The sequence below is a fragment of the Seramator thermalis genome (assembly GCF_004138125.1).
In the GTDB taxonomy this organism is placed as follows: Bacteria; Bacteroidota; Bacteroidia; order Bacteroidales; family Dysgonomonadaceae; genus Seramator; species Seramator thermalis.
Genome location: NZ_RXHS01000012.1, coordinates 1 through 90,331 on the forward strand (window position 1 = coordinate 1; position 90,331 = coordinate 90,331).

75 protein-coding genes, 2 tRNA genes, 2 pseudogenes and 1 CRISPR repeat array are annotated in these 90,331 nt (G+C 40.7%); of the genes and pseudogenes, 27 read left to right on the forward strand and 52 right to left on the reverse strand.

The genetic code is table 11. The features are described from left to right. The first annotated feature begins 513 nt into the window (after positions 1 to 513). A CRISPR array of direct repeats spans positions 514 to 1,329; the repeat unit is 29 nt; unit sequence ATTTCAATTCCTTCTGGTGCGATTAAGAG. Positions 1,330 to 1,542: 213 nt separating this feature from the next. From cas2 to rplU, 12 genes are all read right to left on the reverse strand, one after another. Continuing rightward, complete coding sequence (gene cas2 / locus EJN84_RS09305; protein ID WP_238943992.1) at positions 1,543 to 1,734, reverse strand: CRISPR-associated endonuclease Cas2; 192 nt, start codon at positions 1,732 to 1,734, stop codon at positions 1,543 to 1,545. 61 nt (positions 1,735 to 1,795) lie between these two features. Then, positions 1,796 to 2,644 carry a DUF6602 domain-containing protein gene (locus tag EJN84_RS09310; protein ID WP_238943993.1) on the reverse strand — a complete coding sequence of 283 codons (849 nt, stop codon included), beginning with the start codon at positions 2,642 to 2,644 and terminating at the stop codon, positions 1,796 to 1,798. A 2-nt stretch (positions 2,645 to 2,646) separates the two neighbouring features. Continuing rightward, entirely contained in the window at positions 2,647 to 4,071 is a 1,425-nt protein-coding gene (csm5, locus tag EJN84_RS09315) for a type III-A CRISPR-associated RAMP protein Csm5 (RefSeq protein WP_129595170.1), read from the reverse strand. A gap of 11 nt (positions 4,072 to 4,082) precedes the next feature. Beyond that, a complete protein-coding gene (gene csm4 / locus EJN84_RS09320; RefSeq protein ID WP_129595171.1) occupies positions 4,083 to 5,132 on the reverse strand; it encodes a type III-A CRISPR-associated RAMP protein Csm4 in 1,050 nt (349 codons plus the stop codon). Beyond that, positions 5,107 to 5,922 (reverse strand): type III-A CRISPR-associated RAMP protein Csm3, encoded by an 816-nt coding sequence (gene csm3, locus EJN84_RS09325; RefSeq protein ID WP_129595172.1) that lies wholly within the window; start codon positions 5,920 to 5,922, stop codon positions 5,107 to 5,109. The genes csm4 and csm3 overlap by 26 nt, the downstream gene beginning before the upstream one ends. Before the next feature lie 13 nt (positions 5,923 to 5,935). Next, positions 5,936 to 6,367, reverse strand: coding sequence for a type III-A CRISPR-associated protein Csm2 (csm2, locus tag EJN84_RS09330; protein WP_129595173.1), 432 nt, complete (start codon positions 6,365 to 6,367; stop codon positions 5,936 to 5,938). Beyond that, a complete protein-coding gene (gene cas10 / locus EJN84_RS09335) occupies positions 6,360 to 7,976 on the reverse strand; it encodes a type III-A CRISPR-associated protein Cas10/Csm1 (RefSeq protein ID WP_129595174.1) in 1,617 nt (538 codons plus the stop codon). The genes csm2 and cas10 overlap by 8 nt, the downstream gene beginning before the upstream one ends. 67 nt (positions 7,977 to 8,043) lie before the next feature. Continuing rightward, positions 8,044 to 8,838, reverse strand: coding sequence for a CRISPR-associated endoribonuclease Cas6 (gene cas6 / locus EJN84_RS09340; protein WP_129595175.1), 795 nt, complete (start codon positions 8,836 to 8,838; stop codon positions 8,044 to 8,046). 518 nt (positions 8,839 to 9,356) lie between these two features. Continuing rightward, the gene (locus tag EJN84_RS09345; protein ID WP_129595176.1) at positions 9,357 to 10,313 is read right to left on the reverse strand and encodes a DUF4382 domain-containing protein; all 957 of its coding nucleotides are present in this window, start codon (positions 10,311 to 10,313) and stop codon (positions 9,357 to 9,359) included. After that, positions 10,310 to 11,539, reverse strand: coding sequence for a class I SAM-dependent methyltransferase (locus tag EJN84_RS09350; protein ID WP_129595177.1), 1,230 nt, complete (start codon positions 11,537 to 11,539; stop codon positions 10,310 to 10,312). The genes EJN84_RS09345 and EJN84_RS09350 overlap by 4 nt, the downstream gene beginning before the upstream one ends. 133 nt (positions 11,540 to 11,672) lie before the next feature. Beyond that, positions 11,673 to 11,936 (reverse strand): 50S ribosomal protein L27, encoded by a 264-nt coding sequence (gene rpmA / locus EJN84_RS09355; protein WP_129595178.1) that lies wholly within the window; start codon positions 11,934 to 11,936, stop codon positions 11,673 to 11,675. Between the two features lie 20 nt (positions 11,937 to 11,956). Next, positions 11,957 to 12,268 carry a 50S ribosomal protein L21 gene (gene rplU, locus EJN84_RS09360; RefSeq protein ID WP_101486105.1) on the reverse strand — a complete coding sequence of 104 codons (312 nt, stop codon included), beginning with the start codon at positions 12,266 to 12,268 and terminating at the stop codon, positions 11,957 to 11,959. A gap of 254 nt (positions 12,269 to 12,522) precedes the next feature. Here rplU and EJN84_RS09365 point away from each other — a divergent pair, with 254 nt between their 5' ends. Further along, positions 12,523 to 12,888: a hypothetical protein gene (locus EJN84_RS09365; RefSeq protein ID WP_129595179.1), complete on the forward strand. Its 366-nt coding sequence runs from the start codon at positions 12,523 to 12,525 to the stop codon at positions 12,886 to 12,888. Here the strand turns inward: EJN84_RS09365 and EJN84_RS09370 are convergent. The 27 genes from EJN84_RS09370 to prmA form a co-directional block, all read right to left on the reverse strand. After that, complete coding sequence (locus EJN84_RS09370) at positions 12,880 to 14,391, reverse strand: NAD(P)H-hydrate dehydratase (protein WP_165004236.1); 1,512 nt, start codon at positions 14,389 to 14,391, stop codon at positions 12,880 to 12,882. The genes EJN84_RS09365 and EJN84_RS09370 overlap by 9 nt on opposite strands. A gap of 1,220 nt (positions 14,392 to 15,611) precedes the next feature. Further along, positions 15,612 to 15,695, reverse strand: a tRNA-Leu gene (locus tag EJN84_RS09375). Positions 15,696 to 15,705: 10 nt separating this feature from the next. Beyond that, positions 15,706 to 15,789: transfer RNA gene (locus EJN84_RS09380), tRNA-Leu, on the reverse strand. Positions 15,790 to 16,184: 395 nt separating this feature from the next. After that, positions 16,185 to 16,868: a DUF4919 domain-containing protein gene (locus tag EJN84_RS09385; protein WP_129595181.1), complete on the reverse strand. Its 684-nt coding sequence runs from the start codon at positions 16,866 to 16,868 to the stop codon at positions 16,185 to 16,187. Between the two features lie 87 nt (positions 16,869 to 16,955). Then, entirely contained in the window at positions 16,956 to 17,648 is a 693-nt protein-coding gene (locus EJN84_RS09390) for an NUDIX hydrolase (RefSeq protein WP_129595182.1), read from the reverse strand. A gap of 86 nt (positions 17,649 to 17,734) precedes the next feature. After that, positions 17,735 to 18,883: a galactokinase gene (gene galK, locus EJN84_RS09395; protein WP_129595183.1), complete on the reverse strand. Its 1,149-nt coding sequence runs from the start codon at positions 18,881 to 18,883 to the stop codon at positions 17,735 to 17,737. 24 nt (positions 18,884 to 18,907) lie between these two features. Next, positions 18,908 to 20,206, reverse strand: a complete 1,299-nt coding sequence (locus EJN84_RS09400) for an MFS transporter (RefSeq protein ID WP_129595184.1) — start codon at positions 20,204 to 20,206, stop codon at positions 18,908 to 18,910. Between the two features lie 42 nt (positions 20,207 to 20,248). Continuing rightward, complete coding sequence (locus EJN84_RS09405; RefSeq protein WP_129595185.1) at positions 20,249 to 21,331, reverse strand: aldose epimerase family protein; 1,083 nt, start codon at positions 21,329 to 21,331, stop codon at positions 20,249 to 20,251. Positions 21,332 to 21,531: 200 nt separating this feature from the next. Then, the gene (locus EJN84_RS09410) at positions 21,532 to 22,191 is read right to left on the reverse strand and encodes a transaldolase family protein (RefSeq protein ID WP_129595186.1); all 660 of its coding nucleotides are present in this window, start codon (positions 22,189 to 22,191) and stop codon (positions 21,532 to 21,534) included. 29 nt (positions 22,192 to 22,220) lie between these two features. Further along, positions 22,221 to 23,513: a hemolysin family protein gene (locus tag EJN84_RS09415; protein ID WP_129595187.1), complete on the reverse strand. Its 1,293-nt coding sequence runs from the start codon at positions 23,511 to 23,513 to the stop codon at positions 22,221 to 22,223. Between the two features lie 49 nt (positions 23,514 to 23,562). Next, positions 23,563 to 24,465, reverse strand: coding sequence for a glycosyltransferase family protein (locus EJN84_RS09420; RefSeq protein ID WP_129595188.1), 903 nt, complete (start codon positions 24,463 to 24,465; stop codon positions 23,563 to 23,565). Between the two features lie 309 nt (positions 24,466 to 24,774). After that, complete coding sequence (tdh, locus tag EJN84_RS09425) at positions 24,775 to 25,800, reverse strand: L-threonine 3-dehydrogenase (protein WP_129595189.1); 1,026 nt, start codon at positions 25,798 to 25,800, stop codon at positions 24,775 to 24,777. A gap of 196 nt (positions 25,801 to 25,996) precedes the next feature. Beyond that, a complete protein-coding gene (kbl, locus tag EJN84_RS09430) occupies positions 25,997 to 27,184 on the reverse strand; it encodes a glycine C-acetyltransferase (RefSeq protein WP_129595190.1) in 1,188 nt (395 codons plus the stop codon). A 74-nt stretch (positions 27,185 to 27,258) separates the two neighbouring features. Next, the gene (rmuC, locus tag EJN84_RS09435; protein ID WP_129595191.1) at positions 27,259 to 28,761 is read right to left on the reverse strand and encodes a DNA recombination protein RmuC; all 1,503 of its coding nucleotides are present in this window, start codon (positions 28,759 to 28,761) and stop codon (positions 27,259 to 27,261) included. A gap of 54 nt (positions 28,762 to 28,815) precedes the next feature. Next, positions 28,816 to 30,033: a bifunctional 3,4-dihydroxy-2-butanone-4-phosphate synthase/GTP cyclohydrolase II gene (locus tag EJN84_RS09440; RefSeq protein WP_129595192.1), complete on the reverse strand. Its 1,218-nt coding sequence runs from the start codon at positions 30,031 to 30,033 to the stop codon at positions 28,816 to 28,818. A 17-nt stretch (positions 30,034 to 30,050) separates the two neighbouring features. Then, positions 30,051 to 31,994 (reverse strand): LptF/LptG family permease, encoded by a 1,944-nt coding sequence (locus EJN84_RS09445; protein WP_129595193.1) that lies wholly within the window; start codon positions 31,992 to 31,994, stop codon positions 30,051 to 30,053. Positions 31,995 to 32,143: 149 nt separating this feature from the next. Then, positions 32,144 to 32,533 (reverse strand): START-like domain-containing protein, encoded by a 390-nt coding sequence (locus tag EJN84_RS09450; protein ID WP_129595194.1) that lies wholly within the window; start codon positions 32,531 to 32,533, stop codon positions 32,144 to 32,146. A gap of 158 nt (positions 32,534 to 32,691) precedes the next feature. Next, positions 32,692 to 34,677, reverse strand: a complete 1,986-nt coding sequence (locus tag EJN84_RS09455; RefSeq protein ID WP_129595195.1) for a glucosamine-6-phosphate deaminase — start codon at positions 34,675 to 34,677, stop codon at positions 32,692 to 32,694. A 337-nt stretch (positions 34,678 to 35,014) separates the two neighbouring features. Next, positions 35,015 to 37,453: an endonuclease MutS2 gene (locus EJN84_RS09460; protein ID WP_129595196.1), complete on the reverse strand. Its 2,439-nt coding sequence runs from the start codon at positions 37,451 to 37,453 to the stop codon at positions 35,015 to 35,017. Between the two features lie 278 nt (positions 37,454 to 37,731). After that, complete coding sequence (locus EJN84_RS09465) at positions 37,732 to 38,736, reverse strand: beta-ketoacyl-ACP synthase III (protein WP_129595197.1); 1,005 nt, start codon at positions 38,734 to 38,736, stop codon at positions 37,732 to 37,734. A gap of 91 nt (positions 38,737 to 38,827) precedes the next feature. After that, positions 38,828 to 39,013, reverse strand: a complete 186-nt coding sequence (gene rpmF, locus EJN84_RS09470) for a 50S ribosomal protein L32 (RefSeq protein WP_101486082.1) — start codon at positions 39,011 to 39,013, stop codon at positions 38,828 to 38,830. A 27-nt stretch (positions 39,014 to 39,040) separates the two neighbouring features. Then, positions 39,041 to 39,634: a YceD family protein gene (locus tag EJN84_RS09475; RefSeq protein ID WP_129595198.1), complete on the reverse strand. Its 594-nt coding sequence runs from the start codon at positions 39,632 to 39,634 to the stop codon at positions 39,041 to 39,043. 95 nt (positions 39,635 to 39,729) lie between these two features. Continuing rightward, positions 39,730 to 40,833, reverse strand: a complete 1,104-nt coding sequence (locus EJN84_RS09480) for a phosphotransferase enzyme family protein (RefSeq protein WP_129595199.1) — start codon at positions 40,831 to 40,833, stop codon at positions 39,730 to 39,732. Between the two features lie 41 nt (positions 40,834 to 40,874). Then, a complete protein-coding gene (locus EJN84_RS09485; RefSeq protein WP_101486079.1) occupies positions 40,875 to 41,531 on the reverse strand; it encodes a carbohydrate-binding family 9-like protein in 657 nt (218 codons plus the stop codon). A 115-nt stretch (positions 41,532 to 41,646) separates the two neighbouring features. Beyond that, positions 41,647 to 44,316: a 4-alpha-glucanotransferase gene (locus EJN84_RS09490; protein WP_129595200.1), complete on the reverse strand. Its 2,670-nt coding sequence runs from the start codon at positions 44,314 to 44,316 to the stop codon at positions 41,647 to 41,649. Between the two features lie 169 nt (positions 44,317 to 44,485). Then, positions 44,486 to 46,159, reverse strand: coding sequence for a putative transporter (locus EJN84_RS09495; protein WP_129595201.1), 1,674 nt, complete (start codon positions 46,157 to 46,159; stop codon positions 44,486 to 44,488). 147 nt (positions 46,160 to 46,306) lie between these two features. Continuing rightward, positions 46,307 to 47,143, reverse strand: a complete 837-nt coding sequence (prmA, locus tag EJN84_RS09500; protein WP_129595202.1) for a 50S ribosomal protein L11 methyltransferase — start codon at positions 47,141 to 47,143, stop codon at positions 46,307 to 46,309. A gap of 170 nt (positions 47,144 to 47,313) precedes the next feature. Between prmA and EJN84_RS09505 the strand changes: the two genes are divergently transcribed. The 4 genes from EJN84_RS09505 to EJN84_RS09520 are packed head-to-tail and all read left to right on the forward strand — an operon-like array spanning position 47,314 to position 49,968. Beyond that, on the forward strand, positions 47,314 to 48,408 hold the full coding sequence (locus EJN84_RS09505; protein WP_129595203.1) for a tetratricopeptide repeat protein: 1,095 nt from the start codon (positions 47,314 to 47,316) through the stop codon (positions 48,406 to 48,408). A 40-nt stretch (positions 48,409 to 48,448) separates the two neighbouring features. Further along, complete coding sequence (locus EJN84_RS09510; RefSeq protein ID WP_129595204.1) at positions 48,449 to 49,006, forward strand: RNA polymerase sigma factor; 558 nt, start codon at positions 48,449 to 48,451, stop codon at positions 49,004 to 49,006. 53 nt (positions 49,007 to 49,059) lie between these two features. Beyond that, positions 49,060 to 49,470, forward strand: a complete 411-nt coding sequence (locus tag EJN84_RS09515; protein WP_129595205.1) for a hypothetical protein — start codon at positions 49,060 to 49,062, stop codon at positions 49,468 to 49,470. Positions 49,471 to 49,500: 30 nt separating this feature from the next. Further along, positions 49,501 to 49,968: a hypothetical protein gene (locus tag EJN84_RS09520; RefSeq protein ID WP_129595206.1), complete on the forward strand. Its 468-nt coding sequence runs from the start codon at positions 49,501 to 49,503 to the stop codon at positions 49,966 to 49,968. 59 nt (positions 49,969 to 50,027) lie between these two features. On the opposite strand, the gene EJN84_RS09525 is transcribed toward EJN84_RS09520, so the two are convergent. Continuing rightward, positions 50,028 to 51,233: a helix-turn-helix transcriptional regulator gene (locus EJN84_RS09525; protein ID WP_129595207.1), complete on the reverse strand. Its 1,206-nt coding sequence runs from the start codon at positions 51,231 to 51,233 to the stop codon at positions 50,028 to 50,030. A gap of 286 nt (positions 51,234 to 51,519) precedes the next feature. Here EJN84_RS09525 and EJN84_RS09530 point away from each other — a divergent pair, with 286 nt between their 5' ends. The 11 genes from EJN84_RS09530 (at position 51,520) to EJN84_RS09580 (ending at position 61,987) form a co-directional block, all read left to right on the forward strand. Beyond that, on the forward strand, positions 51,520 to 53,418 hold the full coding sequence (locus EJN84_RS09530) for a hybrid sensor histidine kinase/response regulator transcription factor (protein WP_129595208.1): 1,899 nt from the start codon (positions 51,520 to 51,522) through the stop codon (positions 53,416 to 53,418). A gap of 354 nt (positions 53,419 to 53,772) precedes the next feature. Then, positions 53,773 to 54,036 carry a hypothetical protein gene (locus EJN84_RS09535; RefSeq protein ID WP_129595209.1) on the forward strand — a complete coding sequence of 88 codons (264 nt, stop codon included), beginning with the start codon at positions 53,773 to 53,775 and terminating at the stop codon, positions 54,034 to 54,036. Positions 54,037 to 54,191: 155 nt separating this feature from the next. After that, entirely contained in the window at positions 54,192 to 56,063 is a 1,872-nt protein-coding gene (locus EJN84_RS09540) for a hypothetical protein (RefSeq protein ID WP_129595210.1), read from the forward strand. Positions 56,064 to 56,192: 129 nt separating this feature from the next. After that, positions 56,193 to 56,792 carry a hypothetical protein gene (locus EJN84_RS09545; RefSeq protein WP_165004239.1) on the forward strand — a complete coding sequence of 200 codons (600 nt, stop codon included), beginning with the start codon at positions 56,193 to 56,195 and terminating at the stop codon, positions 56,790 to 56,792. Positions 56,793 to 56,796: 4 nt separating this feature from the next. After that, positions 56,797 to 57,420: a hypothetical protein gene (locus EJN84_RS09550; protein WP_129595212.1), complete on the forward strand. Its 624-nt coding sequence runs from the start codon at positions 56,797 to 56,799 to the stop codon at positions 57,418 to 57,420. Between the two features lie 4 nt (positions 57,421 to 57,424). Beyond that, the gene (locus EJN84_RS09555; RefSeq protein ID WP_129595213.1) at positions 57,425 to 57,916 is read left to right on the forward strand and encodes a CsgE family curli-type amyloid fiber assembly protein; all 492 of its coding nucleotides are present in this window, start codon (positions 57,425 to 57,427) and stop codon (positions 57,914 to 57,916) included. Between the two features lie 19 nt (positions 57,917 to 57,935). Next, positions 57,936 to 58,376, forward strand: a complete 441-nt coding sequence (locus EJN84_RS09560; RefSeq protein WP_129595214.1) for a curli production assembly/transport component CsgF — start codon at positions 57,936 to 57,938, stop codon at positions 58,374 to 58,376. 20 nt (positions 58,377 to 58,396) lie between these two features. Beyond that, the gene (locus EJN84_RS09565; protein WP_129595215.1) at positions 58,397 to 59,764 is read left to right on the forward strand and encodes a CsgG/HfaB family protein; all 1,368 of its coding nucleotides are present in this window, start codon (positions 58,397 to 58,399) and stop codon (positions 59,762 to 59,764) included. A gap of 11 nt (positions 59,765 to 59,775) precedes the next feature. Next, entirely contained in the window at positions 59,776 to 60,423 is a 648-nt protein-coding gene (locus tag EJN84_RS09570) for a carboxypeptidase-like regulatory domain-containing protein (RefSeq protein WP_129595216.1), read from the forward strand. Positions 60,424 to 60,594: 171 nt separating this feature from the next. Further along, complete coding sequence (locus EJN84_RS09575; RefSeq protein WP_129595217.1) at positions 60,595 to 61,419, forward strand: hypothetical protein; 825 nt, start codon at positions 60,595 to 60,597, stop codon at positions 61,417 to 61,419. A gap of 103 nt (positions 61,420 to 61,522) precedes the next feature. Next, positions 61,523 to 61,987: a helix-turn-helix domain-containing protein gene (locus tag EJN84_RS09580; protein ID WP_129595218.1), complete on the forward strand. Its 465-nt coding sequence runs from the start codon at positions 61,523 to 61,525 to the stop codon at positions 61,985 to 61,987. A 5-nt stretch (positions 61,988 to 61,992) separates the two neighbouring features. Here the strand turns inward: EJN84_RS09580 and EJN84_RS09585 are convergent, their stop codons facing one another. The 5 genes from EJN84_RS09585 to EJN84_RS09605 all read right to left on the reverse strand — a co-directional run bounded on the left by EJN84_RS09585 (position 61,993) and on the right by EJN84_RS09605 (position 66,571). Further along, a complete protein-coding gene (locus EJN84_RS09585; protein ID WP_129595219.1) occupies positions 61,993 to 63,513 on the reverse strand; it encodes a M28 family metallopeptidase in 1,521 nt (506 codons plus the stop codon). Positions 63,514 to 63,557: 44 nt separating this feature from the next. Next, on the reverse strand, positions 63,558 to 64,043 hold the full coding sequence (locus EJN84_RS09590) for a SixA phosphatase family protein (RefSeq protein WP_129595220.1): 486 nt from the start codon (positions 64,041 to 64,043) through the stop codon (positions 63,558 to 63,560). 367 nt (positions 64,044 to 64,410) lie between these two features. Then, the gene (locus EJN84_RS09595; RefSeq protein ID WP_129595221.1) at positions 64,411 to 65,124 is read right to left on the reverse strand and encodes an RluA family pseudouridine synthase; all 714 of its coding nucleotides are present in this window, start codon (positions 65,122 to 65,124) and stop codon (positions 64,411 to 64,413) included. A gap of 81 nt (positions 65,125 to 65,205) precedes the next feature. Next, a complete protein-coding gene (gene fabG / locus EJN84_RS09600) occupies positions 65,206 to 65,952 on the reverse strand; it encodes a 3-oxoacyl-[acyl-carrier-protein] reductase (protein WP_129595222.1) in 747 nt (248 codons plus the stop codon). Positions 65,953 to 65,971: 19 nt separating this feature from the next. Then, on the reverse strand, positions 65,972 to 66,571 hold the full coding sequence (locus tag EJN84_RS09605) for a TetR/AcrR family transcriptional regulator (protein WP_129595223.1): 600 nt from the start codon (positions 66,569 to 66,571) through the stop codon (positions 65,972 to 65,974). 376 nt (positions 66,572 to 66,947) lie between these two features. On the opposite strand from EJN84_RS09605, the gene EJN84_RS09610 reads away from it, so the two are divergent. From EJN84_RS09610 to EJN84_RS09620, 3 genes are all read left to right on the forward strand, one after another. Then, positions 66,948 to 68,303, forward strand: a complete 1,356-nt coding sequence (locus tag EJN84_RS09610) for a TrpB-like pyridoxal phosphate-dependent enzyme (protein ID WP_101486056.1) — start codon at positions 66,948 to 66,950, stop codon at positions 68,301 to 68,303. A 379-nt stretch (positions 68,304 to 68,682) separates the two neighbouring features. Next, positions 68,683 to 69,228, forward strand: a complete 546-nt coding sequence (locus tag EJN84_RS09615; protein ID WP_129595224.1) for a chromate transporter — start codon at positions 68,683 to 68,685, stop codon at positions 69,226 to 69,228. A 1-nt stretch (position 69,229) separates the two neighbouring features. Continuing rightward, the gene (locus EJN84_RS09620; RefSeq protein WP_129595225.1) at positions 69,230 to 69,787 is read left to right on the forward strand and encodes a chromate transporter; all 558 of its coding nucleotides are present in this window, start codon (positions 69,230 to 69,232) and stop codon (positions 69,785 to 69,787) included. A gap of 21 nt (positions 69,788 to 69,808) precedes the next feature. Here EJN84_RS09620 and EJN84_RS09625 read toward each other — a convergent pair whose 3' ends face one another. The 3 genes from EJN84_RS09625 to EJN84_RS09635 form a co-directional block, all read right to left on the reverse strand. Next, a complete protein-coding gene (locus tag EJN84_RS09625) occupies positions 69,809 to 70,306 on the reverse strand; it encodes a GNAT family N-acetyltransferase (protein ID WP_129595226.1) in 498 nt (165 codons plus the stop codon). A 47-nt stretch (positions 70,307 to 70,353) separates the two neighbouring features. After that, a complete protein-coding gene (gene topA, locus EJN84_RS09630) occupies positions 70,354 to 72,735 on the reverse strand; it encodes a type I DNA topoisomerase (protein ID WP_129595227.1) in 2,382 nt (793 codons plus the stop codon). Positions 72,736 to 72,851: 116 nt separating this feature from the next. Next, positions 72,852 to 73,460: an IMPACT family protein gene (locus EJN84_RS09635; protein ID WP_129595239.1), complete on the reverse strand. Its 609-nt coding sequence runs from the start codon at positions 73,458 to 73,460 to the stop codon at positions 72,852 to 72,854. 191 nt (positions 73,461 to 73,651) lie between these two features. Between EJN84_RS09635 and EJN84_RS09640 the strand changes: the two genes are divergently transcribed. Further along, the gene (locus EJN84_RS09640) at positions 73,652 to 74,674 is read left to right on the forward strand and encodes a phosphotriesterase family protein (RefSeq protein WP_129595228.1); all 1,023 of its coding nucleotides are present in this window, start codon (positions 73,652 to 73,654) and stop codon (positions 74,672 to 74,674) included. A 58-nt stretch (positions 74,675 to 74,732) separates the two neighbouring features. Then, positions 74,733 to 75,629, forward strand: coding sequence for a DMT family transporter (locus tag EJN84_RS09645; protein WP_129595229.1), 897 nt, complete (start codon positions 74,733 to 74,735; stop codon positions 75,627 to 75,629). Positions 75,630 to 75,803: 174 nt separating this feature from the next. Here EJN84_RS09645 and EJN84_RS09650 read toward each other — a convergent pair whose 3' ends face one another. Beyond that, positions 75,804 to 78,476, reverse strand: coding sequence for a calcium-translocating P-type ATPase, PMCA-type (locus EJN84_RS09650; RefSeq protein WP_129595230.1), 2,673 nt, complete (start codon positions 78,474 to 78,476; stop codon positions 75,804 to 75,806). Between the two features lie 378 nt (positions 78,477 to 78,854). On the opposite strand from EJN84_RS09650, the gene EJN84_RS09655 reads away from it, so the two are divergent. The 3 genes from EJN84_RS09655 to EJN84_RS09665 all read left to right on the forward strand — a co-directional run bounded on the left by EJN84_RS09655 (position 78,855) and on the right by EJN84_RS09665 (position 82,788). Then, positions 78,855 to 81,011, forward strand: coding sequence for an elongation factor G (locus EJN84_RS09655; protein ID WP_129595231.1), 2,157 nt, complete (start codon positions 78,855 to 78,857; stop codon positions 81,009 to 81,011). Positions 81,012 to 81,221: 210 nt separating this feature from the next. Next, a complete protein-coding gene (locus tag EJN84_RS09660) occupies positions 81,222 to 81,899 on the forward strand; it encodes a hypothetical protein (RefSeq protein WP_129595232.1) in 678 nt (225 codons plus the stop codon). A 271-nt stretch (positions 81,900 to 82,170) separates the two neighbouring features. After that, the gene (locus EJN84_RS09665) at positions 82,171 to 82,788 is read left to right on the forward strand and encodes a hypothetical protein (protein ID WP_129595233.1); all 618 of its coding nucleotides are present in this window, start codon (positions 82,171 to 82,173) and stop codon (positions 82,786 to 82,788) included. 127 nt (positions 82,789 to 82,915) lie between these two features. Here the strand turns inward: EJN84_RS09665 and ftsH are convergent, their stop codons facing one another. Further along, positions 82,916 to 84,796, reverse strand: coding sequence for an ATP-dependent zinc metalloprotease FtsH (ftsH, locus tag EJN84_RS09670; RefSeq protein WP_129595234.1), 1,881 nt, complete (start codon positions 84,794 to 84,796; stop codon positions 82,916 to 82,918). Between the two features lie 300 nt (positions 84,797 to 85,096). Here ftsH and EJN84_RS12555 point away from each other — a divergent pair. After that, positions 85,097 to 85,201: pseudogene (locus tag EJN84_RS12555) on the forward strand (sigma factor-like helix-turn-helix DNA-binding protein); the annotation flags it as partial. Positions 85,202 to 85,372: 171 nt separating this feature from the next. Here the strand turns inward: EJN84_RS12555 and EJN84_RS09680 are convergent. Beyond that, positions 85,373 to 85,561: pseudogene (locus tag EJN84_RS09680) on the reverse strand (hypothetical protein); the annotation flags it as partial. 225 nt (positions 85,562 to 85,786) lie between these two features. Here EJN84_RS09680 and EJN84_RS09685 point away from each other — a divergent pair. Continuing rightward, positions 85,787 to 87,055, forward strand: a complete 1,269-nt coding sequence (locus tag EJN84_RS09685) for a serpin family protein (RefSeq protein ID WP_129595235.1) — start codon at positions 85,787 to 85,789, stop codon at positions 87,053 to 87,055. Between the two features lie 40 nt (positions 87,056 to 87,095). On the opposite strand, the gene EJN84_RS09690 is transcribed toward EJN84_RS09685, so the two are convergent. Further along, positions 87,096 to 88,859, reverse strand: coding sequence for a transposase (locus EJN84_RS09690; RefSeq protein ID WP_165004242.1), 1,764 nt, complete (start codon positions 88,857 to 88,859; stop codon positions 87,096 to 87,098). Positions 88,860 to 89,494: 635 nt separating this feature from the next. Here EJN84_RS09690 and EJN84_RS09695 point away from each other — a divergent pair. After that, complete coding sequence (locus EJN84_RS09695; protein WP_129595237.1) at positions 89,495 to 90,124, forward strand: DUF6266 family protein; 630 nt, start codon at positions 89,495 to 89,497, stop codon at positions 90,122 to 90,124. Positions 90,125 to 90,331: the final 207 nt, after the last annotated feature.

The window sequence follows — 90,331 nt, forward strand, 5'->3', positions numbered from 1 at the left end:
TTTCCTGACATAATTCCTTCGTTGTTAGTAGTTAATAACCTACGAAGTAAATAAAAACCATCAGAAAATCAACAGTGAAGAGGGGTCAACATGCTCCGGAATACGGATGCCGCCGCTCGCAAATTTTTATATTGTTTTCTTTCAGAGGGGTCAATAACCGCCGGAATGACAGTTAAAATGTATCTGTTTACCCTGGTTTCCCGGGGGGTCAGTATGCCCGGAATGGGGGGTCAGTATGCTCCGGAATATCCACTAAGATTGATAATCCGAAAGCAATAGATCCGCCAACAATATATAATAGGCGAATGATACGATTCTTTTTTATTTGCAATGATTGCTGTTGTGCAAGCACGATTTCTGCAATCTTGTCTTCTTTTTGAGGATAAGGTGGTTGCATTATAATTATTTGTACAGGATTATAAAAAATGTGTAAAAATAGCTGTGATTAGTTTTCGCAAAAGTACATGAAAAAAGAGATATTTCCAAGCGTGCTGTCTTTCAGGAGTCGGTATAATTTCAATTCCTTCTGGTGCGATTAAGAGAGTATTTCTATTCGGTTTGTCTGGAGATTATAAGAGATTTCAATTCCTTCTGGTGCGATTAAGAGCTTTTTGTTTTGATGAAGAGCATGCTTATGCATCTGGATTTCAATTCCTTCTGGTGCGATTAAGAGAGATTGGTGGAATTAATGGTAAGGGCCTAAATGGATTATTTCAATTCCTTCTGGTGCGATTAAGAGGCTATCATAAGAGGTTTACCAGGTAAAATACTTTCATTTCAATTCCTTCTGGTGCGATTATGAGTGCCGTGTAATTCGTCATAAATTCCGAATAGCTCCATTTCAATTCCTTCTGGTGCGATTATGAGGAGTTAACGGGTACGTAGAAGGCCTGCATAGCCCTTTATTTCAATTCCTTCTGGTGCGATTATGAGGATGCGGTAAATATGATATCCGGGTTGTCTGAAGGTAATTTCGATTCCTTCTGGTGCGATTAAGAGGTGAGCATCACTTTGTACCAATTGTTGGAGAGGCAGATTTCAATTCCTTCTGGTGCGATTAAGAGAAATTCAGCTATATGTCTGCTATTAATTTCGAAAAACATTTCAATTCCTTCTGGTGCGATTAAGAGCAGCAAATCGGAACAAACATTCAGAATTTATGACAGATTTCAATTCCTTCTGGTGCGATTAAGAGTGGAATATTACAAGAACATACTCTGTGTAGAAGCATCCGTTTCAATTCCTTCTGGTGCGATTAAGAGGACTTCGGTTTAGGCGGTGCAAGTTTTCAACAATTTGTATTTCAATTCCTTCTGGTGCGATTAAGAGCCGTTGAAAACGACTGAAAATAAGGCTGAAAATCAGCCCGAAAACACAAAATAAACTTCATTTTTGAAGTAGGAAAGTTGTCGATAGGCAAAAATATAAAAATTTCCGACTATCGACAACTCCTAATATATGTTGATTTTCAGTATGTCAATGATCGCTGTTCCTGTCAATTGCTCCCGCAACCGTGAGAAAACCCCTTATTCGACAACACGGTTAGAGAAAATTATCGGTGCTACTTCGCTCTTTCCCAATAATTTGCTTGTCGAGAAACTTTTCTGTCCGACTCGAAAAAATAATCAACGAATCTTCTTCCGGTTTCATTATTTTTTCTGCCAATATAATCAATTCTTTCAATTTAACCTCGGAAATATCGCCTTCGAAAACCGAATTCTGTATCCAATTCAACTAGTTGCGGCACAATTTCAGCATTTTTCCTACTCGTTTTTCACCTACGTCGTATACCAAATCAAGATGGATTTTCATTATCAGTTTGTTCGTTAAACAAGTCAACATAGGATTGATGTGGAAACAGCAAGGGATTATTGATCAGCATCAATAATTGGTTGAGTTGAAAAATGAAAGATAATAAATTATTGTCTTTTACGGTAAATTGCTTTTGGAGGCTTGTCTTTTTTAGGGCGTCAATCCCTGTTAACTCTTCTTCACAAATATCTTCTGGTTGATGAAAATTTAAATTTATGAAAGCCTTATACAAATTGTCCACTGTATCATAAAATTTTATATTTAATTTGCTTTCACCCTTAATTGCACATAATTCAATATCAAAATCTCTGTTTTCAGCCTTCTGATCCGGATTTTGCTCCGACAAATAACAAAGGATTTTAATTGGACGAGTTGATTTTTGAGTTAACACAGATTCATTAATAGCAATACTGTTTGCCAATCGTGCAATTGAATTATTAGACGTTTTTAATTGATTTATGGTTTCAACCCAAGCGGTTAAGTTTTTATCATCCAATGTAAAGCTTTTGCACTGAATCACTACGGCAACTGCTTCTATGGGAATAAAACAAATCTCACCATAGTTAAAAATATACGGAGTGTACTGTTCGTCAAAAATTACCAAATCAACTTCGGCTGAAGTGTTTCCATTGGAATCCATAATGAAAACGCCTTGCTTTATTGAGAATTTGTGCGGAATGATTTGTTTAAAAAGCGACATCCAGATTGTTTCCCGGTATGTGCCGGTAGTTAATTGGTGATTAGGGGTTTCAAGCAGGAGTTGACTTACAATTGAACGTTCCAATTCGTCATAATTGCTTTTTATACTTGAAATAATGCATTTCATTTCCATGGTTATATTTTTTTATTAAAGTTGAAAATGCCACTATTATAATATATCTCATATATTTGGTTTTCAATTAATTGTGTTGAATTATCACGTTCGAATGTTTTAATTCCTGCCACGTCAACCTTTTCTTCTTTACCTTCCATGATGATCAACATTTTCGCATGCGGTTTTTTCTTTTCAAGAAGCTTTGCTTTAATCGGATTACCCAAATAGCATTCCTCTTTTGTATAAGAAGGTAGATTTGACGGATAATCATTTATGTCATCAATAATTTTTACGAGTCCTAAGGGCATACCATCAATATAGGAAACAGAAATAGGGAAGTTTTCTTTTGATGCAACTAAGTTGGAATTGAGTCTATCGAATGTTTTATGAAATAGATAGTTTATTACTTTATTTTTAAAAACATCAAATTGCATGTTTTTTTGGAGCAGATAAATAATCGAAGTGGCAAGAATTCCTTTATTACTTCCAAGCAAAAGTAAAGCTTCATTGTCATTTAAACTAAATGGAGGATATTTAATAGAAAATATTTCTTCAACAGCTTGTTTAATTATAAGCGTATAACGGTTTAAAATATTGAATAATTCTTTCAGATTTTGTTGAGATTCATTCTTAAAAAGGTTAGCCAAAAAATTTCCCTTGTTTAAACCTTGCCAATCCAAGGAAGAGGTTTTAATTTTTAGCTCAAATGATACCGTCTTTTGATCATCCGGCTTAACATACTCCTGCAGATTGAGTGTCCAATCATCAATTCCCTGTGTAAGTGTTTTTCTTTTCAGTTCGTCTACAGCTATTTGAGAAATATCAAAATAGGAAGAATCCGTTATGACTAAATTGCTTGACGGCTGTTTTAATATTCCGTCCCAAATACCAAGGAAAGAATTTTCGATAGGTCGGAAATTCTTTGAGATATTTTTAATAAAATCTTCTTTCTTTTCATCTGCTCTCAATGCCGAAATTTTTTCAATATAACCATTAAGTTCTTTTTTTCCTTCTACTGTAGATGACAGCCAATAAAAGAAAAGAGCATTTTTAATAGCACCTTTGATAGACGATCCTGGAATATAAGAAGAATCATTAACTTTGATAATTGTTTTTAAATTAATCAGCTTGCTCGCTGCTCCCTTATAATTAACAGCATACTCTTTGGTGATATTTTTTAATTTTTGTTCGTCTTTTATGATAGATTTTATGAGATTTAATGAGTAATCTTTTATTTTAGAATAGTCGCATAAAGCTATATTTTCATATTCTGCCGATAATCGATTGTCGTTAGCCAATAATTGAAGAAATTTTTCAGGGTCTATATAATGAACTTTCCCATTATCAACAAAATAATCTGATAATGGTGACAATTCGTTCCCATCGTTAATGGCCAATGGCGACAAAACCTTCAAGTTTAATTTGTAAGTTTTATTTATATTCATTTCTTACTGATTTATAAACTGTACATTTGCGGAATATTCATTGAAATGCATTTACCATATCTTATTTGTTCAGTGCCCAATTCTACGTTTTCTCCAACTACGTTTTGTGAAAATATTGATCCTTCGTTTATCATTCTTACTTTTCTAAATGGGCCTTTTTCTGAATTCCGACCGCCTCTGATGGATGTGTTCAATGCCGAAAAATTGCTCAATTCTTCATCGTTTTTAGGAATTACTTTACTCAATGTCATTTGAAATTTATCGATATCAAGAGATGTGAAATAAGGTGGTATATATTCAGTTTCTCTTATGCCATCAATAAACCCACAACCAGAACTTCTTTCGCCCCCTACGCCATTATATGCAAGCAATTGGGTTGCCAATTCAAAATTGGCACACTGCGATTTGTCTTTTATATTATATAAAAAATAAAAATGGACTTTTAATCCATAACAGGAAAGATCACTGATTTGGAGCGATGTTACAACAAATGGATGACCCGCATTTTTGTTTGAGAGATGTATATTTACGTTGGGCGTCGATATTTTATTATAGAAAGCGATATTAATTTCTTCTTTAAAAGGAAAGTTACCATGCGACAGGACATAGTCGTTTATTTCTTTATACTCTATTGGATGCATTACGATCGAATTGTTCAATTTCCAGTTTTCAGGTTTAATTTCCAAGGTTTTGTACGTTATAAATTTTATTTTTTTTATTCCTTTTATTTTATCGTAATTGTTCAGATCAATGGTGGATGTTGCCGTGACCGGTTTGGGTATAAAAAATAAATACTTATCTGGATCATCCGAGGATAATTCCGTTTTTTCAATGCAATAAAATGCCGAAGAAATTAAAATATTGCCATTATTGAAAGCTCCAATAAAGCTTTCTATTTCCGGTTGAGGTTTTATTTGTGATAAATTGCTAACTAAAGCGCTAAAGAGTACATCAGAATGCAGATACTCATCGGTATCGGCCAAGGCTGTATCGCTATCCACAGAAATATTACCAAAATGAAAGCGGCTGTTGGGTTTAATGTTCACTATTTTGATTTTCATTTTCACAGCATTTAAATGTGTATGCAATCTCTCCTTTCTCTTTTATGCAAATTGTTTCATCTTCCGGCATTAATTTTTTATATGTGATTTTGAAATTTTTCAATTTAACTTTGCCATTTCCTCGGCTTCCTCCTCCTCCCAAATAATCATCAGTAAGCAACTGAAAAGCCAAGTCAAGAAGTTGCAACTGTTGTAGAGCTTCTTCTTTGTCATAAACATCGAGATACATATCCAGTGAAAAAACTGTTCCCGGGAGCACTCTTTCTATTGGGCGCGGATTAGCTACGCCGGTAACCCGGTGAATTGAGTTTTCCATTTTTTCTTCTGTAAATTTTTTATTTTCCTCTTCTCCTTTTTTTAAGAAAGCATCTCTCACTTTTAATAAAGCTTCGCCCTTGCGGTTGTTTCTGTTTTCAGCTGTTTGTTCTGTTTGTTTTGTTTGATCAGCATCTCCCTGTCTTTTGCTTTCGCCTGCACCATAGCCAAAAAGTGGTGCGATATGTTTATATATCGGTTGTATTTTTTCTTTTTCTAACTTATCGTTCGATGAGTTAGAAATTTCAATGTCTCTTTCTACCGAATCGCTGCCGGCTGCTCGAGCAAGGAGCGACCTGAGTTTTCCCTTTAATGAACTGCCCGGTATAAAGGGTATCCCTTGATGTGTTTTTATGACCGGATTATCTAAAGCTCCAATTTCGATTCCCGCCTTATTGCCACCTATGGCAAGCCCTGTTTGCACAATAATTTCTCCTGAAATTATTATTTTGCCTGATAATTTTGTTGTGTCCATATTTTTATTCGTTTTAATCTTTTGCAAAATACTTATGGTAAGCCAGAATGGTTTCCACTAACTTTTGCAGTTGTTTATAATCGCTCTCATCTCTCATTTCATCCGTAAGTAGAATGAGTTGCTCGATAAATTTTTTGGCATCATTCTTATTAATTCTTCCCGCGAAGTACATGAGTTTAGGTTTAAGCAGTTTCATCTTATCATTTGAATCACAATCTTTAAAAGTATCGAAAATGTTTCTCATTTGAGTTTTTGTGATACTATTTTTTAGATATTTTTTTACGTACTCTTCTAATTCTTTTAGATAGAATTCATTGTATTCATTTGTGTCATCTTTTCTTTTAAAGACGAGATCGACATTTTCAGTTAGTATGTTTAAGGAGATTTTAGTATTATTATCCTCCTTTTTTTCTTTCTGACTCTTCATATTTTCATTCTTATTCATATGCTAATTTTGACTTGGTTAATAATTCTGTTATTCTGGCTATTGTAGGATAAATGGCAATATTTAAATCAGCTTCGTGGTTCAAAAGTCTGTTCTTCATCGCTTCGTAATAGGGATCAAAAAGTAACTCTGCAATATAATTTAATGTTTCGTCATTTTTACTGATGTAATACTTCAACTTATATATGTTGTCGAAGTTTACACCATTGTTGTTATTCAAAGCATTAAATCCTTTGGCACTTTTGGTTATTTTGTTCAGATAAGCTCTATCAATATTATTCTGTTGCATATATGATGCAAGTTTAGCACTTGTATCCAACAGCACTTCATAATCCTTCCATGAAAATACTTGATCAAAAAGGACAATTTTATTCTTTCCGCTTTTCTTGGCTTTTGATAAAGCGTTTTCTGCCATTTCTGCAAACAATTTTACCGGACAAGTCGGATCAACAATAACTATCCCGGCAGATAATGTTACATCTTCTTCCTTTTTTATAAATTCATTTCTCCACCTGTTTTGTTCATCATGGAATTTTTCTTGAAGCCTTTTTATGAAAGGTAATACAGCATCCCACGCTCCAATTATAAAGCAATCGTCGCCACCGGCAAATACGGGATAAATATTTGCCTTGAATACTTCTTTATCTTCTTTGTCATCTTCATCCAATTTACGCCATTTCAATGTTTCTTTACTAAAGATGGTATATAAACTTTCTTTAAAAAAATTATTGAGTGCTTCGGATAATTTCTCGCCTTCTGTTTCATTTCCAATATTTCCAAATAGTTGTCCCAGGTTGTCCACATCCAACTTGGCGACTCCTATTTTGTTTGTTCCGGTACGATGTGCTGCAAAATCTCCGAAAGCATCAAAATCAATCAGATTATTATCTTCTAAAATAAAATTGTCCGGATAGTCATATTGATGATTTAGACGATATTTTTTATAGCTTTCTTTTTCTTTATAATCTTCCCAAAACGGCAACTTGTTTGTTATTATATTTTCAAAATTGGTCACATAAAAAACTTCCTTTTCCCCAAAAAGCGAAATAAAAAAATAATTATGTTTAACCATTTCATTTGTGATAGCCTTATATATATCCGAATTGGTGTTTACGCCAATTTCTTTTGATTGCAAATTAGATATTGTTTCATCGTCTAGGGAATAAGGGGTAAAAGCAGAAGAATAGGAGATGAAAATTTGTAATTGGTCTTTAATGGATTGCTCGCGCAGATTTATCCATGTTGCCCCAAAATCTTGTTTATCTGCTTTTACAAAAGAAAGGGTAATATAGAATTTTTCATATTTTAAAGCTTTGTGAAAATCATCTCTTATCTTATTCATTATGTTATTGGCAACAAAGTCATCTTCAGCATCAAACCAAATATAAAAACTTCCGCCACCCTCATAAAAAATAGTGCCGTTTACATCAAATGATTTCAGTTCTGTCAAAATTTTTTCGCATGCTACAGAGCCTATTTCTTCTATAAGAAAAGATTTTGCTTTCAGCGATTTTGCTGCTCCGTTATTTTGGACATCAAAAATATATTTTTGAATACCATTGATATCCCCCTTCAAAAGATATTTTTGTTTGATTTTTTCTTTCTCCATGTATTTAATTTTTTTTATTCCCGGTTACTTGTTTTTTCAATGGTTATTTCTTGTAACATATATCCTTTTAGTTTTCCTGTTTGTTATTTTCTTTTGTTGTTTCCACCATCCCAAACCCCAGGCTGTTTTTGCTGCCGATGCCGCAATCGTAACAGATTTTCATCAATTCGACGGGTGCCGTGAGCTGAAAATTGCAACCGAAAGCACGGATTTTGCTTTCCTGCGGCGTGTCGGCTTTGATGGTCACCAGCGATGAGCGGGGTTGATTGGTCACCTTGAAGTCGAAAACAGCATCATGATTGGGAAAATCGTTGCCGGTGAAAGCTTTGTATTTGTCGAGCAAATTTTGTCGGATGAGTTCCTTCGCCATTGGGTGATCCGGAGCAACATATTCGTCGGTTCCGTTTTCGCGCTTCAGCGTCAGGCACATCGGCGAAAGTGTCCTGAACGACATTTGTTCGGTAAACAGTGGCAAGGACAGCATTTCGATGCTTTGCACCCTGCAGCGGATACGGGCTTGCCGGTTTCCCAACTCAAATTGCTGTTCTCTGAAAACGCCCTGAATAAATTCCTGCGTACTGCGTTCGGGCAAAAAAGAAAGATACCATTCGGCCGAGTCCGAAAGGATTTTCAGAAAACTTCCCTCCATGCGATATTGGGGTATTTGCAACCTCGAAAAGGAAAACAGCTTGAATATCTTTTTATCTGACACAAAACCATTGTCATGCAGCCATTCGGCGAATGCCTGATTGGTGCCGGCAAGTATTTTGTATATCACCGCCGACAGTTCATATTGGTAATTGAAAGGTAATCGATTGCCAAATGTGTGTTTATCGATGCTTAAATATAATTTGAATCTCATTCCGTGTTTTCTGAACGATATAAAGTTATTTATCTTCTTTTGCAAATGTATTGAAATATATTTAAACGGAAAAAAGAAAACATAAAAAAACGATAGAAGAATTTTGTCTCTGGGTGAAATAGCGTCGGTAGATAAACATTGAGGTTGCTTCATGAATGACGGATGATCCGTTCATTTCCGAGTTTTACCTTTCTTTCATTTCTTCCCCATTTATTTGTTCCCGCCAATTTATCAACAGCCATTCTACGCTATAGCTCCGAGGCAACTCCATAGCAACTCCATAGCAACTCCAAGTCAACCCTTACTCAGCTTCATGGCAAATAGACGAATGATGATGCATGGAATGCTCACCCTTCAGCTATTGTTGTTCATCTCTGTAATATCAGTATTTCCCAAGGAGTTTTCGGGGTTTGTCTTCTTTTTCGATTGAGTTCAGTGGATGTCGGCACTCAAAATAAGGCAATCATTCTTTTGACCAGAAAGGGGTTCAAAAGTGTCCGAGCGATTTTTTATCTGCCTTATTCGATTTTTTTCAGCACGATCGGATTTGGAGATACGGTTGTAGTCGTCTGATTGAAAACGGTATCCATCACTGTGGTGTCGGCATATAGAGTGTTGAGCGGGATGACATGAATTTCCCACAATCCGGCGCGAAGTCCCTGAAAATAGAACGAACCATCGGATGCGGCAAACGTGCTGAGGGTATCGGTCAGATATCCGATTTGCACCATAGGAACAGCTTCCACCGGCGAAATCGTGCCCTTCAACATTCCGCCATCCAGTTGGGTGTAAGCTCTGACGTAAGGAACAAAAACAAAATCGTCCGCGTTGTTTTTGTAGATGGATTGAGCAAGGTTAAAGTCGAGCAGAATATCGGTGATCACGTTCGGAGTAAGCGGAATGTCCGCGGCTACCACTACCCCATCCTGATATTCGGTTGCCAAATCTACAGGCAGTTGTTGCTGATCGGAGAGCAAACTGTATTTATCGACAATATGAAGCGTGCTCGCCAATTTGATGCGAATTTGAGTAATTGTTCCGGCAGAAAAATACTGATCGGCAATCCGTATTGTCTCACCTTTCAGATATTTCAACAGGTTGTAAGTACCACCGACATATTCCAGCGGAATCCATTCGTCTTGCGATTGTCCGGTCGAATCGGTCAACATCACTTCGATAGAAGTTATTTGGAGATTGGCTTCCGAAAGCGGTATCGACGATGATTCGGTGAGACTGATGCGCAAGCGCGCCGAATTTTCGACAAAACTGTCTTCGGTGCACGAAATCAGCAACAGCAAACATCCTGCAAAAGCAATGGAAACGGCCTTATTTATCATTCGTGGAATAATCATACTGCAAAGATAACCGTTTAGCACAAACGTGGGTGTCAAAATATTGAAAATATTGCAGCCCGGATGTGTGATGATGAGGAATTGTGTGATTGAGCAACTTGAGTAAGTAAGTTGTCGTGTCACGAATTATTCGGGGACAGTCCTTTATGTCCGATTTTCGAGCACACGATCCATTTCTTTTGTCCGTCATTTAAGGTGGCAGCAAACACATAACGATTGCCTCCCTCTTTGATTCCCGTTTTTTTGCGTATTTCAGCCACTGAATCGGGATAATTGCGAACGCCGATATTGGCTTGAGGATTGCTCGAAACAAAATTTCGGAGATGATGCTTATTGGGCGAAAAAACGTCTTCAACGTCAAAAACACGTCCGGGAAAATCGTTTTTCAACTCATCCGAAGTGTATAAATGGGTATTCGGATGAAGTTTTAGCACATCATGGCGTGAGGCCACAATATCGAAAGCTCCCGCTTTCAGGATAGCAGCATTGGGCTCGTAGAGATAAGTTCCGAGAGTTTGCGCATAATTTGCCGGCGACATTTTCTCTTGCGTGGAGAAAGAAAATATTTCGGACTGACCGTTTTTTTTGAGATTCACCGCCACATATCGGCATGGTGCTTCTGTTGCTGTCGTCTCCAACACGAAAAGCAATTCCCGGCACTCGTTATCCACTGCCACTACATGCACTTCGCTTACGTTTGCCAACGATTTCACGGCCAATCCGATATCGAGCATGGGCGAATATTTAATCAGGATGCGGGGAGAAGCGGAAGCAAGCATAGGCATCAGTTCACTGACGTTTGGTTGGCAATCTTCGATACGGAAGATTTTTCGTCCGGTGCTATCTCTTCGCGATGGATCAAGGTAGATGAGATCGGCTTGCGGATTTCGGCTGAGATAATCTCCGGCAGATGTGTTTTCGATGGTTACATTTTCAATACCCAATACTCCGAAATTGTAGGCCGCAACGCGACATAATTCTTCATTCGATTCCACATACACACCTTCGTCAAAATGAGCCAACATCGCAACAAAATCGACGCCCAATCCGCCCGTGAGATCAATCAATCTGCCATGACTGCCGGACAGCAGCGAAGCTTTGTATGCAGCTGTGGTTTCCGATGAAGCCTGCTCCATCGATACATGCTGTGGATACACGATTTGCGGATTTGCATACCACGAAGGAATTTTGTTCTTCGCTGTTTTGCGTCCCGCAATCTGCGACAACAGAAACGGTGCATCTTTCCCCTCGAACAAGGACTTTCGCAGAGCCAAGTCGCGGATATCATCCCGCTCGTGCTCCTCAATAAACCGAAGTTCTTCGGCCGATAGACCGATAATTTCTTTCATCGAACCCCCTTGTTTCATCGAATCATTTGGCTACAAACTCTATAGGAAACAAACAACCCGCCGGTGGCGGGTTGTTCAGTCAACTAAAATTCTATTTTATGGTCGATTTTCTTGTCTATCCAAGCTACGCCTTTCAGGCTTCAGCTTTGGGAAGTACCGATACAAACGAACGATTGTCGCGTTTTTTGCGGAAAACTACCACACCGTCGATCAATGCATAAAGCGTATGATCTTTCCCTATTCCCACGTTTTGTCCGGGATGATGAATGGTTCCACGCTGACGAACCAAAATGTTGCCGGCTTTGGCAGATTGACCACCAAATACTTTTACGCCCAATCGTTTACTTTCCGATTCGCGACCGTTCTTCGAACTACCTACACCTTTTTTGTGTGCCATTTTCTTACGATTTTAACTGATTAAGCAATAATTTCTTTCACTCTCACCTCCGAAAACTGTTGACGATGTCCGTTCAGTTTGCGGTAGCCTTTTCTTCTTTTTTTCTTGAAAATGAGAACTTTGTCTCCTTTTACATGCGAAATCACTTCCAACACCACTTTTGCCCCTTCCACCGTGGGTGAACCAATGGTTATTTGGCCGTCGTTGTCGATGAGCATCACTTTCTCGAATTCTACTTCACTGCCACGTTCGGCATTCAAACGGTGTACAAATAATTTTTGATCAGCTTCTACCTTAAATTGCTGACCTTGAATATCTACAATTGCGTACATTGTATAAAAATAACTTTCGTTACGTGCCTGAGGCGAACGACTTCATGTCGTTTCTTAAAAAGCCTATTGGCAAAATGAGGTGCAAAATTACGGATTTATTGCTTTAAAACAAAATATTGAAAGGGATTTTTTTCGAACTTAATCGGAACAGAAAACAATTTTTAAAATGTTCTTCGATGTCCGATAATCTAAAAACTATTTTCCCGGCAAATTGTTGAATTTGATGTAGATTGAATAAAAAAAACCGATAGTTTATGTCAGATATAGCAAATACAAATTCTTCGTCAAGCGGGAAAATGGTTGCCATTGTCAGCTATCTTACCATCATTGGATGGATTATCGCCTATGTGCTGCATACCAATAATCGAACAAATCTGGGTGCTTTTCATCTTCGGCAATCGGCCTTTTTGTTTATTGTTGGAGCATTGACATCTTTTTTTGGAACAATATTTGGAGGAAACGGATTTCTCGGAGGCTTATTTAATTTGGCTTTCGGATTGATAGGTATCGTGCTGTTTATATTTTTCGTCATGGGCATTATAAGAGCAGCCAACGGCGAGGAGAAACCTTTGCCTATAGTAGGATTGGCTGCCCAGAAATGGTTGTCGGGACTAAAGTAATCCATTTGATTTTTCCATGTCAAAATAGGCATTTCCAATATTTTCGATAATGTGGGATGCGATAAAACTTCGCGGATATATAGATTTTTCCGTAATATCGGCCGTCAATCCGTGCAGAAACACTCCTACCCGCGCAGCATCAATCGGTTTGTAGCCTTGCGCAAGCAAACTCGTGATCATTCCCGTAAGCACGTCTCCACTTCCGGCCGTTGCCAAGGCGGGCGTTCCGGTGCTGTTGACATGCAGTGTTTCGGCGTCTATCACCAGCGAGTAAGCACCTTTCACCACCACTATTACATCGTGTTGCCGCGCAAACTGCCGTGTTTTGTCGATTTTCTCGAAATCATCTCTCCATTCGCCAATCAGTCTCGAAAGCTCTTTCGGATGAGGAGTCAGAATGCTTTTAGGAGGCAACAGTTCAATCCATTCCGGATGCATCGAAAGAATATTCAGTCCGTCGGCATCGACAACTAAGGGTGTACTGTTTTTCTGCAAAAATCGATGTAAAGCGAGTTGTGTTTCTTCGTGCTTTCCCATGCCGATTCCGATTCCAATAGCATCAGGATGCAAATCGAACGCGATATCCGAAATATAATTATCCGTCTTGTCTTCTATCGCCATCGCTTCCGGAAAATTGGACTGAAGAGCCAACGTTGAACATTTGGGCACAAATGCCGTCACCAAACCACAACCGGTTCGCAAAGCCGCTTTTGTTGCCAAACATACTGCTCCTGTCTTACCTAAGCTCCCTCCCACAATAAGTGCATGACCTTCTGTCCCTTTATGAGCAAATTTCGACAAAGGTTTGAGTAAACCGCGAATACATTTTTTTTCTTCGAAAAATATATCGGTTTCCGCTTCAGCGATGGCCGATTCATCCAATCCGATATTCACAATGGAAACGTTTCCGGTGAAATGGTGATTGTCCGGCAAAAACAAAGCCAATTTCGGAATTTGAAAAGTAACTGTTTCCAAAGCGTGTACGGCAAACGATGTTTTGCGGTCCAAAAACAGGCCACTCGGCACATCAATACTCAATACGGGCTTACCGCTTGCATTGATTCTGCGAATCACTTCGGCTGCAATACCCGCCGGTTCACGCGACAGACCAGTGCCAAAAATTCCATCTACGACCACTTCATACGCACTCATATCCGGAATATCGGCCTCTGTAACAATCTTTGCGTTCGAAATATTTTCGGCTTTCACTCTACGCACATTATGGGCACAATCTTCCGAATATTTCGTACCGTATTCCACAATAAATGCCTTTACCCTATATCCGGACTGATGCAGCAAACGTGCCACCACAAGCCCGTCGCCGCCATTATTACCCATTCCGGCAACAATCAATACGGAAGTATTCTTATCCGGAAAAAGCTCTACGAAACGATTATAAAATGCGCGAGCAGCACGTTTCATAAGTTCGAGTGAAGGGATACCTTGTCGTGAGATGGTTTCGGCATCGATATGTCGGATTTGTTCGGATGTGAGTATTTTCATCGATAATAAGCGATTTTTATGCGAAGATAGCAAAAATGACGACATATTGTTTTCCGCAATCGAAAAAGAGATAAGAATGAAAAAAGCAGACGCAATACAACAAATAGGTTCTACGTTTGAAATGAATCGTCATATTCATACACCAATTTAAGGCAGCACTCCTTCTCTGACGTGTTTAGGGAACCATTTAGGCCTTTTTCGTCTCCGAATAACGACTTTTTTTAGTCGAAATTAGGGTTAACTCATAAAAAGAACTATCAATTTTTATTTAATATCACACTCTTTTCAATTCGTAAATATGTTCACGTTTATTTACATTTAGATATAGTCGTTAAGTTGAAACGGCAGTTTTATATCACTTTTCACACTTTGTAACGCGACGAGTAGGTTTTGACCGGAGAAAAAGGTCACTCCTCATTTTGCGGACCTACTTTTGACCGCGAACAAAATGTACTTTCCGAAATGACGAACGACATTTGACCGCTGATAAAGGTCACTTTTCACCTTGAGGTACGACCTTTTACCCTCTTTGTCGTTCACTTCGTTAACAAATTATGGGATGTTTCTCCATTTTTGATAACTATTTTTAAGGAGGAGTGGCTTTTGACCGCGGTCAAAACCCGTTCCTCGGGGCGACGAGTGAGTTATGTCTGCGAACAAAGGTCGTTGCTTTTAACGCCGAATAACCTTTTTCGGGTGAAAAAGGTCGTTCCTCATTTTGCGGAGTGAGTTGTTTCGATAGTAAAAGGTCGTTCCGCACGATGAGGAGCAGGCAATTCGGCAAAAACAGGCCACTCTGCATCCTGCGGAGAGGGTGTTTTACCGGTAAAAAGTCGTTCCTCAGCGTGGAAAGTAGGTTTTGTCTGTGCACAAAAGCCGTTCCTCGTGATAACAAGTCGTAATTTTCGGCAGAAAATTATCGTTCCTTTAACAGTCCGGTAACCTTTTCGAATAGCGATTGGTCGTTCCGCAAAAGGGAGACCATATAATGCAGCAGAATAATGGTCGTTCGGTAATAAAAGGAGTGAGTATTACCACAGAAAAAAAAGCATTCATCAGTCGCGAAATTTCTGTCAAAATAGAAGGAAATAAACAAAACATAGAAATTCTCCGAATCGCTTTCCCCGCCCAAGATTTTCTGCAACATCAAACGGCTTGCGGAACGCACAAAAAAAAGAGCATTCCTTTTGGGAATACCCTTACTTGTGAATCGAACTATGTGCGCAGGATGAGACTCGAACTCACACGCCGTAACCGGCACTACCCCCTCAAAGTAGCGTGTATACCAATTTCACCACCTGCGCAATAAATAAGTGCCCGGAACAGGACTCGAACCTGCACGTCGTAACCGACACTAGTCCCTGAAACTAGCGCGTCTACCAATTCCGCCATCCGGGCGTTCAATGTTTCGGTAAAAATTGCGACCGCTGCCGCCCTTTCCTGTTCCCCCGAAAGCGGGACTAAAGTGTCTCACGAACCTTAGCGGGCGCAAAGTTACAACATTTTTCGAAAAACGCAAATGTTTTTTTGCAATCGAATTCGAAACATTTTTTCATTGGATTTGTCTCCGACATCTACCTTGAATAAGGTTGTTATTCCGAGAATAAAACTAAACATTCGTTGAAATATGGGTATATTTTTAGTGTGTTGACAATCGATGGAATGTATATCAATGGAAGGGGAAGGCTAATTTATCGTTGTCTCCGGCTTTTATGGAGATAACCTGAATGAGATAAAAAATGCCGGACAAAACTATTCCGGCAATTTCTCGAATATAATAGGAACGAACCGTTTTATCGACTCTGATTTTCTCTGCTCATAAAATCGAGAACAGGCGTGATATCAAAATAGAGGCCATCTATTCCAAACCGATTTTCGGCCAGCGACAAATAGTGAAAATGGTCTGTGAGCTTATTTTGCCCACCGTATTTATACCCGAACATGTTTAACAAATCGTATTCGTGCGAAACTTTGATGACATAAAAAGCGGTTTTTTTAGTAATTCCGTCGCCCGAACTCAATACAGCATCCATAATAGCCTTGCGTTGGCCGGCAAGTTTTTTATATTCGTCCACGTTGTTCTTCTGGGCATACACAAGCAATTTGGCATTGATGGCACGAATATTGAAAGGATCTTCTGCCAAAAGAGCATCGGCATCTTTTTCGATTTGTCGATAATCGACTTCCGACAATTGTGTTTTCGATAGAGATTCCATCAAACTGTTGTTATAGGACGATGTATCGTTGGGATTGTATGTCGGCTGAAAAACATAACCATAGTACAGGTGACGCACCTCATCGATTGTGAATGTAGAATCACCCCCAGAGTATCGTTCCATCAATACAGGGTAATAATACGGGGAAGACGAATCTTTGACGTTCTTCTCTATCGCTTTATAATCAATTGCCTTAAAATCTTGAGCAAAAGCCGAAAGCACTACCGAAATAAAGAAAAAAAGGATTGTAAATTTTTTCATGTTCTAATGTTTTGATAAATAATCTCCAGCAAAATTATTCCTATTATTCCATTTCAACAAACAAAATCATTTAAGAATCCTTAATCATTAAAGTGAAAATCGTTTCCCTTCTCGGATAAATTGTTGGTATTTTTTTTCGTTAAAGGCATAGTAGTGCGCCCCACGTTTGGAAGACGTTTTGTCTTTGATATTCAACTTGTCGAGAATCTGCATGGAAGCAATCTTTTTTCGAAAATTTCTTTTATCGATAGGTGTCTGATAGATAGCTTCATACAAATCTTGCAAAGCCGGAAGTGTGAACTTTTTATCGAAAAAATTGAAAATAATAGGTTGCATCGACGTTTTGTAACGAAGTAGCGTAAGGGCGTCTTCTACCATCCGGTTATGATCGAAGATCAATTTGGGCAATTGCTGAATCTTAACCCAACGTGCATCAAATTTTCTTGCAAGACTCGTGTCGAATTCCTCAAGTCGAACCAACGCATAAAAAGCCACAGAAACAACTCTTCCCCCTGTATCTCGATTCACATCGCCGTAGGCTTTCACTTGCTCCATATAAATTCCCTTTTGTTGGGTATATCTGTAAAGCACTTTTTCGGCCGCCTGATCCAAACTTTCGTTTTCTTCCATAAATCCGCCCATGAGCGACCACTGTCCGCCTTGTGGTTCTACGGGACGACGTGTAAGCAATATATGAAGATCTTTGTCTTTAAAACCAAAAATAATGCAGTCAACTGCAACAAAAAACGTACTATTGTCGGAATAATAAGTGCTGATCATGTTTTCGGGGTTGAATTTTATCGAAAGAAGTTGGAAGCTATTTCGAACCTCCAACTTCTGATATTAAAAAACGGGAAAAGCAGTTTCTACAGCTTTCGGGCTCCGTCACTGATTACTACCTCATACACTTTGGGTTCGTGTCCAAACTTTTCGTTGAATTTTGATATTGCGTCGGCGATAAATGTGTCGTGCAACTCATCTTTCACCAAATTGATGGTGCATCCGCCAAAACCGCCACCCATCACACGCGAGCCGGTTACTTTATTTTCTTTGGCTACATCGTTCAGAAAATCGAGTTCTTCGCAACTCACCTCATATAATTTACTCATTCCGTAATGCGTCTCATACATTTTCTGACCAACCGTTTCGTAATCGCCTTGCTGCAAAGCGTCACTCACGTCAAGAACCCGTTGCGTTTCTTCGATTACATACTTTGCCCGCATGTAGTCTTCTTCCGATATTTGGTTTTTTACCTCGTCGAGCATATCCATGTTCGCATCCCGCAGAAATTCAACTTCGGGATGATTTTTGCGAATGGTAGCAGCTGCGTGTTCGCACGATTCACGGCGTTTGTTGTAGGCCGATGATGCAAGCTCATGTTTTACTGCCGTGTCCAACAAAACGAGTTTGTACCCTTTTGGATCAAACGGAAAATATGCATGTTCCATCGTTTTGCAATCGAGGCGTACGAGATGTCCCTTTTTCCCGAAAATGGAAGCAAACTGATCCATAATCCCGCACTTGACACCCACATAATTATGTTCGGTGGACTGACCGATGCGGGCAAGTTCGAATTTATCGATTCCCAGATTCAGCATCTCATTCAATGCATAGGCAAAAACGCTCTCGAGGGCTGCCGAAGACGACATACCGGCACCAAGCGGAACATCTCCCGAAAAAACCGTATCAAATCCTTTGACACGGCCTCCACGTTTGATGATTTCGCGGCAAACTCCAAAAATATATTTTGCCCATCCTTCACTCGGTGCATCTTCTTCGTTCAACCCGAAAGACGAGTTTTCGTTCAAATCGATTGCGTAAGCATTCACTTTATCCGTTCCGTTTAACCGAATGGCTGCGGTCATCCCTTTGTCGATTGCGCCGGGAAAAACAAAACTACCATTGTAATCGGTATGTTCGCCAATCAGATTGATCCTGCCGGGCGAGGTGTAAACTTCCGGCGACTGATCGCCGAATTTTTCTTGAAAAATCTGAATTATTTCGTTTTTACTCATGTTAAATCAATTATACTTGCTGGTCTATTTAGTTGGAATATCCGTATTTACATTTTTCGATCCGACAGTTGCATAAAAGAACAAGTAAGCCAAACCGGCAACAACTACCCAATAGCTCGGTAAATATCCGGCAACGTCGGCAATCCAGCCTTGCAATGCCGGTAAAATGCCGCCACCGCAAACCAATACCATGAAAATACCCGAGGCAGCGGCCAAATATTTGCCCAATCCTTCTACGGCCAAGTTGAAAATGCTTCCCCACATAATGGATGTGCATAAGCCAACAAGCACAAGGAACGCAGCATTAATGGGAACATTGAGCAGTCCAAATGACGTTACGCCTTCTACACTCTTCAACACTGGAAGAGCAACTTCTTTAGATGTAGGCAAAAACATAGCCAACAGCACCAGAATAATTCCCACAAAGGAAGTTACGGTAAGCATTGTTTTACTCGAAACTTTTCCGCCGATGGAAGCTCCAACCAAACGACCAATTAACATCAAAAACCAATATGTGCCGGCAACAAAACCAGCAGTGGTCGGATTTAAAGGATTGGGGAGATTTGTATCTACCAAAAAATAATTCATGATGCCGGGAGTTCCGACCTCAACGCCAACATACACAAAAATTCCGATTGCGCCCAATACAAAATGACGAAACTTTAAGGCTCCGGATATTAGCTGACCTAACGGTTCGGAAGTTGTTTCGGCATTTGGTTCGGGTATTTTTACAAAAGCAAGCACAACAAAAACAACCGCAAAAACAGCCATTGCCGTGTACATGAACGGGAAGATATCACGAATATTGGTGTCTTTAGAAATTTCGCCAATCAACATTCCGACAACCATCGGAGTAACAGTAGCCATTACGGAATTAAATGATCCGCCCACCTGAATTAATTGATTGCCTTTGTTGCCGCCACCACCTAATGTATTCAACATTGGGTTAACTACAACGTTCAACAAACACATCGAAAATCCGGCGACCAAAGCCCCTATCAGATAAACACCGAATGCCGAATTACCTGCATAACCGGACAATAACTGGATTCCAACGCCTATAAATCCGACTGCAACAGCAACTAAAGCCGTCTTTTTGTAACCGATTTTTTGCAATAAAATTCCGCTCGGAATTCCCATTACTGCATAAGCGATAAAGTTTGCAGCATTACCCAAAATTCCCATGAAATTGGATAAGTTGAATTGTGCCTTGAGTACAATTCCCATCGGCGCTGCCAAATTGGTAACAAAAGAGATCATGCCAAACAGAATGATCATCATGATGATCGCTACCAAATTTCCCTGTTGTTTATTCTCTGCCATAAAAGTGATAAATTTAAAATTGTTATTGGAATTTGATTGAAGTTATTTAACTAAAAACTTATAAGTAGTCTTTGATTCAAAAATATCGCCGGGTCTCAAAATGATGGACGGATATTCGGGATGATGAATGCTGTCGGGATAATGTTGTGTTTCGAAACAAACTGCCGATCGCGCCGGATAGCGCTGCCCTTTTTTGCCGACAAGATTTCCGGTCATCCAATTGCCCGTGTACATCTGAACTCCGGGTTGTGAAGTGTACATTTCCATCACAATCCCTGTTTTGGGAGATTGGAGCATTCCGGCGTACACATAATCGTCGGGATGTTGCTTGTTGAGGATGAAATTATGGTCGTATCCATTACCAAAAACCAGCTGCTGAAAATCGTCGTTTATCCGCTCACCAATTGTATGCACTTCGGTGAAATCCATGGGCGTTCCACGCACCGGTTCGGGCTTACCGTAGGGAATGGCCGTTTCATCGGTCGGGAGATAGGTATCAGCCATCAACCGCAGTAAATGATCGCCTATCGTCGGATCGCCGGCCCCGGACAGGTTGAAATAAGAGTGGTTGGTGAGATTGAGAATGGTTGCTTGATCTGTTTCGGCACGATAATCGATTTCAACTGCGTTCTCGTCGGTGAGCGTATAAGTTACCGTAACACTCAAATTTCCGGGAAATCCTTCTTCTCCATCGGGCGAAAGATAGTGAAGCCGAATGCGACTATTCTCGATGTCGAGAACATCCCATACTACGGCATTGAATCCTTTGATGCCCCCATGCAGGTTATTGGGTCCGTTGTTGATTGCAAGTGTATATTCCTTGCCATCGAGCGTAAACTTACCTTTGGCTATGCGATTGGCGGTGCGTCCGCAGACAGCCCCAAAATAAGCCTCCTCGGATGTCAGATAATCATCGATAGAATCGTGACCCGTTACTACATCCACAAAGTTTCCGCCCCTATCGGGAACGATTAATGCGACTATTTTTGCACCATAATTAGTTATGGCAAGTTCGCATCCGTTGCTGTTGGTGAGAACGTATAATCCGGTTTGCTTGCCGTCAACATTTTTTGCGAATGCTTCTTGTAACAAACCGGATCTACTTTCTCGTTTTGGTATAAACATATTTCTCAGGTGAATAAATAAAAGATGTTGATGAAGATTGGACATTCATTAAAATTCGTGTAAAAGTAACACAAAACTCCGAATGATTGTCACTAAAAAAATATGTTATAAAACACAAAAATGAACTTTTTCCGACATTTTTTTGATTCACTCAGTGTCATTTTTTTGATCAGCTTCTGATTTTTTCTGTTTGCGGAGCTTTAATAATCGATTAAATTGATATCATTCAACAATTTATCCCTGTCAACATCAGTTTGTGGATGCATTATCAATTTATGGATCGTATCAATAGAGGTTACAATTACGTCAACTCCTATTTTCGAACATTCCACGACAGATTCCGGATCAAAAACACGCGAAACGATAATTTGTGGATGACCGGGCAGAGTGTTATAGATATTCTGAAGCTCTTTGATAGAAGAAAGAGTCTTCGAAAACGAACTTCCGACAAAGGCAATATCCGGAGTAACATAGGTAGCCTCAGCTTTTGCCGCTAAAAGTGCTTGTCCCATCGAATGTATGAAGGTGCAGTTGGTTTTTATTCCTTCCGCTTTCAAAAACTTGATAGCTTTTATCCCTTCCGGCATCATCGGAATATTGATAACTATTTGACCACTGATGGCTGCCAAAAATTTTGCTTGTTTAATAATGCGATCGTAATCGGTAGCTACGATATCAACACAAAGGTCGGCACCCAATGCAATCTTACAGATCGATTTGTAATGAGCGATGGTCTTCTCTCTGTTGTTTATTCCTTCTTCAACTAAGAATTTCGGATGAGTGATTACTCCATCGAGCAACTCCAAATCGTGTGCTTTCTTTATCTCGTTGAGATTTGCAGATTCGAGAAAAAATTTCATGAAAATGAAGTTTAGAAAAGTTGAAACTGTTATTTTGAATCTTTTTGCTTCTTGGTAATAAGTACCTTGTCGATCTTGTTTCCATCCACGTCCACTATTTCGAATTCGGTATTGTCGTAAACAAATTTATCGCCTACCTGTGGAATTTTATTGATGTTCGACAAAACGAAACCCGCTATTGTGGAATAATCGATTGTTTCGAAATCGATGATGAAATCGTCGAGAAAAAGCGTCAATATTTCGAGTGGAGCTTCACCGTTGACCAGAGCCGAGTGATCGTTGCGCATAAAAATATCGGGTTCTTCGTTTTCATTTTCATCCACGAGTGTTCCAACGAGGTTCTCGAAGATATCGTGAAGCGTGATAATTCCGTCAAGACTTCCATATTCATCAACCACAACTGCAAAAGACTTATGCTTATCTCTGAAGGTTTCGAGTACTTTTTGAGCGCGCAACGAAGACGGGAAAATCAGAGGCTCCTGCACCAACTCATTGAGCGAGAAATCGTGATTTGCATAATAAGCAATCAAAAACTCTTTGATGGAAATAATACCCACAAAATCGTCGAGTTTTCCATTGCATGCCAAAACCTTGCTGTGCCTGCATTTCAACAAATCGGCTACAATTTGTTCTTTTTTTTGCAAGACATTCACCCACTCCACATCGGTGCGATGCGTCATCAAATGACGGGCTCGCTTGTCGGAAAAATAGAAAACCTGCTCGTGAATGATATTTTCTTCCCTTTCGATCACACCTTCTTTGGAAGCAGTCTTGAGCATGGCTCTCAACTCCATTTCCGACAGAGTGCCGCTTACGGGTTTCAATCCGATTAATTTGTTGAAAAGACTGGTAGAAGTAGCCAGCAACCGCACGAAAGGATAAAAAACAATACTGACGACATGAACCGGCCGCGAAACAAAAATCGAGACTTTTTCGGGATTGTTGAGCGCAATGGTTTTTGGTACCAATTCTCCGATTACGATCGAAACATAGGTAATCAGAAAAACTACCAGAATAATGGATATGGTGGATGCATAAGGAGCACTCCATGCAAATTGCCGGAAGAATGGCTCAACATATACCGAAAGAGTCGAACCTCCGTAGGCTCCGTTGACGATTCCGATCAATGTGATGCCGACCTGAACTGCAGAAAGAAAGTTGTCGGGATCGGCTTTTAGCTTTAATGCCGTTTCGGCACCGCTATTTCCCTTTTTTCTCTCCGATTCGAGTTTGGTTTTACTGCTCGACACAACGGCTATCTCCGACAAGGCAAAAAAACCGTTCAGAACAATCAGCAACAATATGATCAGGACTTCTATCATTCGTTAATATTTTCTCGAAACAGATTGCGATTTATCAATGCAAAGTTTATTACCAAAGCGGCGAAGGATAAACTCCGTCATCCACCAATTGCTGCAATTTTGCAACCACTCCCGGACGATCTTCGGCATAGGTTACGCCAAACCATTTGGACGGGGTGTCGAGCACTTTCACCTTTGCCGTGTTGTTTACGATCAGTTCATTAACAACCAGTGGAATAAAAAACTCGGCTTTCGGATTTTGAATGTTCTTTTTGAGAAATTCGACGAAATATTTTTCGGAATATTCAAAATAATCGGGAGTGAAGCCCCACATATTCATCGAAACCGGCGTATTGTCGGGAATGCTTATCCACTGGTCATTCTCATCCTTATATTTCACTTCGCCATCGATGCGCATCACTTGTGTGCGCTCAACCACGCCTGTGAGATTGCCTTCGGCATCGGTTTCGCAAATGCCGCGGGCTACCGTTCCGCTTTCCGACAAAGTGTTGCCGACCCGATAACCGATCATGCAATATTGATTGCGAGTGTTGTCCAATTTCGAAAGATAATCGGCCAACACCTTATAACTTTCGCGTCCGTAAAAATCATCGGCATTGATTACGGCAAACGGTTCGTGAATAACATCTTTGCCCATCATCACGGCATGGTTTGTGCCCCACGGCTTTTCGCGACCTTCGGGCACCGAAAAACCTACCGGGAGATTGTCCAAATCCTGAAAAACCAATTCCACGGGGATTTTGTGTTCGTATTTTTTCACGATTTTTTCCCTGAAATCTTTTTCGAAAGATTTCCTGATCACAAACACCAATTTACCGAATCCTGCATGTACGGCATCGTAAATCGAATAATCCATAATGGTTTCACCACTCGGTCCCACTCCATCCAACTGTTTCAGTCCGCCGTACCGACTTCCCATTCCTGCTGCTAATACAAATAATGTAGGTTTCATTGTTTCTAAAAAATTTATCGATCTGCACGCAAAAATAGGAATTTTTATGCCGAATGGCTAACATAAATGTCCAAAATATTGTGAGAAAAAAATTGCACATTTTATTCCAAGACATATTCACGTACCACACAATACGTTATCGCAAACTCATCGGAATAATTATCTTATTGAGCGAGCATGAAAAAGGTTGACAAGCACGCTTGCCAACCTTTTTCGCTTAAAATCCCGTTGCTGCCGGACGATACAATCGTGCGGCAGGAGAGGACTATCAACGCCGAAGCTTAATCGAAAGTGAAAAGTCGAGGAAAATTATTCCCAATTCAAAATCACTTTACCGCATTGGCCGGACTCCATGACATCAAACCCTTTCTGAAAATCATCGATCGAGAAACGATGAGTGATTATAGGAGTGAGGTCGATGCCCGAAATGAGCATTTGCTCCATTTTATACCATGTTTCCCACATTTCGCGACCATAGATACCTTTCAAGGTAAGAGCTTTGAAAATAATGGTGTTCCAATCGACCGATGTGGAATTGGGCAGAATGCCGAGCAGAGCTATTTTAGAACCATTGTACATGTGACTGATCATATCGCGAAACGCGGCAGGAGCTCCGGACATTTCGAGCCCGACGTCGAAGCCGCGCATTTTCAGGTCTTTCACGGCTTGACCAACAGTTTCTCCTTTGGACAAATTGACGGTGACGGTAGCTCCCATTTTTTTTGCAATATTCAGTCGGTATTCACTCATGTCGCTTACCACAATATAACGTGCTCCCGCAAAGCGACAGATAGCAGTGGCCATATTACCGATTAACCCGGCTCCGGTGATGAGCACATCTTCGCCAATCACCGGAAATGAAAGTGCCGTGTGTGTGGCATTGCCAAACGGATCCATGATGGAGGCTATTTCGTCGGGGATGCGAGGATCGAGCTTCACTATATTGGATGCGGGGAGCGACAGATATTCCGCAAAGGCGCCATCGCGATTGACTCCCACCCCAATGGTATTTTCGCAAACGTGTAATTTTCCGCGACGACAGTTACGGCAATGTCCACAGGCGATATGGCCTTCACCCGTTACTCGATCGCCTATCTTGAGATTGGTGACGCCACTGCCCATTTCCACTATTTCGCCCACATATTCGTGTCCGATGGTCATGGGGGTATGGATGGTCTGTTGTGCCCATTCGTTCCATTCATAAATATGCAGATCCGTTCCGCATATTGCGGTTTTTTTTATTTTGATGAGAACATCGTTCACACCAATGGATGGGACCAGCACTTCTTCCATCCAAATTCCCTTTTCGGGGCGTAGTTTTACTAAGGCTTTCATAATTTCTTATTTAAACATGAAGGTTTTAAGAATACGTTATGTTTGCGAATTGACGATAAGTTTTTCTTTTTCCCTTAATTTCTTAATGGTTCAATTCTTTTTTCTAAAACATGAAGGCATTAAGAGAACATTAAGTTTTCGAATCGGCGATTAAAAGTACCCTTTCTTTTCTGTTGCTTATCAATATGGTTTTCTTTTAAATTACTCCTAATTTTTGTCCAACTTTAACGAAGGCTTGAATAGCTTTGTCGAGATGTTCGCGTTTGTGCCCTGCCGAAAGCTGAACACGAATGCGGGCTTCGCCTTTGGGAACAACCGGATAGCAGAATCCCGTTACGTAGATGCCTTCTTTCAAAAGTTCGGAAGCAAAATCTTGCGACAGCTTTGCGTCGTAAAGCATTACTGCACAGATGGCCGATTGAGTGGGCTTGATATCGAAACGGGCTTCTTTCATTTTGCCTACAAAATATTCGACATTTTCATGCAAACGGTTTTGCAATTCGTTCGACGATTCGAGCAAATCGAATGCCTTGACGCCTGCTGCTGCTACCATCGGCGGAATGGAGTTGGAAAACAGATAGGGCCGAGAACTTTGACGCAGCATTTCGATGATTTCGCGGCGGCCGGTCGTAAAACCACCGATAGCTCCGCCGAAAGCTTTTCCGAGAGTTCCGGTGATAATATCTACTTTGCCCATCACATCATACAATTCACTTACGCCATGTCCGGTTTTGCCCACAACTCCTGCAGAATGGCTTTCGTCCACCATGACGAGTGCATCGTATTTTTCGGCCAATTCCAAAATTTTGTCGAGTGGAGCCACGTTCCCATCCATCGAAAACACACCATCCGTAGCGATGATACGAAAACGCTGAGACTGTGCTTCTTTCAACTTTTCCTCCAAATCGGCCATATCGGCATTGGCATAGCGATAGCGTTTGGCTTTCGAAAGTCTGACTCCATCGATGATGGAAGCATGATTGAGAGCATCGGAAATAATAGCATCCTCTTCCTTGAACAGAGGCTCGAAAAGGCCTCCATTGGCATCGAAACAGGAAGCATACAGAATGGCATCTTCCGTTTTGAAAAAACGACTGATGGCCTTTTCCAATTCTTTGTGATAATCCTGCGTTCCACAAATGAAGCGCACTGATGACATTCCATAGCCACGTTCGTCGAGCGCTTTTTTGGCTGCTTCGATGAGCTGCGGATTATCGGAGAGGCCAAGATAGTTGTTGGCACAAAAGTTGAGTACTTGCTGCCCTGACTGCACTTTGATTTCGGCTCTTTGCGGGGTAACGATGATTCGCTCGTCCTTGTAGAGTCCGGCTTCTCTGATGGACGCCAACTCATCCTGAAGGTGTTTTAGCATTTTTCCAAACATAGTTCTTTCGATTAAAGTTGTATAAATATTATCGTTATAAAAAAATTACCCGTATTTGAATTTCTAATACGGTATTATTCGTTGCCTTCCAAAAGGGAAGGAGGAATACTTTTTTTGGGCGAAATTCCCAATTCTTTCAATTTTTGAGTTTGCAGCACCAGATTGTCATTCCCTGTAGAAAGTTGTTTATAAGCATCCTTATAAGCACTCTGAGCCTGATCGAGATTCTTGCCGATTTTTTCGAGATTGGCTATGAATCCCACAAATTTGTCATAAAGTTTGGCCCCGCGTTCGGCAATTTCCATCGCATTGCGATTATGGTATTCGCGTTTCCACAAATCTACAATGAGTTTGAGCGCAGCAATCAGGTTTGTGGGGCTTATCAACAGAATTTTTTTGTCGTAGGCATACTGCCATATTTCGCTGTCGTGCTGCAAAGCCAGCATATAAGCCGGTTCATTGGGAATGAACATCATCACGAAATCGAGCGTTGCAGCGTAATCCTGATAGTTTTTCCGACTTAGTTCGTCGATATGCTTTCTCACAGAAATCAGATGCTCCTTGATATACTTTTTCTGTTCGTCAGGATCATCCGTTCCCATATAATTCATAAAAGCCGAAAGCGAAACTTTCGAGTCGATGATAACCTTGCGATCGTCGGGATAAGAAATCACGACATCGGGTTGCATGCGTGATCCATCTTCGTTCACCAAATATTTACCATCCGAATCTTTCAGATATTCCTGTATAAAATATTCGCGTCCTTCGGTAAGTCCGGATTTTTCGAGAATGTTCTCGAGAATCATTTCGCCCCAATTGCCCTGAATTTTAGCATTGCCTTTCAGTGCTTTGGTGAGATTGTTGGCTTCGGCGCTCAAACGATCGTTAAGTTCGCGAAGATTTTTAACTTCCTGTCCGAGAGAGAATCGTTCTTTCGACTCGGTAACATATACCTCCTCAACTTTCTTTCTGAAGGATTCGATGTTTTCGCCCAACGGTTTAAGAATGGTATCAAGGTTTTCGCGATTGAGTTTGGTGAACTTTTCAGACTTTTCCTCGAGAATTTTTGAAGCAATATTTTCGAATTCGATGTTGAATTGCTTGCGCAATTCTTCTATTTCCGATTTTTGTGTTTCCAGCTTTTCGAGTAAAGCCTTGTTGTTTGCCTGAAACGATGCCAACGTTTTGTGCGTTTCGTTCACTTCGTCGGTTTTGGCTTTTAGCTCTATTTTGTGCTGATTGATTTCTTCCTGTAATTGTTTGATATGAGTGTCGGCTGCATTAAAATTTGCAGACAAAACCGATAAATCGCGCTCTTTTTGCTGAAGTTGTTGCTGAGCAAAGTCCAATCGTTCTTTGGCTTTCGAAATTTCTTCTTTGAGTAATGTTTCGTTATTTAGAAATGCATTGACTTTTTCTTTCAGAACTACATTCTCGGTTGTCAGCGCAGAATTTGACTGCGACAAGCGATCGAAATCGCTCTTTGCTACCGTTTTTGTTTTGGATATAAGTGTGGCAATAATCCATGAAATAATTCCGCCAACTACAAAACCCGTTATAAGGTATATCAAATTCATTGCAAAGCTAATTATTTCATATCAAGAGCAGTAAAAAAACAATACGCAAGTTTTTTATTTCACCTTCTTAAGTGTATGTCCCATCTTATTTTTTTTGGTTTCCATATAAAACTTGTTGTATTTGTTCGGCTCAACTTCGATGGGAACATTTTCGGTAACCTCGAGGCCGTAAGATTCCAGTCCGATTCGTTTGACAGGGTTGTTGGACATGAGCCGCATTTTCTTTACTCCTACACTTCTCAGTATCTGTGCGCCGACGCCATAATCTCTCTCATCGGCTTTAAATCCCAAATGCAAATTAGCTTCTACGGTATCCAATCCGTTTTCCTGAAGTTTGTAGGCAGCAGCTTTAGCCATCAAGCCGATGCCGCGACCTTCCTGATTGAGATAAACCAGCACGCCTTTACCGGCTTCCTCGATCATCTGAAGAGCTTTGTGCAGCTGGTCGCCACATTCGCATCTGTAAGATCCGAAAATATCGCCTGTGATGCAGGATGAATGCACGCGTACCAAAATAGGTTCATCTTCTTTCCACGAACCTTTAATCAATGCAACATGCTCTTGCCCTGTGGCTTTCTGCAAAAAAGGAATCATCATAAAATCGCCGTATTTTGTCGGCAAATGCACCTCTTCGCCCCGCTCGATAAGCGATTCGGTTTGCAATCTGTATTTGATGAGATCGGCGACCGAAATGATTTTCAGATTGAATTCGCGGGCCATTTCCATCAATTGCGGCAAACGAGCCATCGAACCATCTTCGTTTTTGATTTCGGCAAGTACTCCTGCCGGATACAGACCTGCAAGGCGAGCCAAATCGATGGCAGCTTCGGTATGTCCTGCTCGACGCAAAACACCCTTATTTTGAGCACGAAGGGGAAAAATATGGCCGGGACGGCCAAGATCTTCGGGTTTGGTTTCGGGACGAGTGAGCGCCAACACAGTTTCAGCACGATCGTGCGCCGAAATTCCGGTAGTGCAACCGTGTGTGAGCAAATCCACCGAAACCGTGAAAGGAGTGGAATGCAACGACGTATTGTGCGTTACCATCATTGGAAGTTCCAACTCTTCGGCGCGATCAATGGTAATAGGGGCACAAATGAGTCCGCGGGCATGCGTTTCGAGAAAATTGATTTTTTCGGGAGTAATGCACTCGGCAGCCAAAATCAAATCGCCTTCGTTTTCGCGATCTTCGTCATCGACGACAATCACGAAATTTCCCTTTTTTATTTCTTCTATTGCTTCTTCTATTGTATTAAGCTGAAATTCTTTCATATATAGTTTAGTAAAATTTATATTGCTCGGTGAAATAAACTTGCTTCTTCCACAATTTTGGCAAGTTCGGAATTTAATGCTCTGATGCGGTACAAATCGTTCATAATTCGGCGTTCGAATAGACAAGAAAATAATTTAAATAAAATTCCTATCGGAAAAAAATACAGGCAAAATCTTGCCATTCGCGACCCTGCAACAAATGGTCGCTGATTGTTGATAAGCACCGGATATTCTTCAGCCTTGCGAAGAATTTCAAGATTTCGAGAATTTGAAACCGAATTTAAAATCGTTTCCATTTTATTTTTTATCGACTGTAACGCTTTATCGTATTCCGAATCCATCCAATAGGTTTTATAGCCCAATCTCCTGTATTTCGCCAAATAGTCATCCACTTCGTGCGACAAATCGTTCAATTGATCATTCAGTTCGTGATAGGGCAGTTTGTCGATTACCACCTCTTTTATCGGATAATTTCGCTTTTCGCGAATGAAAAATATCTTTTTGAAAAACATTGTGTAGGTGTCCGGATTCAGGATCACCGAATCGTTCATTGCCTTGTAGGTCAGAAAGATACCCAAAGGAAGCAAGACCATCGAGCTGAACCACATGCCCATCCAGTGTGCCCAAACACCATCGCGTGCCATTTTATAACCAACGTTGTCCAAAATATAGTATATAATGAACAGAATAACGGAAATCACTATAGGCATTCCCAATCCGCCTTTGCGAACAATCGATCCAAGTGGCGCACCGATGAAAAAGAACACAAGACAAGCGAACGGCAAGGTAAATTTTCGATGCCATTCTATCCAATGTCGATTGATGATGCGCTGAGTGGAAGTTTTAGACATAGATCGAAACATGAAATCGTTCCCGTTATTTTCGGCTTTAGCATAAGCGTTTTGCAAGATTGCGTTGCGTGTTTGCAAATCTTTCGAAGCAAAAATCGAATCGGGATGCAGGGAAACATTCAATTTCTCGGCCTTTCGAATGATGGAATCCTTTTGTTCGGGAGGATAACTGTTGCGGAAAGAAAGATAGGCATAATTCTTCATCATATTGCGATCGATCACGTTCACGCTGTCCAATTCATATTTCATGGAGTCGATGGAATGCTTGAGTTGAGACAAATTTTTAGACACATAATTACTTGAGGCGTTTCCCTCGATAGTAGCATCGTCAATACGATTGAAATTTGCATCAAATTCTATCAGCATCTGCTTTTTCGAAAAAATTTCGCGACGATAGGGCACAAACTCCCGTTGCATAGAAGGTGATCCACTCTGAAAATTATCGAACTGTTGCCCGTGATACATGGTGAAAACAAGCGAAAGTTTGTCTTCAGACATTTTCATTTCTGCCGAATCGCAAATAATTACCACCATTTGATCTACACTGCTTTTGGAAACGTCGTAAATCATAACGTCATAGAGCATGCCTGTATCGCGATTCTTTTCGCCGACAAAAATATTATATCCGTCAATTCCCTTATAGAATACGCCCTCCGGAATATCGAGTTCGGGCGATTTTTGTCGAATAGAAATGAGGAGCGAATAAAATTTGGTTTGTATCGTGGGCATGGCATTGTTTTGGAAGAAAAAAGCACCCACGCTAACGAACGTGATCAGTACAATAAGCGGAGTCATGGTTCGGAAAAGCGATATGCCCGCCGATTTGATGGCAAGCAACTGCAAATCTTCACCCATATTGCCAAAGGTCATCAATGATGCCAGCAAAATCGATAAAGGCAATGCAAGCGGAATTAAGTTGAGGGCGGCATACCAAAACATTTCAGCCAGCACTTTCAATTCCAACCCCTTCCCTACCATATCCGAAACATATTTCCACAAAAATTGCATCAATACCAGAAAAAGGCAGATTGCAAAAGTCATCAAAAAAAGTGGAAGAAAAGTTTGCAGGAGGTAGCTGTCTAAACGTTTTATATGAATTTTTTTGATCATCAATTCAAAACAAAATGCTCCGGTTATTTTCGAATGCAAAGATAATAAATTCGGACGGACAATGATATGATGAAGATGGCAAAAAGAAAAATCGACAGACAACGTTGATGCATTGCCTGTCGATTTTTTGTTCGTTGGAATAAATCTGATCAGATCCCCAATTTTCGTTTTAGTTCGTCAACCTGCTTTTCCCATAAGGTGATTGCATCGTTTTTTTCCTCAGTTGTAGCGAAATCTGTGATTTCGAGTGTTAATCCTCCGGAAAGTTCGAGCTTATGGATCGCAAATTCGAAATATGCCATATCCTGTTCTTCGTCGAGCCATCGAAATCGGATGACATTCATGGGTTTCGAGAATTGAACCAACGCAATATCTTCGGATTTACTCCATCGAAAAAGATACTGATTGTTTTCCTCATCAAAAGAAACTTCGTCGGCAAACCATTCCGAAAGTCCGTCGGGCATGCTGATCATCCTCCACAAACTATTTTGGCTGGCATTCCCCATCACAAATTCGATATGAAATTTTTCTTTTTCCATTCTTTTTCCTTTGGCCGCTCAATGTACGAATTTTTTTTGGAATATTAGCCAAAGGCAACTGTCATTTTATAATCGTTTCCAACGAAATAGAAATAAAATGAGACCGAAACTGTTTCAGAATCGGCCTCAACGAAAGTATTCATAAAAATTGCGTTTTTTTATTTCGCCGGTATGTATTCCACAAACGCTTCGATGGCTTCGTAGGAAGCAAGACCCAATTTGCAGTAAGTGTCGGCCGTAGCGCGATTGCGTTCTTCCGAACGCTGCCAGAACAATCGTTCGTCGTCGCCCAAAAATGGGGCACTTTCCATCTGCGACTGGTGCTTGAGAATGGCATTCCGCTTTTGGCGAAGCTCTTCGGGCGAGAGCGGAACGGCCATTTCGATATGATCAATCTCCCACTCCATCCACGCACCACGATACATCCAAATGCGGCAATCTTCGAACCATGATTCGTCTTTCAGTAAATCGACAGCTGCCAGCACAGCATCGAGACAAACCTTGTGTGTGCCATGAGGATCGGCCAAATCGCCTGCAACATATATTTGATTCGGTTTGATGGTTTCGATGAAATCTTTGACGATCATTACATCCTTTTCCGAAATCGGATTTTTCTTAATCTGTCCCGTTTCATAGAAAGGGAGATCGAGAAAATGTACATTCCGGTCAGGCAATCCGATATAGCGGTCGGCAGTACGAGCTTCCTCGCGACGAATCTGTCCTTTTATGAACAAAACGTCCGGCGTATCCAAATCGTCCTTGGTTTTTTCGTACATCAAATAATTCCTTATCTGATTGTACTTCTCGAGAATCCGCGTGTTTTCGGGATCAAATTTTTTACGTACGCTATTGATGACCGAAATATATCGAATAACCTCTTCGTCGCCTACGGCAATATTTCCGGAAGTTTCATATGCAACATGCACTTCGTGCCCCTGATTTACCAGCCGCTGAAAAGTTCCTCCCATCGAAATCACATCATCATCGGGATGCGGGCTGAAAATAATAACCCTTTTGGGATAAGGCTTTGCTCTCTCGGGACGATAGGTGTCATCGGCATCGGGCTTTCCACCCGGCCAGCCGGTGATGGTGTGCTGCAAATCGTTAAATATTTTGATATTAACATTATAAGCCGAACCATAAATCGTCAAAAGTTCGCTTAATCCGTAATCGTTGTAATCTTTGTTGGTAAGTTTCAAAATCGGTTTGTCCACCATCTCGCATAACCATACAATAGCCCTGCGAATGAGTTTACTATTCCATTCGCAACTGGTAACAAGCCAGGGATGACTGATTCGGGTAAGATCGGAAGCCGAAGACAAATCGATGACAACTTCGGCGTCGGGATGAGTTTGCAAGATAGAAGCAGGCATCGAATCTTCCACGCTTCCCTCGACCATCTCCTTGATGCTTTTGGCTTTTTGTTCGCCCCAGGCTATCAGCGTGATATGTTTTGCTTTCATCATGTCGGCAATACCCATTGTGATAGCACTCACAGGAACTCTATCAAGAGAACCGAAAACATTGACCGCATCACTGCGCGAATCGCCATCGAGCATCACCAATCGAGTGGACGAATGGGGATTGCTTCCGGGCATATTGAATCCGATATTGCCTTTGCTGCCAAGTCCCAACAGCAGATAATCCATTCCGCCCACTCGTTCGAGATCGTCATCAAACTTTCGACAGCTCTCCATAATCATTTCCTTTTCGACAGAAGAATCGGGCGAAAAGATATTGCGAGGATCAATATCGATATGATCCAAAAAAGACTCTTTCAGCATGCCAAGGTTACTCGACGATACTTCCGAAAGCGGATAATATTCGTATGTATTGAAAACAACCAGATTACGAAAACTTACTTTGTTTTCGCGATGCTGCCTCACCAATTCGGCATAGATATGCTGGGGAGATGCACCTCCCGAAATGCCCATTACGAAATTTTGATTATGCTGCTGCTTTTCGAGCATTCGACGAACAATGTCATCAGCAATTTTTTGAGACGCCTGCAATAAATCCTCGTAAATAACGGTCGGAATTTTCTCGAAACGCGTCAACGTAAATTTCTCAAAATCGTTTTGTGGATTGTAATACCGATTTGGAATTCGTTCGAGTGTGATTTTTGAACTTAAATCTAATCTCATTATCGTGACTTTTTGATATTTGCAATAAAAATTTTCCGGTTAAATGATGGCTTCCTTCAGATACATTTCACTGAAAGCAAAAGTACAAAAAAATACTTCTCAAACGACTTTAATTCGCTTCTAAATTTTGCCTGAAAAACCAATAAAAAAACATTTGGAAACAGCTTGAAACAAGCAAAAATATAACAAGACGCAAGTACGACGCAAATACGAGGCAAATACGACGCAAGTGTGGAACGAACATGACCGAAAAAAAGATGCCGAAAAATGCGATGAAATGAGCGAATTTTTGAATTTTTTCGGGCACTCTCTCCACTGACAATTATGTCCATAAATTTTATATCAAATCGACAACCGTGATGCCGGAACCCCCGAATTGCACATGTTCATCGCCGAAACGGGCGACGCCGTTCACCGTTCGCAAATAATCGCGAATAATCTGACGCAAAGCGCCCGTGCCCGTCCCGTGAAGAATGCGGACGCGCGAAATATTTAATTGAATGGCATCGTCGATGAAATACATAACGGCCTGCAACGCTTCGTCACCCCGCATTCCTCTGACGTCGATATCGGGTTTGAAATTCAATTTCTTTTCGTACATCAAATCGCGCGTATTCGACGATTTTTTTTGTTCTTTCTTCAGTTGATTGTTGCTGACACGTTCGAGCTTTTCCAATCCGACCGAAGATTTGATCATGCCGAAAGCCACTACAGCCTTTTTGTCGTTTATTTCGAGAATTTCGCCCAACGTGGTTTGACCTTTCATGCGCACCACATCGCCAGTGGCAAGAGGAATTGAGGCCAATTCGGCAGCACGCACCGGTTTTTTCGGCCGATGCAAAACCTTTTTGTCCATTTTGGACACATCGGCATGATTAAGGTCGGAAGCTGCAACCTTTTCCTTAAACTCATTGAGAGTCTGACGTGCCTGCTTCGTCTTTTCCTTTTCGGCCTGTGTTTCACGAATTTGGCGAATGGTCTGCTCAATTTTTACGTTAGTTTCCGACAATAGCTTTTCGGCTTCTTCTTTGGCTTGCGCCAAAATCAGTTTTTTTTGTGTATTTATTTCGTCCAAACTCGATTGGTACTTTTCGGAAAGCTCTTCCATTCGTTTGCGTTCGCGACGAATTTCATCGCGTTTGCGCTCCCAATATCGTTTGTCGCGCGAAATATCCTGTAAATATTTGTCCATATTGATATAATCGCTTCCGACAATTTCGGAAGCTTCGGCGATCACCTCTTCGGGCAAACCAATTTTTCGGGCAATTTCCACCGCAAACGAACTTCCCGGATTTCCGATGGACAATTGAAACAGAGGCTGCATCTCGTGTCTGTCGTAGAGCATCGCCCCGTTGATGACGCCTTCGTGCTCGTTGGCATAATGCTTCAGATTCTGATAATGCGTGGTGATGACGCCAAACGCCTTGCGTTCGTTGAAACGATGCAGCAACGATTGCGCAATGGCTGCACCGATTTGTGGTTCGGTTCCGCTGCCAAATTCATCGATCAGCAGCAGCGACTGTTCATTGCAGTTTTTCAGAAAAAACTTCATATTGTTCAGGTGCGAACTATAGGTCGAAAGGTCGTTTTCGATAGATTGTTCGTCGCCGATATCGATAAAGATGTCGCGAAAAATACCTACCTGCGAATTTTCTTTCAGCGGAATCAACAAGCCGCATTGCACCATATACTGGAGCAATCCTGCAGTTTTGAGACAAACCGATTTGCCGCCGGCATTGGGACCCGAAATAATCAAAATCCGATTTGTTTCGTCGAGGGTGATATCGAGCGGAACGACTTTTCGATTTTGTTTCTGAAACGACAGATAGAGCAACGGATGGACGGCTTGTACCCAATCCATCAAAGGCCTGTTTTCTAACGGGGGTTTGATGGCATTGATTTGTAGAGCGAACCGGGCTTTTGCACGAATGAAATCTATTTCGGCCAGAAAATCGTACGAAACCGACAAATCGGGCAAAAACGGGCGCAAATAGTTTGCGAATTCCGTTAAAATACGAATAATTTCGCGTCGTTCCTCGCTTTCGAGTTCACGAATGCGGTTATTGGCTTCCACCACTTCCGAAGGTTCTATATAAACCGTCTTTCCGGAAGCCGACTCGTCATGCACGATACCTTTTATTTTTCGTTTGAAGGCAGGGTTTACGGGGATCACCAATCGTCCGTCGCGCATGCTCGGCGATACATCTTTTTCGACCAGTCCCTCCGATTGCGCATTGCGCAAAATTGCATTCAGTGTTTTGGAAATACTTCCCATGGTAGAAGTGAGCTGACGACGAATGTCGGCCAGTTCTTTCGAAGCATTATCGCGGATTTGACCGAAAGCATCCAAAATCCCATCAATTTTTTTGATCATGTCGGGATAAACGACCACATTTTCGGTTAATGCCCGTAATTCGGGATAACGAGGCGCCTTTTCGTCGTCGCGACGCAAAAAAGCCACAATAGCATGAATGGTTTGCAACGAACGACGCAATTCGAACAGCGTTTGCTGCTCGATCCAAGAACCCTCGATGCGCATGCGCTTCAACATGGGGCGCACATCAAAAAAATTGTCGGAAGGAAAAGCATCTTCTTCCTGCAAAATGCGGACAAACTCCTCAGTCTGCGTCAACCATCGTTGGATTTCGTCAAATGAAGAAGAAAACGACATGTTCTCGGTGCGCTCTTTGCCCAGCGTACTTAAGCACTGATCGATAATATAGTGCCGAATTTTTTGAAATTCGATTTTTTGTTCGAAATTTTCGGGGTATGTCACGTTCCTTCGCCTGTATTATAAATTCGGCTACAAAATTACATCAATTAATTCGATTTCTCTTCTTCGCTATGATGAAGACTCTCTTTTCGAAAGTTCAGAAATGGTACTTGTTTTCTTTGGTGTATGGATTCGACGATTATTTCGGACAATGGCAAGAAAATAACCATCACGGAAAAAGATTTAAGAGTATTCTTTTTGGAATAAATCTCGATTTTCTATTAATGATCAAGAGTTGTCCTATTTTTTGAAAAAATTAATCCGCACGAAAAAAATGAAAACTATTTTGAGGTCCCGTCGTATGCCCATTTCAAATAAACGGCGCCCCAAGTGAATCCTGCACCAAAAGCAGTAAGAATGATATTGTCTCCTTTTTTCAGTTTCGGCTCCCATTCCCACAAACAAAGGGGGATAGTTCCGGCGCTTGTATTGCCATATTTTTCGATGTTGATCATTACTTTATCGCGTGACAATCCTGTGCGGTCGATAGCAGCATCGATGATTCGCATATTGGCTTGATGAGGAACAAACCAATCGACGTCGTCTTTGGAGAGATTGTTTTTTTGCATAATTTCGACGGAGACATCAGCCATATTCTTCACAGCATATTTAAAAACAGTTTTTCCGTCTTGACGAACAGTATGTTCCTTTTTTTCGACGGTTTCGTGTGTGGCAGGAAATTTACTTCCGCCTGCTTTCATTTGCAATGGCTCATACCCCACGCCGTCGGTGTGTAATATAGTGTCAATAATGCCAACATCTTCGGAAGAAGGTTCGATAAGAACAGCACCCACTGCATCGCCAAACAACGGACATGTATTACGATCGGAGTAGTTGGTTATGGCCGACATTTTGTCTCCGGCCAGGAGGATAACTTTTTTATATCGTCCGGACAGAATAAGACCATTACAAACCTCGAGTCCAAAAATAAATCCGGAGCATGCAGCCTCCATATCGAAACAGAACGCATTTTTTATGCCGTTTGCTTCGGCAACGATCGAAGCAGTCGATGGAAAAATATGGTCGGGTGTGGATGTAGCAAATATCAGAGCATCAATTTCTTCGGCTCGAGTATTTGTTTTGCGAAGCAATTCGGCCACAGCAGGCGAACCAAGTTCAGACACTCCCTTATTTTCGCCCTTCAATATCCGACGTTCCTTAATTCCTACTCGCGTAGTAATCCATTCGTCATTCGTATCTACCATCGTGCTTATCTCATCGTTGGTGAGAATATAATCAGGAACGCAGGCCGAAATTCCTGTTATAACAGCGTTTATTTTTTCCATCTGTACAAAAATTATTCTAAAAAAAGCCCCGAAAAAACGTAAATGCGCTTTCTCAGGGTTTTATTACCGTAAGCTGTTTGAGGAAGAGTTATTAAGCAGTAGCCGTTTTGTCGATAGCTAATTTTCCTCTGTAGTAACCACACTCACCGCACACGGTGTGATAAATGTGCCATGCTCCACAATTGGGGCAAATTGCCATTGTAGGCAATTTTGCGTGGTCGTGCGAACGTCTTTTTCCCTGTCTTGCTGACGATTGTCTTCGTTTAGGATGTGCCATATCGTTGTTGTATTATTTATGAATTGTTTAATTGTAATTTTCGTCAAAGTTAATGTCTTTCAGTACGTCCCAGCGAGGATCGCCGGTTTCTGCAGTATCCTCAATATCGGTACTCTTACCATCATCAAAATCTTCCGTATCTTCCACATCGTCGGGATCGTTACTATCCACGGCACGATGCTTCTGCAACTTTTTCGACATAATTCGGTTGCATTTGCCCGGTTCGTGAATGTGTTTCATCGGAATATCAAGAGCGATAAATTCGTAAAGAAACCAAGCAATATTTATTTCTCCTTCCTCTTCCGGTATGATAATAATTTCATCGCTTTCTTCGGAATATTCTTTGCCAAATTTTACGATAAAATGATTGTCCGACTCAATTTCCTGATCCATTTCATCGAGACAACGATCACAAGGAATTTGAACAATCCCATGAACATGAAATTTGAAATCGAACGTGGAAGACACTCTCTTGACAGAGAGTTCTACTTTCACGTTTCCTTTTTTTACCTCGTCGCCGTCAATGGCTTCGAAATATTTTCTATCCAACTGATACTCATAATTATGAGTCCCTGCAGAAAGATTTTTAAGGGGAATATTATATAAGCTGAATTTAGTCACCTTTTTTTCTCAAAATAAAGCGGTGCAAAGATAATAATTTTTTTCTTCACACCGTTTATATCTGCACTATTTTATTTTACCTTGCCCCAAAACGTTTAAACCTTGTATTCTTCGGCAGCCCGGAGGACGATCTGCTGCATCCTGTCGAAATTTTCTTCGAGACTTTCGAGCAAACGAAATTGTGCTTTGGTTCGAATTAAATTGTGATTGCCATATTCAATTTTATAATAGGTATCGCCGTTGAGATAATCGGTAAGGAAACGAACGATTTGCATGTAGGTGAGCAGTTTAGCGCCGAAAGCAAGGTTATCGATTTCGATATCTGTAAGGAACGAAATGGCATTTTTCAGATAGCCTTTGGCGTAATTTTCGAAAATTTCGAGATTCACGCCCACTTTGTCGAGATTTTTATCGTCTTCGGCACCGGTATTAGCTCCTGTGCGAATAAAATCGCCAAAATCGGAGAGAACATATCCGGGCATTACCGTATCCAGATCAACCACGCATAATACCTGACCGTCGTTGTCGAACAAAATATTATTGACCTTTGTGTCGCAATGATTTATTCGTTTCGGAAGTTTTCCTTCGCGATGAAGACGTTCGGGCAAGCACATTTCATAAGCCCGACTTTCAATTTCTTTAATCAGATCGTCCACTTCCATCACGCGTCCCACTCTGTCGCGATTGACTGCTTGTCGAAACTCTTCGAGGCGAAATTCCATATTATGAAAATCAGGAATAGTTTCATGCAACGGATCTCCCGGAAGATCGGATAACATCAATTGAAAATCGCCAAAAGCGATTCCGGCTCTATAGGCTAAGCCGGGATTGATTTCGTCGTAGCTTTTGCTATCGCGAATAAAAATCGTCATTCTCCAAAAATTGCCATCTGCATCTTCAAAATATAATTTCCCTTCAAGTGTCGGAACAAGAGTCAACACTTTGCGATCGATATCCGTTTCGCCACGTTCGATCAATTTTTGGCGAATGTGCATGGTCACACGCAAAATATTGCTCTGCAATGCGGGAACATCTTTAAAAATGGAATGATTGATGCGTTGCAGCACATACTCGTTATTGCCGTTTGTCACCTTAAATGAATCGTTGATGTGGCCGGCACCGAGAGGTTTTATTTCGATATTTTCCGAAAGAGGTACGAAATATGAAACAATGTTCTTCAGTTTTTGAACGTTTGGCATAAAATTACAATATTTTTTAGTTGTTATTTAATGTGGTTTTCTCATTCCATTTCGAGTTGTCCGAAAAATTGGGGGACATGGAAGTTTGGCTTTGGAGTAGAAATAGGGCTCCATGTCAAAAAATGCGGCTCATTAGTTAAGTCGCCACATTTATAAAAGTTGGCTCTTAATATTTTTTGTGAAAGAGATTCTTTAGGCGCAAAACGCAATAGATTTTTCGGAATTTCGAGATACAGTGACCAGTCGCTTACCTGATTCCCATTTTTTTCGTAGCGATGAATAACGCTTGCATGACGAAAAACCGATGCCATTTCGTCGGTCGAAAATTTGATCGATTCTTCACGACTTTGATGGAGCGATGCCAACAAAACGCCATTGGCATTGCATTCGAAATTGCAATATAAAGTTGATTCGTTATCTCGCTGTACGAAAAATTCTACACAACTATCCTGCCATACAGGATCAAAATCATGTGTACAAACTGTTCGCAGCTTTTCTCCAAAAACATTATAAAGCAAAAACAATCGCTCTCCATCATGGGCTGCATGTACCGTTGCTTGGAGAAACTTGGGGAAATCTTCTCTCCAATTGACGTTGTCAATGTGTGCTTCGACGCCTACTTCGTTAAGATATTTTATTCGGTCGAAAACATTATTTTGATCGGCAATGTGTTGATTGGGCACTTTCAGAGTTTTCATCGAGTACAGAATGTTGGCTTAATGATTTGTATATGGCACAAAGTTAATGAATAAAAACAAAAACGGAAACCTTTATAATCAAGGAATCCGTTTATAAAAAAATTCGTCAACGATTTTATCTGTTGCGAGTACTCATTTTCCGGATTTCGGAGTTTAACGAATCCGCTTGAAGTAGTTTTTCGAGCGAGAGGTGCATTTTGTAACACCAATAATGATCGGGGTTTGCAGGAACATTGATTCGCTCGGCTTGATCATTCGGATTGCGTAATGCTTCGTCAATCGACATCCAATCCTGCCAGGGAAGAATTACCCACATTGCAGTAGAATCGAGGTGTTTCTGCAAAATCATTTTGCACAAATCGGGAGTACATTCTTCGGGAGCCGGACCTTGAAGATGAAGCACAGAGTTGAAATAGGTCTGTGTAACCTCCCTGTTTTCTTTCCACCAGGCTCGAATTGGCGACATATCATGAGTAGATGTTGTGCATACCGACAAATAAGGCAATTGAGCCAAATCTGAAAACCGAACATGCGGATTTTTTGGCATTCGCTGAATTTCCAAACTCAAAATCTTCAATTCATTCATCACCGAAGGCACACAATCCGGAACCATTCCCAAATCTTCCCCACATGCCAGCATGGAAGTGGAGGAAATGAGTTCGGGCAATTTTTTCATCGCCTGTTCACGCCAAAAATAATTGTGGCGGCGATAAAAAAAATCGTCATACAAGCGGTTGAAGGCATTTTTTGTATTATCGTCCAAATAACGGAACGAATAAGTGTATTGCGCCGTGATGCGCGGATGAAATTTGTTGAATTCTATTCTGTCTCTCACAAACAACACTTCGGCACACAAGGCCATCAACCCGTCGCGAATGCGTTTGTTTTTGGTGGTATCGACATTGGGAAAAAGATTTTTTATTTTCAACTGAGAATTACACTCCTCACGGAGCCTAAAACTACCCTCACCTACTGCTTGCAGATAATTCATTTTCACTTCTTCGGCGAATTCTCCGAAAAAATCGGAGAGAAACTCTTCACGAATGAAGGGTTTAGTCATCCTGTCTTCGTCGAAAGGAATTCCTGCACGCCTAATTTCTTCGGGATAATAAGGTAGTGCCGGGCTGAAATGGCCAAGCAATCCGTTGACTGCATCGATAGGAATTTCCCAAATTCGGAAGAAGCCTAATATGTGATCGATTCGATATGCATCGAAATAGTCAGACATCTTGATAAAACGTTTTTTCCACCAATCGAAATGTTCTTCTTCCATCTCTCGCCAATTGTAGGTGGGGAATCCCCAATTCTGTCCCTCGACGGCAAAATCGTCGGGAGGAGCACCCGTTTGTGTATCCATATTGAACAGACGAGCATTGGTCCACGCATCCACACTGTTGCGATTGATTCCGATCGGGATATCGCCTTTCAACGCAACGCCTTTCAAATGTGCATATTCTTTGACTTGCGTAAGTTGCCGATGAAGCAAAAATTGAATGAAATTATTGAAATCGAATTCATTTTTCGCCTCCAAATCCGAATCGAGGAGCAGTTGTAAATTGTTTGGGTCATATTCCGCAAAACTCCCCCATTCGGCAAAACGGACAGTATGATATTTATCTCTCAGATAACAATAACAACTGTATGCGAAAAGCCATTCTTTGTTGTTTTCGTAAAATTTTCCGTATTCGTTCGAGACGGATATTTTTTGGAATTCTTGAGCGAATAACTCCCGGTAGTATCTAAACTTTAAGTTTAAAACTGCTTCGTAATCCACTCTATCTAATCCATTTAAAACTTTTGCCTCTCGTAGGTAACTCTCATTTTCAGATTTGTCGCGAAGCGGATGTTCCTTCATTCCGAGGTAGAGGGGATGCAGTGCATGAACAGATATGGCACTATATGGATAAGAATCTCTCCATGTTTTGGTTGCGGTGGTGTCATTAATCGGCAAAATCTGAATAATGTGCATTCCCGTCATTGCAGCCCAGTCAATCATTTTTTTCAGGTCGAGAAAATCTCCTATTCCGAAACTATCGTTCGAACGAAGGGAGAACACCGGAATGGCAACTCCCGTTCCTTTGTAATTGTAAAACGAATACCTGAACGCAATGGAGTTTTCGACATATACTTCTTTAAAAGACAAATCTGAAGGGAATTTTCGATTCTCTCCGTCTTCCCATTTTACAACCTCATTGTCCGATTGGCGAACAATCACAAATTTATATTCTTGAGAATTCTTAAGCCCTGCCGCATTCAACAGCAATTGCCATTGTCCGTCGCCCACAAAAGTGAAAGGAACAGATTTTTTCAAATCCCAATTACCCAACGTTTCGCCTTCGCCCGAAATCACCAACAGCTGATTTTTTTCGACATACGGACAAACTACATTTAATAAAACACTTTCGGTAGAAATTTGAGGAATAAACGTTTGTTTGGTACGAAAAAAAACACTTTCGGTAAAAACCGACGAATAAAGATATTGATGATAAGGCACGTCTCTCCAATGATCTACAATATCAAAACTCAGGTTCGGAGCCAAATGTACACATCGAGGTAGTCCCCACTCGTGTCTCACAGAGGTCTTTCCTTCTCTGATGAAATAATAATATTCGATGGATGAAATGTCGGAAACGCACAATGTTGAAGTCCAAATGTTACCTTCGACAGGGATCAATTCCAAAGCCTTTCGTTCATCGAAATTTCCAAGCTCTGGAGTTGAACCGCAAATACACACTTGCTGTCCCCAAGTCGTGCCATACTCAATCTGAAAAGTTAACCACGTCATTCGATTAAATATTAGATAAATGATACTGTCTAATCGCGGCACTAAACATTTTCCGGATTATCTACGAGATTAAATTGGGCAAAACTACATAATTTTCTGTCCGATAACTTCGTTATAAGACAGCAGTTAACTTTTAAATTTATGCAAACGATTGCAAAATTTGTAATCGTTAGGACAAGAATAATAAAAGCATTAGTTGAGCAGTAATTACCCTTAAAAACATTGTCAATGGATATACCGTAGCATAGCCTACAGCGGGAATATCATTTCCTGCCGTTTGATTGGCGAAAGACAATGCGGGTGGATCGGTCATGCTTCCGGCGATTAATCCCATCAGCGTGAAATAGTTGATTTTGAAAACTTTTCTTGCGATTATACCAACAATCAGAAGTGGAACCACAGTAATAATCATACCATATCCAATCCAACGATAACCACCATTAACTACCGTATCGACAAACCCTTCTCCGGCTCCCAAACCGACGCATGCAAGAAACAAAGCAATTCCAATTTCGCGCAGCATCAGATTTGCACTCATGGTGGTGTAAGTAACCAATTTGTATTTCGGGCCGAATTTACTAATCAAAATTGCAACAATCAACGGACCTCCTGCAAGCCCGAGCTTGACAGGTTGAGGAATTCCGGGAAACATAAAAGGGACGCTCCCCAACAAAACGCCCAAAGCTATTCCGATAAAAATGCTGATCAGATTGGGTTCACGAAGACGTTTGAGCGAATTGCCCAAAACTTTTTCAACATTCGCAATAGCCTCTTCCGAACCAACCACCGTTACTCGGTCACCTAATTGTAAGGGCAATCTTGCGTCCGCAATCAAATCGATTCCGGCCCTATTCACACGCGTGATATTCACGCCATACAACGATCTCAATCTCAAGCTGCCAATTGTCCTCCCGTTGATTTCCGATTTTGTTATGCTGATACGACGTGAAACCAACTGCGAATCAAGTTTGTCCCAGTCGGAACGATCCATATCTATTCTTTTTCCTATCAGAGCCTCAATGGTATCGATATTTTTCAAATTAGAAACTACCAATAATTTGTCATTTTCACACAAGACGGTTTCGGGTTGAGGGACAACGAGCTTGCCGGTTTGGGCATGCAATACACGGGAAACGACAAATTTTTTTTCAATCAACTTATTAATATCTTCGATGCTTTTCCCAAAAATTGCGGGGTTTAATACCTGCAACGAAAACATTTGAGCTTCGTTGAGTTTCGAATTATCAGAACTTTGAAAAGATTTATTTTCATGTTCAAAATTTACTTTAAAAATAACTCTTATCAGTATGATTGTGAGTATTATACCTACAACTCCCAGCGGATAGGCAACCGCATATCCCATTGCGATAGATGGGTCGTTGGTTCCCGTGATATCAAAATAGGTTTGTTGCGCAGCACCGAGCCCCGGAGTATTGGTTACAGCGCCCGACATGATACCGACCATCGTCGAAATGGGAGTTCCTGTCACCAGATGAAGTACAAAAGCAGTAACAGCTCCTATCAGCACGATAGATGCGGCAAGCAAATTAAGAGTGATACCGCCTTGTTTGAAAGATGAAAAAAAGCTCGGTCCTACTTGCATACCGATGGAATAGACAAAAAGAATCAATCCAAACTCTTTCATAAAATGAAGCACGGGCTCTTCTATTTGCAATCCGAAATGGCCAAAAAAGATTCCTGTGAATAAAATCCAAGTCGTTCCGAGCGAAATGCCGAAAATTTTCACTTTCCCGAGCATGATCCCAATGGAAATTACCAAAGCAAAAACAAGTACAGAATGCGCAATACCTGTTCCTGCAAATAAATCGATCAACCATTGCATAATTTCTAAAATAAGATTTTTTTTCGATAATGAGTACGGCTGTAAACCTAAAACAAGTACTACCGCACGCGACGTATTTCAGCCGACAAAAGTAAGAGTTATCTTGCTATTAAGCAAAAAAAGTGAAATAATTACGGAAAAATTTCTTTATTTTATGCAGACAACCGATGCCCAATGAGTGTCTTCGGCAAAATGAGAAAAATGCAGACCATACTCTTCGCAACGACTGCGAATAGCAGGAATATCGTCAGTATAAAATCCGCTCATAACAATTACGCCCCCATCATTCAACACACTCGAATAGATCGGAATATCCTGCAAAAGAACATTTCGATTGATGTTGGCAAAAATGACGTCGAATGTTTCTTTGCCCAATAGCTCTGCTCCTCCGAGTTCAACTCGAATATTGGGCACATTGTTGAGCTTGACATTTTCCAAAGCATTGTTAAAAGCCCACTCGTCGATATCGATTGCCACAACCGGGTTGGCATTGCGACAAGCGGCAAGAATTGCCAAAACGGCAGTACCACAACCCATGTCAAGCACCGATTTGTTCTCAAGGTTCATATCCAGGATCTGACGCAGGATGAGGCCGGTGGTTTGGTGGTGACCGGTACCAAACGCCATTTTCGGATCGATGAGAATACGATATTCGTATATTCCTTTGGGTTGGTGAAATGAGCTTTGTATCAGACAACGGTTATCGATAACGATTGGCTCAAAGTAGTTTTTCTCCCATTCTTCGTTCCAATCCCTATCTTCCATTTCGACTACCGAATATTCGAATTCTCCATCTAAATCGAAATTCGAAATAACATTTTTCAACTTGTCATCACTGAAGAGAGATATCGGAATATAGGCTTCCAGGCCGTTTTCTGCAGGGATAAAACTATCGTATCCAATTTCTGACAATCTATAAGCCAGAACGTCTTTTACCATGTCATTATCCGGAATACAACGAATAAAAACTTGCACGTATTTCATAATGTAGATGATTTTGGTGGCAAAAATACAAAATTCCGGGATAATTTTGTGAAAAGTTATTTAGATAGACATTCATCTGTTTAGATTTGTTACAAAAATGTTTTGTTTTAGGTTCATATAAGCCGAAATATTTTTTTTATTTCTATTTTTATCGGCGTAAAAACAAAAAAATGAAGAAGACGACGATTGTATTCCTTTTATTTTCCCTTCTGTTGAATTCGGCATTCGCACAAAAAAGCGAGCAAACACTCATCGAAGAGGGCATTGAACTTCATGACAAGGGACAGTATCAAGATGCTATCAAAAAGTATAGTGAAGCTTTAAAAATCAATCCGAAATCAACTATTGCCACTTACGAAATGGCTTTGTCGTACCTCAAACTGAAAAAGTATAAGGATGCTTCCAAATATAGCAGTATCGTTATAAATTCCAATGACAAATCGCTTTCGGTAGGAGCTTATTGTGTTAAAAGTGAGGCTCTGGCCGAGATGGGAGATGTGGATAAAGCGATAGATTGGCTCAAAGAGGGTTTAGCAAAGAATGGGGACGATTATTTGCTGCACTTCAATTTGGCTATCAACTACTACAAAAAAAATGATCTCGAAAATACCCTCACGCATGTCAAAAAATCTATCGATTACAACAAAAGTGCTGGCAGTCCGTTTCTATTATATGCTTATGCCCTTAAAGACAGTGGATTGTGGGTACAAAGCATCCTTGCCACGCAAATGTTTTTGTTACTCGAGCCGGATAGTCCGCGATCAAAAAACGCGTTTCAAGAATTGCTTCAAACTATGCTCATAACTTCCACAACCGACACACCCGTCGAACGATCCTTCATTCAGCAACAACTCTACCGAAATAAATCGCAAAACATATCCTCCGGCAACATCCCGCCGCTCTCCATAGAACAGGGGTTAAATAGAAATTTGGTTTACCATGCCATCACTTCAACTATCGATTCCTTAGACAAAATATCGCCGGAACCCGACATTTTTATGACATTTGCCGAAGTAAACAAGTCCATTCTCAACATATTGGATCAGGAAAGCAGAAGAAATACCGAGCAAAATGTCTTTTGGAATTTCTATGTGCCTTTTTTTGCCGAAATACTTAAATCGGATTATTACCTTACCTTTTGTCGCTACATCAGTGTCTCTCATATACCCGAATCGCTCGAATGGTGGAACAACAATCAAACGGAAGCCGAAAAATTCAAACAATGGTTCGAAGAAGGTGATGTTCGGCAAAAAAAAGAGCCATAAAACAAAAATGAATTATCTTTGTAGGTAATTGCAATTAAAGATGGGGAAAAAACTATATTCCGACGAAGAATTACTCAGCCTGCTACGCGAACCCGACACAATACGTGAAGGGTTTGCCAAGCTCGTGTCCGAATACAGCGAGCAACTATATTGGCAAATACGCAAAATGGTTCTCTCGCACGACGATGCTAACGACATTCTTCAGGAAGTTTTCATAAAAGCTTGGTCGAGTATCGACAATTTCAGAGGCGAAGCCAAGTTGTCAACCTGGCTTTACCGAATAGCCATTAACGAAAGCATCACCTTCATCAACAAAATGCGGGCGCAAAACAATATTTCGATTGACGAAGACGATTCGTTTTTGATAAATCAACTCGAAGGAGACCAATATTTCGATGGCGACGAAACACAAAAACTTTTGCAAAAAGCCGTTCTCACTCTTCCCGAAAAACAACGGCTCGTATTTCAGATGAAATATTTCGACGAAATGAAATACGAAGAAATGTCCGAAATTCTGGGAACATCGGTTGGAGCACTCAAAGCATCCTATCATCATGCAGTTAAAAAAATAGAAAATTTTTTCGACCAAACAGATTAAACCATTCACTGCAAATGCAGTCTATCCATAAGGATCGAGAAAAAGGAGTAGGAATGAAAACAAACAGCAAAAAATTAGAAGAAATTAGGAAAGAGAACCCTTTTAGAGTACCCGAAAATTATTTCGAACACTTCAATCAAGAAATAATGAATCGCTTGCCCGAAAAGGACTTTTTTGTTCCACGAACAGTTTCGCTTTGGGACAAGGCGAAACCGTGGGTTTATATGGCTGCCATGTTTTTAGGGCTCTATTTCACTATCCAGTTTCTCACCACAAGAACGGGAACACAACAAACTCCGTCAGCCGCAATTCAGGAACCTCTCATTGCGCCGGAAGCCAACCAATACTGGTCGAATGCGAGCGTCAGTGAAGACGAATTTTATCAATACCTCGAAGATCAACTTGTGGAAGATAACTATTACGATTACATCTACGAGGAGATGTCCACCGCTACAAATATGTAACGAAACATTAAAAAAACGATTTTCAACGATATGAAAAAGACAATTATATTTTTACTTTCGGCTATCACGTTGAGTATTTTTTCATTTTCTCTTCGAGCTCAAGATCGAAAAATGAACGTTGAGGATTTCGAAAAAAGAAAGCAAGCTTACGTGAAAGAAAAAGCAGCACTTACTGACGAAGAAGCTCAACGATATTTTCCGTTAAACAGCGAACTAAACCGGAAAAAATTCGAGTTAAACCGACAATACCGCCAAAAATTGGAAAAAGCACGTAAAAACAACCAGAAAATGAGTGACGAAGAATATCGTCAAATCATCGAAAACGATGTGGAACTTAAAATGAAAGAGGCAGAGCTTGAAAAAGAATATTCAGCTAAATTTGACAAGGTACTCTCGCCCGAAAAACTTTTTAAAGCGCAACAAGCCGAAAAAACATTTATACAACAGGAAGTTGCCCGCTTTCGACAACAGGAAAAATCGAAAGGAAAAAACAAATGAGAACTGTACCAACCGATTGATGAAATACTCAATCGGTTTTTTTTGTAATAAACCCGAAGCTAATTATCAATCGAAATAGTTCTTGTTTTTTGATTTAAGCAATGTTGTCGGTATTTTCCCGGTGTGAGGCCTGTTTTTTCCTTAAAAGTACGGTAGAAAGAACTTGTGCCGTTGAAACCCGACACACTCGCAATGTCTTCCAAAGAAATTTCTTCATTCGAATTTTCTATCAATAATTTAGCATTTTTTACGCGGTAATCATTTATCAGTTCGCAAAAAGTGGTATTCATTTCATCGTTAATCGCTCGGGAAAGGTACGATCGGTTGGTGCCCAGCATAAGAGCTACGTCGGAAAGACGCAGGTCGGGATTATTGTATATTTGCTTCTCCTCCAAAAGTTTTTGCAACCCTTTGTTTAATCTGGATCGTTCTTTGACCGACAATTCGGGAGCAATTTTCCTTGTTTTTTGCTCTATTTTTTGGTCGTTCGTTTTGACCTCTTGTATGAAATGCTGAATAGAAAATTTCTGTTTATACCCCACATAACCTACACCAAACAGAAAAATGGAGTGAGTGATGGAAGGAATGGCCAATAAGATGGGATGAACAATAAAATAATCTTTTTCGATGATACTTGAAGCCGAAGAGATAAAGGATGCAAATAACATTAATATCATCATCCATTTTATCGGGGTCAAATCCTTTCCTTCGATATCGGAATAGTAGCGTTTGATTTCAGCATGAAATTCACGTATCAGTTTCAGTCCGAAATACACCGATAAAATTGCCTGCAAAACAAAAATTACCTGAAACAATTTCAATCGGAACATCTGCAGTCTGACAAGCAGAGTATAAGGAGGAAGATATCCCGGTTCATCGTACATGATGCCGTGAATAAAAGTTTCGATTTCTTGTGGCGACATCAACAGGTAAATAATTGCCGAATACGATGCTGTCAGAAAAGCAGGAATCAGCACCCGGCTGCGATGCCAGTCAATTTCCACATCCGTGGTCAATGTCCTGATGTACCAATAATATAATGGGTAACTAGCCAAAGAAGTAAATACCCAAATGCTGTCCACTAACGTATAAAGTTCGTATTCTTTGTTGAAAAAAAGCCAATGCGCCGTGTAATTGACGATCATTACGCCGAAGAAAACGGTGAGAAACCGCTTCGAGTTATTTTGCTTTGATTCAAGAAGTAAAATTATGAACCAGAACAAGTTAACGAAAACAGGCATTATCGTGAAGAAACTATAGAGCATAATACGAGATTTCTTAGTTAGATTCAGAAATATATGAAAATTTTTATTTAACAAAAACTATAAATTCATAAATTTAGTTATAACACTTATTATTATTAAAACATTATAAATTACAGCTTTTTTCCTATTTTTTTATTCACTTTCACTGCAAAAAAGATTTTTACGAATTGAGAATTTATTTTTACGAATTGAGAAGTTATGAGTAGTTACAATATTTAATTTTATTATCAAAAATTTACTTACAGTGAAAAGATTTGGAAAATCTTGAAAGCAAAAAGAGTCTAATATGAATAGCATAAATCAAATATGGATACAAGCTGCTTTTATTTTCATTTTAATGTTTGTCGTATACTCAGAGTCAAATTATAATGGAAGAGGAAAAGCAGGAAAAAATGATTTTCAAAAGACAAATCAAAGCTTCACATTTTTTTCTGAAAGAACTGAAAACTATAACGTTGAAGATAAAAAGCCATCAAACAACACTACCGATACTTTCGATAAATTTTCGAACCTAAAAACGAAAAATCGTCAACAATATCTGATGGTTGTGCTTGCAGCAATCATGTCCGGAATATCGGCGAGATTTATATTTATAAAAAAATACCGATATAAAAAGAAAAAAGATGAGAAGGATCATGCAGAGGAATCTTCTTTTGATTTCTGCATGAACCTTTCGAACGAATTAAAAACATCAATCACCATCATACATGAACTTGTCGATTCTTTGAAAAACAACATAGAAAATGACAATAAGGTTCGAGCTCAAATCAATCTCGACATTATTTCGAGAGAAACAGAAAATTTACAGTTACACTGCGATGAAATACTCTCTTCACTATCTTTGAAGCAAGAAAATCATTATATACAAATAGTTCATGATGACATTGTTTCGTTTATAGCTAAATTTTTTGATACGCTCATCGAGCGTAATTCTTGGAATAAAAATATTGAACTTCGTTTTTTACCGTCAGAATATGATATCTGGATGGACTTTTCGCCGGATTACATGCGTATAATCTTACAAAATATTATTCAAGATGCACTAGAAAGATGTGAATCGCACAATCGCATCGAAATCAGAATAAGCAAAAATGAATCGGAAAACTTATCTTCTATCTATATTTCGGATAACGCCAAAGCGGGTTTAGGCGAAGGCAGGGTGATTACAAAATTACGAGAATTTGCTAAAAAAAATGATTCCGTGATCATGGATAACTCTAATATCAAACTATTTCTGGCAAAACAACTGATTGAAAAATTGGGAGGGTTACTTCAAGTGAAAAGCCTTTCGAATGAAGGTACGACTATCGAATTGTCACTGCCTATCAAACATCACGCACAATTATCTAAAATCAATGTGATCGATATGGACGATTATCGTAAAATTCCCATTTTTGAGGAAATTCGAAAACCGCAAGTACTGGTAATAGCCGAAAATCTTCAAAAATTCAGATACCTGACTTCTACACTCAACCATTATTTCGACCTGGTATTAGCAAATAACGAGACAGAGGCCTTTAAACTCATTGACATGAGACAGCCCTGTTGTATCATCTGCGAAATGCATACATCAAACATTGACGGAATCACTATTACTAAGAAAATCAAAGAATCCAAATCTACATATATAATTCCTGTAATTTTAATATCGACTCAATCTTCATCAGAAAATCGGCAAAATGCTTTCAAGAGTGGAGCCGATGCATTTATGAGCCAGCCTTTTTCGAACGAGGAATTAGTAATTTTAATCGAAAAGCTGATCAACAATCGTAAACAAATTAACTATAAAGCTAACTTTAAAGAAGGAGATCGGTATTCTTTTAAACTTTCCGATAATATCTCGAAAAAAACTGACAACCAATTCATTGAACAAATTACTAATATTATTTATCGAGAATGTGGCAAATCGGGCAATCTTTTGGCACTTCTTTCGTCCGAAATATGTTTGAGCCAATCTCAACTCAATCGGAGAATAAAAGCAGAAACAGGGTTTTCAACAAGCTGCTATGTGTTGAAAGTTAGATTAAATAAGTCTAAAATGATGCTTGCGAAATCGTCGAAGCCGATTGGAGAAATTGCAGTGGAATGCGGATTCAACGATTTCGCCTATTTTTCTCATACTTTCAAAAAAGAATTTGGAATGACCCCCACTTGCTATCAACGACTCCCCAATGGCACCAACTGAGTTTGTATTTTTCCCCTAAAGGACGCTCGATTATTTATTTAATAATTGTCCAATTTTTTCGTAAGCAAACTGCCCTAATTTACAAAAAAGAGCAATTTTTTTACAACAAAAAATGAAGTATCATTTGTTTTGATAAAAACCTGAATATCTAATTATTAACCAACGAAATTACTCATTGGACAACAATTTAACCTGTGTTAATGCTGATTATACAAAAATCATTGCTTTTTTAGGACAAACATTCCCCTTCTTTCCCATCTATTTTTGAGACAAATAATTAGAAGTATGGAGAAAATAACTTTTACAATTTTTTGTTTCTTTCTCGGTTCTCTTTTTGCTTTTCAAAGAAATGGGATGGCTAATAATATAGTGAGTGAAATTAGCGATACCGTGAAAGTTACTGCCACAGGGAAAGGCAACCTCGTGAAAATTGATTCACTTTGTTTTGAAGGAGAATTTAATACCATCATAGAAGGAGAGGTAATAAAAGGTGAAATCCGACAGAAAGGTGAAAGCAACAATATTGAAATTAAATCAGAAATCAACAAACGACAAAAACAAAATGTCGAAATCACACAAACAGGAAAAAGGAATAATGTAAAGATTAACTCAAAATGAATGTCGCAACCACAAAGTTGGCGCAGAAGGCGGCGCACGGAATTCTTTGGTTTTACCTATGCTGCGGTAGGTCAAAACTATTGGTACTTAATCTATATTTAGATTAATTTAGTAAAAAAAATTATTTAATTATCAAACAATTAAAAACATCAATCATGAAAAAAGTAGTATTAGTTTTAACAATGGTTTTTGCTGCAGGTATAACATTTGCACAAAATACCTCGACAGTAACTCAAACAGGAGATGGGAATGGCACAACTGTTTCTCAATCCGGCGATATCAATGGCGCAACCGTTGATCAGGTGGGCGATCGCAATGCAGCCAATCAAACGCAAGCAGGGCAGAATAACACAGCAGCCATTCTTCAAGCAGGTGGAGGTTCAACCGATACCAAAACTTACGATAATTTGGCAACTCAGGTACAAAACGGAACAAATCATTCTGCTTCCATCAATCAGCAAGAAAAAGGGAGTAACGAAGCTTATCAGGAACAATCAGGTGAACATCAAACGGCCACCATTTTCCAGCGTAATCCGTGGGGATCGGCAACCAATGGGAACTACAATTCGCAAATACAAAGTGGAAAAGATAACGTAGCCCAAGCTAATTCTTGGAATGGTGGAAATGAGGGTAGACAAATGCAAACTGGAGAGCGTAATTATTCACTTCTTTCTCAAGCTCAAAGTGGCAACTCGGCAACGCACACTCAGACAGGAAATGACAATTATGCTGTTTCATCCCAAGGGAGCGGGGGCAGTTCTGTAGGAATAACGCAGACGGGTAATAATAATATCGCCACTACTTCTCAAACCGGAAACGGGAATAGTCTGGAAATGCTTCAGCAAGGAAACAGAAACAATTCCGGAGTTATTCCTTATTGGAATGGAGAAAGAGGAGTTCGACAGGTCGGTACTAATAATAATGTAAATTTCGCTCAAGTAGGAGAAGACAATAATCATTATGTTGCGCAAGAAGGAGATGGTAATGGGACTTTTGTTGATGTTAACGGAAACAACAATATGGGAACCATTTTCCAATCGGGAGATAATAATGATGCGGCTCTTTATCAGAGTGGAAACCTAAACCAAGGAATTATTGAACAAGAAGGTATGGGAAACGCAGCAAGTGTTGACCAGCAAGGTGGCAATCAATATGCAAACGTTTTTCAAAGCGGAAACAATAATGGAGCAAATGTTCTTCAGTATACTGACAATTTTGGGCCGCAGACAGCTGTTGTTATTCAACAAGGCGATGAAAATGCCGCCGCAGTTGAGCAGCGTCAAACAGGAGGAGGAAACAATACGCCCGCTGACGTTACTTTTGTTCAACAAGTTGGTAATAATAACGAAAGTGTTCAATATGAGAATGCCCCAGGATACAATTCAGGACAAACCGTAAGAGCATATCAGACAGGCAACTCCAATTATGTAAGCCAATCAATCTTCAGCGGTTATACAGAATTATTTTACGTAAATCAACAAGGTAATGAAAATGTTGCAACTCAAGAGGCTTACGGAGGCGGGTATAATTACGGTAATATTAATCAACTAGGTAACAAGAATGAAGCACTTCAAATTGTGAGAGGTACTAACAATGGTTACATGGCTGCCGATATTTTGATCAATCAGTCCGGAAACGAAAATGTTGCATCTCAGGATTTTACCGGTTCAGGATTTAACCATAAAAATAACGGCGTAATTAATCAAATTGACAATTTAAATGAAGCCGCACAATTAGCAAACGGTCGTTCATTGGATTTGAGAATTCGTCAAGAAGGCAATAACAACCAGGCAAGTCAAGATGCATCGGGCGACAACTACAGTTTGGGCGTAGGTTTGATTACCACAACTCAAACAGGTGAAGAAAACCTTGCTTCACAATTTGCATCGGGTAATGGAATTTTGGGTACTATTTTGCAAACTGGAGATTTGAATCAAGCGTCAATGTCTCAAACCGGCGATTTGAATGTAGCAACAATCAATCAACTTGGAAATGGCAATATGGCAGCAGTTACTCAGGTAAGATAACAAAAATTACCATCAAATCGTTGGGTGACTCCTCGCTCGAGAAATGTGATGGTCGAGCTTCCGGGGAGGAATTTCCGGAAGCTCTTTTTCTCAACATCCTGCTTTAAAGAACTAAACTTATTGAAAAAAATGGACAGAAAAGATAAATTGTGTAGTAGTCTTTCTATTAAAATAGTAGCCATTTCTCTCATAATATTATTTATTACTACATGTTTTCGAATGGCAGGTCAGTCCGCAAGAAAAGAAACTCAAAAAGAATTACTTATGATTTGTTTTTTGCTTTCGGATATTCGACAATTAAATGACATAAATCAAATCGTAATAAAAACTTCGGACTGGCAACTGTCTGATGGCAATTATGTTAAGCAGGTTGAGAATGGAGAAGGAAATAAGGTTTCCATAAACCAAACTCGAGGATCGAATAATAAAGTAAAAGTTAGTCAAAATGGCAATGACAATACGATCAGTTATGATATACTCTATTCGGATTGTCTGATTTCCTCAAAATGGGGCATTTTACAAGCAGGAAGTGAAAATTATGGAGAGATTTATCAATGGGGTTCATTACAACATGTAGATCTTTGTCAATATGGTTATGGGAACGACGTCTCAATTGAACAAAATGGAAATCCTAATGGAATAATGTTAGGGAACGGTTTTACCAATTCTGCCGGTATTAGACAGATCGGTTATGGAAATAAAGCAACAGTCACTCAGATTTATCCATAAAAAAATGAAAAAATCGATATTTCTTTTTGCGTACTTGATTATTTCGGGAATTGTTTTCGTTGGGAAAGCCCAGGTAAACGAAATAAACTATTTCAACCATTCTTTTACCGATACAAGAGGCTTTAGCGATAATGTTTCGTCTATTAATCAGCAAGATCAAATTTCGATAAATACCATCTATCAAACTCAACAGATAGAAAATCAGAGCACATATATCAAACAGATTGGAACAGAATTAAAAACAATGCTTCGGCAAGAAAATGGAGGTAATACGGCTACGATAAAGTCATTTGGCCAAAATATCACACAAATTGTCGTCCAATTAGGAAGTGGAAACACAACAAATAGTTTAATGATAAATGCGACTCCGAATTCACGTGAAGCTCATCTCTATCAAGAGGGAATGAATAATAACATTATTTTATGGGTGAATTCATTATACCAATGTGAAAAAACAGAATCGGCTCCAATTACGATAATGCAGAAAGGAAATGATCTTAGAGTTTCTGCATTAATCACTTATGATGCTCTACCAGTAACGATACATCAATTCAGCGGTTTTGCAGGAGGCATGGAAGTACAGATTCATACAGAAAAAGGATTTTCCGTTTTCTCAACAAAAAAATAGTCGTATGAAATGTTGGTGTCTTATAGTAGTTTGGATGTTGTCAACTTTTTTGGCAGTTGCTCAAAAGCAAGATACCGTCAAAACGATTAAAGATGTTCCTGAAAGTTTACAAAAAATGGTCGAAAAAATGACGTCTCAAAAAGAGAAAAAAAACAATGATGCCGAGCTTGAAATTGACGGGTTGGTGATAGATGCCACACGCACAAAAAGCGGTAAAGAGTTTTACAATCTATTTTACAATCAATGGTCTGCCCCATCTCACGCACGCAATTATTCAATTTTTATAATTGAAAAACCTTTTCGACTAATAAACACACTCATTGAGATAAAAATTAACGAAACAACAGTGTATCGTGCATTGCTTCAACCTCGTACCGCATACATAGAGCAAATTGCCCTGCAAGCAGTGGAACAAACCGCTTTTTACCTGGCTAATTATGAGGAAATCATGCGGCAGCTTGAAGGTGAAGATCAATCGGGAAGTGGAATTTATTAATTTATTAAAATTATTTATTATGGAAACAAACAAAAAAACAACAAAGAAAATTTTGATGGGTTTATTCATGCTACTTGTTGTGTTTCAAGTGAAAGCCCAAGATTTTGTATATACACCTAAGAATCCGGCATTCGGAGGAAACACTTTTAATTATCAGTGGTTGCTGAGTGCGGCTCAGGCGCAGGATACTTATAAATCTCCAGATCAAAAAACAACAAGCAGCTATATGTATGGAGCTGATCCCGTAAAAGATTTTGCGGAAAGCTTGAATAGACAAATACTTAGCAATCTTTCACGTGAAATAGTCAAGCGTCAATTTGGGGAAAACGCCTTACAGTCGGGTACTTATGTAGTTGGAGACTATCAAATTGAAATCGGGGATGCCTCTAACGGATTAAACATTACTATTGTGGACAATGCGTCCGGAGCTACCACAACAGTTTCTGTACCATATTTTTAACTAAATAAAAAAGAGGAGTCATGCAACAAAAATTGATAAGAAAAATAACAATGATAGTGTTAACGGGTTTTCTGGTTTCATGTAGTCCTTGGTTCTATCAACCTACGGAAGATCGTAGGGCTGAACTGGGACCTGAAACACCTCTTAAAAAAGAAATGCTAAAATTGCCCGAACCAAAAGAAAAAATTGTTATAGCGGTTTATAAATTTTCTGATCAAACCGGACAATATAAATCTTCGGAAACTGTGGCTAACTGGTCAACAGCGGTAACTCAAGGAGCAACCAATATACTGATACGAGCCTTGGAAGAATCTGGATGGTTTGTCCCCATTGAAAGAGAAAATATCAGTAACCTGCTGAATGAACGTAAAATAATTCGTTCGAGTCGGGAACAATACGAAGGCAATACGAATATTCTATTGCCCCCATTGCTATTTGCAGGAGTGCTTATCGAAGGCGGAATCGTATCTTATGAAAGTAATATTTTAACCGGAGGATCAGGAGTAAGATATTTCGGAACTGATCTGTCAGCTCAATATCGAGAAGATCGTGTAAGTATCTATTTGAGAGCAGTCTCAACAAGTAATGGTAAGATATTGAAAACCGTTTATACATCTAATTCAATACTATCTCAAGAAGTTTCAATGGGAGTATTTCGATATGTAAAATATAAAAGATTATTGGAAGCAGAAACTGGTTTTACTTACAACGAACCTACCGACATGGCAATTACCGAAGCTATTGAAAAGGCTGTTTATAGTCTTATAATAGAAGGTATTATAGATAATTTGTGGGAAGCTAAAAATTCAGAAGATAAAAATTCGCTTGTTGTTAAGCAATATATAAAAGAAAAAGAAGAAAACAGAGAGAAAGATTTGTTAGGCAGAAAATATGATAAGCCATATCGCGCTAAAGGAGTTTTTTCTTTGTTGGGGAAAGGACAATGGTATAATGGAGACTATTCTGGCAGCCATTTGCGTAGCGGAGGTGAATTAAATTTCGGAATTGCACTAAAACCCTCTCTTTATCTTGAAACAGGAATCGGACCCCAAACATTGAATATTAAAGGTGTTTATCAAGGAACAGAGTTCAACGGAAATATAGGGTTCAGGTATATAGCCAATACTCATGAAAAATTCTCTCCTTTCATAAAAACCGGAATTGGAACTTTATACAACTTTGGAGAAAATGTTGGAATGTCGGAAAAAAAATTAATGCCATACATCATGGCTGAAGGCGGGATTGAATGGCTTCTTAGTAAAAAATTTTCCTTGACAGGAGGGATCGTTTATAATCAGTTTTTATATGACACTTTTGATAATTCAAAACTTGGTAGCTACAATGATAGCTTCTTCGGTTTCAATTTTGGGATGCATATTTATTTTTAAAAATTAAACAAATGAAAGCAATAAAATTACAAGTTTTTCTTTTCTTGATGGTAATGATATTCACAAGTTGTGAAGATGATAAAGTAGACATCGGAAAATATGGCTCTTTATCAGGAATCATTTTAAATGGAGCAGATTATTCACCTTTGTCAGGCGTTTTAATTTCCACGAGTCCATCAAGCTCTGCAGTAATTACGGATGCAGAAGGCAAATTCAATCTTGAAAAAGTATTACAAGGTGAGGTTGCAATTACAGCTCGCAAAAAAGATTTCTTGAGTAGCAGCATTAATGTTGCAGTCTATGAAGGAGAAAATACCCCGATAACCTTATATCTATTGAAAGACGAAAAAAACGTGGGAAGTGTTACCATTTATGACCCGGTTCCCGGGAATGGTGCTGTTGATCAACTGACGGCTTTCTCTCTTAAATGGAGTGTAGAACAACAAAATAAAGACAAACAATTGGTATATACCGTATATTATTTCGAATCAGGCTCAATTGTTCAGAAAGTTGCGGGTGAAAATCTCACTTTAAAAGAAGTCTCAATTGACAATTTAAATTATTCTACCATCTATTATTGGTATGTAGTAGCCAAATATGAAGGCAGCATTGTGGCTAACAGTCCTACATGGTCTTTTAAAACTCGAAAGTCAGAATAAAAAATAATCGCATCCACTATGATGGCGCAGAAGGCGATATACGGATTCCCTTGATTTCCTCCATGCTGCGATGGGTAGCAGAATCAAGGATATTTAACTTAATTTAATATAAGTTAATTTGTTAAAATTTAATTCATCTAATTTGTCAAACAATTAAAAAAACAAAATTTTATGAAAAAGACAGGTTTTCTTTTTGTAGCAATATTTGCTTGCAGCGTGATAATGGGACAAAACATCGCCACAACAACACAAACAGGCAATAACAACAATGCTACTGTAATTCAATTAGGGAATTTAAACAACTCAACGATTTCATCGGTGGGAGATGAAAATGAGGTAACGGTCAAATTAAACGGCAATGAAAACTCCTCTGCTGTTTCTCAGCAAGGCAACGGTAATTCAGTGGATCTTAAAGTAGGATTTCAAACCAATCCAACTTACCCTTCCAATGAAAATATTGCTACCATATCTCAAATTGGCAATTCAAATACTGTTAAGTCCGGATTAACCTGGGGCGATCAAAACAAAGATGAAATTTTGCAGAATGGGAACAATAATTACTTTGAGATTGGTGTAAAATACGGAAACTTAAATGAAATTTCCGAAATAACGACCGGGAATGGAAACCGTACACGTTTTGATGTACCTGCCGGGTGGGGAACATTTTCGGATGGAAATAAATTAAGTATTACCAAAACAGGCAATACAAATTATGTATCGGGTAAACTTGAGGGAGATTTGAATATGGTAACTATAAATCAGACAGGCGATTTAAATAGAGTAGGAACGAGTTGGTATACGCTTGATGGGGTTTCTATTACAGGAAGTAGTAATACTGTAAATATTTCTCAAGATGGAACTGCGAACCAAAATCTTAATACGATTCTGGGTAATGAAAACATGATCGGCATCAGTCAATTCGGCATTGGTAATATGTGTTCAACAATGGTTACAGGAAATTTAAATACAATATCCGTAGTACAGGATAATCGATGAGAAAACGATAAAACATTGGAAGAGGAGTAAAATCTCCTCTTCTTTAGAATCAATTTTTAGTATTTCTTGCTCATAATGCTTTTATCTTTTCAAATATCTATAAGTGAAAGAAATCATTTATATTGATGTTAAAGAATGTATTTTATGTTTTGCTTATGGCAAACAAAAGATCGTTTCGGCTCAGGAATCGGGAGATTTTTTGATTGTGTATATTATGGAATATAGACCCGAAGAGTTGAATTTCGTGGAGTTAGTATTAAAAAATTATCGTAATTCAAAAACCGTTGAAGATTTATCCATTCGCTGTGGTTATCTCTCAACCAAGACCTTTACCCGCCATTTCAAAAAAAATTTCGATATGTCCCCAAAACAATGGATGATGGAAATGAAAGAAAATGAAGTGCGCTATTACTTGAAAAACACGGATTATACCTTAACCAAAATTGCCGCTCTGTTGGGATTTGCCAACGTTTCTCATTTGTGGAATTTTTGCATCAAAATGACAGGAATGCCGCCGAATAAAATTAGAGAAGATCAGTTTGACCAGCCAACTGAAGAAAAGATATAGCTCAGTTAGTTCCTATTCATCGATTCTTTTTTCTGAATATAAATCTGATCGCGAGGCAACAATCGTTTCAGATTTGCCACGTTATAAAGCGTTACTGCCTGTGTTACCGATGTATATTCCATATAATGAGGAATGCTCATGTTGTAAAGATCACGATTGGTATGCCAAATCTCCAGATAACTGAAATTGGTGCCAAGAGGATCGGTATTTTTAAAAGTAATAGTTGGAACACCATTCATTGCAAAATAGGCGTGATCGCTTCCACCTTCATTCAACGGTATTTCTCGAGCCGGTAGTGAATCCTTTTCCACCGTAAAGGGGATTTGAGGATCATAATTTTCCAAGCCTTCGGTACATTTTCTGATATCTTCATACCAATTTTCCGGCACAGTCAGTCCGGATGCAGCAAGCGGACCACCATCCCGATTAAAGTAGTTCGAAATATGAGGCAATCGATCTTTATGATGTTCCACCCAAAATTTCGATCCCAAAAGGCCAAATTCCTCACCCGCCCAAAAACAGAACAGGATGGTTCTGTCGGGTTTGTTGCCACCTGCCGCCATAATCAGGCGTGCCATTTCCAGATTGGGCGCTACACCGCTTCCGCAATCCACTGCACCACTTCCGACATCATAAGCATCGAGATGACAGCCTGACATTACATACTCTTCCGGATGTTTTACTCCACGAATGTAACCGATCACATTGTGATACTTCACCGGTCCCGGCTTGAAATGATTCCGAATATCGAATTCGAGCATCACAAATTCGCGTCGTTCCACTTTATCCCGAATCTTTTTATACTGTTCTTCATCCAATTTAATGTCGGGTAAATCGGGTAAATGGTCGAATGACATTTTCGACAGATTTTTCCGATCGTAAAGTGCCGTGAGTGGCACAGGAGCAGCTTGAATTATGCCCAAAATGCCGGCTTCTTTCATTTCTTTGTAAAAAAGTGCCGGCTCCATAATTTTGTCTGAATCGTTTTTGGCATTCTCATTATGTTTGATGACTTCTGCTCTTAACGAATCACCACTGTCACTATAGTCAATTGGCCAACCTTTACTTTTGCCTTCTATCAGCACCCAAGCGCCTTCGAGCTTTCCCTTCATTCGTTCGAATTCTCTTCGGGACTTTGGTTCGATGAGCACCGGCCCACGTTGTAATCCTTTCGTGCCGGAAGTATAACTCGGTGTAACGAAATTGAGCGTCATACTTTCATCGCCATACATTCTGCCAAACCAGGGCCCTCTATTAAAACCGACGGGCACCTCTCCCACTTCTTCAAGTTCTACTTCCAATCCCCAGCTTTTCAAAAGTCCTGCCACCCAGTTTTCTGCATTCGTATAGGCATCCGATCCGATTAGCCTGCCACCGATACGGTTTGTCAGTATGTCGAGATGTTGCATCGTACGATTGTCTGTTCTGCCCAATTCCATGATTTTGCGCGAAACGTTGTTTTGTGCAAAAGTTATGCTTGCAATAGATAATAAAAATAAGAACAGTAATTTTTGCAAAGATTTCATTGATTTAAACGGATTTGTGAAATTCATAAAAGCGAGAAAACAGGTTATTTTTCGGGGACATACAGCCAAAGAAAATGAGCATTTTCGGCAGCAATTTCTTTCCACGAATCGACATTGAATTGAAATGCTGCAACCGAAGCCGTAGGCAAATGATCGAGGCGAACGCCAAAATGGTTGATTAAGTCGGTCAATCCCGGATTGTGCCCGACGAGTATGCAACTTATTATTTCGTCACCGATATTTCCCAACAAATGTCTTAACCACAATGATGTAGCCATATATAATTCGCCGTCGGTTCGAATGTTTTCGAGAGAATACGAAACTTTTTCCGCAACGATACGTGCTGTTTCCCAAGCTCGCGGAGCCGACGAAGAGTAAATCAGATCCGGTGTTCCCTCGCGAACGGCAATGGTGTTTCCCGTCATTTCGGCTTGCAATCGTCCGCTAATGGCAAGTTTTCGGTCGAAATCTCTTTCATCGATATTGCGTGGTTCGGCTTTTCCGTGTCGAAGAATTAGAAGGGTTTTCATCAGTTTTGTAATTAATCGGTGAAATTACTAAAAATTTATCGAATCTCTCCCGACTATTCAACACATCACCCTGAAAATTTTTTCAAAAGACTTTATCGAAAAATGCTGAATTTGATCTTGAATAGTTATTTCAGATATCATATATGATTCTATTTCGGCGTGTTATACATGATATCGGGGTTGTTTTTGATCTGTTCAATACTACATTCGTCCTACCGTTTATCTCTATTCCATCCATAATCTTCCTACGCTATAGCTCCGACGCAACTCCCAGTCTCCTCCCAGTCAACTCCAAGGCAACCCCCAGTTAACGCTTTCACTACTCCCCTGAAAATTCATTGACAAAATAACATTCGGATATAAATCATCACTTCGCTTCTTCCGATTTGATTGACGAAGTATTTGTTTCAACGGACAATTCCAATGCTTTCCATAGCGTATCGTTGGGAACAGGTGCAACGACATGGATTTGCTGCTTCGAAACAGGATGCACAAAAGAAATGGTGCGGGCGTGCAAACTGATGCTTCCATCGGGATTGGAACGTTCAGCCCCATATTTCAAATCACCTTTGATGGGGCAACCTATTTTTGCCAATTGGCAACGAATTTGATGATGACGGCCGGTTTCGAGATCAACTTCAAGCAGAAAATATTTTTGCGAGGCTGCTCTTAACTTATAATGAAGAATCGCTTTTTTTGTATTCGGCTTTTCCGAATCGTAGGCTGTCGATTTGTTGGTCTTTTCGTTTTTTATCAGGTAATGGATCAAAGTATCTTCTTCCTTGGGCGGTCGATTTTTGACAACAGCCCAATAAGTTTTATCCACTTCGCCATTGCGAAACATCTCATTCAGGCGCGAAAGGGCTTTGCTCGTTTTGGCAAAAACCACAACCCCACTTGTCGGCCGATCGAGACGGTGTGTAACGCCACAAAAAACATTTCCCGGTTTGTGGTATTTTTCTTTCAGATATTCCTTAATCGATTCCGAAAGCGGTTTATCGCCTGTTTTGTCGCCCTGTACAATTTCAGAAGGCGCTTTATTGACGATGATAAGATGATTGTCTTCGTAGAGTACGTCCATGATTTGCAAATAACAAATAAAATGAGGCACAAAGATAATCGATGTGCCTCATGCGAACGAATTATTTATCGAGATTATTGATTACATATTCATTCCGCCACATACATGAATAACTTGTCCACTCACATACGAAGATAATTCGGATGCAAGGAAAAGAGCAACATTCGCAACATCTTCGGGCGTTCCGCCACGCTTCAGCGGGATTTGTTTTGCCCATTCGTTGCGAACTTCTTCCGAAAGTTGGCCTGTCATGTCGGTAATGATAAATCCGGGAGCAATACAGTTGGCACGAATACCGCGTGAGCCAAGTTCTTTTGCAATAGATTTTGCCAATCCGATCATACCGGCTTTAGAAGCAGAATAATTGGCCTGACCAGCATTTCCCGAAACGCCTACCACAGAGCTCATGTTGATGATGCTGCCCGATTTTTGGCGCATCATGATAGGAGTTATTGCATGAATGAAATTGAATGCCGATTTCAAGTTCACGTTAATCACCATATCCCATTGCTGTTCGGTCATACGCATCATCAGTCCGTCACGTGTGATTCCTGCATTGTTCACCAGAACATCGATCCTTCCGAAATCATTCATTACTTCAGCAACCACTTTTTCGGTGTCCGCAAAATCGGCTGCATTCGAAGCATATCCCTTCACTTTTACGCCGAAGGCGGCTATTTCGCTTTCGGTAGCTTTTGCAATGTCGTCGATTGCCAAATCGGTAAATGCTACGTTAGCTCCTTCCGAAGCATATTTCAGAGCAATGGCTTTTCCGATTCCTCGTGCTGCTCCGGTAATCAACGCTGTTTTTCCTTCCAATAATTTCATTGTCTTGTTTATAATAAATTTAAAATGTAGATTTATTTTTGTAAAGTCCTCGAAAAATAAACCTCGAAATGAGCGCCTTGTCTTCCTCGTTTTGGGAATTGAGATTCAGTACGCCACGAATAATAGGCACTTCCAATCCTTTAAACGAAAAGTGGAGCAATGCGGCTGTTCGCGGAATATCGCTTACTTCGAAAATTCCTTCATCACATCCGTCCTTCAAAATAATTTCGAGATATTGAATATCTTTCAAATCAAATTCCTTACGCACATTTTCTACACGCCAGATGTCGCGAAAAAAACCTGCCCGCAAATTGCCATTTCTGCGTACTACTTCTTTCACAGCACTCAATCGAGTGAAAGCAAACAACATAATTTTTTCGTCGGCCGGTAGTTTTTGCTTTATCACTTCATCCAGTTTTTTATACAGCTCCTGGAATTCTGATTCTACTACAGCTTTATAAATTTCATTTTTACTGTTGAAGTACGTATAAAGTGTGCGACGACCACGCTTGGATGCCTCGGCAATATCGTTCATGGTGGTGTTTTCGACCCCATTTTTAGCGAACAATTGTCGAGCTACCTCAATCAGACTTCGTTTTGTTTTCGATGTAGGTGCCACAAAAAATGCACAATTTATGATTATGTGTGCAAAATTAGCATAAAGTTTTCATTTCTGAAAGAATATGCTTTAAAAAAATCCCGACAAAAGAACATCATTATTTTTTCTGAAGATCACTCGTTTTGAAAAATTTGAGACGCATTTGTCTTATCCGTAAAGAAATATTTGCCGCACTTGTTTTGGATATACCAAAAATCGCTTTATTTTTGCAAGAAAAAATGAAAAACTTTCTTACCAAAAGTTCATCTTAAACTATTCGAAGATTTACGTGATGACTATTTCTATGTGAAATAAAAAACTATAATCACCTATTTTTCCGAACAATTAAGGGTAACACAACAAGTCGTGTAAAAACAGTAATACTCAAAAAAATAATATGGAAAAGACTAAAAAATTCATTCTTCCCGAATCGGAAATTCCTACGCAGTGGTACAATATTGTAGCCGAAATGCAAAACAAACCGAAACCCATGATAAATCCGCAAACCAAGGAGCCAATCAAGGCCGAAGATTTGTTTCCACTTTTTGCCGAAGAACTTTCGCGTCAGGAAGTGAATACGACCGATGCATGGATTGATATTCCCGAAGAGGTGCGCGACAAATACAAGATTTATCGCCCTACTCCACTCGTTCGCGCCTATGGACTGGAAAAAGCCCTCGATACACCGGCTCATATCTATTTCAAAAACGAAAGTGTGAGTCCGGTAGGTTCACATAAACTCAATTCGGCATTGCCTCAGGCTTATTATAACAAATTGGACGGCACAACCAATCTCACCACCGAAACCGGCGCCGGACAATGGGGTACGGCTCTTGCGCTTGCCTGCAAGATGTTCGGTTTGGAACTCGCCGTTTATATGGTGAAAATCAGCTATGAGCAAAAGCCTTATCGCCGCTCACTCATGCAAACCTGGGGTGCACAAGTGATAGCATCGCCGAGCATGTCCACCAAAGCCGGTCGCAAAATCATAACGGATAATCCTACTTATCAGGGAAGTTTGGGAACTGCTATTTCCGAAGCCATCGAACTGGCTATGCAGACACCGCATTGCAAATATGCACTGGGCAGCGTGCTCAATCATGTGTCACTTCATCAAACCATCATCGGATTGGAAGCCGAAAAGCAAATGGAAATGGCGGGCGAATATCCTGACGTAATCATCGGATGTTTTGGCGGCGGATCCAATTTCTCGGGAATTTCGTTTCCATTTCTCCGCCATAAACTGAAGGGTGAAAAAAACACGCGTTTTGTTGCGGCCGAACCAACATCCTGTCCAAAACTCACACGTGGAAGCTTTCAATACGATTTTGGCGACGAAATTGGTTATACGCCGCTTATCCCGATGTTCACGCTTGGGCACAATTTCGCTCCGGCAAACATCCACGCCGGCGGATTGCGTTATCACGGAGCCGGAAGCATCGTAAGCCAACTGCTCATCGATAATCTTATCGAAGCAGTGGATATCGAACAGCTCGACACATTCGAGGCCGGAATTCTTTTTGCCCGCACCGAAGGGATCATCCCTGCTCCCGAATCCACTCATGCGATTGCCGCTGCTATCAACGAAGCATTGAAAGCCAAAGAAGAAGGTTCAAAGAAAGTAATCCTTTTCAATCTTTCCGGACACGGGTTGATTGATATGAGTGCTTACGACCAGTATTTGGCCGGCGACTTGATCAATCACGAAGTGAGTGACGAAGAGATTGCTAAAAACCTGGAAATGTTGGCATAACTTCGTGTCAAATAATAGGACGAAGAAATCTGTCGTTTTTTATTTTGAAAAAATGCCGATAAAATTTGTTTTTCCCGATTTAAGGTTTTATCTTTGGAGTACCAAAAGCGTTGAATGAGTTATTGCCGCATTGGTCGATTGGGAAACTCATCAATAATATTCTAAAGACCGAGACAAGTTTTCGTTATCAATGGCGGGCCGCGCCTTCGGGTATTCCGATTGATCGGAACGGCGGATTACAAAGATAGCGAGACACTCAAATCCTGTAATAAGGAGTTTCGTCTTATTCCACCAGTGCGGCTCCCTATAAAAAGCAGATGGAGAAGAGATTGATTCTTTCACCGTCTGCTTTTCCATTATTTATTAAAGCAAAAAACTTATGAAACGATACTGGGAATTGTTTGTGGTTTTTTTTAAAATTGGCGCTTTCACATTTGGAGGTGGCTATGCCATGATACCCCTCATTCGCAACGAGGTGGTTTCAAAGAAAACTTGGCTTGACGACAATGAGTTTATGGACATGTTGGCTATTGCTCAATCCATGCCGGGCCCAATCTCTCTAAACACGGCGTTGTTCGTAGGAAATAAACGGCTCGGATTTAAAGGAAGTTTGTTTTCCGCTGCCGGTATTATATTGCCTTCGTTCATCGTTATATTGTTTCTTGCAATCGTTTTTACCCAATTTAAAGAAAATCCTTACATCGAACGTATTTTCAAAGGCATTCGACCCGCTGTTGTTGCTCTCATAGCCGCACCGCTACTTGGACTTGGAAAATCGGCCGGCGTAACTCGAAAGAACATCTGGATTCCGGCCGCGGTAGCCATCTGTGTTTGGCTTTTACATATATCGCCCATATATATCGTAATGGTATGCATCGCGTTGGGCTTACTGCATTTTGCTCGAATCAAACGCACTCTCCGATAATATGCAACTGATCGAATTGTATCTGAGCCTTTTTATTTCATTTTTCAAAATCGGATTGTTCGGTTTTGGAGGAGGCTATGCCATGTTGCCTTTGATCCAACACGAAATAGTGGATGCCCATCATTGGATTTCGGTAGCCGATTTTACGGATATCGTAGCCATTTCGCAAACCACTCCGGGACCTATTGCTTTCAACTCGGCCACCTATATCGGTTACGCGAGTGTTACAAATCTCGGATTTTCGAATTTTCAGGGAATTATCGGGTCGGCCATTAGTACATTGGCCGTCAGTCTTCCATCGATTATCATCATGACCATCGTCTGTGCTTTTTTTGCCCGACTTAGCAACAACGAATGGATGCGCGCTTCGCTCTCGGTTTTGAAACCGGGGGTCATCGGATTGATTGCTGCTGCAGCGCTAATGCTGATTAACAACTACAATTTCATCGATTATAAAAGCTGGATTATTTTCGCAGCAGTTTTTATAGCTTCCCTCAAAAAAATCGATCCAATTTTGCTTATTGTCTTTTCGGGAATTGCGGGACTTGTGCTTTACTGATGCAATGGCCGATATGCGATTTCAGGATTGCACTTTCTGGTAAGCCAATCGTTCCGATCCATCGGCTAAATAAATTATGCCGCAATAAGTGAATCCATACGATTGCAGGATATGCTGCATGATATGATTGTCGCGATGCGTATCTACTCTTACATTCGAAATCCGATTGAAACACCAGTCAAAAACACAACGTGCAACGCCTTTTTCTTCACCGCCGGAAGCCATGCGATGAACAGTGCCATAAGGCGCTTCGTTAAGCCACTTGCCGTCATATATTTTCCGATAAGTAGGATCTTCACCGATAATGAAACAAAACGTCGCCACAATAAGTCCATTTTCGTTTTCACAAACAAAACTGTGCCCTGCTGCTATTTCGTCACGAATAAAAGCTTCATTCGGATATCCGTTGACCCACTGCTGATGATTACTCTGCGAACGCATGAAATTGCGCGCAATATCATAAAGCCGCATTACCCGATCGAGATCGAGAATCGTTGTGCAACGTATGTTTGTAATCATAGCTTGCAGTTATATTGCTATTTCATGAAATATCGGAACTAAAAACTTTATTTGCCCGACTTTTTCGGGGTTGTTTTTTTCGTTCCGGTTTGTTTTTTGGTAGATTTTCCCGTTGTCTTATCCTTCTTATCCTTATCGTTTCCGGCTTCGGCAATAATCGCACGACAATCATCGAGCGTCAATTCTGACGGATTCATTTTCTTGGGAATCTTGTAATTCTCTTTTTGGAACGAAATGTAAGGGCCATAACGACCGTTTAATACCTGCAATTCGGGTTCTTCGGGAAATGTTTTGATAATTTTTTCGCGATCTTTCTGTTCTTTGGCTTCGATAAGAGCAATCGCCTCTTCGGCTGTAATTTTGAGCGGATCCATTTCCTTCGGAAGGGACACATACTTGCCATCATGCTTCACATAGGGGCCGAAACGTCCCACTCCGACAGTCATTTCCTTCCCTCGAAATTCACCTAAATGACGGGGCAATTCGAAAAGCTTCAAGGCCTCTTCAAGCGTGATGGTCTCGATGGAGTGACCATTTTGCAGAGAAGCAAAAATCGGCTTCTCCTCTTCGTCGGATGTCCCGATTTGTGCAAGGGGGCCGAAGCGACCAATTTTGACGGACACTTGTCGTCCCGATTTGGGATCTGTACCCAAAATGCGTTCGCCCACCTTGTGTTCGGAACGCATATTCAAGGTATCCTCTACAATCGGATGAAATTCTTTATAAAAATCGGATATCGATTTGTTCCACTTTGCCTTACCTTCGGCAATCTGATCGAAATCCTTTTCCACTTCGGCCGTGAAATTGTAATCGACAATCGAGGGAAAATATTCCACCAGAAAATCATTCACTACCATGCCGATATCTGTCGGCACAAGTTTTCCCTTATCGATTGCCGTTTTCTCCTTTTTAACGACATCCTGAATTTTCCCGTTTTTGAGTGTCAATATATTATATGTTCGAGGCTCTTCTTCCACGTTCCTTTTTTCCACATATCCGCGATTGAGAATGGTGGAAATGGTAGGAGCATACGTGGATGGGCGTCCTATTCCCAATTCTTCCATCTTGCGCACAAGCGAAGCTTCCGTGTATCGTGGCGGATGCTGTGTGAAACGCTCAGTGGCATTGGTTTCGTTCATGACAAGTGCTTCTCCTTTTTTCATCGGTGCAAGCAAGCCACTTTCATTGTCAGCCTCCTCGTCGTCGGTGCCTTCGGTATAAACACGCAGAAAACCGTCGAATTTCACCACTTCACCGGTTGCTACAAATTTACCGTCGGCATTCGAAATATCGATGTTGGCCGTCGTCTTTTCGAGTTCGGCATCAGCCATTTGTGAAGCAATCGTACGTTTCCGGATAAGGTCGTAAAGACGTTTCTCCTGCGCCGTTCCTTCGATATCCTGTTGGTTGAGATAGGTTGGGCGAATGGCCTCGTGCGCCTCTTGTGCACCTTTAGACTTGGTCGTGAACTGCCGCGTTTTTACATAACGGTCGCCATATAATTCTTTGATTTCGGATTTTGCCGAATTGAGTGCCAATGTCGAAAGATTGACCGAATCGGTACGCATATAGGTTATTTTTCCCGATTCGTAAAGTCGTTGTGCCACCATCATGGTTTGAGCAACCGAAAAGCCGAGTTTTCTCGAAGCTTCTTGTTGCAGGGTGGATGTTGTGAAAGGTGGTGCAGGTGAACGTTTGACCGGTTTGGTAACGATGTCGCCAACGGTAAAGGTTGACGATTTCAATTTCTCGAGCAACGCCAGCGCTTCTTCCTTTGTTTTCAGGCGTTTATTGTATTCGGCTTTTATTTCGTAAGTTTGTCCGCCTTCTTCCTTGGTGAAAACGGCGACAATGCGATAGGTAGCTTCCGATTTGAAATTCTGTATTTCACGCTCTCGCTCCACTATCAGCCTCACGGCAACCGATTGCACCCTGCCTGCCGACAGCGCCGGTTTGATCTTGCGCCATAGCACTGGCGACAGTTCGAACCCTACAATACGGTCGAGCACACGGCGTGCTTGTTGGGCATCCACCAAATTCTGATCGATTTGACGTGGATTTTCGATTGCGGCAAGAATGGCCGGTTTGGTAATTTCGTGGAAAACAATGCGCTTCGTATCCTTATTTTTCAATCCCAACACTTCGTACAAATGCCACGAAATGGCTTCTCCTTCACGGTCTTCATCGGATGCGAGCCATACAGTGTCGGCATTTTTGGCCGCTTCTTTCAGTTCGGAAACCACCTTTTTTTTATCGGCGGGAATTTCGTATATTGGTGTGAATTGATGTTCGATGTCAATGCTGAAATCTTTTTTCTTCAAATCGCGAATGTGTCCGTAACTCGACATGACGTGAAAATCTTTTCCTAAAAATTTTTCGATAGTCTTTGCTTTTGCGGGGGATTCTACGATTACCAAATTTTTTGCCATTCGATTCCTTTTTCTTTTTTACAAGTAGTTTATGCTGCTTTCGGGTGCAAAAGTAGTAATTTTGGGTTATTCGCACCTAATTTTTCGATAATTAAGTAAAATATTCGATTTCAAAGCTATTCATTTGTCGGGCTCAGCACTTCCACACCATAAATGGCCGACAGATCTGACAAAAGCTTCTGTGAAAGCGATCTGCGAATGCGTAATTGCATGCGGCAATCTTCGGCAAATTGCTGTTCCCACTGAACTTCGTCAAATTGTTTGAGGACGCGCATCACCTCGTTCAGCAAGTCGTAGCCGAAACGGATGTGCAGCACGTCGTCCACCGTTTTCTGCACAATCTGTGCATTGGCTATAGCCGAAGCGGCTGCCTCACGATATGCCTTGATGAGTCCGGAAGTTCCAAGAAGCGTACCGCCAAAATATCGAACCACAATAATCAGAACATCCGTTAATTCTGCCGAATTGATTTGACCCAGAATGGGTCGGCCTGCCGTTCCGGACGGTTCTCCGTCATCGTTCGATCGATAATCGGTACGCTCCCGGCCCAGCATATATGCCCAACAAACGTGACGCGCATCGTAATATTTTTTTCGAACCGATTCGATCATTTGCTTTGCTTCATCTGCCGATTCCACATGATAGGCAAACGACAAAAATTTGCTTTTCTTTTCGGTTACGATGGCTTCGCCCGACTGATCGATGGTGAGATAAGTATCTGTCATTGACTTTTGAATGGTCTCTGCATGTTGCATTCCGAACAACAAAAGTACAAAATTAATTGCCGGATTAAGATTCGCAGAATTGGCGATTAAGGTTAATTCGGTCATATTTTTTCGATAAAGCCATCCAAAGAATCAGCGTTTTCATTATTTTTAGGGCTGAAAATACAGAATGCATCAACAAATTCATATCCATGAATCGATTTATTTTTATCATTCCCGCAATTTTCCTGCTATTTCAAAGTTGCGAAAGCAAGAAAAACGGAATTATCATGACTGTCAATGGCCCAATTTCTTCCTCTAAAATGGGTCTAACACTCACACACGAGCATGTGTTGGTCGATTTCGTCGGCGCAGATAGTTTTAGCGTTTCCATGTATAACAAAAACGAGGTTATCGACAAAGTTCTTCCATTTCTGCAAGAAATTAAAGATTTGGGATGCACGACCTTTATGGAATGCACGCCCGAATTTTTAGGACGGGATCCGCTGCTTCTTAAAACATTGTCGGATAAAAGCGGACTGAATATTATCACGAACACGGGATATTACGGAGCCGGAAATAATAAGTTCGTTCCCTCGTCTCTTCAGAAAAAATCTGCAGAGGAATTGTCCGATATTTGGGTTGCCGAATGGCAGAACGGCATTGACGAAAGTGGCATTAAACCGGGTTTTATAAAGATCGGAGTCGATGGCGATTCGCTTTCGTCGTTTCATCAAACGCTCATCAAAGCTGCCGGCCTGACACATCTGAAAACCGGTTTGGTGATTGCTTCTCATACGGGACCGTATATCCTTGCTTTTCAGCAGATAGAAATTCTCGAAAGCATAGGCGTATCGCCCGATGCATTTATCTGGGTGCATGCACAAAACGAGACGGACAGGTCGAAATTGGCTGGAGCAGCCTCGAAAGGTGCATGGATCAGTTTGGATAATATATCTACGGACAATATCGATGAAGTTTTATCCACCATCCGGTATTTGGATGAACGTGGCTGTTTTCATCGGATACTGCTTTCGCACGATGCAGGGTGGTTCGATCCCGCAAAACCCGATGGCGGTGATTTCAGAGGATTCACCACGCTATTCACCAAACTTGTTCCCCTGATGCGTGAACAAGGGTTTTCGGAAGAAAAAATAAACCTTCTTTTGGTGGAAAACCCTGCAAGAGCTTTTGAAGTAAGGGTAAGGAAAATTGAAAATCAAAACACCTTCTGAATATTTATTTTTATTACTTTCGTGGAATTTTACGAAATAAAACATTTCAATTTCCCACGTGAAAGACAATAACAAGGCTATTCTTTACGTTTCCATAACCGTTCTGAGTTGGGCCACCGTAGCATCGGCGTTTAAACTGGCTCTATCGAGCCTTACTTATTACGAATTGCTTCTGATTGCCTCCTTCACGGCGTTGATCGCATTCGCAATTATTCTCACCTTTCGAAAGAGATGGTTTTTGCTTCGCTCGGTCAATAGAGGACAATGGAGAATGTTTGCCATTGCAGGGATGCTCAACCCTACAATGTATTATCTGGTTTTGTTCAAATCATACGAATTGCTTCCGGCTCAGATTGCGCAACCCATCAATTATATGTGGCCGGTGGTGCTTTCGGTAATGCTGGCCATTTTCGCGCGACAGCGCATCCCCGCTTTCAAATTTGCCGGTATGGCGATTTCATTAGCCGGAGTTGCGGTAATTTCTGTAGGTCCGGGACAATTAACGGGAGTCGGCCTTTCGGTGCTCGGTCTTACGTTAGGCATTGGGAGTGCTTTTGTGTGGGCAACCTACTGGCTTATAAACAGGATGAATGCCGAAACCGATCAGATCATGAGTTTATTTCTCAATTTCTTTTTCGGAACTATCTATTTGTTGATGATTGCGCCGTTTATGAAAATCGAAATTTCTTCGTTGCAGGGTGTTTTAGCTGCGGTATATTCAGGGCTTTTCGAAATGACCATCCCTTTCATTTTTTTCGGAATAGCATTGAAGAAAACCGACAATCCTGCACTCATCAATCATTTGTGCTATCTTTCTCCGTTTCTGTCGCTTTTTATAATACACTTGATTTTAGGCGAAAGCATTTACCCCACAACATATATCGGCTTAGCTCTCATCGTAGGAGGACTTCTTTTCAATGAATATATCGGGAAGAGAATGAGCAAAAAAATCTAAAACCGACGCTTCTCGAACCAAAAATGTAAAATCCGATATCAATCGGGCTGTTCTTCCGGTTGTGAATGCAATATGAGATAAGCATTTATGCGCATTCTAACATTTTCCCTCATATTCATCCAAAACAAATTGTAATCAAACACATGAAGGTTTTTTAATTGAAAACACAAAATATCAATATTCATCCTTCGAATGATTGATACCCAACAGCTTCACTATCTCGACAACCACAATCGGGACAAGAGACAATCCGAAAATATAAATCCAGTGGATATCGTCCATAGGAACAATACCGAAAATCTTCATCACTCCCGGAATCAATAGAATTGCAAACATGAGAGCCGCCGCAATGGCACTTGCTCCAATGAGTACCGGGTTGTGCAGTGGATTGGAAGTAAATGTTGATCGTTTGTTTGAATGCAAATTGCGCACATGAAAAAGTTGAGCGAAGCCCAGAACTGCAAATGCCATCGTTTGTCCCAATTGCTGTCCCCCATCGCGAAATCCGATTAAGTAGGCAAAAAGGGTAATGATGCCGATAGTTATTCCTTGATAAATAATTCGCCACGACATTCCTTTGGTGAAAAATCCTTTTTTCGGATCTCGCGGACGTCGTGTCATAATATCTTTTTCGGCCGGATCCATGCTCAGCGCCAAAGCAGGAAGACTGTCGGTAACCAAATTGATCCACAGAATAAGAATAGGTGTGAGCGGATTACCCAAATTCAGAATCGAAGCAATAAAGATAGCCAGCACTTCGCCGACATTCGATGAAAGCAGATACTGTATTGCTTTCAGGATATTGTCGTAAATGCGACGTCCTTCTTCCACGGCGCCCACGATGGTGGCAAAATTATCGTCGGTTAGGACGACATCTGAAGCATCTTTGGCTACTTCTGTCCCTACAATTCCCATTGCAACCCCGATATCGGCTTGTTTCAACGCAGGCGCATCGTTTACTCCATCGCCTGTCATGGCCACTATTTCACCATTGGCCTGCCATGCTTTCACTATTCGTACCTTATGTTCGGGTGCAACTCTTGCATATACCGAAAGGTTATACACGTTTTGAGTCAGTTCTTCATCACTCATCGCATCCAGATCATTTCCCGTCACAGCTTTATCGCCCGCCGAATAAATTCCGATTTCTTCCGCAATTGCCATAGCCGTCACCTTGTGGTCGCCTGTGATCATCACCGGGCGTATGCCGGCCGTTTTGCACCGCTTCACGGCTTCAACTACTTCGGGACGAGCCGGATCAATCATTCCTAACAAACCGACGAAGATCAAATCATTTTCTATTGTATCCACATTAACCTCTTTGGGAAGAGCATCAATATCTTTGTAAGCCACACCCAATACCCTCAGAGCCGATTTGGCCATGCCGATATTCTTTTCGCGAATATTTTCTTTATCTTCTTCTGAGATAGGACGTACCTCACCTTGAATAAGAATCCGCGTACACACCTCCAAAACTTCGTCAGTTCCTCCTTTAACATTCACACGAAGCGTATGATCGTTCAGTTTGTTAATCGTTGTCATACGCTTGCGTTCAGAGTCAAAAGGCACTTCTCCCACACGAGGAAATTGCTTCTCTTTTTCGTTTTTATTCATTTTGAGTTGCAGCGCCACATCCACAATAGCGGTTTCGGTAGGATCACCCGAATTTTGATGAGTACCGTCAGGCAACATCTTCAGATGGGCATCAGTGCATAAAAGAGAAGAAATTAGCAATGTTTGTGTATCATCGTCAATATCTTCGGGTGAGTGGAGATTTCTGAAATCAATTCGATTGCCTCCCGCCCATCCTTCTACTACGGTCATTTTGTTTTGTGTCAGCGTCCCCGTTTTATCCGAGCAAATAACAGTTGCGCTCCCCAATGTTTCTACTGAAGGAAGTGTACGAACGATTGCATTGAGTTTTACCATGCGTTGAACACCAATGGCAAGCACAATGGTGGAAACAATTTGTAAACCTTCAGGAATGGCTGCAACTGCTAAACTGACAGCCATCATGAACATCTCGAGCCAGTCGTGTCCATAAATAACGCCTACGGCAAAAATCACCACACAGATTCCAATCGCAACATAACCCAAAATTCGGCCAAGCTGCTGCAATCGTTTTGCCATTGGGGTTTCGGTTTCTCCTGCATTTTGCAGCATTTGGGCAATCTTTCCCACTTCGGTTTCCATTGCCGTGCTCACTACAACCCCTTTTCCTCTTCCGTAGGTTACAATACTTGTCGAATAAGCCATATTCTTCCGATCACCGAGTGGAATATCTCCTCCTTCGAGTGTCATTGTATCCTTCTCTACCGCAACGGATTCCCCCGTGAGAGCCGACTCTTGAATCTTCAAATTCACTGCTTCAATCAGCCTCATGTCTGCAGGAACAATATCTCCCGTATCCAAAACCACGATGTCTCCCGGCACAACTTCAGTCGATGGAATTTCGGTCACTTCACCATTTCTCAGCACCTTCGTATGCGGCGCACTCATTTTATTCAAAGCTTCGAGCGACGATTGAGCTTTTCTTTCCTCAACCACACCGATAATCGCATTGACGATCAGGATAGCAAGAATTACCCATGTATCGATAAGACCCTCGCCATTGGTCATTCCGACAATACCTGAAATAATGGCTGCAACCAGTAAGATAACCACCATACTGCTCTTAAACTGCTCCAGAAAAATGTCCCAAAGCGATTTTTGTTGGGTAGCCTTCAATATATTCGGACCAAATTTTTCTTTTCGTTTTTCTACTTCTTCTTCCGAAAGCCCAACTTCCGGCGCAACAGAAAAGTTCTTGAGTATTTCTTCGATGGATTGATTGTAAAAACTCGTCATTTTTCAAACATTTATGCTCTAAGACAAAACACCTATTTTTTTTATTCATAGTTTAACAAACGAAATTTCGAAATGTTTTTGAAGGTAAAGTATATTTGAGACAACAGCATTATCATCATCAAACAACAAATACTGTTTCAATCTATCATGCAATCACTTCCCTCATCACTCTATTCGATATTATTAGCTGAGGAGTGGATAAATTTTCGAACAATATGTTCTACAACATAATTATTTAACATCGATGCAATTTTCACAATTAAGCCTGTTTTTGCTAACTTTCGGCCGATATAATCGTGTTCGACTTTGCGGCAAATCACAAAGCAAAGTCGTTTTAATTTTGCATAATTCTTGAAATATTAAATCATTCTTCTCATCATGAAAGTTTATAAAACGAAAGACATTAAAAACATTGCCATTATTGGCAGTTCGGGATCAGGTAAAACCACCCTCGCTGAGGCTATCCTCTTCGAGAGTGGAGTTATAAAACGCAGAGGATCGGTTGAGGCCGGCAACACGGTATGCGATTATTTCCCGGTAGAAAAGGAGTACGGTTATTCGGTGTTTTCCACTCTATTCAGTATCGAATGGAAAGATAAGATGATGAATTTCATCGACTGCCCGGGATCGGACGATTTCGTGGGGGGAGTTATTTCTGCATTGCACGTAACAGATACTGCTCTAATGGTGATTCATGCAGGTAATGGCGTGGAAGTTGGTACAATCAACCAATTTCGTTATACCGATTCGTTGCACAAACCTCTCGTGTTCCTTATTAACCAAATGGACAACGAAAAAGCAGACTACGACAATACCCTCAACAGCCTGAAGGAAATGTATGGGAACAAAGTAATACCCATTCAATATCCTATCGGAAGCGGAAGCCATTTCGCAGCCATAGTAGATGTATTAAAACAAAAAATGTATAAATGGAATCCCGGAGATACTGCTCCCGCCGTGCTTGACATACCATCGGAGGAAAAAGAAAAAGCCGACGAGTTGTATCGTCAATTGCTTGAAGCTGCTGCCGAAAACGACGAAACCTTAATGGAAAAATATTTCGATCAGGGCACCTTGAGCGAAGAGGAAATGCGCGACGGGATTCAGAAAGGGCTCACAAGCAGGAGCATTTTCCCGGTTTTTTGTGCTTCGTCGGCCAAAAACATGGCAGTACACCGCCTGATGAATTTCTTAAGTATGGTTGCACCTTCACCCGATCAGATGCCTGCACCCGTAGATAACGCCGGCAACGAAGTGAAACCCGACCCTACAGCACCTACCAGCTTATTTTTCTTTAAAACTACAGTAGAACCACACATTGGCGAAGTTTCTTATTTTAAGGTCATGAGCGGCACTGTGAAAGAGGGAGATGATCTCACCAACGCCAATCGAGGATCCAAGGAGCGACTTGCTCAAATACAAACCGTTGCAGGACAAATTCGAAATAGAGCAGAAGAATTACAGGCCGGCAACATCGGCGCTGCGGTAAAACTTAAGGACGTTAGGACTGGAAACACTCTTAATGCAAAAGGCGTCGATCATATTTTCGATTTTATAAAATATCCGGAACCACGTTATCGCCGCGCAATACGGCCGGTGAACGAAGCAAATGCCGAAAAACTAAGCGAAGTTCTTACGCGCATGCGCGAAGAAGATCCGACCTGGATCGTGGAAAATTCGAAAGAACTCAAACAAACCATTGTTTCGGGACAGGGCGAATTTCACCTCAAAACGCTCAAATGGCGTATCGAAAACAACGACAAAATCGAGATCGAATTTATCGAACCAAGAATTCCTTATCGCGAAACCATCACAAAAGCTGCACGTGCCGACTATCGACACAAAAAACAATCGGGAGGCGCAGGTCAGTTTGGCGAAGTGCATCTTATTGTCGAACCCTACTCCGAAGGAATGCCAATGCCCGATATATATAGATTCAACGGACAAGAATATAAAGTTCAGGCTCGGGATGTTCAGGAAATCGATCTCGACTGGGGCGGAAAACTGGTTTTCGTCAACAGCATTGTCGGCGGAGCTATCGATGCACGATTTCTTCCTGCTATTCTCAAAGGCATCATGGGGCGCATGGAACAAGGCCCCCTCACCGGATCGTATGCCCGTGATGTGCGCGTTATCGTGTACGATGGTAAAATGCACCCTGTGGATTCCAACGAAATATCCTTTATGCTGGCAGGTCGTAACGCTTTTAGTATCGCCTTCAAAAATGCAGGTCCCAAAATTCTTGAACCCATTTATGATGTTACAGTCTCCGTGCCATCCGAATATTTGGGAGATGTGATGAGCGATTTGCAGGGTCGCAGGGCTCTAATCATGGGAATGGAAAGCGAAAAAGGATTTGAGAAACTTAAAGCAAAAGTTCCCTTGAAAGAAATGAGTTCCTACTCTACCACACTTAGCTCACTGACAGGCGGTAGAGCATCATTCACGATGAAGTTTGCAAGCTACGAACTTGTTCCTTCGGATGTGCAAGAAAAATTGCTCAAAGAATACGAGGCTCAAGAAAAAGAAGAGTAATCATTACGCCCTTTTATCCATACACAAAACCATTTTTATTTTTTGCGAGAGCTGCCTCCGGCAGCTCTCATTTATTTTAATCACGCAATAAATTAACCGACGAGAAATACTTCGCATCTGTTGGTTAAATTGGAACAAAAATTCGTCGAAAAAAATATTTTGTGTTACATTTGTGGAAAATGACAAATACAAACCCATAATACTCTGTCGATGAAAAAGATATATCTGATCTACTTAATGCTTTCAACTACACTCACTATTTTTGCTCAAAACATGGAAGGCTCTTATCGTAATGGAAACGATCTGTTGAAATTCGAAGGCAACCGACTACTATTCGATATGGAAGAAGTCGGGGGGTTATCCAATCAGATAGGAAATGGAACATACCGACAAATAAATAATTATATCATCGTCGATACCGACGAATACAATGGCGAAAAAACCACTGTAGAAAGATTGCCTCAATCGAAAAAAGATACCATATCAGTCACCGTAGCAGATTATCACAACAATCCTCTATCCGGTGTGTTGGTGGAATCGCTTACTGAGTCGGGAAAACTCATCATGAGTGCAACTACCCGAAACGACGGACGATTACTTTTCCTGCCAAACGGCAAAATGAAAAAATTTCGTATTTTCGAAATGGGATTCGACGATATTGAATTTGACATTCAACCCAACGAAGACTATCATGTTAAAATGTCGGATCAGAAAAGTGTCGAAAACAAAACCGTAGTCTTCAGACTTAGAGAAATAGACGAAGAAACGATTGGAGTCATGTTACTCTCCACCGATTTCAAACAAGGCAAAGACCTGCAAAAATCGCTCGATAAGCTGTATCAAAGTGCGCTCAAGAAAAACTTTCTGGAAAAACGCATGAAGAAATGAAGAGAAATTGGCACTTTTAATTTGATATTATTTATCAATTACCTTAATTCGGCAATTCAGTTTTAAATTTAAAGAAGCATAGCGTTGATAAAAAAACAAAGTAAATCTTACACGAAGATAAAATTAAACTTATAGGTCAAAAAGTAGGCTGAAAACTTCCGAAAGGTCGAATATGATTAGGTTTAATCCGTTAAGTTAACACTGCTGACGAAACCATAAAGCTCCTTGAAGATGTAACAGCACCTAATGGTGGACGTTGGTCCAATTTAACATGAATGAACTTAAACGAAGAAAAGCAAGTCTGAAAAACGGTAACGAATGTTTGACAGACAATGGACTGAATACGAATTACAATCTACTAGACTTTTGGCGCTGGAGCGTATCTGACCTTTTGAGTAATGCCACACGTGGAAGACTTGCCGAATTTATTGTAGGAACGGCCATTGGAATAAACTCTGAAAATTTGAGAGATGAATGGGATGCTTACGACTTGATTACAGATGACGGAATAAAAATAGAAGTCAAATCTGCCGCATACATCCAAAGCTGGGATCAAAAAAGGTTTTCGACTATTTCGTTTTCAATCAAACCGACCAAATATTGGGATGCTGAAACGAATATTTACCGTGACGAACCAAAACGACATGCTGACGTTTATGTATTCTGTCTCTTGAAGCATAAGGACAAAAATACCATTGACCCGTTAAAATTGGAACAATGGGATTTTTATGTTTTGCCCACTTATCGTCTTGATAATTACCAAAGAAGCCAAAGTTCGATTACAATAAATTCGCTGGAAAAACTGACCAACCCCAAAAAGTACAGTGAACTAAAAGACGAGATAACAAAAGCCTATGAAGAACAAAAAACTACACGCAGGAATGGATAAAAAAGGAAAACGGCGATCTCAAAGTTTAAACCTTTCCAAAACTTTTAACGAAGCCAACAAAAAATCCCGGTTTTCATCAACAATCTTATGAATCTTGACCATTATTTTTACACTATTTCCGGTTTTTTCATTTATTTCCTAAGATTTGTTTAATTTCCTCGTAATTGATTACTTCTTTCTCTAAAAGAAGTGTAGCCATTTTTTCTAACAGAAGTTTTTTCTCGTTCAGCAGTTCCTTTGCTTCTTCGTAGCATGAATTGATTAGTTCGGTCGTTTCCTCATCGATTATTTTTTCGACGTATTCCGATCGGCGTTCGATACCGGGTGCATGTCCCAAAAAACCGGACTCAGACTTGCTTACCAGGGAAATATTCGGTAATTTTTTGCTCATCCCGTACACCACGATCATGTTTCGTGCCAGCTGTGTGGCTCGTTCCAAATCGTTGGAAGCTCCTGTGGATATTTCTCCGAAGGTGATTTCTTCGGCTGCTCGACCTCCAAGCAACCCTTTTATTTTGCCCCTCAGTTCGCTTTCGGTCATCAGATATCGATCTTCCAGAGGCATTTGCATGGTATAGCCTAATGCTCCGATTCCTCTGGGAACGATGGAAACCTTTTGCACTTCATCGGCTCCCGGTGTAAAGTAGCCAACTATGGCATGGCCACTTTCATGATAAGCAACTATTTTCCGTTCTTTCTCGTTAATCAATTTGTTCTTTTTCTCCAAACCTGCAATTACCCTTTCGATAGCTGCTTCAAAATCTCCCATGGTAACCGCATCTCTGTTTTTCCTGACAGCCAGAATAGCAGCTTCGTTGCATACGTTGGCAATTTCTGCGCCCGCAAAACCGGGAGTTTGTGCAGCTAACCGCTTCAGATCGACATCGGATGCTAATTTAATATTGGCGGTATGTACTTTAAAAATCGCTTCGCGTCCTTTCATGTCGGGTTTATCAACAACGATCTGCCGATCGAAACGACCCGGTCTTAAAAGAGCAGGATCGAGAACCTCAGGACGATTGGTCGCTCCTATAATGATTACACCCACGCTCGAATCGAAACCATCCATCTCCACAAGCAGTTGATTCAGGGTGTTTTCCCGTTCATCATATCCTCCTCCGTAAACGGCTGCGGCCCGGCTTTTGCCTATGGCATCGATTTCATCGATAAAAATGATGCAGGGAGCATGAGCCTTGGCTTCCGTAAAAAGATCGCGTACTCTTGCCGCTCCCACCCCTACAAACATTTCCACAAAATCGGAACCGCTTATGCTGAAAAACGGGACATCCGCTTCGCCTGCAACGGCCTTTGCCAACAACGTTTTTCCGGTACCCGGAGGACCGACAAGTAAAACCCCCTTCGGCAGTTTACCTCCTAAGCGGGTGTATTTTGAAGGATTCTTCAGAAAATCGACCAGTTCTTTTACTTCTTCCACCGCTTCATCTATTCCCGCTACGTCTTTAAAGGTAATCGGATTTTCGGGCTTTTCGGCCATAATACGGGCTTTGTTTTTCCCGATTTCCAACATGGGATTTTTGGCTCCCATCTTTCTGAAAATGTATCCCCAGACAGCTATGAGAAAAATGAAAGGCAGAATCCAGTTCAGAAAAAAATTTTCCAACGTTTTATCTTCGAAATGACCTTTAAAGTCGACGCCGCATTCCCTGAGTTCCGCTAAGAGGTATTCTTCATTCATATGAGGTATGCGGTTGACAACAAATTGTTTCCGCACTTGCTGTTCAACACTCGGAATACGTATCCTCCAAGGTGCGGTGGGTGCTTCTGTAATATTCCTCGAAATGCTGTCCTCAGTATTAAGATAACCGATTATTTTTTTATCGAGGAAAACAATCCTTTGGACTTTACCTGCACGAATGGAATCGAGAAATTGACTGTAAGTCAGTTCCTTTGTCCCTTGGGTATTTGGGAAAAATATCCATTGCAATCCCATAAATACCAGTAAAGCGGAAAGCCAATAAATCCATGAATATTTTTCGCGTGGTGTCATCTTAATGAGCTGTTTTGAAATGGAACTTAAGCGAGATTAACGATGGATTTGAAATCTGAGGCTAAAGTTAACTTTTTCATATCGTATCAAATATAGAATCTTTTGAATATCTTTAGAGACTATCATTGCACAAAGATAGCCAAAATGAAATTATTCGGTAATTTTTTACTCTAATAAATCGTGTTAGCAAGAAAACGTCTGTATATATTACTCAAAAAGTACCACAACCACACATTTCAATGGAAAAGTATACCGGTCAGCAACAAGAATGGATAGCATCCGTTCATAAAAATGATAAGCATGTATACAAAACAGGAAATAATCATCAGGAGTTATCGTGAGGGAAAAAGTCAGAGACAAATATCGCGAGAACTACAAATAAGTCGCAAGACGGTAAGAAAGTATCTCAGAGAACATGAAGAGGCACTGCAAACGGCCGTGAGTGAAGCAGCAGGTCGGACAATCAATTTATCGAGAGCACCAATCTATAAGAAGGCACAACCACGCCCAAAAATAAGATTAACCCGTGAGGTGGAGGCCGTCATAGAGGAGTTACTTGAAAAGAACGAACAAAAGAAGCAGCAAGGGAGAGGAGACATCACGCAGATAGAGCTCGCGCATCAGATCACTCAGATCCACACTACATCCTTCTTTTTTGCGGGGTGTGACCTGTACATGTCCTTTGTCGTTGATGGAGAAATAACCGTTTCCCCAGCCGTTGATATTATACAACTCTTCCGAATCTTCAATGCGCCATTTTCTCATTCCAACAAACAGTATTTAAAGGTGATAATTGATGATGAATTAATAACCTGCAAAATAAAGCAATAATTTCGGGTTACGGAGCCGGTGGGAGAAAAATGATGCTGAAAACCTCCTTTTCCAGTCTGAAAAAGAGTGTATAACTTTTTTTAACGGAATAAGGGCAACATTTTATCTGCTTCATGCATCTATGAACAGTAAATATATATCATTTCAAACAGAATCATTATGAGAACAAAAATCCATACACTGCTATTAGCGGGCATCGCCGGTTTGTCTTTGGCTTCGTCATGCGATAAAAACAACGGCGATAGCGATACACAGGATTTGCCGGACCCCATTCAAATCAGTCTGCGGTCAGCCGAAAAGGAGATGGTTCAATCGGATCAGTCGTTCGCATTTGACTTTTTCGCCAATGTGTTCGATGAAGAGTCTGTTGCCGAAGACCTTAATTTCATGGTGTCGCCGCTCAGCCTGAGCATGGCACTGGCCATGACCTGGAACGGAGCTGCTGGTGAAACCAAATCGGCCATGCAGCAGACACTGAAAATGGGAGATTATGCCGAAGAAGAGCTAATAAACAGTTATTACAAAAAGCTGAAAGAGGCTTTGTTAAAAACGGATCCCACCACCAAACTTTCGATTGCCAATGCTATTTTCACCAATCAGTCGGTGTTGATCAATCCCGATTTTATCCGTACCAACCAATCCTATTATGATGCCACGGTGCAGCCTGTCGATTTTTCCGGTACCGCTGCCACGGGTATCATTAACCAATGGGCATCGGATCATACAAACGGATTGATTAAGGAAGTGATTGACAAGACCAACGCCTACGATCTGATGTATCTGCTCAATGCCATCTATTTCAAGGGGATATGGACAAGGGAATTTGACGCAAAAAATACCTCCCGGTTGCCATTCACCCGTGAAGACGGAACCATACAGCAGGTTGATATGATGAGACAAATGGCGACGTTTAACTATACAGAAGATCAGCTTCTGCAGATGGTACAACTACCCTATGGCAACCAGGCGTTCAGCATGATGGTGTTACTACCCCGGCAGGGGAAGAGGCTGCAGGAGGTGGTGGCTGCAACACGGCAAACTGACTACTGGAACGGCCTGAAATCGGGATTGCATGAAGCCGAAGTGGATCTGTTCCTGCCGAAATTCAAGACGGAGTACAGTAAGAAATTGAACGATGTGCTCTCGAAGATGGGTATGGAGATTGCCTTTACCGATGCTGCCGATTTCTCCGGAATGACGGATCATCCTGCTAAAATTGCTTTCGTGAAGCAGGATACCTATATCAGTACCGACGAGTCGGGCACAGAGGCGGCAGCCGTCACGACCGTAGGCATGGAACTGACATCAATGCCAGCTGAACCGCAAAGAGTGGTCTTCAACGCCGACAAGCCGTTCATTTATATCATTCAGGAGAACTCCACGGGAGCAATCCTGTTTATGGGTGCAGTGAAAAACTTGAACGATTAAGGACTCCCTATTCATTTTTGAGTCCAGTTTAAAAACACATTTAATTTAAAGCTCGCATCGCTGGCATATTTAACCTGAGAACGTCCTTCGAATAAAAATATTCCAGGCAAAGCCAACTAGCGAAAAAATTACGTACAAAAATTGCTGATTTTCGCAATAAATGGTTTGTTATTAACATAATATTATATAAAGCAGTAGGCATTGGCGGATCAAACCCGTCTGTAAGCGCTTTTTTGGCCACGTACCGGTATATTCTTCCAAAATTGATGGCAATCATGGCATTAACCGCGAATAAAGTTGTTTTAAATATCCCTCTTACTTTTGTTTTCCCGTTATTGGTCCTGGTCTTAAACTCTTTCATGAGCGCCTCCACGTTTGGCCGGATCTTTCTTCGCTGCGCGGGGATGTTCAGGATATTGTTGTTGCGCTTGTTTTTCAGGTAGTCTTCATGTTTAAAACAATATCTTCCTTTGTTTTTAACCATCGGGCATTTTTCTTTTAACGAGCATCCCCGGCATACCGCCAGGTCGAACCGAACTTTATGACGTTGTTTGGTGGGCGTGGACAGCACTTGTTGACCGGGACATTTCACCAAGTAGCCAGCCGGCGATTGGCCGGTTTGTGCAATGATTATATCCACCTCACATTCACGGCCTCTCACGGCAGTGGTCACCTGCGTGATCCCCAATTCTTCAAATTTCTTGTCGTTCGCTTCACTGCCATAACCTCCATCGGTATGCATTTCCTTTAACTCCGGGGTTTTCTCCATGATCGGATCGATCCGCTCGTTTAATACCAGGCTGTCATCGGTGTTGTTGGGGGCCACTGCAATGTCGGTAACCAGTTGGATGGGGTTGTCCGGGTGCCCCGTCTCAGTTGCGTTAATCACGTATCCTTTGCCGGACTGTTCCCGCTTTTTACGATAAGTGGCATCCGGGTCATCGGGCGATTGCAGCATCCCGCTGTGTAATTCCTCCGTAGGCCTTGGGTTGATTTCTTGTTCCACCACCACGAAATGTTCCCGGTAAACCCGCTCGAAATTGATCAATTCCTGGCTGCCCTGGTAGCGCTGGTTTTCTTTTATTTGGTTGTGCACCGTGTAATACACCTGCCCCAGCTTTTCCAGTTCATGGGGCAAGTCCTTCGATTTTAGAGCGTAAACGTATTTCTGGCTTCCCTTCTCCAGGTAAGCCTGCAACTGCTCACCGATGGCCTGTTTGTCTGTTTCAGAAAGTTTTTTCCCCAGGCGAAGCAATACTTCGATCAATAACTGTACCCCGGAGTATTTCCGGATGTTGGAAGAAACCATCGTGGAATCGGTTCGTTGAATGTCGGTCTTCAGGGACAACTCTCGGATTTGTTCGGCGGTTAACCTATCAAAAACCGGTTCAATTAAATTCACCCCGATTTGTTGTTCATATTCACCCGGCCGGTTCTGAAAATTAAACAGGGTGGCCCCGGAAAAGGGTACCTCTTCAATGCTTACCGGGCCCAAGGCTGTTTTAAAACGCAGATCGAACAGGATGCTTTCCATCAACTCATCATAGCTCAACCCTTTGAGTTCCTTTAATACCAGTGCGGATACCAAAATATTAATGGGCACGTTCGGACGGCTTGCCTTTTCAGAAAACAAGGGTTGAAAATCCTGTTCCCGGATATTTCTGAATATCAAATGGTGAAACCATTTCTCTTTTGAACCGGCAAGTAAATCCCGCTGCTTTTTACAAAGCTCGTTCTCGAAACTGAATAATGCCGGCTGGTTGTTTAATTTAAACATGTTGTTTCCTTTTATTTGTTCAGACATAAAGGTACAACTTATTTCGTTGATATCCAAATATTTGCGTTCAACATGAAACATTTTTACCGTTGACTATCAGATACTTACAAAATTGTTGATAATTTTTTAACTAACTGATATTAAACGAAATAGTACCACCGGTTATGAACAGTTATAACCACCAATTTTGCTCATTACCTTTTTAGACTGGACTCATACATCCTACGCAAGTCTTTATAACCGTTGCGATCAACGGCGATTCCATTATTAACCCACAACGCAGCAATTCCGAGTTAAATGCCTTATCGATTTGGAATTTATTTTAAAAAAATGTTTGGAGGGGTACGGATTTTTCTCACAAATGGTTTTTGTTCAAATCCCCCACCTCTTTACCTCATTCATCTTCCCCGTCATCTCCCACTTATCTCTATCTTTCCTACGCTATAGCTCCGACATAGCTCCGAGGCAACTCCATGTCAACTCCAAGTTAACTCCAAGTTAACTCCAAGTTAACTCCATAGCAACTATCAAGCAACTATCAAGCAACTATCAAGCAACTATTACTTTCCAAAAAGTTAATGAAATTAAATAAATAAAGATAATGCGTTCATCGGCACTATCTTTGTCTTATAGGTAACCAATCGATAAAATTGAAAAAAATAATGGCTAAATTCGAATCAAGCACTTTTGGTGAAATGTCCGGACGATTAGGCAAAGTAGTTGCGGTAAAACGCAACGGGAAAAACTTCCTGCGCGAATATACCGTTCCGGCCAACCCTCAAACGCTCAAACAACAGGCAAATCGTATGAAATTCACGTTTGTCAATCGCAGCCTGACACCATTGCGCCAAGTCATCAAACGAGGCTATCTCGACACTCAGGCTTTTCCAAAAGTTTGCAGTAAGGTACTGAAAACGGCCGTCGAAGGTGAATATCCCGATTTCGCCATCGATTTTTCGAAGCTGCAACCGGCGGATGGCACTTTGCCGCCGGTGGGAACGATTACGGCTGAAACCCGAAAAAGCACATCCGAAGTTACTGTCAAATGGCAAATCGCACCTGAAGGGCAATTGCAAGGGAATGCAGACGACAAAATCTCGCTGGTGTTTTTTGATGAAGCAACAGGATCATGTTTTTTTCACGAAAATATCGGTTCTCGCTCCGACCAAATGGTTACCGTATTGTTACCCGAAGCAAACAAAGAAAATCCTATCCACTGTTGGGCTTATTTATCTACAAACAACGGCAACATGAATTCTTCGAGTGTATATATAGGGCAATTGAAATGGTAAAACCAAATCCATACCAACTCCATACCAACTCCAAGTAGAATTCTGTGATATTATAAGCTAAAATATCGACTGAATGATTTCAATAGTTCGGTAAATATTCAATTAACTAATTAATATTCAATGTTTTATATAACAAAGTTTAACATAAAAAATAAGGTTAAGTAGCTGATTATCAGTATCTTTATAGTAATTCCAAACACTGTAAAG

Excerpts from the sequence above, each read along its gene's own strand:
- EJN84_RS09390 (WP_129595182.1), bottom strand. The coding sequence starts at position 17,648 with ATGATCAGCACTTATTATTCCGACAATAGTACGTTTTTTGTTGCAGTT.
- EJN84_RS09385 (WP_129595181.1), bottom strand. The coding sequence starts at position 16,868 with ATGAAAAAATTTACAATCCTTTTTTTCTTTATTTCGGTAGTGCTTTCG.
- EJN84_RS09480 (WP_129595199.1), bottom strand. The coding sequence starts at position 40,833 with ATGCCAAACGTTCAAAAACTGAAGAACATTGTTTCATATTTCGTACCT.
- EJN84_RS09450 (WP_129595194.1), bottom strand. The coding sequence starts at position 32,533 with ATGGAAAAAGAAAAATTTCATATCGAATTTGTGATGGGGAATGCCAGC.
- rplU (WP_101486105.1), bottom strand. The coding sequence starts at position 12,268 with ATGTACGCAATTGTAGATATTCAAGGTCAGCAATTTAAGGTAGAAGCT.
- rpmA (WP_129595178.1), bottom strand. The coding sequence starts at position 11,936 with ATGGCACACAAAAAAGGTGTAGGTAGTTCGAAGAACGGTCGCGAATCG.
- EJN84_RS09595 (WP_129595221.1), bottom strand. The coding sequence starts at position 65,124 with ATGGACGTACTCTACGAAGACAATCATCTTATCATCGTCAATAAAGCG.
- fabG (WP_129595222.1), bottom strand. The coding sequence starts at position 65,952 with ATGAAATTATTGGAAGGAAAAACAGCGTTGATTACCGGAGCAGCACGA.
- EJN84_RS09620 (WP_129595225.1), top strand. The coding sequence starts at position 69,230 with ATGCAACTGATCGAATTGTATCTGAGCCTTTTTATTTCATTTTTCAAA.
- EJN84_RS09490 (WP_129595200.1), bottom strand. The coding sequence starts at position 44,316 with ATGACGTGGTTAACTTTTCAGATTGAGTATGGCACGACTTGGGGACAG.
- EJN84_RS09655 (WP_129595231.1), top strand. The coding sequence starts at position 78,855 with ATGAAAGTTTATAAAACGAAAGACATTAAAAACATTGCCATTATTGGC.
- EJN84_RS09310 (WP_238943993.1), bottom strand. The coding sequence starts at position 2,644 with ATGGAAATGAAATGCATTATTTCAAGTATAAAAAGCAATTATGACGAA.
- kbl (WP_129595190.1), bottom strand. The coding sequence starts at position 27,184 with ATGTTTGGAAAAATGCTAAAACACCTTCAGGATGAGTTGGCGTCCATC.
- csm2 (WP_129595173.1), bottom strand. The coding sequence starts at position 6,367 with ATGAATAAGAATGAAAATATGAAGAGTCAGAAAGAAAAAAAGGAGGAT.
- EJN84_RS09635 (WP_129595239.1), bottom strand. The coding sequence starts at position 73,460 with ATGACAGATACTTATCTCACCATCGATCAGTCGGGCGAAGCCATCGTA.
- EJN84_RS09415 (WP_129595187.1), bottom strand. The coding sequence starts at position 23,513 with ATGATAGAAGTCCTGATCATATTGTTGCTGATTGTTCTGAACGGTTTT.
- tdh (WP_129595189.1), bottom strand. The coding sequence starts at position 25,800 with ATGAAAGCCTTAGTAAAACTACGCCCCGAAAAGGGAATTTGGATGGAA.
- EJN84_RS09585 (WP_129595219.1), bottom strand. The coding sequence starts at position 63,513 with ATGAAATCTTTGCAAAAATTACTGTTCTTATTTTTATTATCTATTGCA.
- EJN84_RS09365 (WP_129595179.1), top strand. The coding sequence starts at position 12,523 with ATGTCAGATATAGCAAATACAAATTCTTCGTCAAGCGGGAAAATGGTT.
- EJN84_RS09625 (WP_129595226.1), bottom strand. The coding sequence starts at position 70,306 with ATGATTACAAACATACGTTGCACAACGATTCTCGATCTCGATCGGGTA.
- EJN84_RS09615 (WP_129595224.1), top strand. The coding sequence starts at position 68,683 with ATGAAACGATACTGGGAATTGTTTGTGGTTTTTTTTAAAATTGGCGCT.
- EJN84_RS09530 (WP_129595208.1), top strand. The coding sequence starts at position 51,520 with ATGAATAGCATAAATCAAATATGGATACAAGCTGCTTTTATTTTCATT.
- rmuC (WP_129595191.1), bottom strand. The coding sequence starts at position 28,761 with ATGAATTTGATATACCTTATAACGGGTTTTGTAGTTGGCGGAATTATT.
- EJN84_RS09520 (WP_129595206.1), top strand. The coding sequence starts at position 49,501 with ATGAAAAAGACAATTATATTTTTACTTTCGGCTATCACGTTGAGTATT.
- EJN84_RS09370 (WP_165004236.1), bottom strand. The coding sequence starts at position 14,391 with ATGAAAATACTCACATCCGAACAAATCCGACATATCGATGCCGAAACC.
- EJN84_RS09455 (WP_129595195.1), bottom strand. The coding sequence starts at position 34,677 with ATGAGATTAGATTTAAGTTCAAAAATCACACTCGAACGAATTCCAAAT.
- EJN84_RS09610 (WP_101486056.1), top strand. The coding sequence starts at position 66,948 with ATGGAAAAGACTAAAAAATTCATTCTTCCCGAATCGGAAATTCCTACG.
- galK (WP_129595183.1), bottom strand. The coding sequence starts at position 18,883 with ATGAGTAAAAACGAAATAATTCAGATTTTTCAAGAAAAATTCGGCGAT.
- EJN84_RS09665 (WP_129595233.1), top strand. The coding sequence starts at position 82,171 with ATGAATGAACTTAAACGAAGAAAAGCAAGTCTGAAAAACGGTAACGAA.
- EJN84_RS09510 (WP_129595204.1), top strand. The coding sequence starts at position 48,449 with ATGGGGAAAAAACTATATTCCGACGAAGAATTACTCAGCCTGCTACGC.
- EJN84_RS09660 (WP_129595232.1), top strand. The coding sequence starts at position 81,222 with ATGAAAAAGATATATCTGATCTACTTAATGCTTTCAACTACACTCACT.
- EJN84_RS09445 (WP_129595193.1), bottom strand. The coding sequence starts at position 31,994 with ATGATCAAAAAAATTCATATAAAACGTTTAGACAGCTACCTCCTGCAA.
- EJN84_RS09545 (WP_165004239.1), top strand. The coding sequence starts at position 56,193 with ATGGACAGAAAAGATAAATTGTGTAGTAGTCTTTCTATTAAAATAGTA.
- EJN84_RS09410 (WP_129595186.1), bottom strand. The coding sequence starts at position 22,191 with ATGAAATTTTTTCTCGAATCTGCAAATCTCAACGAGATAAAGAAAGCA.
- EJN84_RS09420 (WP_129595188.1), bottom strand. The coding sequence starts at position 24,465 with ATGAAACCTACATTATTTGTATTAGCAGCAGGAATGGGAAGTCGGTAC.
- EJN84_RS09550 (WP_129595212.1), top strand. The coding sequence starts at position 56,797 with ATGAAAAAATCGATATTTCTTTTTGCGTACTTGATTATTTCGGGAATT.
- EJN84_RS09485 (WP_101486079.1), bottom strand. The coding sequence starts at position 41,531 with ATGAAAACTCTGAAAGTGCCCAATCAACACATTGCCGATCAAAATAAT.
- EJN84_RS09565 (WP_129595215.1), top strand. The coding sequence starts at position 58,397 with ATGCAACAAAAATTGATAAGAAAAATAACAATGATAGTGTTAACGGGT.
- cas10 (WP_129595174.1), bottom strand. The coding sequence starts at position 7,976 with ATGGAGAAAGAAAAAATCAAACAAAAATATCTTTTGAAGGGGGATATC.
- csm5 (WP_129595170.1), bottom strand. The coding sequence starts at position 4,071 with ATGAATATAAATAAAACTTACAAATTAAACTTGAAGGTTTTGTCGCCA.
- EJN84_RS09400 (WP_129595184.1), bottom strand. The coding sequence starts at position 20,206 with ATGGCAGAGAATAAACAACAGGGAAATTTGGTAGCGATCATCATGATG.
- topA (WP_129595227.1), bottom strand. The coding sequence starts at position 72,735 with ATGGCAAAAAATTTGGTAATCGTAGAATCCCCCGCAAAAGCAAAGACT.
- EJN84_RS09535 (WP_129595209.1), top strand. The coding sequence starts at position 53,773 with ATGGCTAATAATATAGTGAGTGAAATTAGCGATACCGTGAAAGTTACT.
- EJN84_RS09495 (WP_129595201.1), bottom strand. The coding sequence starts at position 46,159 with ATGCAATGGTTGATCGATTTATTTGCAGGAACAGGTATTGCGCATTCT.
- EJN84_RS09525 (WP_129595207.1), bottom strand. The coding sequence starts at position 51,233 with ATGCTCTATAGTTTCTTCACGATAATGCCTGTTTTCGTTAACTTGTTC.
- csm3 (WP_129595172.1), bottom strand. The coding sequence starts at position 5,922 with ATGGACACAACAAAATTATCAGGCAAAATAATAATTTCAGGAGAAATT.
- EJN84_RS09465 (WP_129595197.1), bottom strand. The coding sequence starts at position 38,736 with ATGGAAAAAATAAACGCTGTTATAACAGGAATTTCGGCCTGCGTTCCT.
- EJN84_RS09505 (WP_129595203.1), top strand. The coding sequence starts at position 47,314 with ATGAAGAAGACGACGATTGTATTCCTTTTATTTTCCCTTCTGTTGAAT.
- EJN84_RS09575 (WP_129595217.1), top strand. The coding sequence starts at position 60,595 with ATGAAAAAGACAGGTTTTCTTTTTGTAGCAATATTTGCTTGCAGCGTG.
- EJN84_RS09540 (WP_129595210.1), top strand. The coding sequence starts at position 54,192 with ATGAAAAAAGTAGTATTAGTTTTAACAATGGTTTTTGCTGCAGGTATA.
- EJN84_RS09350 (WP_129595177.1), bottom strand. The coding sequence starts at position 11,539 with ATGAAAGAAATTATCGGTCTATCGGCCGAAGAACTTCGGTTTATTGAG.
- EJN84_RS09640 (WP_129595228.1), top strand. The coding sequence starts at position 73,652 with ATGAATCGATTTATTTTTATCATTCCCGCAATTTTCCTGCTATTTCAA.
- prmA (WP_129595202.1), bottom strand. The coding sequence starts at position 47,143 with ATGAAATACGTGCAAGTTTTTATTCGTTGTATTCCGGATAATGACATG.
- EJN84_RS09685 (WP_129595235.1), top strand. The coding sequence starts at position 85,787 with ATGAGAACAAAAATCCATACACTGCTATTAGCGGGCATCGCCGGTTTG.
- EJN84_RS09560 (WP_129595214.1), top strand. The coding sequence starts at position 57,936 with ATGGAAACAAACAAAAAAACAACAAAGAAAATTTTGATGGGTTTATTC.
- csm4 (WP_129595171.1), bottom strand. The coding sequence starts at position 5,132 with ATGAAAATCAAAATAGTGAACATTAAACCCAACAGCCGCTTTCATTTT.
- cas6 (WP_129595175.1), bottom strand. The coding sequence starts at position 8,838 with ATGAGATTCAAATTATATTTAAGCATCGATAAACACACATTTGGCAAT.
- EJN84_RS09405 (WP_129595185.1), bottom strand. The coding sequence starts at position 21,331 with ATGTTTATACCAAAACGAGAAAGTAGATCCGGTTTGTTACAAGAAGCA.
- EJN84_RS09690 (WP_165004242.1), bottom strand. The coding sequence starts at position 88,859 with ATGTCTGAACAAATAAAAGGAAACAACATGTTTAAATTAAACAACCAG.
- EJN84_RS09590 (WP_129595220.1), bottom strand. The coding sequence starts at position 64,043 with ATGAAAACCCTTCTAATTCTTCGACACGGAAAAGCCGAACCACGCAAT.
- EJN84_RS09695 (WP_129595237.1), top strand. The coding sequence starts at position 89,495 with ATGGCTAAATTCGAATCAAGCACTTTTGGTGAAATGTCCGGACGATTA.
- EJN84_RS09515 (WP_129595205.1), top strand. The coding sequence starts at position 49,060 with ATGAAAACAAACAGCAAAAAATTAGAAGAAATTAGGAAAGAGAACCCT.
- EJN84_RS09570 (WP_129595216.1), top strand. The coding sequence starts at position 59,776 with ATGAAAGCAATAAAATTACAAGTTTTTCTTTTCTTGATGGTAATGATA.
- rpmF (WP_101486082.1), bottom strand. The coding sequence starts at position 39,013 with ATGGCACATCCTAAACGAAGACAATCGTCAGCAAGACAGGGAAAAAGA.
- EJN84_RS09650 (WP_129595230.1), bottom strand. The coding sequence starts at position 78,476 with ATGACGAGTTTTTACAATCAATCCATCGAAGAAATACTCAAGAACTTT.
- EJN84_RS09440 (WP_129595192.1), bottom strand. The coding sequence starts at position 30,033 with ATGAAAGAATTTCAGCTTAATACAATAGAAGAAGCAATAGAAGAAATA.
- ftsH (WP_129595234.1), bottom strand. The coding sequence starts at position 84,796 with ATGACACCACGCGAAAAATATTCATGGATTTATTGGCTTTCCGCTTTA.
- EJN84_RS09555 (WP_129595213.1), top strand. The coding sequence starts at position 57,425 with ATGAAATGTTGGTGTCTTATAGTAGTTTGGATGTTGTCAACTTTTTTG.